96 protein-coding genes (1 of these 96 cut by a window edge) are annotated in these 98,085 nt (G+C 63.0%); 65 read left to right on the top strand and 31 right to left on the bottom strand.

The genetic code is table 11. The features are described 5' to 3' along the window. The 4 genes from glmS to OPU69_RS13235 all read left to right on the top strand — a co-directional run. Positions 1-1,041, top strand: a 1,041-nt coding sequence (gene glmS, locus OPU69_RS13250) for a glutamine--fructose-6-phosphate transaminase (isomerizing) (RefSeq protein ID WP_498511647.1), incomplete at its 5' end; no start/stop codon positions are given. 582 nt (positions 1,042-1,623) lie between these two features. Then, positions 1,624-2,523, top strand: a complete 900-nt coding sequence (locus OPU69_RS13245) for a HEPN domain-containing protein (protein WP_498511645.1) — start codon at positions 1,624-1,626, stop codon at positions 2,521-2,523. Positions 2,524-2,884: 361 nt separating this feature from the next. After that, positions 2,885-4,087: a DUF932 domain-containing protein gene (locus OPU69_RS13240; protein ID WP_498511643.1), complete on the top strand. Its 1,203-nt coding sequence runs from the start codon at positions 2,885-2,887 to the stop codon at positions 4,085-4,087. 133 nt (positions 4,088-4,220) lie between these two features. Continuing rightward, on the top strand, positions 4,221-6,260 hold the full coding sequence (locus OPU69_RS13235; RefSeq protein ID WP_498511641.1) for a ParB/RepB/Spo0J family partition protein: 2,040 nt from the start codon (positions 4,221-4,223) through the stop codon (positions 6,258-6,260). Positions 6,261-6,676: 416 nt separating this feature from the next. On the opposite strand, the gene OPU69_RS13230 is transcribed toward OPU69_RS13235, so the two are convergent. Beyond that, positions 6,677-6,889, bottom strand: a complete 213-nt coding sequence (locus OPU69_RS13230) for a hypothetical protein (RefSeq protein ID WP_498511639.1) — start codon at positions 6,887-6,889, stop codon at positions 6,677-6,679. A 6-nt stretch (positions 6,890-6,895) separates the two neighbouring features. On the opposite strand from OPU69_RS13230, the gene OPU69_RS13225 reads away from it, so the two are divergent. The 29 genes from OPU69_RS13225 to OPU69_RS13085 all read left to right on the top strand — a co-directional run bounded on the left by OPU69_RS13225 (position 6,896) and on the right by OPU69_RS13085 (position 34,551). After that, a complete protein-coding gene (locus OPU69_RS13225; RefSeq protein WP_498511637.1) occupies positions 6,896-7,720 on the top strand; it encodes a DUF7146 domain-containing protein in 825 nt (274 codons plus the stop codon). 365 nt (positions 7,721-8,085) lie between these two features. Continuing rightward, positions 8,086-9,003 (top strand): DUF2493 domain-containing protein, encoded by a 918-nt coding sequence (locus OPU69_RS13220; RefSeq protein ID WP_498511656.1) that lies wholly within the window; start codon positions 8,086-8,088, stop codon positions 9,001-9,003. Between the two features lie 259 nt (positions 9,004-9,262). Beyond that, a complete protein-coding gene (locus tag OPU69_RS13215) occupies positions 9,263-10,705 on the top strand; it encodes a UbiA family prenyltransferase (RefSeq protein ID WP_498511635.1) in 1,443 nt (480 codons plus the stop codon). After that, positions 10,702-11,109, top strand: a complete 408-nt coding sequence (locus OPU69_RS13210; protein ID WP_498511633.1) for a GtrA family protein — start codon at positions 10,702-10,704, stop codon at positions 11,107-11,109. The genes OPU69_RS13215 and OPU69_RS13210 overlap by 4 nt, the downstream gene beginning before the upstream one ends. Then, complete coding sequence (locus OPU69_RS13205; protein WP_498511631.1) at positions 11,106-12,443, top strand: FAD-binding oxidoreductase; 1,338 nt, start codon at positions 11,106-11,108, stop codon at positions 12,441-12,443. Before OPU69_RS13210 ends, OPU69_RS13205 begins: the two co-directional genes overlap by 4 nt. 2 nt (positions 12,444-12,445) lie before the next feature. Next, complete coding sequence (locus OPU69_RS13200; protein WP_498511629.1) at positions 12,446-13,174, top strand: SDR family oxidoreductase; 729 nt, start codon at positions 12,446-12,448, stop codon at positions 13,172-13,174. A gap of 249 nt (positions 13,175-13,423) precedes the next feature. Beyond that, on the top strand, positions 13,424-14,053 hold the full coding sequence (locus OPU69_RS13195; protein ID WP_446652550.1) for a TetR/AcrR family transcriptional regulator: 630 nt from the start codon (positions 13,424-13,426) through the stop codon (positions 14,051-14,053). Between the two features lie 262 nt (positions 14,054-14,315). After that, positions 14,316-14,642 carry a hypothetical protein gene (locus OPU69_RS13190; RefSeq protein WP_498511627.1) on the top strand — a complete coding sequence of 109 codons (327 nt, stop codon included), beginning with the start codon at positions 14,316-14,318 and terminating at the stop codon, positions 14,640-14,642. A 63-nt stretch (positions 14,643-14,705) separates the two neighbouring features. Beyond that, a complete protein-coding gene (locus tag OPU69_RS13185) occupies positions 14,706-15,329 on the top strand; it encodes a TetR/AcrR family transcriptional regulator (protein ID WP_498511625.1) in 624 nt (207 codons plus the stop codon). A 435-nt stretch (positions 15,330-15,764) separates the two neighbouring features. Then, a complete protein-coding gene (locus OPU69_RS13180) occupies positions 15,765-16,085 on the top strand; it encodes a DUF736 domain-containing protein (RefSeq protein WP_498511623.1) in 321 nt (106 codons plus the stop codon). 152 nt (positions 16,086-16,237) lie between these two features. After that, complete coding sequence (locus tag OPU69_RS13175) at positions 16,238-17,020, top strand: DUF2285 domain-containing protein (RefSeq protein ID WP_498511621.1); 783 nt, start codon at positions 16,238-16,240, stop codon at positions 17,018-17,020. A gap of 112 nt (positions 17,021-17,132) precedes the next feature. Beyond that, entirely contained in the window at positions 17,133-17,405 is a 273-nt protein-coding gene (locus tag OPU69_RS13170) for a helix-turn-helix transcriptional regulator (protein ID WP_498511619.1), read from the top strand. 185 nt (positions 17,406-17,590) lie between these two features. Further along, a complete protein-coding gene (locus OPU69_RS13165) occupies positions 17,591-18,283 on the top strand; it encodes a DUF2840 domain-containing protein (protein ID WP_498511617.1) in 693 nt (230 codons plus the stop codon). Further along, the gene (locus OPU69_RS13160) at positions 18,280-18,855 is read left to right on the top strand and encodes a S26 family signal peptidase (RefSeq protein WP_498511615.1); all 576 of its coding nucleotides are present in this window, start codon (positions 18,280-18,282) and stop codon (positions 18,853-18,855) included. The genes OPU69_RS13165 and OPU69_RS13160 overlap by 4 nt, the downstream gene beginning before the upstream one ends. A gap of 4 nt (positions 18,856-18,859) precedes the next feature. After that, positions 18,860-19,552 carry a lytic transglycosylase domain-containing protein gene (locus OPU69_RS13155; protein WP_498511613.1) on the top strand — a complete coding sequence of 231 codons (693 nt, stop codon included), beginning with the start codon at positions 18,860-18,862 and terminating at the stop codon, positions 19,550-19,552. A gap of 163 nt (positions 19,553-19,715) precedes the next feature. Beyond that, complete coding sequence (locus OPU69_RS13150) at positions 19,716-21,527, top strand: DUF3363 domain-containing protein (RefSeq protein ID WP_498511611.1); 1,812 nt, start codon at positions 19,716-19,718, stop codon at positions 21,525-21,527. A 90-nt stretch (positions 21,528-21,617) separates the two neighbouring features. Continuing rightward, the gene (locus tag OPU69_RS13145) at positions 21,618-22,088 is read left to right on the top strand and encodes a Ros/MucR family transcriptional regulator (protein ID WP_498511609.1); all 471 of its coding nucleotides are present in this window, start codon (positions 21,618-21,620) and stop codon (positions 22,086-22,088) included. A 637-nt stretch (positions 22,089-22,725) separates the two neighbouring features. Further along, complete coding sequence (locus OPU69_RS13140; RefSeq protein ID WP_498511607.1) at positions 22,726-24,729, top strand: conjugal transfer protein TraG; 2,004 nt, start codon at positions 22,726-22,728, stop codon at positions 24,727-24,729. Continuing rightward, the gene (locus tag OPU69_RS13135; protein ID WP_498511605.1) at positions 24,726-25,115 is read left to right on the top strand and encodes a CopG family transcriptional regulator; all 390 of its coding nucleotides are present in this window, start codon (positions 24,726-24,728) and stop codon (positions 25,113-25,115) included. Before OPU69_RS13140 ends, OPU69_RS13135 begins: the two co-directional genes overlap by 4 nt. Positions 25,116-25,375: 260 nt before the next feature. Beyond that, on the top strand, positions 25,376-26,359 hold the full coding sequence (trbB, locus tag OPU69_RS13130) for a P-type conjugative transfer ATPase TrbB (RefSeq protein WP_498511603.1): 984 nt from the start codon (positions 25,376-25,378) through the stop codon (positions 26,357-26,359). Next, positions 26,356-26,679, top strand: a complete 324-nt coding sequence (locus OPU69_RS13125; RefSeq protein WP_498511601.1) for a TrbC/VirB2 family type IV secretion system protein — start codon at positions 26,356-26,358, stop codon at positions 26,677-26,679. Before trbB ends, OPU69_RS13125 begins: the two co-directional genes overlap by 4 nt. Further along, positions 26,679-26,954, top strand: a complete 276-nt coding sequence (locus OPU69_RS13120) for a VirB3 family type IV secretion system protein (protein ID WP_498511599.1) — start codon at positions 26,679-26,681, stop codon at positions 26,952-26,954. Before OPU69_RS13125 ends, OPU69_RS13120 begins: the two co-directional genes overlap by 1 nt. Before the next feature lie 5 nt (positions 26,955-26,959). After that, positions 26,960-29,389, top strand: a complete 2,430-nt coding sequence (gene trbE, locus OPU69_RS13115) for a conjugal transfer protein TrbE (protein ID WP_498511598.1) — start codon at positions 26,960-26,962, stop codon at positions 29,387-29,389. A gap of 37 nt (positions 29,390-29,426) precedes the next feature. Then, positions 29,427-30,206: a P-type conjugative transfer protein TrbJ gene (trbJ, locus tag OPU69_RS13110; RefSeq protein ID WP_498511596.1), complete on the top strand. Its 780-nt coding sequence runs from the start codon at positions 29,427-29,429 to the stop codon at positions 30,204-30,206. Positions 30,207-30,208: 2 nt separating this feature from the next. Continuing rightward, the gene (trbL, locus tag OPU69_RS13105) at positions 30,209-31,525 is read left to right on the top strand and encodes a P-type conjugative transfer protein TrbL (protein ID WP_498511594.1); all 1,317 of its coding nucleotides are present in this window, start codon (positions 30,209-30,211) and stop codon (positions 31,523-31,525) included. A gap of 2 nt (positions 31,526-31,527) precedes the next feature. Next, complete coding sequence (gene trbF / locus OPU69_RS13100; protein ID WP_498511592.1) at positions 31,528-32,211, top strand: conjugal transfer protein TrbF; 684 nt, start codon at positions 31,528-31,530, stop codon at positions 32,209-32,211. Next, entirely contained in the window at positions 32,208-33,176 is a 969-nt protein-coding gene (trbG, locus tag OPU69_RS13095; RefSeq protein ID WP_498511590.1) for a P-type conjugative transfer protein TrbG, read from the top strand. Before trbF ends, trbG begins: the two co-directional genes overlap by 4 nt. After that, the gene (locus OPU69_RS13090) at positions 33,173-34,330 is read left to right on the top strand and encodes a TraB/TrbI/VirB10 family type IV secretion system protein (protein WP_498511588.1); all 1,158 of its coding nucleotides are present in this window, start codon (positions 33,173-33,175) and stop codon (positions 34,328-34,330) included. The genes trbG and OPU69_RS13090 overlap by 4 nt, the downstream gene beginning before the upstream one ends. Continuing rightward, positions 34,327-34,551, top strand: a complete 225-nt coding sequence (locus tag OPU69_RS13085; RefSeq protein ID WP_498511586.1) for a DUF2274 domain-containing protein — start codon at positions 34,327-34,329, stop codon at positions 34,549-34,551. Before OPU69_RS13090 ends, OPU69_RS13085 begins: the two co-directional genes overlap by 4 nt. A 70-nt stretch (positions 34,552-34,621) precedes the next feature. Here the strand turns inward: OPU69_RS13085 and OPU69_RS13080 are convergent, their stop codons facing one another. The 3 genes from OPU69_RS13080 to OPU69_RS13070 form a co-directional block, all read right to left on the bottom strand. Next, entirely contained in the window at positions 34,622-34,954 is a 333-nt protein-coding gene (locus tag OPU69_RS13080) for a hypothetical protein (protein ID WP_498511584.1), read from the bottom strand. 155 nt (positions 34,955-35,109) lie between these two features. Next, positions 35,110-35,799, bottom strand: a complete 690-nt coding sequence (locus OPU69_RS13075) for a LysR family transcriptional regulator (protein WP_498511582.1) — start codon at positions 35,797-35,799, stop codon at positions 35,110-35,112. Positions 35,800-35,826: 27 nt separating this feature from the next. Next, positions 35,827-36,150, bottom strand: a complete 324-nt coding sequence (locus OPU69_RS13070) for a hypothetical protein (protein WP_498511580.1) — start codon at positions 36,148-36,150, stop codon at positions 35,827-35,829. A 484-nt stretch (positions 36,151-36,634) separates the two neighbouring features. Between OPU69_RS13070 and OPU69_RS13065 the strand changes: the two genes are divergently transcribed. From OPU69_RS13065 to OPU69_RS13045, 5 genes are all read left to right on the top strand, one after another. Continuing rightward, positions 36,635-37,156 carry an RNA polymerase sigma factor gene (locus tag OPU69_RS13065; RefSeq protein WP_498511579.1) on the top strand — a complete coding sequence of 174 codons (522 nt, stop codon included), beginning with the start codon at positions 36,635-36,637 and terminating at the stop codon, positions 37,154-37,156. Next, positions 37,153-38,130, top strand: a complete 978-nt coding sequence (locus OPU69_RS13060; protein ID WP_498511577.1) for a FecR family protein — start codon at positions 37,153-37,155, stop codon at positions 38,128-38,130. The genes OPU69_RS13065 and OPU69_RS13060 overlap by 4 nt, the downstream gene beginning before the upstream one ends. A 167-nt stretch (positions 38,131-38,297) precedes the next feature. Then, the gene (locus OPU69_RS13055; RefSeq protein WP_498511575.1) at positions 38,298-41,333 is read left to right on the top strand and encodes a TonB-dependent receptor domain-containing protein; all 3,036 of its coding nucleotides are present in this window, start codon (positions 38,298-38,300) and stop codon (positions 41,331-41,333) included. 47 nt (positions 41,334-41,380) lie between these two features. Beyond that, positions 41,381-43,885: a S9 family peptidase gene (locus OPU69_RS13050; protein WP_498511573.1), complete on the top strand. Its 2,505-nt coding sequence runs from the start codon at positions 41,381-41,383 to the stop codon at positions 43,883-43,885. A 375-nt stretch (positions 43,886-44,260) separates the two neighbouring features. Next, the gene (locus tag OPU69_RS13045) at positions 44,261-44,692 is read left to right on the top strand and encodes a Ros/MucR family transcriptional regulator (RefSeq protein ID WP_498511571.1); all 432 of its coding nucleotides are present in this window, start codon (positions 44,261-44,263) and stop codon (positions 44,690-44,692) included. Between the two features lie 51 nt (positions 44,693-44,743). Here OPU69_RS13045 and OPU69_RS13040 read toward each other — a convergent pair whose 3' ends face one another. Next, positions 44,744-45,256: a helix-turn-helix domain-containing protein gene (locus OPU69_RS13040; RefSeq protein ID WP_498511569.1), complete on the bottom strand. Its 513-nt coding sequence runs from the start codon at positions 45,254-45,256 to the stop codon at positions 44,744-44,746. Between the two features lie 294 nt (positions 45,257-45,550). Here OPU69_RS13040 and OPU69_RS13035 point away from each other — a divergent pair, with 294 nt between their 5' ends. The 5 genes from OPU69_RS13035 (at position 45,551) to OPU69_RS13015 (ending at position 49,253) form a co-directional block, all read left to right on the top strand. Then, positions 45,551-46,183: a GntR family transcriptional regulator gene (locus OPU69_RS13035; protein ID WP_498511567.1), complete on the top strand. Its 633-nt coding sequence runs from the start codon at positions 45,551-45,553 to the stop codon at positions 46,181-46,183. Positions 46,184-46,418: 235 nt separating this feature from the next. Then, the gene (locus tag OPU69_RS13030) at positions 46,419-47,063 is read left to right on the top strand and encodes a lasso peptide biosynthesis B2 protein (RefSeq protein WP_498511654.1); all 645 of its coding nucleotides are present in this window, start codon (positions 46,419-46,421) and stop codon (positions 47,061-47,063) included. After that, entirely contained in the window at positions 47,029-48,816 is a 1,788-nt protein-coding gene (locus OPU69_RS13025; RefSeq protein WP_498511565.1) for an asparagine synthase-related protein, read from the top strand. The genes OPU69_RS13030 and OPU69_RS13025 overlap by 35 nt, the downstream gene beginning before the upstream one ends. Positions 48,817-48,897: 81 nt before the next feature. Then, on the top strand, positions 48,898-49,128 hold the full coding sequence (locus OPU69_RS13020; protein ID WP_498511652.1) for an IS66 family transposase: 231 nt from the start codon (positions 48,898-48,900) through the stop codon (positions 49,126-49,128). A 2-nt stretch (positions 49,129-49,130) separates the two neighbouring features. Then, a complete protein-coding gene (locus OPU69_RS13015) occupies positions 49,131-49,253 on the top strand; it encodes a transposase domain-containing protein (protein ID WP_498511563.1) in 123 nt (40 codons plus the stop codon). A 254-nt stretch (positions 49,254-49,507) separates the two neighbouring features. Here OPU69_RS13015 and OPU69_RS13010 read toward each other — a convergent pair whose 3' ends face one another. Next, a complete protein-coding gene (locus OPU69_RS13010; protein ID WP_498511561.1) occupies positions 49,508-50,197 on the bottom strand; it encodes a helix-turn-helix transcriptional regulator in 690 nt (229 codons plus the stop codon). A 73-nt stretch (positions 50,198-50,270) separates the two neighbouring features. Between OPU69_RS13010 and OPU69_RS13005 the strand changes: the two genes are divergently transcribed. After that, positions 50,271-50,693 carry a PaaI family thioesterase gene (locus tag OPU69_RS13005; protein ID WP_498511559.1) on the top strand — a complete coding sequence of 141 codons (423 nt, stop codon included), beginning with the start codon at positions 50,271-50,273 and terminating at the stop codon, positions 50,691-50,693. An 11-nt stretch (positions 50,694-50,704) separates the two neighbouring features. Here OPU69_RS13005 and OPU69_RS13000 read toward each other — a convergent pair whose 3' ends face one another. The 3 genes from OPU69_RS13000 to trmB all read right to left on the bottom strand — a co-directional run bounded on the left by OPU69_RS13000 (position 50,705) and on the right by trmB (position 53,158). Continuing rightward, positions 50,705-50,986, bottom strand: coding sequence for a putative quinol monooxygenase (locus OPU69_RS13000; RefSeq protein WP_498511557.1), 282 nt, complete (start codon positions 50,984-50,986; stop codon positions 50,705-50,707). Positions 50,987-51,117: 131 nt separating this feature from the next. Further along, on the bottom strand, positions 51,118-52,323 hold the full coding sequence (locus tag OPU69_RS12995) for a tyrosine-type recombinase/integrase (protein ID WP_498511555.1): 1,206 nt from the start codon (positions 52,321-52,323) through the stop codon (positions 51,118-51,120). Positions 52,324-52,462: 139 nt separating this feature from the next. Next, positions 52,463-53,158: a tRNA (guanine(46)-N(7))-methyltransferase TrmB gene (trmB, locus tag OPU69_RS12990; protein ID WP_498511553.1), complete on the bottom strand. Its 696-nt coding sequence runs from the start codon at positions 53,156-53,158 to the stop codon at positions 52,463-52,465. 134 nt (positions 53,159-53,292) lie between these two features. On the opposite strand from trmB, the gene OPU69_RS12985 reads away from it, so the two are divergent. The 4 genes from OPU69_RS12985 (at position 53,293) to OPU69_RS12970 (ending at position 58,387) form a co-directional block, all read left to right on the top strand. Then, entirely contained in the window at positions 53,293-55,014 is a 1,722-nt protein-coding gene (locus tag OPU69_RS12985; protein WP_498511551.1) for a long-chain-fatty-acid--CoA ligase, read from the top strand. Positions 55,015-55,126: 112 nt separating this feature from the next. After that, entirely contained in the window at positions 55,127-55,525 is a 399-nt protein-coding gene (locus tag OPU69_RS12980; protein ID WP_060978978.1) for a hypothetical protein, read from the top strand. Between the two features lie 49 nt (positions 55,526-55,574). Beyond that, positions 55,575-56,921, top strand: a complete 1,347-nt coding sequence (locus OPU69_RS12975) for a TldD/PmbA family protein (protein ID WP_060978979.1) — start codon at positions 55,575-55,577, stop codon at positions 56,919-56,921. Continuing rightward, on the top strand, positions 56,921-58,387 hold the full coding sequence (locus OPU69_RS12970) for a DUF4403 family protein (RefSeq protein ID WP_498511548.1): 1,467 nt from the start codon (positions 56,921-56,923) through the stop codon (positions 58,385-58,387). Before OPU69_RS12975 ends, OPU69_RS12970 begins: the two co-directional genes overlap by 1 nt. A 12-nt stretch (positions 58,388-58,399) precedes the next feature. Here OPU69_RS12970 and fghA read toward each other — a convergent pair whose 3' ends face one another. Both fghA and OPU69_RS12960 read right to left on the bottom strand, forming a co-directional pair. Next, complete coding sequence (fghA, locus tag OPU69_RS12965) at positions 58,400-59,251, bottom strand: S-formylglutathione hydrolase (protein WP_498511546.1); 852 nt, start codon at positions 59,249-59,251, stop codon at positions 58,400-58,402. After that, positions 59,251-60,363, bottom strand: a complete 1,113-nt coding sequence (locus tag OPU69_RS12960) for an S-(hydroxymethyl)glutathione dehydrogenase/class III alcohol dehydrogenase (RefSeq protein WP_498511544.1) — start codon at positions 60,361-60,363, stop codon at positions 59,251-59,253. The genes fghA and OPU69_RS12960 overlap by 1 nt, the downstream gene beginning before the upstream one ends. A 156-nt stretch (positions 60,364-60,519) precedes the next feature. Between OPU69_RS12960 and OPU69_RS12955 the strand changes: the two genes are divergently transcribed. Next, positions 60,520-62,568 carry a GAF domain-containing hybrid sensor histidine kinase/response regulator gene (locus tag OPU69_RS12955; RefSeq protein WP_498511542.1) on the top strand — a complete coding sequence of 683 codons (2,049 nt, stop codon included), beginning with the start codon at positions 60,520-60,522 and terminating at the stop codon, positions 62,566-62,568. Positions 62,569-62,578: 10 nt separating this feature from the next. On the opposite strand, the gene OPU69_RS12950 is transcribed toward OPU69_RS12955, so the two are convergent. The 4 genes from OPU69_RS12950 to OPU69_RS12935 form a co-directional block, all read right to left on the bottom strand. Beyond that, positions 62,579-64,843 (bottom strand): NADP-dependent malic enzyme, encoded by a 2,265-nt coding sequence (locus tag OPU69_RS12950; RefSeq protein WP_498511540.1) that lies wholly within the window; start codon positions 64,841-64,843, stop codon positions 62,579-62,581. A gap of 172 nt (positions 64,844-65,015) precedes the next feature. After that, on the bottom strand, positions 65,016-66,869 hold the full coding sequence (locus OPU69_RS12945; RefSeq protein ID WP_498511538.1) for an alpha/beta fold hydrolase: 1,854 nt from the start codon (positions 66,867-66,869) through the stop codon (positions 65,016-65,018). A gap of 87 nt (positions 66,870-66,956) precedes the next feature. Further along, positions 66,957-68,159 carry an energy transducer TonB gene (locus tag OPU69_RS12940; protein ID WP_498511536.1) on the bottom strand — a complete coding sequence of 401 codons (1,203 nt, stop codon included), beginning with the start codon at positions 68,157-68,159 and terminating at the stop codon, positions 66,957-66,959. 184 nt (positions 68,160-68,343) lie between these two features. Further along, entirely contained in the window at positions 68,344-69,561 is a 1,218-nt protein-coding gene (locus OPU69_RS12935) for a hypothetical protein (RefSeq protein WP_060978985.1), read from the bottom strand. A 128-nt stretch (positions 69,562-69,689) separates the two neighbouring features. Between OPU69_RS12935 and OPU69_RS12930 the strand changes: the two genes are divergently transcribed. The 3 genes from OPU69_RS12930 (at position 69,690) to OPU69_RS12920 (ending at position 72,200) form a co-directional block, all read left to right on the top strand. Beyond that, the gene (locus tag OPU69_RS12930; RefSeq protein ID WP_498511534.1) at positions 69,690-70,469 is read left to right on the top strand and encodes an enoyl-CoA hydratase; all 780 of its coding nucleotides are present in this window, start codon (positions 69,690-69,692) and stop codon (positions 70,467-70,469) included. 117 nt (positions 70,470-70,586) lie between these two features. Further along, on the top strand, positions 70,587-71,741 hold the full coding sequence (locus tag OPU69_RS12925; RefSeq protein ID WP_060978987.1) for an acyl-CoA dehydrogenase family protein: 1,155 nt from the start codon (positions 70,587-70,589) through the stop codon (positions 71,739-71,741). Positions 71,742-71,762: 21 nt separating this feature from the next. Then, positions 71,763-72,200, top strand: coding sequence for an acyl-CoA thioesterase (locus tag OPU69_RS12920; RefSeq protein WP_066282080.1), 438 nt, complete (start codon positions 71,763-71,765; stop codon positions 72,198-72,200). A 39-nt stretch (positions 72,201-72,239) separates the two neighbouring features. Here OPU69_RS12920 and OPU69_RS12915 read toward each other — a convergent pair whose 3' ends face one another. Next, the gene (locus OPU69_RS12915; protein WP_066282082.1) at positions 72,240-72,614 is read right to left on the bottom strand and encodes a PRC-barrel domain-containing protein; all 375 of its coding nucleotides are present in this window, start codon (positions 72,612-72,614) and stop codon (positions 72,240-72,242) included. A 239-nt stretch (positions 72,615-72,853) separates the two neighbouring features. Here OPU69_RS12915 and OPU69_RS12910 point away from each other — a divergent pair, with 239 nt between their 5' ends. Further along, complete coding sequence (locus OPU69_RS12910; protein ID WP_498511531.1) at positions 72,854-74,680, top strand: patatin-like phospholipase family protein; 1,827 nt, start codon at positions 72,854-72,856, stop codon at positions 74,678-74,680. Here the strand turns inward: OPU69_RS12910 and OPU69_RS12905 are convergent. The 9 genes from OPU69_RS12905 to OPU69_RS12865 form a co-directional block, all read right to left on the bottom strand. Further along, positions 74,677-75,048 (bottom strand): YidH family protein, encoded by a 372-nt coding sequence (locus tag OPU69_RS12905; RefSeq protein WP_060978991.1) that lies wholly within the window; start codon positions 75,046-75,048, stop codon positions 74,677-74,679. The two genes, OPU69_RS12910 and OPU69_RS12905, sit on opposite strands and share 4 nt — an antisense overlap. 62 nt (positions 75,049-75,110) lie before the next feature. Further along, positions 75,111-75,413, bottom strand: coding sequence for a SemiSWEET family sugar transporter (locus OPU69_RS12900; RefSeq protein WP_023836808.1), 303 nt, complete (start codon positions 75,411-75,413; stop codon positions 75,111-75,113). Further along, positions 75,410-76,465, bottom strand: coding sequence for a mechanosensitive ion channel family protein (locus OPU69_RS12895; RefSeq protein WP_498511529.1), 1,056 nt, complete (start codon positions 76,463-76,465; stop codon positions 75,410-75,412). Before OPU69_RS12895 ends, OPU69_RS12900 begins: the two co-directional genes overlap by 4 nt. 42 nt (positions 76,466-76,507) lie before the next feature. After that, positions 76,508-77,140, bottom strand: coding sequence for a Crp/Fnr family transcriptional regulator (locus OPU69_RS12890; RefSeq protein WP_060978993.1), 633 nt, complete (start codon positions 77,138-77,140; stop codon positions 76,508-76,510). Between the two features lie 163 nt (positions 77,141-77,303). Continuing rightward, positions 77,304-78,266, bottom strand: coding sequence for a hypothetical protein (locus tag OPU69_RS12885; RefSeq protein WP_498511526.1), 963 nt, complete (start codon positions 78,264-78,266; stop codon positions 77,304-77,306). Positions 78,267-78,412: 146 nt separating this feature from the next. Further along, positions 78,413-79,264, bottom strand: a complete 852-nt coding sequence (locus OPU69_RS12880; RefSeq protein ID WP_498511524.1) for a glucose 1-dehydrogenase — start codon at positions 79,262-79,264, stop codon at positions 78,413-78,415. Between the two features lie 40 nt (positions 79,265-79,304). Continuing rightward, complete coding sequence (locus OPU69_RS12875; protein WP_060978996.1) at positions 79,305-80,093, bottom strand: ZIP family metal transporter; 789 nt, start codon at positions 80,091-80,093, stop codon at positions 79,305-79,307. A 50-nt stretch (positions 80,094-80,143) separates the two neighbouring features. Then, the gene (locus tag OPU69_RS12870; RefSeq protein WP_498511522.1) at positions 80,144-81,016 is read right to left on the bottom strand and encodes a manganese catalase family protein; all 873 of its coding nucleotides are present in this window, start codon (positions 81,014-81,016) and stop codon (positions 80,144-80,146) included. Positions 81,017-81,076: 60 nt separating this feature from the next. After that, positions 81,077-81,265 (bottom strand): hypothetical protein, encoded by a 189-nt coding sequence (locus OPU69_RS12865; protein ID WP_060978998.1) that lies wholly within the window; start codon positions 81,263-81,265, stop codon positions 81,077-81,079. 233 nt (positions 81,266-81,498) lie between these two features. On the opposite strand from OPU69_RS12865, the gene glf reads away from it, so the two are divergent. Next, positions 81,499-83,838 carry a UDP-galactopyranose mutase gene (glf, locus tag OPU69_RS12860; protein WP_498511520.1) on the top strand — a complete coding sequence of 780 codons (2,340 nt, stop codon included), beginning with the start codon at positions 81,499-81,501 and terminating at the stop codon, positions 83,836-83,838. Further along, positions 83,835-85,271 (top strand): glycoside hydrolase 5 family protein, encoded by a 1,437-nt coding sequence (locus OPU69_RS12855; RefSeq protein WP_498511518.1) that lies wholly within the window; start codon positions 83,835-83,837, stop codon positions 85,269-85,271. Before glf ends, OPU69_RS12855 begins: the two co-directional genes overlap by 4 nt. Here OPU69_RS12855 and OPU69_RS12850 read toward each other — a convergent pair. From OPU69_RS12850 to OPU69_RS12840, 3 genes are read right to left on the bottom strand one after another with little or no spacing between them, the layout of a single operon-like run. Next, the gene (locus tag OPU69_RS12850) at positions 85,268-85,813 is read right to left on the bottom strand and encodes a CinA family protein (RefSeq protein WP_498511516.1); all 546 of its coding nucleotides are present in this window, start codon (positions 85,811-85,813) and stop codon (positions 85,268-85,270) included. The genes OPU69_RS12855 and OPU69_RS12850 overlap by 4 nt on opposite strands. A gap of 15 nt (positions 85,814-85,828) precedes the next feature. Further along, positions 85,829-86,332, bottom strand: coding sequence for a hemerythrin domain-containing protein (locus OPU69_RS12845; RefSeq protein WP_060979002.1), 504 nt, complete (start codon positions 86,330-86,332; stop codon positions 85,829-85,831). Positions 86,333-86,355: 23 nt separating this feature from the next. Continuing rightward, complete coding sequence (locus tag OPU69_RS12840) at positions 86,356-86,949, bottom strand: hemerythrin domain-containing protein (RefSeq protein WP_498511513.1); 594 nt, start codon at positions 86,947-86,949, stop codon at positions 86,356-86,358. A 157-nt stretch (positions 86,950-87,106) separates the two neighbouring features. Here OPU69_RS12840 and OPU69_RS12835 point away from each other — a divergent pair, with 157 nt between their 5' ends. The 5 genes from OPU69_RS12835 (at position 87,107) to OPU69_RS12815 (ending at position 92,395) form a co-directional block, all read left to right on the top strand. Continuing rightward, positions 87,107-87,355 carry a hypothetical protein gene (locus OPU69_RS12835; protein ID WP_060979004.1) on the top strand — a complete coding sequence of 83 codons (249 nt, stop codon included), beginning with the start codon at positions 87,107-87,109 and terminating at the stop codon, positions 87,353-87,355. 21 nt (positions 87,356-87,376) lie between these two features. Next, positions 87,377-88,360 (top strand): DNA topoisomerase IB, encoded by a 984-nt coding sequence (locus OPU69_RS12830; protein ID WP_498511511.1) that lies wholly within the window; start codon positions 87,377-87,379, stop codon positions 88,358-88,360. A 74-nt stretch (positions 88,361-88,434) separates the two neighbouring features. Then, on the top strand, positions 88,435-89,190 hold the full coding sequence (gene otsB / locus OPU69_RS12825; RefSeq protein WP_498511509.1) for a trehalose-phosphatase: 756 nt from the start codon (positions 88,435-88,437) through the stop codon (positions 89,188-89,190). Positions 89,191-89,198: 8 nt separating this feature from the next. Then, positions 89,199-90,980, top strand: coding sequence for a glycoside hydrolase family 15 protein (locus tag OPU69_RS12820; RefSeq protein WP_498511507.1), 1,782 nt, complete (start codon positions 89,199-89,201; stop codon positions 90,978-90,980). Then, positions 90,977-92,395, top strand: a complete 1,419-nt coding sequence (locus tag OPU69_RS12815; protein ID WP_060979007.1) for an alpha,alpha-trehalose-phosphate synthase (UDP-forming) — start codon at positions 90,977-90,979, stop codon at positions 92,393-92,395. The genes OPU69_RS12820 and OPU69_RS12815 overlap by 4 nt, the downstream gene beginning before the upstream one ends. A 93-nt stretch (positions 92,396-92,488) precedes the next feature. On the opposite strand, the gene OPU69_RS12810 is transcribed toward OPU69_RS12815, so the two are convergent. Both OPU69_RS12810 and OPU69_RS12805 read right to left on the bottom strand, forming a co-directional pair. After that, entirely contained in the window at positions 92,489-93,199 is a 711-nt protein-coding gene (locus OPU69_RS12810; protein ID WP_060979008.1) for a DUF4142 domain-containing protein, read from the bottom strand. A gap of 94 nt (positions 93,200-93,293) precedes the next feature. Then, entirely contained in the window at positions 93,294-93,710 is a 417-nt protein-coding gene (locus tag OPU69_RS12805) for a response regulator (protein ID WP_498511504.1), read from the bottom strand. 109 nt (positions 93,711-93,819) lie between these two features. Between OPU69_RS12805 and OPU69_RS12800 the strand changes: the two genes are divergently transcribed. From OPU69_RS12800 to OPU69_RS12780, 5 genes are all read left to right on the top strand, one after another. Further along, positions 93,820-94,578: a Crp/Fnr family transcriptional regulator gene (locus OPU69_RS12800; RefSeq protein WP_498511502.1), complete on the top strand. Its 759-nt coding sequence runs from the start codon at positions 93,820-93,822 to the stop codon at positions 94,576-94,578. After that, on the top strand, positions 94,568-95,566 hold the full coding sequence (locus OPU69_RS12795; RefSeq protein ID WP_060977917.1) for a sensor histidine kinase: 999 nt from the start codon (positions 94,568-94,570) through the stop codon (positions 95,564-95,566). The genes OPU69_RS12800 and OPU69_RS12795 overlap by 11 nt, the downstream gene beginning before the upstream one ends. Before the next feature lie 159 nt (positions 95,567-95,725). Beyond that, a complete protein-coding gene (locus OPU69_RS12790; RefSeq protein ID WP_060977918.1) occupies positions 95,726-96,340 on the top strand; it encodes an SRPBCC family protein in 615 nt (204 codons plus the stop codon). Positions 96,341-96,383: 43 nt separating this feature from the next. Further along, on the top strand, positions 96,384-97,553 hold the full coding sequence (locus OPU69_RS12785; protein ID WP_060977919.1) for a zinc-dependent alcohol dehydrogenase: 1,170 nt from the start codon (positions 96,384-96,386) through the stop codon (positions 97,551-97,553). 23 nt (positions 97,554-97,576) lie between these two features. Next, positions 97,577-97,756 (top strand): PLDc N-terminal domain-containing protein, encoded by a 180-nt coding sequence (locus tag OPU69_RS12780; protein ID WP_060977920.1) that lies wholly within the window; start codon positions 97,577-97,579, stop codon positions 97,754-97,756. Positions 97,757-97,768: 12 nt separating this feature from the next. On the opposite strand, the gene OPU69_RS12775 is transcribed toward OPU69_RS12780, so the two are convergent. Further along, positions 97,769-98,085: the 3' portion of a DNA-deoxyinosine glycosylase gene (locus OPU69_RS12775; protein ID WP_498511499.1), read on the bottom strand. The gene runs 202 nt beyond the window's last position; the window shows 317 of its 519 coding nt (coding positions 203-519); its start codon lies beyond the right edge, outside the window — the gene reads right to left on this strand; its stop codon occupies positions 97,769-97,771.

Below are 98,085 nucleotides of genomic sequence, written 5' to 3'. Positions count from 1 at the left end.
GTCGTGGCGCAGACGCTGCAGAGCTATATCCGCTCGGTCGAGCAGCAGGTGGCGCTGCCGCAGATGGACTTCGCGCTCTCGGATATCGAGCGGGTGACGATCATCGCCTGCGGCACCGCTTCTTATGTCGGGCTGATCGGCAAATACTGGATCGAGCAGCTGGCGCGGGTGCCGGTCGAGGTCGATGTCGCCTCCGAGTTCCGCTATCGCGACCCCGTGCTGACGCCGAACATGCTGGGCGTGGTCGTCTCGCAATCGGGCGAGACGGCGGATACGCTTGCGGCCTTGCGCCACATGAAGACGGGCGGGGTGACCACGGCCGGTATCATCAACGTGCCGACCAGCTCGATGGCGCGCGAGGTGGACCTGCTGCTGCCGACGCATGCCGGGCCGGAGATCGGCGTTGCCTCGACCAAGGCATTCACCTGCCAGCTGGCGGTGATGGCGGCGCTGGCGGTCAACCTTGCGCGCGCCAAGGGCAGGCTCGATGCGGCCGAAGAGGCCGAGATCGTCCGTCACCTGATCGAGGCCCCGGCGGCAATCAATGCGGCGCTGGCGCACGATGCCGAGATCGAGGCGATGGCACACACGATCGCCCAGGCGCGCGACGTGCTCTATCTGGGCCGCGGCCCGGATTATGCGCTGGCGCTGGAAGGTGCGCTCAAGCTCAAGGAGATCAGCTATATCCATGCCGAAGGCTATGCTGCGGGCGAAATGAAGCACGGGCCCATCGCGTTGATCGACGAGGCGGTACCGATCATCGTCATCGCGCCTTCGGGTCCGCTGTTCGAGAAGACCGTGAGCAACATGCAGGAGGTGCGCGCGCGCGGCGGCAAGGTGGTGCTGATCTCTGACGCAGACGGCCTGGCGGAAGCGGGCGAGGGGTGTATCGCAACAATAAAGATGCCGGAAATGCATCCGCTGATCGCGCCACTGGTCTATGCCGTACCCGTGCAGCTGCTCGCCTATCATGTCGCCGTCGCCAAGGGCACGGATGTTGATCAGCCGCGCAATCTTGCTAAATCCGTTACAGTGGAGTGATGAAGCCAATATTATTACAGATTATTTGGAAAAACATATGCACTTGGAGCCAACTGAAATGTTTCAGTTCGAGGTTGAAGAGATGATTAATATTGAAAAGCAGAATGCTATCCAGAGTATAGTTCTATTAATGAAGCAAATGGATATCACCATCAGCGAGATCAACAAAGAGCTTATTCAAGATAACTATTATTTTCGGAATAAATTTGACAAGATTTACCAAGACATTTTTTCCAATTTTACATAGGTTGCAATTTGTCTAGCTATGAATGCAGATCCAACATCTGCTTAAACAGAATTGGGCATAAAATACCACATTTCCGTTTGTCATTCAAATAAATATTTGATCTATGTTGTTTTCTTTCCTCCTGGCAACTCGTCAAAGGTGGCTAACAATCACTTAGCAATCACGCATACACTAGTAGCCAGTTTTCTGGGGGCGTACGCTTCATTAGCATTGGTATACATGAACCCATAAGCTATCTTGAAGGCCTGTTGGCCAACCTGATCCGAACTGGAGTCATCACCCTTTCCGAAGATGTAACCCTTGCAATGTCGGCTATGACAGCACAGGGTTAGGCCATGCGCACCGATATCGATCACTTGCCTGGCCAGAAGCAGCAGGAGCTGCAAATGGCACTACGCATCCTGTTCGAGGAGTTCGCCGCCGCGATCGGCAACACGTCCGCCCCATGGAAGAAACAAGGCCGGATCCTTAAGGTCATCCTCTACGGCAGCTATGCGCGCGGCGACTGGGTCGACGATCCGGTCGGCGGCTACAAGTCGGACTATGATCTGCTTGTCGTGGTCAACGATGATCGGCTGACCGATGTGGTCGATTACTGGGCCAGTGCTGACGACCGGCTGATGCGCGAGATGACAATCACGCAGACGCTAGGCGCGCCGGTCAGCTTTATCGTTCACAGCCTCAAGGACGTAAACAAGCAGCTCGAGCAGGGGCGGCCATTCTTCACGGACATCGCTGCTCAGGGCATTGCTCTGTACGAGGCAGACGGCTTTCCCTTCGCGACGCCGACCAAGCTTGCACGCGATGCCGCGCGGACTGAAGCGCAAAAATACTATAGCCAATGGTCCGAAAGTGCCGAGCCTTTTGTTCGCGGGTTTAAATATGCGTTCGCAGATGGCGACAATAACAAGGCGGTCTTTGACCTCCACCAAGCGACCGAACGTTTGTACCACAGCGTGATGCTGGTCTTCACGCTCTACAGCCCGAAATCGCACAAGCTCGGGTTTCTGCGAGGCCATGCCGAGGAAATCGCGCCAGAGTTGATCGAAGCCTGGCCGCGCGACGACCGGTTCAGCCGCCGCTGCTTCGAGCTGCTGCGTCAGGCCTATGTCAATGCCCGCTATTCGCCACACTACAAGATCAGTGATGAAGAACTGACGTGGCTTGGCGAGCGGGTCGCAATTCTGCAGGATCTGGTTCGCCGGGTGTGCGAGGAACGGCTTGCCAAGCTATAAGCCGAATGCGCTTGTTTGCCCTAGCGGTGCGGGGCTGGTGCCGTGCTCTTTTCCGCAGGCCTTCCGGCCTGCTCCTGAGGGTACGGCTTTTTTTGTTTCTGGGCCCCGCATGCGCACTGAACAGGGGTATCTTGCCGTGATCATCAGACGTTGAAAGCCGACATGTCCCGGCTTTCCGTCTGTCGTGGCGTGTTTCGCATTGTGCCCCTTGTTCAGGGTGCAGCCGTGATGGTTTGGACCACGCGACGGTCTCTTTTTGTGCGTGTAAGGGCATTCGTCGAGAGGAAGAGCTTGGCGGCTTTGCCGTGACGGAGTGAGAATTGGGAGAGAGGCTCCTGGTGCTCCGTCATGGAGAATGCTCATGAACATGCAGGCTTTTGCGTCAGCCGATGGCACGGCCGCAGGCTACAAGGTGGATGTATCGCGCGGAGAGCGGGTCGGGCGCGTTTCTTCCGAATGGTTTTCCCGGCCGGACGATCAGCGCTTTCTGTCGCTGGACGAGCTCGCAGGCTCGGTTTGGCAGCGTTCCGAACGCAGCAAGACACGCGTCGTTGACACCGCATCGATCCAGGTCGAAGCCAGCCGCAACGATCCCGAGCGGCTGGTCCTGATGTTCCCCGGTAACGATAGCCCCGTCGCGCCGACGCACTGGAGCTTCGGGCAGCTCGCGGCCCAAGTCGCGGCCCCTGCAGCCTATTTGCGCCAGCTTCCCGCGCCGCTTGCTGCCATCAACCTGCAATATGGCCTGAGCTCCCGCCGCAGCGAGCATATTAAGACGCTTGAGACCTCAGATGGGACCAGCGCACGGACACAGCTTCGGGCCGTTACCGGCCCTGATTATGGTCGCATCTTCGATCACGAGCTGGTCGAGGCAGTGCAGCGCATCGCGGGCAACGGCACAGGCGATACCCGCTGGAAGGTGCCCGGCGTGCTCGACTGGTCAACCGGCATCTACAACCCGCATGTCGATATCAGCCGCGACATAACAACGTTATACGCTTCGGACCGCGATGTCTTCCTCTTCCTGGTGGATGATCTCAATCCAATCGAGGCCGGCCGCTTACCCGACGGCTCGCCCGATCTGTACTTTCGCGGCTTCTATTGCTGGAACTCCGAGGTCGGCGCGCGGACGCTCGGCATTGCCAGCTTCTACCTTCGCGCCGTGTGTCAGAACCGCAACCTCTGGGGCGTCGAGGATTTTCAGGAGATCAGTATCCGACACAGCAAATATGCAGCCAGCCGCTTTGCGCATGAGGCAGCCCCCGCCCTGCTCAACTTTGCCAATTCCTCGCCGCAGCCCTTCATCAACGGCATTCGCCAGGCGCGTGAGCGCGTGGTGGCGAGGAGCGACGAGGAGCGCAGTCAGTTCCTCAAGGCCCGCGGTTTTACCCGCGGTGAAGCCACAAGGATCATCGAGACCGTGCTCGCCGAAGAGGGCAGACCGCCCGAATCGATTTTTGACTTCGTGCAGGGCATCACCGCCCTTGCCCGGACCAAGACCCACCAGGATGCCCGGCTCGACCTGGAGACCCGCGCCAAGCGGCTGCTGGACCGGGTGCACTGAAAACCTTCCTTTCACCTGCATCCCGCAAGCATGGCGCTGCCTTCTCCAGAGCGAGAGGGCGGCGCTTTGCTGTGTGGCGTATGTGGATCCAGGGGAGAAAGGCTCCCGTGGCGCAGCGCCATGGAGTCCCATCATGACCAAGTCGCTTTCCAAGCTGGTGTTGAGTTCCTCGCGCGATATTCCGTTCTCGCAGCTGGTTCTCAGTCAGAAGAATGTTCGCCGCGTCAAATCCGGCCTGTCGATCGAAGAGCTTGCCGAGGATATTTTCCGCCGCACGCTGCTGCAAAGCCTCAACGTGCGGCCGATGCAGGACGACCACGGCCATCCAACCGGTCTGTTCGAAGTACCCGCCGGTGGCCGCCGTTTCCGCGCGCTCGAACTGCTGGTGAAAACGAAGCGCATGGCCAAGGATCAGCCGGTGCCTTGCATCATCCGCGAAGCGGGCATTGCCGAGGAAGATTCGCTGGCGGAAAATGTCATGCGGGTCAGCCTGCATCCGCTCGACCAGTTCCGGGCGTTCAGCGCGCTGACCGAACAGGGCCTGTCCGATGAGGACATTGCCGCGCGCTTCTTCGTACCGGTGGCAACCGTGCGCCAGCGCCTCCGGCTCGTTTCGGTCTCGCCCAGGCTGCTCGAGGCCTATGGCGAGGATCGGATGACGCTCGAGCAGCTGATGGCCTTTTCCGTTACCTCGAACCAGCTTCGGCAGGAGCAGGTCTGGGAGCAGATCGGCCAGGCGAGCCATATTCCTGCTTATCAGATCCGGCGGCTGCTCACCGAGGACGCGATCGCCTGTTCGGACCGGCGTGCGCGCCTCATCGGGATGGACGCCTATATTGCTGCGGGGGGTCATGTGATGCGCGACCTGTTCTCGGCTACCGAGGATGGCTGGCTTCAGGACGTAGAACTTGTCGACAAGCTGGTAGGCCAGAAGCTCGACGAGCAGGTCTCCGCCTTGCGCGCCGAAGGCTGGAAATGGGTGGAAGCAGCAATAGACTTGCCGTTCGGCTGCGAGAACGGAAAGCGGCGTCTTTCCGGAGCCAGGCCCGAACTGACCGAACAAGAGCGCCTGCAGCTAGCCACGCTTATGGCCGAGCATGACGCGCTTGCCAAAGCATATGACGAGACGATCGATCTTCCTGCAGATGTCGAGCAGCAACTGCTGACGCTTGATGGCCAGATCGCGGCCTTGAGCGATCGTCCGCTGGTCTATCAGGCTGAAGACATGGCCAAGGCCGGCGTGTTTGTCTCGCTGGCCCGGGATGGCAGTCTGCGCATCGACAGGGGCTATGTTCGGCCCGAAGATGATGGCGATGGCGCTTTCACCGCCAGCGATGCAGACACGGCGGGTTCAGCTGGCTGCGGGCTCGGCCAGCCGGGTGCATCAGCGCCTTCGGGGCCGGGAGATGAGGAACACTCAACGATCCGTGCGCTCCCCGACAGGCTGATCAGCGAACTGACCGCGACGCGCACGGTAGCGCTGCGCGATGCCCTCGCCATGCAGCCTCAGACGGCGTTTCTGGCACTTCTGCATGCACTATGCCTGTCGGTCTTTGCTACGGGCGTGCACAGCGGCTGTGTCGGGATCCGTGTCGACCAGGTGTGGCTGGGACATGTCGCCCCGACGCTTCGCCAAACCGCCTGGAGCACGCGAATTCAGCAGCGTCACGAAAGCTGGCAGCAACGTCTCCCCGAAAGCCCCGAAGACCTTTGGCACTTTCTCCCCGCTCTGAGCGTCCGGGACCAGCTCGATCTTCTCGCGCATTGCGTTTCGCTCGGCATCAATACCCTGATTGAATCCGGCAAGGATCAACGTGAAGGACCCAGTGCCACAGCCCAGCGCATCAGACTTGCAGATCTGCTGGCCCGCGAGATCGGTCTCGACATGGCGCATGAAGGCTGGGCCCCACGGGTCGACAATTACCTGTCCCATGTCACCAAGGCGCATATCCTGACAGCCGTGCGCGAGGCGAAAGGGGAAGATAGTGTCCAGCGCATCGCCCACCTCAAAAAGGCAGATATGGCGCGCGAGGCCGAGCAGCTGCTGGCTGGCACCGGGTGGCTGCCTGCGCCGCTCCGGCTTGCTCCGATTTGTTCTGCAGTCGAAGACGGTGATCAGCATGAACCAGAGGCTCAGATGACCACCGAGCCATCAGGCATTATTCTGGCCTGATCAGCTTGCGGGGCGGCGCCGGCCGCCCCGCATCCGGCCCTGTTTCCTCATCATCAGCGGTGCCCTACGGGAACGGTCCACCCCAACACCCATCAGGATCTCGGGGTGCTGCTCGGTCCCGTCAATTTTGACGTCGATGCAACGCGGCTGCAGCACCGGGCGGGCCGCGTCTTGCTCCCGAGCGGCCAACGATACCCGAGAGCGCACTTGCCGCCTTCGGGGCCTTGTCCAGCCAGCTCGCCTCGATGCATCCGATGAGGTTGCCAACACCCCTCCGGGGTCGCGCGTGCCTCAGGGATGGCGCCAGCGGGTGATCGCGAGCTGGATGTCCCTCACCTGAAACTGAGCCTTGGCTCTCGCCATCATCCGGGCCGGACAGGCCAAGGCTCCCCTGATGAAAGACATCGTCTATGCAACTAGTACCACTCAACGCCACCGAAATTGCGCAGCAGCTTGCCCGTCAGGCTCTTGCGGTATGCCAGCATTATCTTCCGGCAGGACGGCGCGAGGGCCGCTATTGGCAGGTCGGCAATATATTCGGTGAGCCAGGACGCAGCCTCTATGTCCGATTGGACGAAGCCGGGCGCGGCAAGGCTGGAAACTGGGTCGATGCGGCGACTGGCGAGCATGGCGACATGCTCGACCTCATTCGCTCCAACATGGGCTATTCAACGCTCGGCGAGGCCATGATCGAAGCCCGGCGCTTTCTGCGCTTGCCGCAGCCCCCGGCCAGCCAAGACTCCAGGTCCTGCGGTTCCAAGTCGGACAACCAGGCCAGCTTAAGGATTGCCAAACGCCTTTTCGCGGCCAGCATACCCCTGCCCGGTTCATTGGCAGCCCGGTATCTGCAATCACGCTGCATTACCCGGATCCAACAGCTTCCGTCGGTCCGCTACCACCCGCGCTGCCCTTATCGTGCCTCCCAAGGCGATCAGCTGACCACCTGCCGCCATTATCCTGCGATCATCTGCTCGGTTACCGACAAGGACGGCGCCATCGCCGGCATCCATCGTACCTGGCTCAAGCCATGCGGAACCGGCAAGGCTGATGTCGCAGCGCCTCGCAAGTCGCTCGGAGCGATAGCAGGCCACGGGATTCGCATCGGGCGGTGCCAGGGCGTGCTCGCTATCGGCGAGGGATTGGAGACCATGCTGTCGGTGCGCGAGGCATTGCCAAGCATGCCCGTGGTTGCCACGACTTCCGCATCGCACCTTGCCGCCTTTCTGTTTCCACCAGGATTGCAGCGGCTCTATGTTGCACGCGAGCACGACGCTGCTGGCGATGCTGCCTGGACCAGGCTTTGTGCACGACCCGATACGCAGACTATCGAGCTTGTACCGCTGGAGCCGGGGCGCAAGGACCTCAACGATGACCTTATGGCCGATGGTCCCGAGAGGTTCGCAGATCGCCTGCTCGACCAGTTGCATCCCGATGACCGGCAACACTTTTTGAAGCCGTGATGCAGCGCCTGTCTCGAGGGTGAATGCCATATGGCATGATGGTCCGCGTGAGCCTGTACCGGGCAGCCCCGCCTTCCCGGGGCGCGATCCGGCTGACCGGCAGCCGCGAGAGTGCGCAATGGCTCTGCCAAGGCTATTTTCCGGCGGCGACGATGAGCTGCCATGACAGCCATGTTCAACGCCTTTCCAGCGCGAAGCAAAATAGCCTTGGGCGCTGCCATCCTCCGCTGCGCTTCGGTCCCTCGAACACACGTCCAGGCCCATCCGATGTCTGTCCTCGGGATGCACACCGACGCCTGCCGGTCGGGGGGATCGCAGGAAGGCCGGGCAGAGTGCCCTGCACCAGCACAGCAAGGACCAGCACCATGGCACACGAATCTCTCTCTGAACCGCCCCATCAAGCCTCTGCCACCGCGCACCTTCTCGATGAACTTGCTCTCTTCGGCTACAGGCCCTTTTCCGACGAAGCCGATCCCAGGCCGCTGCCCGACGAGCGCCTGGCAACAGGCGCCATGGCCGACATGTTCGATGCACTGATCTCCACGCTGATCGACACGCGGCTCGAGCCCGATCTGGAAGATTTGTGCTGGCAGCTCACCAATCTCTTCCACCGCGCCCAGGATCGCATTCAGCGCGAACTCGATGATAACGAGGATGCCCAGAAGCGGGGTCAGCGCGAACAGGACGGCTCCGAAGTCAAGTCGGTCGAACTCGAACGGCTCATCAATCAGGGCATTTCGCTGATGGAGCGCCGCAATACGCTCGAATTCCTGCGCGAGGCCGCCGCTGAGCAGTTTGAGACCCATTTCCGGAAGGCCTGGACACCGCGCAGCGGGTCGCTCGTGCATCACCGCACGCTCACCGCCGCGATGATCGACAGCCGCGACTATCTTGCTGCCAAGCGCCGCGCGGAAACCGAACCGCTGCTTCCGAACGGCACCTGCATCGCGTTTACCTCAGGGCCAGCTTATCAAAACCATGAGCGGATCTGGAGCGTGCTGGACAAGGTGCACGCCAAATATCCCGACATGGTTCTGTTCCACGGCGGCAATCCCACCGGCGGTGAACACATCGCAACGCTTTGGGCGCGCGAACGCAAGGTCGCACATGTGGCGTTCCGGCCCGATTGGGCACGATTTCAGAAGGCAGCGCCCTTTCGGCGAAATGATGAGATGCTGGCTGCCTTGCCCAGGGCTGTCATCGCCTGCCCGGGCAATGGGATCAATGCCAACCTCGTCGACAAGGCGCGCAAGATGGGCATTCGGTTGTGGAGGATCGAGTAATCGGTCCTAAAGATTGCCACGTCGCTGGCGAGCTGCATCCCCGCGTCCAGCGCCAGCGTTACGGTTGGCGCAATCGGACCTGCCTAGGCTTGCTCGGCTTGATCTCGCAGGGCCGTCAGCGTCGCCCCCATTTCGAGGCCAGGCACCCGCGCCGTGCCTTCATATGGCAGCAACTTGTTAACCATATTTAAGTTTTCGTGCATTTAGATGGCGGCGATCTGCTGGCCTGCCCGTTGCTGGACCGGGCATGGGGGTATGGATGAGCATCGCCAACTGGAATCCTGCGAAGCTGACGCTGGTTGTCGATCTCGACGACACGCTGATCCGTACCGACAGCCTGCTCGAAAACTTCTGGGGCGCCTGGTCGGTGCGATGGCACACGCCGCTCGAGGCGGTGCGCACGCTCGTCCGAGGCAAGGTGGCCCTCAAGCAGAAATTGGGCGAGATCAGCCGGGTCGATCCCGCGCGGCTGCCCTATAATCCCCATGTTCTCGAGATGATCGAGCAATGGCGCGCGCGCGGCGGACGCACGGCGCTGGTCACCGGTGCCACCCAGCAGATGGCCGATGCGGTGGCTGGCCATCTTGGCCTGTTCGATGCTGCCTATGGATCGAAGGACGGCATCAACCTGACCGGAGCCCGCAAGGCGCAGTTTCTCGAGCAGACCTACGGGCCTGCGGGCTATAGCTATATCGGCGATGCACCGGCCGATTTTGCGGTCTGGCAAGGCGCGGCGGCGGCCGTGACGATCAATTCCAGCAAGGCATTCCAGGCCAGGGTCGAAAAGCTCGTCGCCGATGCCACGCACCTTCCGGCGGATCGTGCGGGCCTGCGCGACTATCTCGAAGCCATGCGCCCGCACCAATGGCTCAAGAACGTCCTCGTCTTCCTGCCGATGCTCGCCGCGCACGCGCTTGATCTGGTGACCGCATTGCAGGCGGTGCTGGCCTTTGTCGCGTTCAGCCTCGTGGCATCGGCAACCTATATCCTCAACGACCTGCTCGACCTGTCAGCGGACCGCGCCCATCCGCGCAAGTGCCAGCGCCCGTTTGCCTCGGGGCGCATCCGGCTGATCCACGGAACCTGGATGGTGCCCTTGCTCGCGCTGGCAGGCGCGGCAACCGCGCTGACGGGCGGGATCGAGCTGTTTGCCGTGCTGCTGATCTATGCGGGCGTTACCCTGCTCTATTCGGTCAAGCTCAAGCGCCTGGCGATGATCGACATCTGCGCGCTCGCTTTGCTCTATACATTGCGCGTCCTGGCAGGCAGCGCGGCGACCGGCATTCCCTCCTCGCTCTGGCTGCTCGCCTTTGCGACCTTCTTCTTCTTCTCGCTGGCCGCGGTCAAACGCTATGCCGAGCTGGTCGACGGTGCGGCATCGGGCCGGACGATGGCCACAGGCCGCGGTTACCGGGTCGATGACCGCATGATCGTCGGCAATATCATGGTTTCGTCAGGGCTCGTCTCGGTGCTGGTGCTGGCGCTCTATGCCAATTCCGAGCCGGTCCAGAGGCTCTACCATTATCCCGAATTCCTCTGGGGCGTGTGCCTGGTGCTGCTGTTCTGGACCAACCGCATCGCGCTGCTCACCCATCGCGGCGAGATGCACGATGATCCGGTCGTGTTCGCGATGCGCGACCGGGTGAGCTTTTGCTGCGGCCTGGTCGTCGGCCTACTCGCGCTCGCAGGAGCGCTGGCGTGACCGGATCGATGCTCGTCCTTTCCTATGCCGGGTTCGCGGTGCTGGCGACACTCGCCAATCTGGCGAGCCAGCGCGCGGTGCTCGCGCTCTCGCCGGGCGGGCTGCTGGCCGCGCTCGCGCTGGGAACGCTGGTCGGCCTGGTCGTCAAATACTGGCTCGACCGGACCTGGATCTTTGCAGGCGCAGGCAATCAGCGCGCAGGCGAAGCGGGCACGTTCGGGCTCTATGCTGCAACGGGGGTCATTACCACGATGATCTTCTGGGGGTTCGAAAGCGCCGCCTGGCTGATCTGGCATTCGCATCTCGCGCGCGAGATAGGCGCCGTTGCGGGCCTCGCAATCGGCTATCTGGTCAAGTACCGGCTCGACCGGCGCTACGTGTTCGCACCGGCGAGGGCGGCATGATGCCGCATGTCGAGCAGCTTTCGGGCTGGGGCCGCTATCCGGTGCGCGACTGCGCCGTGTGGCAGCCGGTCACCGCCGAGGCGCTGCATGCCATCCTGCCTCCGCTCGGACACAGCATCGCGCGCGGCAATGGCCGTTCCTATGGCGATGCCAGTCTCAACCCCGAGGCCACCATCGACATGCGGCGGCTTGACCGGCTGATCGCGTTCGATGATGCGAGCGGCGAACTGGCCTGCGAGGCGGGCGTGCTGCTGTCCGACATCATCGATGCCTTCGTGCCGCGCGGGTGGTTCGTCCCGGTGACGCCGGGTACGCGCATGGTGACGATCGGCGGCATGATCGCGAGCGACGTGCACGGCAAGAACCATCACGGCGCAGGTTCATTCTGCGATCAACTGGTCTGGCTCGATCTCGATCTCGGCGATGGCAGGGTGCTGCGCTGCTCGCATCAGGAGAATGCCGACCTGTTCGCCGCGACCTGTGGCGGCATGGGACTGACCGGGATGATCGTGCGCGCCGCTTTCCGCCTCATCCCGATCGAGAGCGCCTGGATGCGCCAGCGGGCAATACGCGTACGCGACCTCGCCGAGGCGATGGCGGTGTTCGAGCAGTCGCACGACTGGACCTATTCGGTCGCCTGGATCGATTGCCTGGCGCGCGGGCGCGATCTCGGCCGATCGGCCATCCTGCTTGCCGAACACGCGCTGGCCGATACGCTGGATGCCACGCGCCGGGCCGCGCCGCTGGCAAGGCCGCCGCGCAAGCGCCGCGCGGTGCCGGTCGATCTGCCAGGCTTCGCCTTGAGCCGCTTCAACGTCCGCGCGTTCAACCAGCTCTATTACGCGCTTCAGCGCCCCGGCGAGGCACTGGTCGCGCTCGATCCCTATTTCTACCCGCTCGATGCCCTGTCCGACTGGAACCGGATCTATGGCCGCCGGGGCTTCGTGCAATATCAGTGCGTGCTGCCGCTGGCCGAGAGCGAACGCGGCCTTCGCGCCCTGCTCGAGACGATCGCGACCGCAGGCAGCGGCTCGTTTCTCGCGGTGCTCAAGCGCATGGGCCCGGCATCGTTCGGCCTGCTGAGCTTTCCGATGCCCGGCTATACGCTCGCGCTCGATTTTCCCGCGACGCCCGCCAATCTGGCGCTGCTCGACCGGCTCGATGCCCTTGTCGCAGACCATGGCGGACGCATCTATCTGACCAAGGATGCCAGGCTGACGGCGCCCATGCTGGCGCTCGGCTATCCCGGGGTCGCGCAGTTTCGCGCGCTGCGTGCACAACACGGGCTCGAGGGCCGCTTTTCCTCGCTTCTTTCGCAACGTCTGGAGCTTTGACGATGATCGCATCTCCTGTCCTCATCCTCGGAGCCCGGTCCGATATCGGCAAGGCGCTGGCGCGTGGCTATGCAGCACAGGGCTGCGAGGTGATTCTCGCCGCGCGCAGCGACATTACCGCCGATGCGACCGACCTCATGCTGCGCTCCGGCGCCCAGGCGCGCGCAGTGCTGTTCGATGTCACCGATGGCGAGCCAGACCGCTTCTTCGAGGGCCTTGGCGTCATTCCGGGCACGGTCGTGATGGTTGCGGGCCTGCTGGGCGATCAGGCCGAATCGGCCGCCGTCGACGCTGCGGCGCAGCAGGTCATGGACAGCAACTATAATGGCCCGGCGCGCTATCTGCTCGCGGCGGCGCGGCGCATGACAGGCGTGCCGGGAGGCTGCATCATCGGGATCAGCTCGGTCGCAGGCGAACGTGGCCGCGCCTCCAATTTCGTCTATGGATCGGCCAAGGCCGGGTTCACCGCCTTTCTGTCCGGTCTGCGCAACGCGCATGCCAGAGACGGGCTGCATGTCATGACGGTGAAGCCCGGCTTTGTCCGCACGCAGATGACGGCAGGCCTGAAGCTGCCGCCGGCGGTGACCGCAGAACCCGGGCAGGTCGCCGAAGCGATCATCCGTGCCCACCGGGGCCGGCGCGACGTCATCTACACGCTGGGCCGGTGGCGGCCGATCATGGCGATCATCCGCGCGATCCCCGAGGGGTTGTTCAAGAAGCTGTCGCTTTGAAGGCTCATCCGCTCCGGGCCTATATATAGTATTAGCTATATTCTAATTATCGCTATCTTGATCAAGAACCGTGGTATTTTAACTAGCTTGCACGCGCCGCTGCTGGCATTCTAACCGCCTGAAAACGCAGACATCGCCCCACTTTCTAACGATCGGAGATGTCGCGTTGAAACTCGCACCGCAGCCGGAGAAGAAACCATGCCGCCGCACAGTGGTCAGTCTGTCGAGCTTGATCCCAAGGTTACCCCCTTGCAGGATCGGGCGCGCGCGACCTACGAGCAGATCATCCAGGCGACCGGGGAACTGCTGCCCGAAGTCGGCATCGAGCGGCTCTCGACGAACATGATCGCCGAGCGCGCCGGGCTGACGCCGCCCGCGCTCTACCGCTATTTTCCCAACAAATACGCTATTCTGAGCGAGATGGGCCGCCGCCTGATCACCGCCGAGAACGAAACCGTCGAGCAATGGCTGCGCAGCGACGAATTCGCCATCGGCAGCGATCTGCAGGCCGAGATCGAAAGCTTCGCCGCGTTGCTCGATCGCTTGCGCGACGTGGTCTTGGCGCATCCTGGCGGCGCCTGGATCTATCGCGCGATGAGCGCCGTGCCCGTGCTCCAGGAGATGCGGCGACGCGCATCGAAGGATTTCATCAAGGTGATCCTTGCGGCGGTGATCGACGATTTCCCGAAAATCGATCAGGAGCGCGTCCGCGGCGCAGTGATGCTGACGTCGATCGTCAACCATGCCGTCACTGAAACCATGGCCGACGACTATCCGACTGCCGAGCTGTTGCGCCGGGAGGCCGCCAAGATGATGAGTCTCTATTACCGTGACGTCGTGATTTCGCGCACACCGGCAATGTCCAGCGAGGACGCTTGAGCTACATTATCCCCAGAAATACGTTGACAGTATACGATTATGAATTTTAATAGTCCTCGCTAACAAGGCGGGGCGCGATGACAGATATTTCGGCGGGCTGGAGCGTGCACGGGCGCGCGACGCTCCAGCGATCGGCGGGCGGCACGATTGCCTGGGGCCAAACCTGGCCAGTCGCCTGGCTGGCACGAGCCGTGACACATCGATGCGAATGCGCTCCCGGTCCTGTTCAAGCTTCGCCGTTCTTTTGCGATCTTCCGTAATCATGGCCCGCATCTCAAGCGCTGCCCGGCGCAGCACCCTTCGCTCTGCCATCCGCACCCGACGTCCCTCTAAACCAGGCCCGGCCGAGCCGGTCGCCGCCCTCAAAGGCAATGTCGCCGGACCGGTCGGCGAAGCCGAACCGGACCCAGGCACCGTCCGGGCGCGGGTGCAGCGCAAGCGCGTCAAGGCGGCGCGCGCAGCGCTGAGGGCACAAAAGCGCCGCACCGGCTTCGGCAAGGCGCTGCGAACCGAAATTCGCGCCAAGCGCCGCGTATCGTCGCGGCGTGCGAGGCTGCGATCCGCTGTTCGGCGTCGCGCGCCAGACTGACCATCGCCGAACTGCCCTGCGGCGGCGTTGCGCCTTGCGCCGAAGCGCTGCTAAGCTTGGGCGATGCTCGATCTGGACCTGATGCCCCGCAAGCTGCCGCAACAGAGCCGAAGCCGCGAAACGATGCAGCGTGTGCTCGACATGGCCGAAACCCTGCTCGTCGAACTGGGCGTGGATGGCTTCAACACCAATGTCCTGGCCGAGCGCGCGTGCGTCGGCGTGCGTGCGATCTATCGCTATTATCCGAACAAATGGGCGATCCTGGTCGAACTGGTCGATCGATCCTATTCGCGTGAGCGCGAATGGGTGGGACATCTCGGCGCACTGAAGCCCGGGGATGACTGGCGCAACGCCACCGACCGCATGATCGACGGCTTCTTTGCCGGGGCCAGCAGTAGCCCGAGCTATGCCGTGCTGCGCGCCGCATGCCAGGTATCGCCGCAGTTGCGCGAGGTGGAGGCGCGCAACGTCGCGCGCTTCGAGGCCGATGTCGCCGAGACGCTGGTCGCGCTGGGCATGGCCAATGAACCCCGCCGGTTGCGGATCGTGGCCCAGATCGTGATCGAGGTGTCGGGACGGCTTATCGACTTGGCGTTGCGGGCGGACAATCCGGTCGAGGCATGTCTGGTGCTCGGTGAGCTCAAGCGGATGCTGCACGATCTGCTGGGCCCGTATTTGCCCGGTTGACCCACAGATATTCGCCTCAGATATCGAGAAAGGGCAAGCCGTGGCTTTGCAGTTGGCGTCATCGATCCCTATGCCATCATGATCTGCATGGGTGACGGTGGAATTCCTCTTTCCAGCTCTTCGTTTCGACGGGACTTTCCGGTTCGGGTTTGATGGTTCCCCTTTGCTGCGGATCCGAGGCACCATCCCGGCCTCAGTGATGGCCTGGTCTTGCAGAGGATCGGCGAAACCTCTTTGGTTGCATGGCAACGCTGCCGCTATCGCCATTCTTCCCCATGGCCGTAAAGGCCATTCCTCGCGCGACAAGAATGGCGCCTGGACAGCGTCCTCCACGGCTGTTGCGGCCCTTCGGGTGCCACGAACCAAAGCCTCTGCCTTCAGACCGCCATCGAGGCTGCGATGGGCGCTGCTTCGAAAAGCAGGAAGGAACGGATCATGGCAACCATTGGAACATTCACTCGCGAGAACGATGCCTATCAGGGAAGGATCTCCACGCTTATGCTGCAGCTACCGGACGTCCGCATCGTTCCTGACGGAACGGGCAGCGCCAATGCACCTACCCACCGGGTCTTTTCCGGTTCGATCGAGATCGGAGCCGCCTGGGCCAAGCAATCCGGTGAAGGCAGATCCTATATTTCGGTCAAGCTTGACGATCCCAGTCTGCCGGCCGCGATCTTTGCCAACCTGTTCGAGGATGATGGCGCCGAGACTCACAGTCTCATCTGGTCGCGTCCAAGAAGGTCCCGGGCCGACTGACGGCGCCTCACCCACCCGGCTTCGCGCCGGGTGGGTGCAAGTTTATCGCTACGGATGGCCGTCGATGGCGCTGCTTGTTCTCATCGGGGTACAAGCGCTCTACCCGATCCGATGCTTCCAGGGCAGAGCATGCCTCGTCCAACTATCGCTCCATGGCGCTTGGCAACCAATCATGGCACGATCCTGAAGCCGGTGCATTTGGCAGCCATGACTTTGCCGATTTCGCCCAGGAGTTCTTGCGGCGAAACCCTGCCTATCGCCAGGCTGTATCCAGTGCGCAGGGACAAGCGGACCTGATCCAGAGCAGCACGCACGAGGCGCTAGCGAATCCCTGGGGACTGTGCTGCTTCTTCGATCCTGACGCATCGCCCAGAGAAAAACCGGCCCTGTGGCGGCCTGCCTGCCATCCTGCAATCCTGGAGATCAGATGCTCCACCGACAGCGCCCCGGCGCTGTTGCCGAAGGGCTATGACCCACTGGCCGAGTTCAAGAGCGGAAATGCTCATCATCTCGTGCTTGCAATGGCAGCATACCGCTTGCGTCTGTGCCTTTGGCAAGCACCAGGCCAGCAGTCACCCGCGATGATCCTGCTCAAGGACAAGAGCCTGGCAGTCCGGCTTGCTGCAGCGGGTCATTATGCAAGGATATGCAAAGAGCAGATCGCCCCGCCACGCCCGCCTTGTCAACCCAGCCCTTATCAGCGCCGTGCGCTCGTGCGTTTGCTCCAGATCAACGATGCCATGGCAGCGGGAGCCACGTGCCGGGACATCGCATCGACCATCGTGTTTCCCAACCATGAGTGCCTGAGCGGCATGGCCTGGAAAGGCTCTGCAGAGCGGCGGCATTGCTGGAGGTTGATTGGCCAAGCCAGGCGCCTGCAGCATGGTGGGCACTTGCGCCTGCTGGCGCTGGCGCGCTCCGTTGGCAAAGGGTGACGAACAGATCGCAATGCAGTCTGTCACTCCCCGCAAGGACCGCTGCTGCGCCATAGATGGAGGCCATTAGCACCGACACGATACTGGTCGATGCTCTCACCGGAGCCTTTCCATGAACGCCATTCCCACTCCAGTTGTCGCCAGATTTCTCAGAACACCCGACGCAGCTGTCCATCTCGGCCTTTCGGCCCGCACCCTCGAGAAGCACCGTTGCTATGGCACAGGGCCTGCTTACCGCAAGCTAGGGGGCCGGATCGTCTATGCCATCAGCGACCTTGATGCCTGGGCGGAAAAAGGTCGGCGACAGTCGACAAGCGATCCCGGCAAGGGGACCGTGCATCCAGCAAAGCGGCTTGATGGCTACACCCCGCCTGTGCGGCGCTAGCGCATAGGATGCCTGCCGTCAGTGGTCGCGCGAACACCCTGTGGCCCCGATCACCAAAGCTCCGCGCAGAAGCGATAGTTTTGGTTGTTTGGCCCAGTCCACCCCCTTGCCGATACCGCGATTCTGGCACTGCCGGTCAATCTACATCCCCTCCCTGCAACCCATCTTCTTGAGGATCAGCAGCGATGTCCAGAGAACCCTCGGCCATAGCTGAACCCGGACGACCAACCGCCCCGGCTCCAGACTTCGCGAATGCTCCGTACAGAGCGGACCGGCTCGCTCACGATGACGCAGTCGACGCGCCACCGGAGGAAGGGCATCCAGATCGATCGGTGTGCCGCAGTTGCGAGCACAGCCCGACCGCAGAGAACTGCACATGTTCGAACACCAGCAGCACGTCAGTGGCGCACAGCGAACTGGCTCTGGCAGTCGTCGAATTCTCACGGCACCGCAGACCCTTTGCGATGTGGATGCGTTTCGGCAAACCGCATCTGACACGGTTTCCTGCACCTGGATGTCTTGCCGAGTGCTATGCACCCGGACAGATTTTCGGACTGGCCAAGTCGGTTTCGCACCGCGACGGTGATGCACAGTCGACGTTCGATATCTTCGAAGTCGGCCAACCCGGCGATGCCGTGATGGCACACCCCGATGTCCGTCCAGGCGCCCATGTCCTCCTGTCGGCCAAGGGTTGGCGCACAGTGTCACGGGTGTTGTCCCTCATCGATGCGATCGAGGCCCTCGGCATTGATCCGTGTTGTCTTGCACCTGCATTCTGGGTCGATATCCAGTCACATCTACCGCCCTGCCGGCGACACGATCCTGGCGCGCCGACACCAACGACAAGCCCTGCTGTTATGGCAAGATCGCTGCCATGAGCCGCCGCTATTGGCTTCCAGCGGGCGCGGCAATAGCGCTGACCTTGGCATCGACGGTGTTGCCCGAACGCCGGTTGCTGATCTGGAACGTCAGCGCATCTGTGCCGACCGGCCCGTACTGGCTTGTTGCCGATGAGCCCTTGCAGATCGGCCATTGTGTTGCCATCAAACCGGCGTCGCAAATCCGCCAGTGGATGGCCTCAAGAGGCTATCTCCCGCCCGGCGTCCCCCTCATCAAGCGCGTTGCGGCGCTCGGTGGGCAGCAAGTCTGCCGGTTTCGGCACGGTATCACGATTGATGGCAGACTGGTTGCACTGGCACGCGCGCGTGACACGCTCGGCCGCCCGCTGCCAGTTTGGAGCGGATGCCGTACCCTTGGCCCCGATACATTCTTTGCACTGAACGAGCACCGCGCCGACAGCCTGGATGGCCGATATTTCGGCCCCATGCCGCGCTCCGTCGTGATCGGCAGAGCCATTCCCGTCCGCCGCGATCCACGGCCCTGGATACACTCCCGGCACCAGGCGGGTCGCAGCAGCGCATGCTCCAACGCCCTGCAACACGAGGATTGATGCCGTGCCTGCATACAGCCAGATAGCGAGCGCCTGCGCAGCGCTCGCAACAGCAATTTCCCTGCCAGTTCATGCACAAGCGACGCGCATGCCAGCCGCTTTGGATTTCACCACGCTGGATTTGCATGTGCGCGAGGCAGCGCAGACGTTCGGCTTGCCAGAGGCATGGATCCATGCAGTGATCAAACACGAGAGCCGCGGCAGACCGAACGCCGTATCGCGTGCAGGGGCCATGGGCCTCATGCAGCTGATGCCGAAAACCTGGCAACGGCAACGCGCGCGCTATGCGCTCGGACATGACCCCTTTGATCCGCGCAGCAACATCCTGGCGGGTACTTCCTACCTTCGCGAAATGTACGATGCTTTCGGGATGCCCGGATGCCTGGCTGCCTATAATGCGGGTCCGGCCCGGTTTCTGCAATGGCGCAACCATGGCAGGGCACTGCCCGCCGAGACACGTTCCTATGTTGCCGCCATTGCAGCGGATATACGACATGCGCCGGGGCCGATCGTGCAGGCTCAAGGCATCAGGGCGACGATGTCATGGACACAGTCACACCTCTTTCCAGCCATGTCGACCGCACAAGTGCTGCCCGACCAAGACTTGGGCCATGGCCAGGCAAGCGCTGCAGACCTGGTCGGGCCAAAGGGTCGAAACCAGCTCTTTGCAGACATTATCCATGGCCAGGTTCCCTGAGGGCTGCGGCCATTGATGATCGCGCCATGGCGGATTGCAGCGAACACCAGGCGGACGTACTTGGCAGATCGAAGCAAAGACGAGCGCATGGCGAGATAAAAGCGGCGATGGCGCCATGACGCTATCCTCATGGTATTCCATGCTAAAATGCGACAGCGCATCAATGCCTTCGCTGTCGCTTATGGTGGAATTCGGCGCGAAACTGCCCCTGTCAGGCGCCATCGGCCAACTCGGGAGCCTTGCGATGGACAGCGAGTTTGACATTGAGATGCACCAGGGACCCAATCGGCGCGGTCTGGCCCACGCTGGGGGAAAGTCGCTGATCGGGCAGGTTGTCATGGCATCCAAACGCCATGCCAGGACCAGCCTTGCAAGGAAATCGGGAAGAGCGCAGGGAACCGGTCGCCATGGACGCGGAAGGGACGCGGCGCTTCGTTTCCGAGCAACCGATAAAGCCCGAAGGGTCGTGATCAAGGCGCGCATCGTGCGCCACACCGGCAAAGCCTTTGCCTCAGGCCCGATGTCTCGTCACATCGCCTATCTGCGACGCGAAGGCGTGACGCGCGACCAGCAGCACGGGGACCTTTTCGATGGCGATAGAGACACAGCCGATGGCGATGCATTTGCCTCGCGCTGCCAAGATGACCGCCACCATTTTCGGTTCATCATCTCTCCCGAGGACGCCACCGAACTGGCAGACCTGAGAGTGTTCACGCGCGAGTTGATCCTCGACATGGCCCGGGATCTCGGTACCGGCCTGGACTGGATAGGCGCCGATCATTGGAACACCGACAACCCACATGTGCATGTCCTTGTCAGAGGCAGGACCGATCAGGGCGCAGATCTGATCGTGGACCGCGAATACATGCGTCACGGACTGAGGTTTCGGGCCGAGCAGCGGGCAACGCTCGAATTGGGAATGCGCACCGACCGGGACATTCAGTCAGCGCGCCATCGCGAGGTCGCTGCAGAGCGATGGACAAGCCTGGATGCAAGTCTCGCACAACTGCAGGATCGCGACGGGCTGATCGATCTTCGCTTCGACCTCGAAGGCGACCGCCGGCATCAGACGTTACTGGCTGGTCGGATCGAAACGCTGGCCAAAATGGAGCTTGCATCTGCGCTGGCACCCGGACTCTGGACGCTGTCGGGCAATGCCGAGGAAGTTTTGCGGCAGATCGAACTGCGCGGCGACATCATCAAGTCGATGCATGCGGGTCTGGAGCGTCGCCTGACTGCTGTGGACCAGCAGCGAGTGCCGACGGACGTATCCGATCGGAGGGATCAGGACATCGCGCCACCGATGGGCCAGGATAATGACCGAGAGCGGCTGCTGCGACCAAGAACCAGCATGGCCAATCCGGGCGATCAAGCTTTGTACGGAGTCCAAAGATCGGATGCGCTTGTCCCGGCCCACGAGAAGCAGCGGTCAGAAAGACTCGATGGTGTTCCAGGTCCAGCCATGGATAGTCTGGCTGACCCCAATCCGATGTCGGTCAGTCAGCAGATCTCGGCAGACGGGCCTACATGGCTGGACGAGCAGCTGATCCTTGGCAGGCCTTGCCAGCCCGATGCTGGGCTGAGCTTGGAAGTCAGGCAAGCGCTTCACGACCGCATGGCGCATCTTGTCAGGCAAGGCATCGCGAGCCAGCAGGACGGTCAGGTGCTTCTCCCATCCAATCTGCTCGATCGCCTGCACCGGAATGAGTTCGAGAAAGTCCAGGAATCCATCAGCAAAACAACGGGCAAACCGATGCTGCCAAGCCAGTTCGGCGAATCCGTCGAGGGCATCTATCGAGGGCAATTCCGGCTGAGCGCGGGCCGATTTGCGCTGATCGACAACGGCTTCGCCTTACAGCTCGTGCCGTGGCAGCGGGAACTCGAACGTCATCTGGGGGACACCGTCTCAGGCCTGGTGAATGAGCATGGCCGGGTGGACTGGAACTTCTCCCGCGAACGGTCGATCGGGCTCTGAATGAGGTCCTTGCGCGAGCGCGTATCTCTGCGCTGCTTGCAACCGCCCCGTTTTGCACTAGAAACATCCAAAATGGATACATTGAGGTGAATGCAGATGGAGCACGATCAGGCACTTGTGACGCTGACCGCAGACATTGTGGTTGCGCATGTCAGCAACAATCATGTTGCGCATGCCGAACTGCCGCAACTGATAACCGCGGTCCATGGCGCGCTTAGCCGAATCCGGAATCCGGAACCTGAATCTTCACAGACACCACAGGAGCCTGCAGTTCCGATCCGCTCGTCGGTAAAGCCCGACCATCTCGTGTGTCTCGAGGACGGGAAGAAGCTGAGGATGCTCAAACGCCACCTCATGGTCCATTACAATCTCACCCCGGAGGCGTATCGGGCGAAGTGGAATCTCCCGAAAGACTATCCGATGGTTGCGCCGAATTATGCGGCGCGTCGGCGGGAACTCGCGCTCGAGATCGGCCTTGGCAGAACCGGTCGCAGCGAAACACCGGCGGCCGAACCCGCACTGGCCCCCACACCTGCACCTGCTGAGGAACCGCAGGGCTGACAATTGCGCAGATGAGACCCGCAAGAGGGGCAAGGCTAGCAGAACTTGCCCCCCTTGCACGGTCCCCCCGGCGCTGACGAACATGTCAGTCCGGGCAAAAGCGGTGTTGAAGCCGTCTGTTGCCCTCGTCAAGGCAGAAGCTTGTTGCCCTGCCCGGAGAGGCCCGAGCACGCCTCTCCACAACGCGCTTGCAACGGGAACGTACCCGATCAGAGCCACGTGTCATGGCAAGATTTACAACGCCTCCAGTGTGTTAGGGGAATTTCCAGCCCCAACCATGCCAGCGTGCAGCATTTGCGGCCCATCCAGGTCGGACGACGCCTAAGGCCCGGGCGCGAACCCCTTTTGCACCGAGGTGCCTGTACCTCCCGACAGCATTTGGCAGGACAACGTTTGCGACAGCGATCAAGGTAATGGCCCCGCTGCGGCGGCTCCTCACCCAGACGATGGCAAGACGCTTCGATGCTGAAATCATGGGCCGCTGGCGGCAACCGGGCCCGTTCTTGAACTTGAAACCAGCTGCAAAAGCCTCGGGCGGTTTTGAACCCGCCGTTTGCACGCCATGATTCCCCTGTCCTTCCGCCCCCCTTGATCCGGCCCAGTGTCTGCGATGATGTTTGAGGTGAGGAGTGTTGCCATGTCCGGAAGCCGTGTTCTGTGGGGGGCCATAATCTCCGTAGCCGCGACCGTGCTTCTGGGTGTCTGGGCTGCCACCCAGTGGACGGCTGCAGCACTGGCCTACCAGCCCGAACTCGGGCCCCCTCTTGGCCACATCTTCGGCTGGCCCGTCTACCCACCTTATGCCCTGTTCTGGTGGTGGTTCAGCTTTGATGCCTATGCGCCGGACATCTTTGATACCGCAGGCATGATGGCAGCTGGCAGCGGACTGGCTTCGGTGGCCGTCGCGATCGGCCTGTCGCTTTGGCGTGCGAGAGACCTGAAGAAGCTCGACACTTACGGCTCTGCGCGCTGGGCAGGGGCGTCCGAAATCGGCGCTGCGCGTCTTCTGGACGATCAGGGCACGGTACTCGGGCGCTGGCACAAGCGGTATCTGCGCCATGACGGCCCGGAACATGTCCTGTGCTTTGCACCCACCCGCAGCGGCAAGGGCGTTGGCCTGGTGGTGCCAACACTGCTGACATGGCCTGAATCGGCGATCGTCCACGATATCAAGGGCGAAAACTGGAACCTGACCGCGGGCTTCCGCTCGAAATTCGGAAGAGTGCTGCTGTTCGACCCGACCAACCCGACATCTGCCGCTTTCAATCCGTTGCTCGAAGTGCGCAGAGGCATCACCGAAGTCAGGGATGTCCAGAACATCGCCGATGTACTCGTGGACCCGGAAGGCTCGCTCGAGCGCCGCAACCACTGGGAAAAGACGAGCCACGCGCTGCTGGTCGGCACAATCCTGCATGTACTTTATGCCGAGCACGACAAGACCCTGGCTGGCGTCGCTGCATTCCTGTCCGATCCCAGTCGTACCTTCCATGCAACGCTGACGGTCATGATGGTGACCCGGCACCTGGGCGACGCCGGTGTTCACCCCGTTATTGCCAGCGCGGCGCGTGAGCTGTTGAACAAGTCGGAAAACGAGCGTTCTGGCGTCCTGTCCACAGCGATGTCATTCTTGGGTTTGTATCGTGATCCGGTCATTGCCAGGGTGACCCGGCAGTGCGACTGGCATATTGCCGATCTCGTCGCGGGCCAACGACCATACACGCTGTATCTCGTGGTCCCCCCTTCAGACATCAGCCGCACCAAACCGCTCATTCGTCTGATCCTCAATCAGATCGGCAGGCGCCTGACGGAGGAACTCGAGACAGCGCACACAAAGCATCGCCTGCTGTTGATGCTCGATGAATTCCCAGCGCTAGGTCGGCTCGACTTTTTCGAAAGCGCCCTCGCGTTCATGGCTGGCTACGGGCTCAAGGCCTTTCTGATAGCCCAGTCGCTCAATCAGATCGAGAAGGCCTATGGCCAGAACAACGCGATTCTCGACAACTGCCATGTCCGGGTGTGCTTCGCGACCAATGACGAGCGGACAGCCAAGCGTATTTCGGACTCGCTGGGAACCGCGACCGAATTGCGGACCATGAAAAACTATGCCGGTCACAGGCTCGCCCCCTGGCTCGGACATCTGATGGTCTCCCGGACGGATACGGCCAGGCCGCTTCTGACTCCTGGCGAAATCATGCAGCTGCCCGATGACGAGGAGATCATCATGCTGGCGGGCGTTCATCCGGTTCGGGCAAAGAAGGTGAAATATTACCGTGACAAGCGGCTGAGCGAGCGCGTCCTTCCCCCTCCAAGCACCGAAGCTGCCCAGGTCAACACCCCCCATCGCAATGACTGGCCGCGGCCAGCGCCTGTGCGCGCGCCTGCCCATGCCCAGGAGACCATCAACATGGCCCCGCCGCAAACACCCCCCGCGATCATGGAAGACGATGGAGGACATCAGCTGATCCTCCCCCTCGACCAGCCGGTCGAGCCCAAGGTGCAAGCACCGCGAGACGAGTTCGATTATTCGGACCGAGCGGAACCGCCTGTTCGGCAGGCAGCCGCTCGGCAACGTCAGATCGAGCTGAAGGCTCAGACTGCGCGACAGGCCACGCTCGACCCGACAGATGGGATTCCCTTATGAAACGCACACGCCATACCTTTCGGCTGCGCCCCGAGCTTGCCGACCGACTCACCGAGTTCGCTGCTCGCAAGCGTGTCTCGCAAGCCGCCGTCGTCGAAGCGGCGCTGGTCGCCTTTTTGTCCCCGGAGGGCCCTGAGCGCCTGGAGGCAGCCTTTGCTCGGCGGCTCGACAGGATGACAAAGCAGCTCGACAAGCTCGGCTACCATGTCGAGGTTGGCAACGAAGCACTCGCCCTGTTCGTGCTGACCTGGCTTACCCAGAATCCAGCGCTTGCAGCTGACGAGCTGCCGGCAGCACAGGCGCAGGCCAAGAAGAGGTTCTCGGCTTTTGTCGCTGCCCTGGCTCGGCGGATGGAAACCGACCAGCGGCTTTCGCCCGGATCCTGATCGGCAACCGACCTTTCGCGTGGTTGGAGCTCGGCAAACCCACTGCCGTGTCACGGGCGACTCGCAGCGCTGCCCATCGGCAAATGTCGGTGTTTTCACTCCATCCAGAACGAAGCCTGATCACGGCCTGAGCCGTTTCTTTCCGACTTTTCGCTGCGCTACGCTGTGATGAAAATGCTGTTGCCGAACATCTCCAGCATGTCTTCTTAGTCTGCCTCGGACACCCATGCGGCACCCGCCCGCACACTTCAGAGGCGCAGATGAACGTCATTCCTCTTCTGTCGGCAAGCGACGAGCGCAGCGCACGCATGCTCCGTACCGCGCTCGGGCCGAATATCGCAGCCTGGCTCGATGATCCTCGGATCGTGGAGATCATGCTCAACCCCGATGGCCGTCTGTGGACAGACAGCTATGCGGGGGGACTGAAGGATTCGGGCATCACGATGAGCGCACAGACCGGCGAACGCATCATTCGCCTGCTTGCACATCATGCCAGCGAGGAAATCCACTTCGATGCGCCCCGTCTGTCGACCGAACTTCCTGTCACCGGCGAGCGGTTCGAGGGGCTGCTGCCTCCACTCGTGGCAGCGCCAAGCTTTGCCATCCGCAAACCCGCCTCGCAGATCTTCAGCCTCGAGGACTATGTTCGGGCCGGTATCATGTGTGCCAAGGCAGCATCCGTCCTTGCCGCCGGCGTCGCAGAGCGGGCCAATATCCTTGTGGCGGGTGGCACGTCATCCGGCAAGACCACCCTGGTCAATGCGCTGCTTGCCGAGATTGCAAAGACGCAGCACCGGGTAGTCCTCATCGAAGACACGCGTGAGCTTCAGTGCGATGCCCCCAATCTCGTTGCAATGCGCACCCGCGCGCGCGTCGCCTCGCTGGCCGACCTTGTACGTTCGGCGCTGCGCCTGAGGCCGGACCGCATTCCGATCGGAGAAGTCCGCGGCGCTGAAGCCCTGGACCTCATCAAGGCCTGGGGAACAGGCCATCCTGGCGGCGTAGGCACCATCCATGCTGGATCTGCCCTGGGCACATTGTCCCGGCTCGAGCAGCTGATCCAGGAAGCCGTCGTGACGGTGCCCCGAGCGCTTATCGCAGAGACCATCGACATCATCGCAGTGCTGACGCGCGACCATGAAGGCCGCAGGCTCACCGAACTGGTCCAGGTTCAAGGGCTCGATGCCTGCGGCCAATACCAGCTCTGCTCGCTGATCAACTCACCTGAAGGAGAAGCCCAATGACCGTTACGAAAAGGCGCCGGATGCATGCAGTCTGGGCGATTGCAGCGAGTGCCGCGCTGATCATTCTCCCGGCTCAGGCCGCTGGCTCGTCCATGCCCTGGGAAGCCCCGCTCCAGGCCATTCTGGAATCGATCCAGGGACCGGTTGCCAAGATCATCGCTGTCATGATCATCATTGCAACAGGCCTTGCGCTGGCCTTTGGCGACACCTCGGGCGGAGCGCGCCGCATGATCCAGATCGTCTTCGGTCTGTCGATCGCCTTTGCTGCCTCTTCCTTCTTCCTGTCGTTTTTCTCGTTTGGCGGCGGAGCGCTGATCTGATGGCCGATCGCCAGCCTTTGGTGACTGCTCCGCTTGCTGCAGCTGTCCACCGAGCGCTCAGCGAACCCATCCTTCTGGGAGGGGCACCGCGTAGCCTCGCCATCGCCAATGCGACACTGGCCAGTGCGATCGGGCTGGGCCTGCGGCTCTGGCTTGCAGGTGTCGTGCTCCTCATTCTGGGCCATTCGGCGTCAGTCTGGGCTGCGCGGCACGATCCCCAATTTGTCGAAGTCACACGGCGGCATCTGCGGCTGCCGGGCTATTTCAGGGTCTGACAGTCATGATGTCTCTGCGCGAATATCGCAACAAGGCCGACAGGCTCGCCGATTTCCTGCCCTGGGCAGCTCTGATTGCACCGGGCGTGGTGCTCAACAAGGATGGCAGTTTCCAGCGATCGGCGAGATTCAGGGGACCGGATCTCGACAGCGCAACCCCTTCGGAACTTGGCGTGGCAGCAGCGAGAATCAACAATGCCCTCCGCCGCCTCGGTTCATCCTGGGCCGTCTTTGTCGAAGCTGCACGCAGCCCGGCGCAGGACTATCCCCCTAGAACCTTCCCTGATCCGGTATCGGCGCTGGTGGATGAAGAGCGAGCAGCCCAGTTTGCCGAACATGGCGCGCATTTCGAAAGTCGCTATTTTCTGACCTTCGTCTGGATGCCCCCCGCCGAAGAAGCCGCGCGGCTCGAAGGCTGGCTCTATGAGAACGGGGCCAGGGCCGGGATCGATCCCCGGCAGATGCTGGCATTGTTCACAGACAGAACCAGTCGATTGCTCAACCTGCTGGAAGCCATTTTCCCCGAAGCGGCGTGGTTGGACGACAAGGAAACCCTGAGCTATCTGCACAGCTGCATCTCGACCCGACGGCAGAGCGTTGCTGTTCCTGAGATACCCATGCATCTCGATGGGCTGCTGGCAGACATGCCGCTTTGCGGGGGCCTCGAGCCGAGGCTGGGAAAGGCATATTTGCGCACTGCCACCATCAACGGGTTCCCAAGCGCCACATTCCCGGGAATGCTCGAAGAGCTCAACACGCTGGCATTCGAATATCGCTGGATGACCCGCGCCATCATGCTCGACAAGATCGATGCGACGCGGATCCTGGGCAAGATACGGCGGCAGTGGTTCGCCAAGCGCAAGTCACTCGCTGCCATGCTCAAGGAGGTCATGACCAACGAGGCTTCGGTCCTGCTCGACAGTGATGCTGCAAACAAGGCCGACGATGCTGATCTGGCGCTTCAGGAGCTTGGCGCCGACCTCCACGGCATGGCCTATGTCACAGCCACATTGACGGTCTGGGACGAAGACCCTGCCCTCGCGGCCGAGAAGTTGCGGCAGGTTGAGAAAATCATTCAGGGCCGCGACTTCACCATGGTAACCGAAGGCGCCAATGCGGTGGAGGCATGGCTTGGCTCGCTTCCTGGCCATCTGTACGCAAACGTGCGCCAGCCGCCGATAACGACCATGAACCTCGCGCATATCGTGCCCGCAGCCGCCATCTGGGCTGGTCCGGCATGCGACCAGCATCTCGGCGCGCCAGCGCTGCTCTATGCGCGAACGCAAGGATCGACACCATTTCGGCTATCGCTGCATGTCGGGGATGTGGGACATTGTCTTGTGGTCGGGCCGACAGGTGCGGGCAAGTCGGTGCTGCTGGCCCTGATGGCTCTCCAGTTCCGCCGCTATGCCGATGCGCAGGTGTTCGCATTCGATTTTGGCGGCTCGATGCGGGCTGCTACCCTGGGATGCGGCGGTGACTGGCAGATCCTCGACTCTGGTGACGCATCGGTGCACCCAGACATCCAGTTGCATCCCTTGGCACATATCGACGAGCAAGGCGAACGCACTTGGGCCAGCGAATGGCTGATAGCCGTCCTTTCCGGCCAGGGCGTCGCGGTCGACGCCTCGGACAAGGAGCAGCTCTGGTCTGCCCTCACATCGCTGAGTTCCGCTCCCCCTCAGGAGCGAACCCTGACGGGACTTACCGTTCTCCTCCAATCTGCCAAACTCAAGCAGGCGCTCCTGCCCTTCTGCGTCGGCGGAGCCTATGGCCATTTGCTCGACGGAGAATGCGAGCAACTAGGCGAAAGTCGTTTCCGCACATTCGAAACCGAGGGGCTGATCAACTCGGCTGCTGCGGCTGCCGTCCTTCTGTATCTCTTTCACCGGATCGAAGCACGGCTCGATGGGTCACCCACCCTTATCCTTATTGATGAGGGCTGGCTCGTGCTCGATACCCCTGAATTCTCGGCGCGACTGCGTGAATGGCTCAAGACGCTGCGCAAGAAGAATGCCAGTGTGCTGTTCGCGACCCAGAGCCTTGCCGATATCGAGACATCCAGCATCGCGCCGGCGATCGTGGAAAGCTGTCCGACCCGCATCTTCCTGCCAAACGAGCGGGCCGCAGAGCCTCAGATCATGAGCGTCTATCGTCGCTTCGGCCTCAACGACCGGCAAATCGAGATCATTTCCCAGGCCGTACCCAAGCGAGACTATTACTGTCAGTCTGCGCAGGGCAATCGCTTGTTCGATCTCGGACTGAATGAGGTCGCGCTCGCCTTTTGCGCCGCGTCCTCCAAGGCGGATCAGCGCGCGATATCCCAGATTGTCGCAGAGCATGGCCTGCATGATTTCGGCCAGCGCTGGTTGATGCACCTTGGACTTGGCTGGGCTGCCGACCTCCTCGCTCCCAGGATGACTTCCGATCTCTGACCGATGTTTCGCTGTCCTGCTTTGTGGAGACCTGACCATGCCTGTTGCACATGACCGATCCGCCAATTCTCGGCGTATTGCGCACAGCCTCTTGCTCACGGTCACTGTGGCTTTCCTCAGCTGGGCCGAGCCGGTCCCGGCTCAATTCGGCCTTGGCGGAATTGTCTATGATCCTACCAACTATGCGCAGAACGTGCTCACCGCGGCCCGAACGCTCGAACAGATCAACAACCAGATCCGCATGCTGCAGAACCAGGCAGCCCAACTCCTCAATGAAGCGCGCAATCTCGAACAGCTTCCCTTGAGCGTACTGGAGCCGCTGCAACAGCAGATGCGCCAGACACAGCAGCTGCTGGCGAAAGCCAGGGGCATTGCGCATGACGTGCAGGTTATTGAGCGAGACTTCGGGCGGACCTATCGCGACATCGACCTGAGTGCCAGCCAGCGTCAGATGGTGTCAGGTGCACATCAACGCTGGCACGCATCAGTTGCAGCCTTTGAGGATGCGCTGAAAGTTCAGGCTGGTGCCACCGCCAATATCGAGGGATCGAGGCAGGCGATCGATGTTCTGGTTTCCGCTAGCCAATCCTCGACCGGAGCACTGCAGGCCGCGCAGGCTGGCAATCAGCTTCTCGCTCTCCAGTCGCAGCAGTTGTCCGACCTCATTGCCACTTTTGCCGCAATGGCGCGTGCCCAGACCCTCGATGCTGCCAGCGCCGCCGCAGCCAAGGCTCAGGCGCGAGAGCAACTGCGGCGATTCCTGAACGTCGGCAAGTCAAACCGGACTGCAGCCCCGATCCAGCCGAAGGAGCGTTGAGCATGGGCGGGACCGGGGTTGTGGACAGGTTTCTCGAGGTCTTTACCCGGTACATCGATTCCGGCTTCGGACTCGTGGCAGGAGAGGTGTCCTTCATCGCGACGACCTTGATCGTTATCGATGTAACGCTGGCTGCACTGTTCTGGGCCTGGGGCGAAACCGACGACGTGCTCGCCCGCTTGATCAAGAAGACGCTGTTCATCGGGACATTTGCCTATGTCATCGGCAATTGGGGTGCGCTGGCGCAAATCGTGTTGCAGAGCTTTGCGGGCCTGGGCCTGAAGGCAAGCGGCACCGATTTGGATGCAAGCCAGCTTCTCGCGCCGGGCAGGGTCGCTGAGGTCGGGCTTGAAGCAGCTCGGCCCATGCTCGATGCCATTGCCGATCTGCTCGGCTTTGTCAGCTTCTTCGAGAACTTCCTTCAAATTGTCATTCTGCTTGCTGCCTGGGCCCTGGTCGTTGCTGCCTTCTTCATCCTGTCCATCCAGCTCTTCGTGACCCTCATAGAGTTCAAGCTGACAACGCTTGCAGGCTTTGTGCTGATCCCGTTCGGACTGTTCGGAAAAACAGCCTTCATGGCCGAGCGCGTTCTCGGGAATGTCGTGTCCAGCGGTATCAAGGTGCTCGTGCTCGCAGTCATTGTGGGGATTGGATCGACGCTGTTCGCGCAGTTTGCCGATGCTATCCCCCAAGAGCCGACAATTGATGATGCTCTTGCAATAGTGCTCGCGAGCCTGACGCTGATGGCGCTCGGCATCTTCGGCCCCGGGATCGCCAATGGCATCGTGGCGGGCGGACCGCAGCTTGGCGCAGGCGCAGCAGCAGGAACGGCTCTGCTCGCGACGGGAGGTGCATCGCTCGGATTGGGCGCGGCGCGACTGGCTGCAGGGACAACTGCATCGCTGGCGACTGCAACTGCGCAAACCGCCTCCAAGGCGTCGGGAGGGACGCTGACAGCCTATGCCATGGGCTCTGCAGGCCGGGAAGGCAGCCAGGCGGTTCGCGCCGGACTGACCGCCGTTGGTGAAGCTGCCCTCGGAACCGCAGTGTCCCCGTTGCGCAGCATGGGGAAGGCATTGCGTTCGTCGTTCCGCGAAGGAGGGCGTGCCGCCATCATCAATGCAGGTGGCACCATCAAGTCTCCATCGGACCCCGTTGCTCAAAATTCCTCCCCATCCTCCTCCAACATGCCTTCATGGGCAAAGTCGATGCGCCAGCGACAGAGCCTGGCGCATGGTGCCAGCGTGGCTGCCCACGCGCTTCGATCGGGAGATAGTGGAGGACTGGGGGCCTCGATCGATCTCACGCAAAGGGACTGACCATGTTCAAACGATCATCGATCCGCTACGGCAAGACGCCAGAACCGCAAACGCCCTATCAGCGCGCCTTCCAGCTCTGGGATGAGCGCATAGGGTCGTCACGGGTCCAAGCGCGCAACTGGCGCTGTGCCTGTTTCGGCGCATTGGGTCTATCAGCCCTGCTCGCCGGAGGCCTGGTCTGGCAGTCATCACAAGGAACGATAGTTCCCTGGGTCGTCCAGATCGACAAGCTGGGCGATGCCCAGGCGGTGGCAAAGGCCGATCGTGACTACACTCCATCGGATCCGCAGATCGCGTTCCACCTTGCCAGGTTCATAGAACAGGTCCGCAGCCTCCCGGAAGATGCGGTTGTCGTTCGTCAGAACTGGCTGCGCGCCTATGACTTCGTAACCGATCAAGGCGCCCTTGCGCTGAACCAACATGCGCGAAACGAGGACCCGTTCCAGCGTGTCGGCAAGGAGCAGACTGCCGTCGAGATCACCAGCGTTATCCGCGCCTCGCCCTCAAGCTTCCGCGTTGCATGGATAGAACGCACCTACCGCGCAGGAAGCCTCTCCGACACCAGCCGTTGGAGCGCAATCATGACGGTCGTCATTCAGCCGCCCAGGCAGCCCGAACAGTTGCGCAAGAACCCCCTCGGTATCCTGGTCAATGCCATCAACTGGTCGAAGGAGCTCGGTTCATGAAATTCCTCACCTGCTCGCTAAGCGCGGCCACTGCGCTGGCCTGGCTCCTTCCGGCATCCGGCTCCTCAACGGCTCAACCCGCCGCGCCGGCATGGGCCGCCTATCAGGCCCTTTTGGACCGCCATCATTTACAGATCGCCGCCGATCCGTGGCGGGTGCTGCCCGCAACGGTCACCACTGCCCGGCGGACGCCAGGCGTTCTGGCTCCGGTCGAGAGGGTGGGAGCTGCGAACCATGCCGCGCGTATCGAACCTGACCAGGGCAGCTTTGCCAATGCCATCCAGCGGTACCCTTTTGTCGAAGGCTCATTGTACCAGGTCTATACAAAGCCTGGTCAAGTCACCGATATCGCGCTCCAGACCGGTGAAAAGCTGGTTGGCCCGGGCCCGGTGGCAGCAGGCGACACAGCCCGATGGATGATCGGAAACACAATCAGCGGGGCTGGAGCGGCCCAGCAAGTGCACATCCTGGTCAAACCTACGCGCAGCGATATCGCGACCAACCTGGTGATCAACACCGACCGCAGGACTTATCATATCGAGCTGCGATCCAATGCGCAGACCTATATGGCATCTGTGTCCTGGAGTTATCCGCAAGACGATCTCATAGCGCTGCGCCAGGCCGCAATCGCGGAGGAGCGCACAGCGCCCATTGCTTCTGGCCTCGACATCACCCGATTGAATTTCGGCTATGCCATTTCGGGTGACAAGCCGGAGTGGAGACCCATCCGCGCCTTTGACGACGGTATTCGGGTCTATGTCGAATTTCCCCAGGCTGCCGCCCAGACTGAACTCCCACCTCTTTTCGCCATAGGAGCAAGCGGCCAAGCGGAGATCGTCAACTATCGTGTGGCTGGGCGGTACATGATTGTCGACAGACTGTTCCCATCAGCCGAGCTGCGGCTCGGAGATGGCAAGCGGCAGCTCAAGGTGCGCATAACATCCGCTCGCAGGAAGACATCATGACGTCGGCGGAATCACAGATGCCGGCGCAGCCCTCCGAGCTGGCGCCGGAAACCATCGTCAGACTGCGGGACGATCCGCCGCGCGTCATGCGCCTGTCCAGGAGGGTCATTGTTTCAGCAGCCGGGATCGCCAGCGCGGTCGTGATCGCGACGGCGGTCTATGCCCTGCTGCCGGAGCAGAATGCACCCCCTAGAGAATTGTTCAAGACCGGCGCAGTTGCCCTGCCAGAACAACTCACCAACGGCCCTCGCGACTATGGCGGGGCGCCCAAACTCGGCCCGCCCCTGCCCGGCGATCTCGGAAAACCGATCCTCGATGCCGGCAATCCGCTGCCTGAGGCCGATCCACCGCCAATTGCCGCGCCCTCCTTCCAAACATACGCAGCGCCGGAAGTGCGAGCATCCAGCGGACAGGCTGACGCATTGCGGCAGCAGCGCGACGCTGCCCGTGCCAGTCAGCTGTTCTTTCCCAGCCGGGCACAGCCAGACCCGCAAGCTGTCGGCCCTTACCCACCTGCTTCCGACGTCATAACAAGCCAAAACCGTTTGGCGGCGACCAGCAAAGAGGACTCAGATGGCCGGCTCAGTAAACCAGCCAACCCGCGAGTCATTCAGGCAGGCACGGTGATTGCTGCTGCGCTGATCACCGGAATCCAGTCTGATCTGCCCGGCATGGTCATCGCGCAGGTGACAGAAAATGTCTATGACAGCCCTAGCGGCAGCATACTGCTTATTCCCCAGGGAGCCCGCCTGATTGGCGATTACTCGGCAGATGTCGGTTTTGGGCAGAACCGTGTCCAGCTCCAATGGACGCGCCTCATCCTGCCTGATGGCCGGTCCCAGCAGCTTGCAAGCTTCCCAGCGACGGATACTGCCGGATATGCCGGACTCAAGGACAAGACCGACTACCATTGGGCAGGCGTGTTCAAGGCAGCAATGATCTCGACCCTGCTGGGCGCGGGAGCAGAATTCGGGGCAGGCGACGACGGGAATCTGGTCCGTGCCTTGCGCAGGGGCTCGCAAGACAGCATCAACCGCGCCGGCGAGCAGATTGTTTCGCGCGAACTGAACATTCGTCCGAGCCTTACCATCCGTCCCGGATTTCCAGTCCGGGTCATGGTGACCCGGGATTTCATAATGGACGACGCACGATGACCAGAATTTCACTTGCTGATATCACCGACGAGAAGCCCGTGAGGCTGACCGTGGAAATGCCCGCGAAACTGCACCGGGACCTACAGGATTACTGCATCGCGCTGAGCAAAGGCGCGACGGCCGCCGTCCCCTCACCCGAGCGGGTCATTCCGGCCATGATCGAACGGTTCATTGCCTCTGATCGCTCCTACGCCCGGGAAAGAAGGCAGGTCCGCCGCTGATAATCGCGCAAGCCAGTCTCAGGTCAGGCCATACGATTGCGCCTGCCTCCTGCCTCAGTGAGGCCGAGCTCTAGCGGCGGCGGGTTACCGGTGGACGCAGGCGGATGGCAAGCGACAGGACGGCAGGCCACAACAGCGTGTTGAGGACGTCCATCGACGTGTCCGGCCACCGCCACGACCCGTAATGAAGCCGGTCCATGATCTCATTGCCAAGTTCGGCAACAACGACAAAGGCCAGCGGAACGAGAGTACCCAGCGACTTTCTGGTCAGGAGCCGGGCGAGCAGGAGGACCGCCATGCCGGCATGAATGTGCAGAATAGTATCAGGCAGGCCGGTTCCGTCCCCGATCCATTGGATAAAATCGACGTACAGGGACAAAACATCTGAACTTTGGCGAGTCATCGTTAACCATCCTGTTGGCTTGAGGCGCACAATGGGCACTTGTCGCCTTGGCGCCCATATAAGGAAAAGCAGCGCCAAGGTCCTGAAAGGACGCGGCCTATACACCATTGACGCGCCCTGGGTACCAGAACCGGGCGGAACCAGCGCAAGAGCGGTCAGCAATGATCTGCGCTGGCGATGTCGGATTGGTTGCTTTTCTGCTGCAGGGGCTGCGGATTGCCGGCCCGATCACCGACTGCAGGACCACCAGCAACGATGCTTCGCAGACTGTGTAGCAAGGGGTTGGTGTTGCCAGGACTCCAGTAAAGGGCATGCCCAGTGCCGACGGGCCTGTTGCCACCCGCCTCGACCAGCGGCTCAGCAAAGATCTGGCTCGACCAACGCGCGTCTGGGTGACCTGCGGGCGCGATCACGGCGTCTACATGTTTGGCTTCAAGTTCAGCGAACAGGGTCTTCGGCCCGCGCTCGTGTCCTTCCAGGCGTACATCCGGATGCAGCGTGAGAAAGTCACAAACGGCCTGGCGGCCTGCCCCGGAAAACAGATCTCCGACATAGCCGAGCGAGAGTCTGGGCATGGCAGCACGCCGGAGGGCCACGGCCTGCTGCTCCAGTCGGCCCGCGCGATCCAGCAGCTCCCTGGCTTCCGCCAGAAACAATCGAGCACGCGGGGTAGGCCTGGCTCCGCGCGTTGTCCGTTCGAAAAGTCGGAACCCCAGCTGATCTTCGAGCCTTGCCACCTTGCGGCTCAGCGTCGACTGTTTGACCTGGAACCCCCCTGCGGCCCGCGAAAAGCTGCACTGTTCGGCTGCTGCCAGAACATAGGCGAGATGACTAAGGTCAATCATGCGCGCATGCGGCCACGCCGCAGCAGGTCAGGTGAAAGGCTGGCATTCATGGTTCACCACAATCTCATCGACTTGCAGCCCTTGCCAAGCCGCTTGGCTTAAACAATCATGCCTATGCCCGCTCGGTTGCGCCGACTGTTGGCATCCCCCCGCATCTCGCCGAAAATGCGCCGATGGCACCGCTTTGGTCCGCAAGAACTGCCGTGTTCGCACCCGAATCTGGCGAATCGCATAACGCTGACGTTGTTTTCGGTTGTCGCGGTCCACGACGCTGGCCATTTGCACCTTGCTGGCGGGGGAGCCGTCAGCTTCAGGCAGTATGCCCGACAAAATTTGGCGGAAATGGTTCATACTCGCCGTATCATCGCCATGCGAACTGCATTTTTTCAGACTGTCCGCTTGCGTGACTCGCTTGGCAACGCACTGCTGCTAAGTCCGTGTCGCCGGGTGCCGTGAAATAGCGCCAGATGCTGAGAGCCGGGGGGCCTGTGGCTTTAAGCCCGTTGGCCGGCAGCGCAACTGGGGCAAATAGCGGGCCTTCATGTGCAGGAGGTTCCAACACCCGGCCCCTGTTTTGACTTCTCGGCAGGGATTGCTTCAGCCCGCAATTCGCGCAAGCGTCGATGTGTTGCCGGCCGTTCCGGCAGCGGGGCGTGGAAACCCCTGTACACTCGCCAGGTAGAAGCAGATTGCTGGCTCCAAGCCGGCATGATTCATCTCAGGCGGCATGGATGCACGGCGAGGCATTTGCCACGCCTGTCTCCCTCACAGGCTTCCTGCCTGCCCGATCGGCAGGCTTTGAAAGCGCCCCTCTCCTAGAGGGATTGCTGCTGCCATGCCTGATCGCCCTTCATGCTCGATGCCGCCCGAAGCTCACCAAGCCTCGGCAGCGCAATCCGACCTGGAATTGCTCTATCGAAATCATTGCGAATGGCTGCGACGGGCTTTGCGTTACCGGCTGCGCGGAGCGAACATCGAGATCGAGGATGTCGTGCAAGACACCTATGTGCGCATCACCCGCTATGACAGCAGCACAGCGCAGCATAAGCCGAAGGCCCTGCTCTTGCGTATCGCGCTCAATCTGGCACGAGACCAATTTCGCCGGCAGTCGCGGCAGGCGGCCAATGACGTTTGCGCTCTGGAAAACACCTCAGAGGAGGGTGATCAGGAATACCTCCTCGCGCTCAAGGAAGCGATTCTGGGATTACCGCCTGATTTGCAAAAGGTGTTCCTACTGGCGCGATTTACGCCATTATCGAACGCACAGATTGCCAAACAACTGGGTGTATCTGTAAAGACGGTAGAGTATCGGATGCACCAGGCCATGATGCTCTGCTCGCAAAGGGTTGAACGATGAGCACCCCGTTTTCCGAAGAACCGGGGTCTCCATCAGATCGTAGCGAAAGCGAGGCAGCTACCTGGCTCGTACGTCTGAATGCACGGACGGTCGATACTACCGAGCTCGAGGCGTTCTTTGCCTGGCGCCGCAGCCCCGCCAATGCAGAGGCCTATGACCGACTGGAGGCACAATGGCGGGAAAGTCGGCGACTGGCAGACGATCCGGATATTCAGTCTGCCATTCGAGTCGCTCTGGAACCTGGACCAACAAGGTCCAGGCGGCTGATCCCTATAGCGCTCGCCGCAGGCATTGTGTCGCTGCTCGCGACCATGGCCTTCCTCTACCTTTCACGGGAAGCGGTCTTCGAAACCGACATCGGCGAGCAGAGGCTCGTCCAACTCGACGATGGCAGCAGGGTCCATCTGGATACTGGCACCAGGGTCCGCATCAGCAACGCGAACAGGCGTGCTCTGATGCTCGACCGCGGCAGAGCATTATTTGATGTCGCCCGAGATCCGTCCCGCCCGTTCACCGTAACCGCCGATGGCACGGAAATTCTGGCCCTGGGCACCCGTTTCGAGGTCGAACAAACTGCCTCGGGTGTGTCCGTTGCCTTGCTGGAGGGGCATGTTCGTGTGCAGAAGGCAGTTTCCGGGACTGAGAATACCACTCTGGACCTCTATCCAGGGCAATCGGTGACAATAGGCCCTGCAGGTCCAGGCGAGGTGCTTCCTGCCAACCTAGACGTTGTAACCGCCTGGACCGAGGGACGCCTCGAGTTCAATGAGACCCTTCTTCGCGAGGCCATTGTCCAGGTCAATCGCTACAGCCGCATGAAACTTCGGATCAGTACAAACCGCTGGGCAAACGAACGTGTCACCGGCAGCTTTGCCGTGGGCGACACCGCAGCCTTCGTGGATGCCGTCACCGCACTTTATCCTCTTGTGCCAGTCAAGCGGCCCGATGGCACGCTGGAGTTGCAGGAGCGATAGCTTGCCATTCGGGAAAATATTGGCGACGCTTTAGGGTGACCCCCCTTCCGGATCGTTAAATACTGAGAGGGGGTCATCAGCAAAACCGCGAACTCCCTGTAACAACGATATGGGAGGCCCTGCACATGACATGCCGACGAGCATCAATAACAGCAATATGGCGAATAATGGCGCCGGCCTTGTTGGCGAGCAGTGCCCTCACAGTTCTTGCAACCGCGCCGCTGCACGCAAAGCCCCAAGCCGAAGTCTTCCAGTTCGACATCCCTGCCGGCTCGCTGGATCAGTGCCTCCGCCGCTATATTGCACAGACTGGCCGACAGCTGCTGTATCCCTCCGCACTTGTTTCGGCACGCCAGGTGCGCGGCATAAAGGGCGAAATGGATGCAGATCGGGCGCTGCAGCTGCTGCTCGCGGGTCAACCCATCTCATACCGCAAACGCGGTCGCAACGTCATCATCCTGCTGGCTGCCAAGACGCCCGCTCCCAGCACCCCTTCGGTTCGCAAGCCGCGGGAAGCGACACGGGCAAAACCGGCCGCATCCCTGCCTCCAGCACCCGTCCAAGCCGATGAGCTGCAAGAGCTGCCCATCGTTGTAACGGGAAGCAACATCCGGTCATCCGGAGCAGGGGTTTCGCCACTGATCGAATTGTCCGCAGAGGATATCGAAAGGACAGGCAGTGGCACGATCGGAGAAGCGCTGGCTCTGCTACCGCAGAATTTTGGTGGGACTGGCAACGAGGATACCAGCCTGACCGGCAGTGATCGGACAATCAACAATCTGGGATTGGGTGCAAGCGTCAACCTGCGCGGCCTCGGCTCCGATGCGACCTTGACCCTGGTGAACGGCCGCAGAGTAGCTGGCTCAGGTGGCCGCGGCGACTTCACGGATCTTTCGACCATCCCCCTTGGGGCGGTAGAAAAGATAGAGGTGCTCCCCGATGGCGCCTCAGCCCTTTACGGTTCGGACGCTGTGGGTGGGGTGGTCAATCTGCTGCTCCGGCGAGACTATGACGGGGCGGAAACCCGGTACCGGATCGGAAGCGTGACACGTGGGGCCAGCCAGGATGTCCAGTTCGGCCAGCTCATCGGCACACGCTGGGACACAGGTCATGTGCTTGCAGCCTATGAGTTTCAGCGTCGCGAGGCCCTGAACGCAGCATCGCGCGCCTATACACGGTCGGCCGACCTGCGGTCTCTAGGTGGCAATGACTATCGGCTGTTCTTCGCCTCGCCTGGCACCATTGTGGTGCTTGACCCCGTCCGGCGAACATTTGTCCCAGCCTTTGCCATTCCAGCCGGTCAGAACGGCATCGGGCTGTCGCCAGCAAGCCTGACCCCAGGCCAGAACCTCTCGAGTCCCCGCGAGCAGGTCGACCTGCTTCCTCAGCAAACCCGTCACAGCGTCTACATTACAGGCGAGCAGAAGCTGACCAATGGGGTGACAGCCTATGCCGAGGGTCGATACACCCAACGCGCCTTTCGTCACCTCGCCCAGCCATCGCTTACAGTCATGTCCGTCACACGGGCGAACCCTTTCTTCGTCTCGCCGAACGGAACGTCGGTCACGAACATTGCCTATCTCTTCGACAAGGATCTTGGTCCCCTTGAGACACGCGGCAATGTCGAAGCCTGGTCGATGACCGGCGGTATTCGCGCCGAACTTGGCGGCGACTGGCAGCTTGACGGGTTTGTGTCACTGGCGCGGCAGAGCGACTATCGCCGCAATGACAATATCCTCAACGCGACCGCATTGAACGAGGCGCTCGGCACCACCCCCGACGATCCGCTGACATCATTCAGCACTGCGCGTGATGGCTTCTTCAATCCTTTCGGACAGGGGCGCAGCAACACGGCTGCCGTGCTCGACTTCATTGGGAGCGGCTTTATCGAGGAGCGTTTTGAAAACGGCCTGTTCAATGGGAGCATCACGGCTGACGGGACCCTGTTTGATGGTCCGGGCGGTGCCATCAAGATTGCGCTGGGCGTTCAGGCGCGGCGCGAAGACTTCTCTCGCGACACGCTCAGCTTTATTTCCGGGAGATCGCCGGCTCCGGGCACACCCGTCGATGCTGATCGTTGGGTTGCGTCGGCATTTGCCGAGATTGCCGCGCCCATTGTTGGGCCCGACAATGCCGCACCGGGTATCGAGCGGCTCAACCTGTCTGCAGCCGTCCGGGCGGAGCACTATTCGGATTTTGGGACAACGATCAATCCGAAGCTCGGCCTCTCGTGGCAGCCATTCGCCGGCCTTCTCCTCCGCGCGAGCGCTGGCACCTCATTTCGTGCCCCCGCTCTGCTGGAGGTGCGCGATGCCTTCCGCATATCCAATACCCAGCTGCCAGCCATAGGTGGCGGGAACCGACAGGTCATCTCGCTTGGGGGAGGCAATGCAGATCTTGAACCTGAATCTGCACGATCGCTGACCATCAGCGCCACGGTGGCGCCACCACGCGTGCCAGGTCTGTCGCTCGAGGCGAACTATTTTCAGACGCAGTTTCGAGACCGCATCGGTCAGCCTGCGAACGAAAACATCCTCCAGGCACTTACCAATCCCATTTTTGCTCCCTTTGTGACCTTTATCGATCCGGTCGCCAATCCTGAAGACAGGGCAAGGGTGATCGCCCTGATAGGCAACCCGAACTCGACCATCCAGCCGACGATCAATCCTTCGGTCTTCAGCGCCATCGTCGACGGACGATTCGTCAATTCGGCGCGTGTGGACATCCGCGGGTTCGACCTCGCGGCCCGCTACCGGGTCAGCATTGGCGAGCACCGACTTGCCTTCAGTGCCAGCGCCTCCATTCTGGTCGATTTCAAGGACCAGATCACGCCACTATCCCCGCTGGTCGAAAGAGTTGGCACCCTCGGCAATCCGGTTGATTTCCGGCTCCGGGCGACAGCGGACTGGTCTTGGCACGAGTTGGGCGTCAACCTGGCCCTGAACCATGTCGGCCCCTATACCGACAATATCAGCCTTCCTTCGCGCCCGATCAGCGCATGGACGAGCATCGACCTTCAGCTGAGACTGTCCTCGGCGGACAAAACAGGCCTGGCAAGGGGTCTCAGCGCAGCTCTGACGATACAGAACCTCTTTGACCGCGACCCACCTTTTGTCGATCGGTCGCTCGGTTTCGGCTACGATCCAGCAAATGCCGATGTGCTTGGCAGGTTCATCGCCCTCCAGATCAAGAAGCAGTGGTAGTCGCGCGCCGAGCCTAGCCATCTTCCCATTTCGATGAAGGACAAGCCATGCGTGTTTCATGGATTGCTGCGCTGTGCCTGCTGTCGGCAGGTCCGGCAGCCACCAAGCCCTATCAGATCGAAGATATGCTCAAGCTGCAAAGCTATGGCAAAGCCCTGGTCTCGCCTGACGGCCAATGGGCCGTAGTCGAGCGCTTCAGGCCTTACGACAGCGCTGCCGCCTATGGCTTCGATGTCTTCAACAAACGAATGCTGGGTCAGATATGGAAAGTGGATTTGAATGACGGAAGGCCACCAGAACTCCTGTTCGAGCAGGATCCTGATGCTGGCTACTGGGCGGGCAGCCTGTCTCCCGACGGGCTACACCTGACCGTGTTCCGTCTGGAAACAGACAAATTGTCTCTTGGCATCGTACGCACCGCCGATCGATCGGTCCGATGGCTCGATATCAATCCAGTCGCTGCCTTGCTCAATCCGGTGCCCATCTGGCGCGGAAACAAGCGACTGATCGTCCTCGCCAGCGAAGCAGACGAAATTGCCTACCCTCTCGATTCGGGCAACAGATTGCAGCGCAGGCTTCCCGTCCTATGGCAGCACACTGCGTCTGGCCAGATCCCGGGCATGACCTTGACTACCAGCAAATCCATAACCCCGTCGGGCCAGCGCTCCCATCGCCAGGTAATGGAGATCGACCTTGAGAGCCATGGCCAGCGCCTCCTCGCCAGGGGCGAGATCGTCGATCTGGCGGTTTCAACCAACAGAAACTGGCTGGCCTTGCTCGAGGAAACGTCCGATGCAGCGCCGGCCCCAGCAGAACCGGTTTCCCCCAATGCGCGTCCAAGGCACCACCGCGTCCAGCTGGTATCGCTTACAGACGGCCAAGTGATGCAACCCTGTCCAACATGCGATATCCAACCCGGCCTCTTGGCATGGTCGGACCGGAGTTCCTCGCTGATCGTCTCCGTCCGTTCCGCGCAGTCGCCCCAAGGCCAGTTCATGCGCATCGATCCGGACAAAGGCTTGGTCGTTGCGCTCACCGATAAGCAGAGTCAGCCCTGGGTTGCAGACAATGACAGCGGGGCAAGGATCGTTCGCGCCGGGTGGCACCAGGGAATACCTCGGATGCTGCTCAGAGCAAAGGACGGCCAACCGATTTGGTCCCAACCGGGCGATGCCGGGGTGCCGAAGGAAACGCTGCCATGTCTCGCTCTGCAAATGGCGAGCAATGAACGCGCGCTTCTGGTGCCCTGTTCTTCGGGGCTGTGGCGAATATTCCCTGCCAGCAAACCCGAACAACTGATCGATGGTGCAACGCGCCTTGACCAGCCTTTCGAAGAGACGTTCGATGTAGGCATAACCGAGCGCTACCGAGCCATCGTACCAGCCAGCGCTCGCAGCTTCTGGGTGCAAAAAACACAGGAAGCAGCAGCCATCACGCCAAATGGCAGAAGGATGTTAACGGCAAAACTGCCATTGCGCACCAGCCGCCTGCTCCTTTTTTCTGCCAAGAGCGGCAAGGGGCTGGCGGTTTCCAGAACCGGTAGCGGGGCCAGCCAATTGTGGCGCATAGGCACGAACAGGGCACCGGAGCTGCTCGACACGATCAACGGTCATCTCGAAAACGTCGAGCCCCCTCAGGCCGTGGCATTGCCATCGCAGGTCCCGGATTTCGTCGACTGGCTCCTGTTGCCTGTCCATTCAAGGCCTGGCGAACGTGTTCCAATGGTGGTCATGCCCTATCCGGGCGCACAATATGCCAGGGTCAGCGGACCGCCAATCACGCCCGATTCCCTAGTCAGCGTCACAAATCCGCTGCTGGCACTGCAGTTGGGCTATGCCGTCCTTCTGCCTAGCCTGCGCCATGACCGTTCTTCTGCTGAGCCAGCCCGAGGATTGGTTGAACAGATCGAGGCGGCGACCGATCGCGCAGTTGCGTCCGGTCGCATCGACAGTGACCGGATAGCCGTCTTCGGCCACAGCTTCGGAGGCTATACCGCGTTACTGACCGCCAGCCGAAGCAAGCGCTTCCAGGCCTTCATTGCTGCGGCTGCCGTGCCCGATCTCTTTCTGCAACATGGATCGTTGCTGCCCTATGACACTGTGGGCCTTGAACAGGGCTATCCGCTGGGCAGCGCTTATGGATGGGCGGAGCTTGGTCAGGCGGGCCTGCGAGCAGCGCCGTGGCACCAGCCCGACCGGTACATCCGCAACAGCCCCTATTTCTCGCTGCACCACATCGCCTCGCCAGTCCTTCTGATCCACGGTGATCTTGACCCTGTCTCGCTGCAAGGTGCGGAAAGGATGTTTTCAGGGCTTTACCGCGAGGGAAAGGACGTCTCGCTGCTTCGCTTCTGGGGTGAAGGGCATGTCATCCGCAGCCCCGCCAACATTCGGGCCATGTGGCAGCATATCGACCAATGGCTTGCCGATAAGCTCATGAACAACTGGCATGCCTCCCCGCACAGCATGGAAAAGCGGCGAGCAGACCCGCTCAGCGTCGATACGGACAAAGGTCCTCGGGCAATTGAGCCCGGATCATCTGGCAATCTTTGACGCGCGCACGAGATCGGCAAGCACAAATTTCCGGCGTCAGATTCAGCTACTCTGCCAGCAGCAAAGACAAGACGATAATGCCCCCTCGGGCAGTGTCAAGCAAATCATCAACAATGGATTGTAGACCCCTGGCTTGCGTTTTCGGTCAAACGGCAGCGATTGCATGGTATCATAGTTCGAGATCAGTGATGTCACCGCGGTCCAGAGATCGAGAGGGATTCCGGTTGGCTCCTTATTGGCCATTTCACATGAGGACGGTCTGGACCCAAGACCACCTTTCCACAGTTTTTCGATCGACAGCCGAAAAAGGCGTCGTCTATCACATCACGATAGCTTAGACCGGCTCCAATTGAAGCAAAAGCCGGAGGCATACACATGAACGATCAGCCTGAAGAGCACTTGATCACCCTTACGGCGGATATCGTTGCCGCACATGTCGCAAATAACAGCGTTGCCTTGGCTGATATTCCCAATCTTATTGGAAGCGTCCATGCCGCGCTCGCGGGATTGTCGACATCAGAGGCGCCGGCACCAGTCGCGGAACGGCCACAGCCTGCTGTGTCGATCCGGTCCTCGGTCAAAAACGACTATCTCGTGTGTCTCGAGGATGGCAAGAAAATGAAGATGCTCAAGCGATACCTCGCCGTGCAGTACAACATGACACCGGACGAGTACCGTGAACGCTGGGGTCTGCCTAAAGATTATCCCATGGTCGCCCCGGCCTATGCAGCAAAACGCCGTGAACTAGCCAAGACGATTGGTCTGGGCCGCAGCCCAAATGCAGGACGAGGTCGAAAGAAAGCCTGAGCGCACCATAGCAAGCGGCAACGCCCGCCATGTGTTCCGGCAAGAACGCGCTCAGGAAGCCTTTGGCTTGAGATTCGATCGCACGGGCTGTGCGGCTTGCCGGACCATCTTCGGAGCCTTCTCCTCCAACCAGTTTTCCGCGAACGTATCTCGCTTCCGGACATGCTCCGCCAAATCACGGCAAAGCCGTGTGATTCCGCCAATGATGGTGCGTGATTGCAGATAAACGATATCCGGACCCAGATCTTCGTTGAGATCGCGCAGAGCAAGCAGGACAATATGCATCAGCTTGTTGTCCGCACAGCGTTCGGCAAATTCGACAGAACCCATGGGCACGACAGCGAGTAATGCCACTGGGTCGCAGTTCACCACTTCGGCAAACCGCTTCAGACGATCATATGTGATCTTGCCTTGGCCAGCCTCGAGATGCTCATACGATCGCAATGGCATACCCATCGCGCGAGCGACCTCGGATGTGCGAAGGCGTCGGGCCTTGCGTATCTTGCGCAGTGCCTCAGCTACAAGAGCATTCTCGGGCAAGCTGTCTTCCGATTTTTCTTCCATCCGTCCACCTGCCTTGTCTGACCCGAAGGATATTAGGACCACGATGTAAAGCGTTGATGATAGCCGAGATCGTGTTATTTTCAAAGTTTGAAATATTCCGCCATAATATGGTTCGAAAATCGCAACTTATCTCGAAAAACCGTAAATTCGAGGGTAAATATCGGCAAAGCAAGGAATATTCTACGCCGCATTTTTCGGTCAGGGGGCTACTATGGCTGCTTGCCTGATCATGACAGAGACTTGTGATTCGCTCATGCCACAATGGATATTCCAGTCCAAGCAAGGGAGATCACTATGGCCCTGTCCAAGCCGCCTGCGTTTGAGCAGGCTTACGCGTTTCTACACCGTCGTCTGCGAAACGGAGACTACATGCCTGGGTCCAGGGTCCAGGCAGGAGATGTTGTCTCTCTGCTGGGCATTAGCGCTACTCCGGTCCGCGAGGCGCTTTCGAGACTGGCAGGTCAGAGTCTTCTGATTGATCGCCGCGCTATGGGGTATTTTGTACCGCCCATTGATCCGGTCGATCTTCGCGATCTGTATTCGCTAGCGTCCATGCTGGCGGTGTCTGCAATGCGATCGATCAATCTGCCATCGCTCGACAAGCAACGCTACGGTACGGATGCAGAGCTTCCGTGTGGATGCGCTGGCGAACTCCTGGTGACGATCGCGTCGCTGACCGCAAACTCTGCCCTCTGCTTGGTCGCAGCCAATGTCGATGATCGGCTGGCTCCCTTCGCAGCAGTGGAAAAATCCATGTTCGGCGAGCGAGATCGCGAGCAAGGCAAGTTTGTGCATTGGCTGGCCAGCCGTGACCAGCGGCAGTGCGTCTTGAATGTTGCGCGCTTCTATCGCCGCCGAATGCGATCCACGATGGACATCGCGGCGTCGGCAAGTGCATCCCTGTCAGCGCGCGAGAATATATTCTGAATATGATTTGAGTAGATCACGCATGCAGCCTTCAATGACATTGTCGCAAACGCGGCATTCCAACAAAGGAGGCTGAAATGATGAACGTCACTCAACCCAAGCTGATCCGTCTCGGAAGCATCCGGCGCGATACCAAGGCCATTGTCACGGCTGGCCAGCAGGAAGAATTCCTGCCGATCCTCTCCTACAATTGACCTTGAACGGGGTGGCGGCCTCGCCACCCCGCTTCTTGATCATGCCGATCCAACCATCTGACCATGTCCGGATTGCCAACGTTGCGGGGGACCTCGTCCTGCTCGACCTGCAGCAGGATGATTACCTGGCACTATCCAGCTGCCATGCGGGAACCGTCTTTGCCGCATTGGAGGGCAAGGATCATGACCCGGCCGATCCGATCTTGCGGGAGCTGTTCGAAAGCCGGTTGGTTCAGTTGGCAGATGAACCGTGGGAACAGGCCAGCTCGATTCACGTTTTGCCGTTGCCCGAGCCAATACGTTCCAACAGCCTCTACAAAGCATGGATGCTGCTGATATTTGCACTGGCGGTGCTCTTGACCCTCGCTTCCTACTATCGCTCGACCAAAGTCCTGACTAGCCAAGCTTTCAGCGGTGGCAACCGATCCGAATTTTCGCCCCAGCGCATGACAACTATTGTCCAATGGTTCGAGAGTTTGCGGATTTTCATACCTCGAACCGGCAGGTGCCTCGTCCAATCCCTGCTCCTTATGCACTTTTTGCGCCTGCTGCGCATCCGTTCTGAGCTGGTATTCGGCGTTAGAACGCATCCTTTTGAAGCCCATTGCTGGGTGGAATGGAACTCCTACGTGCTCAACGATAGTATCGATCATGTCTGCTGGTACACGGTCATTGCCCGCTTCTGACCAGCCTTCGTTCTTTGCGATCGTCGCACTGAACGCTGGGCGTCAAGCGCTTGAGGAAAAAAGAGCGGTAATCCGGCGCTTGCAAAGCAAGTGTGCGGGCTTGCGTTCCGTGATGCACAGCCCGCACGCCACCTTGCTTGCTAACGAAACTTTGCCTCTCGTCATGTCCCAAGATCGAAGCGTCGCACTGCTTGGTGAAGTGTTTCCAAGGAAGCACAGAACGGTGCATGGGACCGTGAAATCGTTGGAGGGTGACCGACCCGACACGGCGACAACAGCTGTCAGCGAAAGCTTATGGGGCAGATACGCTTTTTTCAGCATAGGCCGACAAACTGGAATCTGCGCCTGGTACCGCGAGCCCTCTGGCAGCCAGAGGCTTTACACTTGGCGCCATGGCGCCATCACCATCGTGACGGACTCAATATCAAGCGAGCTCGTCACAGCCATCGGCCGCCGCCCCAGCATCAACTGGGAGCGGGTCGCCCAGTTAATCCGCCAAACAGAAATGTCGGCATCGTTCTGCGCACTGAACGAGATTGAAATTGTGCAGCCTGGTGTGTTGCTGACCTGCTCAGATAGCCACATCGCACCAACGACAATTTGGTCGCCCGATCGCTTCTGCGCTCCTTGCAGAGCAGAGGAGGCAGAACAGCTTCCCGAACTTGCCGCAGAATGTGTCTCGCATTGGCTGGAGGGTCACTCCCGGGTGACGATTGAACTCTCAGGAGGCATCGACTCGTCGATCGTCGCTGGTCTGCTGGCAAACGATCCCAAGTCGCCATTCATCCAGGGGCTCACGATCATTCCCGAGTCTCCGGGCGGTGACGAACGGGCTTATGCTCGAAGCGTCGCTAGAAAGTGGAACTTTGGCCTTGTGGAGGCCCGCGTAACCCCCGGGCAACTCAATTACCTCGAGTTGCTAGGTGCACCCCCCACCGTGGAGCCGGCCGTATACGGATTGGACGTGCTGGCAGACCGCCTATCGTCAGATTTAGCCGACACATTTGGGGCGACGCGCATATTCAGCGGACAGGGGGGAGATGCCATTTTCTTCCAGCCGCATGTGGGCGCCATTGCAGCTGATTATTTCCAGTCCCAGGGAATCAGCCAAGGGTTCTTCAGGATCGCATCCAGCATAGCGCTAGCCACCAACACATCTTTGTGGACTGTTCTTCGGAGCGCATTGAGTTCGGCTGTATCATTCGGGCAGAGAGATATACCGGCTGCCATTGGAGGTCCTGTTGGAAGGCACGTGTGGGACGGCAAGCAACTCCTGCATCCTTGGAATGCTGAAAGTGAGCATTTGCCCGCGGGGAAGAGATTGCAGATCGCCATGCTCACTCATTGCCAGCTGTTTCACAGGGAAACTCGCACAGCGGTCAATCGCCGACTTGTTCACCCGCTGCTCTCCCAACCCGTTGTTGAAGCGTGCTTGGGCATACCGACTTGGACGCTTGTGCCCGATCGACGCGAGCGTGGCTTGGAACGGGACCTGTTCGGCAAATTGCTATCGCAGCAGATTCAGGGCAGGAGAGGCAAAGGCGAGGCGTCTGGATTTTACAACCGCGTCATCAACGCGCATTTGCCGGATCTTCGCCCTTTGCTGATGGATGGAGCTCTTGCAAGCGCGGGCGTTGTAGCACCGGGGTTGCTTGATACCTGGCTGACAACAGAGCATCTGCTCTGGAAGGACGATCATCCCACAATCGGTGCGTTGATCTCGCTCGAAATATGGGCGCGACAATGGATGTAGCGAGGGTCGTGGCACCAGTGCCGACCTTCGTCGCGTAGTCCGAAGCGAGCACGCTAGCGTCATTGTCGATGATCTGCACTACTGTCTGGAGCTCGGCTCCGCCAGGTAAGTGCCAAGAGCAAGCTGGCCGACGCGATACGCTACACGCTCACCCGCTGGTTGGGGCTCACCGTGTTCCTTGATGATGGCCGCGTTGAGCTCGATACCAAAACCGTCGAACGGTCGATCAGACCCTTGCCCCTCTACCACGAGAACACCTTGTCGCGGGCTCTGACGAGGGCGAAGACAACTGGGCGGTCATCGCCACGCTGATCGTGAACTGCAAGATCGCCGTCATCAACCCACACACCTGGCTGACCGAAACGCACATTAAGCTTGCCGACGGTCATCCCGCAAACCGTGTCGGTGACCTCATGCCCTGGGTCGATGTGACCTGAAAACACCACTTACTCTGAAAGCAGGAATTTTTCAGAAGTTCGGCAGAACCGCCATCTACTGCCCGCGCTGAGCAGCGGCAGTTGCGGACTCAGACTCCGCCATTCTTGGTCAGCGCAATGAGCGTCTGCTTCCGCCGAAAGCTGCCAAGCAGCCTTCGGAATCGACTACCGACTCCGCCGATGACTACGAATGGTAGGCAGGTTGATGGCGGCAATGAAATCAAGCTGGGATAGGCGGGAGCAGATTTCCTGATCTAACCATGAGTCCGAGGTGCCAGCAACTTCGATGAAAGATAAGCTCCAAGGCTTTTGTCGGGCTCGTTGACGAAATGATCGCCCGTCGCCTCCATCATGGAGATCCTGTCGAGCCGAAAGGCGCGGAAGTCATCGCGGAGTTCGCACCAGGCGGCAAATAGCCATCCATCGGTGAACGTCCAGATGGCTAGCGGACGAACACGGCGATCCGTCAAGGCGTTGGCGGCATCGCCATAACTCAGCCGCAGAATGCGGGAGTCGCGGATCGCCTCTCTGATCGTTCTCAGCTTCGGATCGGCAGGCCCATGGCGTCTGCTCGAAAAGAACGGGGCCTGATCCAGCTTGCGCTGATCGGGCCTGGGCAGGGCCGCCTGCAACTTCGCGCGAACCTCCTTGGCCGCCAGCGACAAGGACGCGTCGCCGGCAGCTTCGACGAAGGACAGTCCTACAGCCAGAGCATCAATCTGCTCGAAAGTGAACGTAAGGGCAGGCAGGTCGAAACCCGGACGCAGGATATAGCCGACTCCGGCCTCGCCTTCGATCGGTAGTCCTGATGCCTGCAAATGCGCGATATCGCGGTAGATCGTGCGCACGCTGATCTCGAAGGTTGCAGCCAAGTCCTCTGCCCGGCTGATGTTTCGAGACCTTAGTTCGCGAACCAATCGGAAAAGGCGTTCGGCGCGGCGCATCGCTCATTACTGACACAATGCTGTCAGTAGCACCAGTCTACATTCCGCAGTCTCAGTCCCGCAGGAGTGCGCCATGTCCATTCCAACCGTCCTAGATCGTTTTCCGATCCCGCCTTGCGCGACTTTGCTCGGGCTCGACATAATCGAAGTTTGCCCAGGCGACGGGGTGGTCAAGATCGTGTTCACTGCGCAACCGGCTTTCTGCAATGCCGCCGGGAATGTGCAGGGAGGATTTCTCTCAGCCATGCTGGATGATTGCATGGGGCCTGCCATTCTCATCTCAAGTAATGCGCAAGTCTTTCCGTCGACCATCGATTTGCATGTCCAGTTTCTCGCGCCTGCAAAGCCCGGCACGCTCATCGGGACCGGCCGCGTCGTACAGATCGGCAAGACGATTGGCTTTGTCGAAGCAGAACTCGCGGACGTGGCCGGAACAACATTGGCGCGGGGAAGAGCGAGTGTCAGGCTGACGGCTTTACCGAAGACCGTCGCCTGACAGCGGCCGTGTTAGCCTGCGATCCGCCGCAGAGCGGTGAACTTGGGTTCACCTGCCAGAAACGACATCAGCGTGGTCAGATCACCCCGTTCGATGCGCCAAGCCATATAGGCTTGCTGTGCAGCGGCCGACTCCCAGACTTCATAGAACAGCACCGTCTCAGGGCTTGATACGTCGACCAAGATGTCGAAGGCGAGATTGCCTTTGGCTGATCTGCTGATCTCCAGGTTCTCAACCGTGTAATTCAGAAAGGCTTCGCGTTCCCCCGGCTTGATCGGGAGCTCTGCGAGCATTACGAGACCTTCAGTATATGTGTGTGTCACGGTATCCTCCTGTTTTGAAGGCTCACATGTAATCGGAGCCTACTGACAGCGTCGTGTCAGGAGAAACCGGTGTGCTTTGGTGTCCCGACCTACCTGGGTATTTATGTTCCTTGCTTTATCGCGCGCGCAACATGCTCATTCCACAAACTCATCGCTTCGCGTTTTTCTGGCTTCCAATCATGCCGCTGGTAAATGCCCGCTACACCAGCTCGAGCACCGCCCACATGATTCAGTATTGCCTCGGTGACTTCGAAGCGCACCCCTAGTCTTTGGAAGCCTGTAGCAAGCGTGCGGCGCAAATCGTGCAGACGCCAGGCAGGCATAGGCTCACCACCATCAGTCGCAATAAGGCTATCAAGTTTGGATTTGCACTTATGGTAACCTGTAAAGCCCTTGCCTGATGATGTCGCAAAAATCTTCCCATGATGGGGCCATGTCCCTCCATTTGCCAGATCATCGAGTACCTCAGCCGCTAGCACGTTCAATGGTACTATGTTGGGCTCTCCATTCTTCGATCGATTGCTTGGAATAGTCCAGACGTGCTCATCTTGATCAAGCTCCTCCCATGACATTGAGGCGACTTCTTCGCGACGCTGGCCTGTTGCGATGAGCAGTCTGACTATGGGGCCAAAGCATCGATGGACATAATAGGATTGCCGCCAAATCCTGCCGAGCTCACTATCGGATAACCAGCGGTCCCGTGGCTTCACAGCTGGCGGTGTCTCCATGCCATCCATAGGGCTGCGGTCTAGATCTCCCCTGCTCACCGCCCAACGGAACAATCTGCGCAAAACGGCGAAGACATTGCGTCGATTCGCGATTTGTCCAGGCGGCATGCGATCAAAGACGACAACGATGTCATGGCGCTTGATCTTCGGGAGAGGTTTTTTTCCGAGTACAGGCGTGACATGAAGCTTGAGCGACCGGCTGACGAGACTTCGCCATTTTTGCTTCACCAGCGATTGCTCAAACTTCGCAGCATAATTGGCAAAAGCGAGATCTACCGCTTCGCGCCGACGTTGTCGGTCGGCTTCTGCTGGATCGGTGCCCTGTGCGATCAGGATCAAGAGCCGCTGGGCTTCTTCTCGTGCCGTCGTCGGCGTCCACGGCGAACCGTGATTGCCGATTGTATATCGGCGCGTGCTCGCCTCCCTACCGCCCATCCTGAACTGGAGAACATACACGACGGCTCCGCTTCTGGAGAATTTGGCACCAAATCCCTTGATCCCATCATCCCAAACGAAGCCCACAAAGTGCGCAGCGATCGCGGCGTCAATTGACCGCTTTGTAATTTTTCCACTGGCCATCCGGGGTCTCCTGGCTCTCGCTCAGCAATCACCCAGCAATCACCGAGCAATCACCGAAGCGGAAATCACCGCCAATGAGCGAAAACCCTAGACGACCTAAACTCTTAGAAAAATGGACTTTTCGTACTCTAGGCTACGCTCAAATTCGACGATACCTAAAGTACCACACCTCGTGCCCCTGAGCGCGGGCCTTGGCCTCGTAGCGCGTCTCGGGCCATCCGCCGGGGCGGGTGAGGAAATCCTTCGGCCGCTCGCACAGCCAGTCGAAAGCGGGGTGATCGTTCATCACCATCATCGCATGCGCCACATAGATCGGGTGATCGGTGCCGAAGCGGAACTCGCCGCCGGGCTTCAGCTTGGCGGCGATCAGGTCGACCGGCCCCTTGTTCATCATGCGGCGCTTGGCGTGGCGCGCCTTGGGCCAGGGATCGGGATGGAGCAGATAGACGAAGCTCAGCGCGCCATCGGGCACGCGCTCAAGCACGTCGATGGCATTGCCCATGTGCAGCCGGACATTGTGCAGGTTGAGCTCGCGCGCATGTTGCAACGCACCGACCACGCCGTTGAGGAACGGCTCGGCGCCGATGAAACCGTGATCGGGAAGCATGTCGGCACGATAGGCCATATGCTCGCCCGCGCCGAAACCGATCTCGAAATGCAGCGGACGATCGTCGCCGAACAGGCGGCGCGAGGTGATCTCGCCCTTTTCGGGCACGCTGATTTGCGGCAGCAGCTTCTCGACCAGCTCGGCCTGGCCCAGGCGCAGCTTGTGGTTCTGCTGACGGCCATAAAGCCGCCGCACCGATACGGGGTCTCCGGGTTTGTACGCGGTCATGGCCAACGCGCCTAGCAAAGCCGGGCCGCGATGCAAGCGGTAGCTGGGCCATTGAAGCAATCTATCGGGCGCTATCGACCGGTTGAATGGCAAGCGGCTTGTCTGGCGCACAGCTCTTATTTACAGTGATGTCAATGACAGACGCTCCTGCCCCCGTTTCGCCCGCCCTTTCCGCTGCTGCCGATGGTGCAGAGCCGATCTGGAAGACGCATTACAACCATCCCTGCGCCTGGGATCAGACCTTTGCGCCGCTATCGCTTCCGCAGATGTTCTTCGCATCGGCTGAGCGCAAGGGATCGGCGCCGCTGCTCGATTTCATGGGCCGCAAATACGGCTATGACGAGGTCGCCCGGGGCGTTGCGCGCGTCGCCAAGGGCCTGCAGGCGCTGGGCATCGGCAAGGGGGACCGGGTCGGGCTGTTCCTGCCCAACGTGCCGCATTATGTCGCTGCCTATTATGGCGCGATGGCGGCCGGGGCGACCGTGGTCAATTTCTCGCCGCTCTACACCGTCGACGAGCTGGCGCATCAGGTCGAGGACAGCGGCGCGACGATCCTGTTCACGCTGTCGGCCACCGCCCTGCTGCCGACCGCGCTCAAGGTGCTCGACAAGTCGGGCCTGGAGCGACTGGTGGTGGGATCGGTCGCCGGAGGGCTCTCGCCGGTCAAGTCGCTGCTGTTCCGGCTGCTCAAGGGCAAGGAAACCAGCGCGCTCCCGAACGATCCGCGGATCACGCGCTTTTCGAAGCTGATCGCCAATGACGGCGCCTACACCCAGGTGCCGATCGATGCGGAGCGCGACATCGCGCTGTTCCAATATACCGGCGGCACCACCGGCACGCCCAAGGGCGCGATGCTGAGCCACCAGAACCTGTCGGCCAATGCGCGCCAGGTCAACGCGATCGATCCGCGCAACGACAGCGAGCACGACCGCATTCTGGGCGTGCTGCCCTTCTTCCATGTCTTCGCCAACACCTGCGTGCTCAACCGCACCGTGCTCAATGGCGGCGAGATCGTGATGCTGCCGCGCTTCGAGGCGGCGGCGGCGCTGAAGGCGATCACGCGCACCCAGGTGACCGCGCTCCCCGGCGTGCCGACCATGTACCAGGCTTTGCTCGACAACCCAGAGATCGCCAACACTCGGTTCGCAAGCTTGCGCGCCTGCATTTCCGGCGGCGCACCCTTGGCGGCCGAGGTCAAGGCGCGGTTCGAGGAGGTCACGGGAGCCAATGTCGTCGAAGGCTATGGCCTGACCGAGAGCAGCGGCGTCGTCTCGACCAATCCCTATGAGGGGCTGAACAAGCCCGGCACGATCGGCCAGCCCCTGCCCGGCACGCTGGTGCGTCTGGTCGACAAGGAAGACCCGAGCAAGGACGTGGCCCCGGGCGAGCCGGGCGAGATCATCTTTGCCGGCCCCCAGGTGATGCGCGGCTACTGGAACCGCCCCGATGCCGATGCCGAGGTGTTCATCGGCGGGTTCCTGCGCACCGGCGACGTCGGCCAGATCGACGAAGACGGCTATATCCGCATCGTCGACCGCATCAAGGACATGATCGCGGTGGGCGGCTTCAAGGTCTTCCCCAGCCAGATCGAGGAAATCCTCTATCGCCACCCCGCGGTGAAGGAGGCTTTGGTGATCGGCGTGCCCGATCCCTATCGCGGCGAGAGCCCCAAGGCGTTCGTGGCGCTGCAGGAGGACGCCGAAGCCGACGGCGCTGCACTGATGGCATGGCTCAACCCGCAACTGGGCAAGCACGAACGCGTGATCGCGGTCGATATCCGCGACTCGCTGCCCAAGACCCTGATCGGCAAGCTCGACCGCAAGGAACTGCGGAAAGCCGAGGGAATCACCGCCTGAAGCATGCGGTTAACGCCCCTTGCCAAGCTGTCACATCGATGACACACTCCCCTTGAATGCAGGGCCCTGCAAATGGGGGATGGGCCTGCATTGGCAAGGCAGGGGAACGCATATGCCCAATGCACTCGATAAGCGGTTCGAGGCCGCACGCTTCAATGCCGATATCGTCAAGCCGGTCGCACCCGAAAGCGTGTGGGAAAAGCGGATCAGCAACCAGGTCGCCTATGCGCTGCTGATGTATACCGGCCTGCAGATTTTCGTGGTGATGCAGGCGATCCGGGGCGAAGGCGCGTCGATCCTGCCGTATATGGGCCTGGTGGCGCTGGTCGGGATCGTCATCCCGCTGTGCCGCCGCATGGAAAAGCGCTGGCAGCGGCTGGCGCGCAGCGGCGCTTCCGAGGACGCCCTGCTTTCTGCCTATCGCGGCGATCGCCTGGGCATCTGGCTGTTCGCCATCGGCTTTCCCTTCGGTTTCGTTGCTCTTTTCAAGGGCCTGCAGTCGCTGATCTGACGCGGCGGGCTCGATTGACCCTGGCCTGCCCGCGCCCTACATCGCGCTGATGCAGACCCCCGATCAAGCCAGAGACCTGGCGCAAGACCTTGTTTCCCGCGCCATGGCCGCTGGTGCGACAGCCGCCGATGCGGTGTTCGCCTGCGATGCTTCCACCGATGTGCAGATGCGGCTCGGCGCGCTCGAGGACGTTCAGCGGTCCGAAAGCGCCTCGATCGGCCTGCGTGTGTTTCACGGGAAACAGTCGGCAAGCGTCTCGGGTGCGGACGTCAGCCCCCAGGGGCTTGCGACGCTGGCCGAGCGCGCGGTGGCGATGGCGCGGCTCGCGCCCGAAGATGCCTATGCGGGCCTTGCCCCCGAAGAGCGGCTGATGCGTGGGCCCTTGCCCGATCTCGAACTCGACGATGGCGGCGATCCCGACCCGGCGCTCTTGCGCGAACTCGCGCTCGCCTGCGAGGATGCCGCGCGCGCGGTGCCCGGCGTGACCAACAGCGAGGGCGGCTCGGCCAGCGCGGTGCGCTCGGTGATGGCACTCGCCACCAGCCACGGCTTTTGCGGCAGCTATGGTGGCAGCCGCTATGGCGTTGCCGCGAGTGTGCTCGCCGCGCGCGACGGGCAGATGGAGCGCGACTCCGCCTCGCACAGCACGCGCTTCCTCGCCGATCTCGAATCGGCCGAAGATATAGGCCGCCGCGCCGGCGAACGCGCGGTGGAACGGCTGGGCACGGGAAAGATCGAGAGCGGACCGATGCCGGTCGTCTATGATCGCCGCGCGGGCGGATCGCTGCTCGGGCCATTGCTCGGCGCGATCTCTGGCAGCGCGATCGCGCGCAAGACCAGCTTCCTGCTCGATCGGCGCGGCCAGCCGGTATTCGATTCGAGCGTGTCGATCATCGACGATCCGCACCGGCGGCGCGGCCAGCGTTCGCGCGCCTTCGATGGCGAGGGCCTGCCCACCGCGCCCTGGCGGATCATCGACCAGGGCGTGCTGAGCGGCTGGATGATGGACAGCGCATCGGCCCGCCAGCTGGGCGAAGCGCCCACCGGCCATGCGGCGCGCGGGGTCAGCGGCGCGCCTTCGACGGGCTCCAGCAACGTGCACATGGAAGCCGGGACGCAAAGCCCCGAGGCGCTGATGGCGGACATCAAGCTCGGCCTTTATGTCACCCAGCTGATCGGCATGGGCGTCAATGGCGTCACCGGCGATTACAGCCGCGGCGCGACGGGTTTCATCATCCGCGACGGGCAGCTTGCAGAGCCGATCAGCGAGATCACCATCGCGGGCAACCTCAAGGACATGTTCGCCGCATTGATTCCCGCAGACGATCTCGAGTTCCGCTACGGCGTCAACGTGCCGACCTTGCGCATCGACGGCATGGTCGTGGCGAGCAGCTGATGCGCATCGCCGCCCGCGCGCTCGCATTTGCCGGGCTGGTGCTGCTGGCCGGCTGCGGCGGATGGCGCAATGAAGGGCGTCCGCCACGCACCGATGATGCGATCACGGTGCCGCCCCAGGCCTCGCTCGTTTCGGTTCCGGTCGAGGCCGATCTCGGCAATCTTGCGCGCGCGATGGAGCGCCAGGTGCCGCGCCGCCTGTGGAGCATCGACCAGAAGGACCAGGTCTGCATCGCCAGCGAGAAGGTCGATTTGGGCATCGCCAAGGTCAAGACGCCCAAGATCAAGTGCCGCATCGTCGGGCAGGTGACGCGCGGTGCGATTTCGCTCGCAGGGTCGGGCCAGCGCATCCGGCTGTCGATCCCCATCACCGCGGTGGTGCGCGCAGAGGATATTGCCGGCATCCTCAAGCGCGAGACCGCGACCGCGCGCGCGATGGTGCATGCCGATATCCGGATGGACATCGCGCGCGACTGGACCCCGCGCGGGACGCTCGACCTCAGCTATTCGTGGACCTCCGAGCCGCATATCGAATTTCTCGGCCAGAAGATCCGCTTCACCCAGGAAGCCGAGCGCGAACTCGCGCCGATCATCGCCCGGCTCGAACGCGAGCTGCCCGGCGAGCTCGGCAGGCTCGAGCTGCGCCGCCAGATCGAGAAGGCCTGGGCCTCGGCCTTCACTTCGGTGGTGCTCAACGAGCGCAACCCCGAGGTGTGGATGCGCATCACCCCGCGCGAGCTGCAATATGGCGGGTACGAGATCGTGCAGGGCAGGCTCAGGCTGAAGCTCGGCATGCGCGCGCTCACCGAAACCTATGTCGGCAAGAAGCCTCGGCCGCGCAAGGCCACCGCGCTGCCGCCGATGCAGAAGCTCGAGGCTGACACCGGCGAGTTGGCCTTCTTCCTCCCCGTGTTCGGTGACTATCGCGAGTTGCAGCCGGTGTTGCTCGAGGCGTTGCAGAAGCGCTCGCGCCGGCCGTTCGTGGTGCCGGGGCTGAACCCGGTCGACGCGACCTTCAAGGCGGCAACGATCTACGGCACCAAGGGCGGCAAGATCGCCGTGGGCCTCACCTTCAGTGCGCATGAACGCGGCAGCAAGACGCCAACGACGGGCACCGTCTGGATGACGGGCAAGCCGGTCAATGCCGAAGATTCGCGCCGCGTCGGGTTCGAGGATTTCGAGGTTACCGGCACCACCGACATGACCGGCGGCGACCTGATCCTCGACATGATCAACGCGCCCGGCGTCGCGCCGATGGTGGCAGAGATGCTCGCGCAGAATTTCGAGCGCGATTATGCCGAACTGCTCGGCAAGATCGATGCGGCGATCGAGACCAAGCGTACCGGCGACCTGATCATCCACGCCAAGGTCAAGCGCGCGAAGACCGGCCAGCTTCAGGCCGCCGGGGCCGGGCTGTACTTGCCGGTCTGGGCGAGCGGCACAGCGAGCGTCACCATCCAGCCCTGACCGGCGCCTCGCTCAGCCCTTCAGCCGCGCGGCGTGCCAGCGCAGGTGATCCTCCATGAAGGTGGAGATGAAATAATAGCTGTGGTCATAGCCCGGCTGCAGGCGCAGCGTCAGGTCGATGCCGGCATCGGCACAGGCCTTTTCCAGCAACTCGGGCCTTAGCTGTTCGGCGAGGAAACTGTCGGCATCGCCCTGATCAACCAGCAGCGCGGGCACGCGCGCGCCATCCTCGATCAGCGCGACGGCATCATGGGCACGCCAGGCCGCGCGGTCCTCGCCCAGATAGCCGGTCAGCGCCTTGATGCCCCAGGGCACCTGCGAGGGCGCGACGATCGGCGCGAACGCCGAGACCGCCTTGAAGCGATCCGCCAGCGTGAGGCCGATGGTCAGCGCGCCATGGCCACCCATGCTGTGCCCCATGATCGACTGGCGCGTCATATCGGCCGGGAAACAATCGCCGATGATCTCGGGAAGCTCCTGCGTGACATAGCGCCACATTCTGTAGTGCTGTGCGAACGGGTCTTGCGTCGCATCGACATAGAAGCCCGCGCCAAGGCCGAAATCATAGGCGCCGTCCGGGTCATCGACGACGCCCTCGCCCCTGGGGCTGGTATCGGGCGCGACGAAGATCAGGCCGAGTTCGGCGCAGGCGCGGCGGAAATCGCCCTTCTCGGTGACATTGGCGTGCGTGCAGGTGAGCCCAGACAGATACCAGACCACCGGCAGCTTCGCGCCCTCGGCATGATCGGGCACGAACACCGAAAAGGTCATGTCGGTGCCGGTCACCTCCGAGGCATGGCGCAGCACCGCCTGCTCGCCGCCGAAGCTCTTCGCCGACGAGAGCGTTTCCACCGCGACCGGCATCAGAACACCACCACGGAACGGATCGATTGACCTGCGTGCATCAGGTCGAACGCGGTGTTGATCTCTTCCAGCCCCATGACATGCGTGATCATCGGGTCGATCTCGATCTTGCCAGCCATGTACATGTCGACGATCTTGGGCACGTCGGTGCGGCCCTTGGCCCCGCCGAACGCAGTGCCGCGCCAGTTGCGCCCGGTCACCAGCTGGAAGGGGCGTGTCGCGATCTCCTTGCCGGCCTCGGCCACGCCGATGATGATCGAGGTGCCCCAGCCGCGATGGCAGGCCTCGAGCGCGGTGCGCATCACCTCGGTATTGCCCGTCGCATCGAAGGTATAGTCCGCGCCGCCATCGGTCATCTCGACGATCTTGGCGACGACATCCTCGCGGCTCATGCCCTTGCTGTTCAGGAACGCGGTCATGCCGAACTTGCGGCCCCATTCCTCGCGATCGGGATTGATGTCGACGCCGATGATCTTGTCTGCGCCCGCCAGCCGCGCGCCCTGGATGACGTTGAGGCCGATGCCGCCCAGACCGAACACCACGACATTGTCGCCGACCTGGACCTTGGCGGTGTTGAGGACCGCGCCGACGCCGGTGGTGACGCCGCAGCCAATATAGCAGCTGGTCTGGAAGGGCGCGTCCTCGCGGATCTTGGCGACGGCAATCTCGGGCAGAACGGTGAAGTTCGAGAAGGTCGAGCAGCCCATGTAATGATAGATCGGCTGGCCCTTGTAGCTGAACCGGGTGGTGCCGTCGGGCATCAGGCCCTTGCCCTGGGTCGCGCGGATCGCGGTGCACAGGTTGGTCTTGCCGCTGAGGCAGCTTTTGCACTGGCGGCATTCGGGGGTGTACAAGGGGATGACATGGTCGCCCGGCTTGACCGAAGTCACGCCCGCGCCGACCTCGCGCACGATCCCGGCACCTTCATGGCCGAGCACGCTGGGGAAGATCCCCTCGCTGTCGAACCCGTCGAGCGTATAGGCGTCGGTATGGCAGATGCCCGTCGCCATGATCTCGACCAGAACCTCGCCCGCCTTAGGACCTTCCAGGTCGAGCTCGACGATTTCCAGCGGCTTCTTCGCTTCAAAGGCAACGGCGGCACGGGTCTTCATGGGTCGCAGACTTTCTGTTGATGGGGTCGCAGCGCCTCTAGCACCCGACTGCCGCCGCGTTAACCCCGCAACTGGACGGCAGGTTGGAAGAAATGCTCGGCTTCGTCTGGCGCTTGGCGCATCCGGGCCTATATTGCGCAAAACCTGATGCGCGGCATGGCTCGCGCGTCTATGGACGGGTCGATGCTGCTCAACCTCAGCCAGGCGAATTTCCGCAATGACGATGATGCCGCGCGGCTGGCCGCGCTGCGCGCCTATCAATTGACCCCCGACGATCCCGATAACGGCCTTTATGCCGATCTGGTCGGGCTGGCCCGGGCGCTGGGCGGCACCGAAACCGCGTTCATCTCGATCGTCGAGCAGGATCGGCAATGGTTCAAGGCGGCGCAGGGGCTCGACGTGACCGAAACGCCGCGCTCGATCGCCTTTTGCGACCATGCCATCCGCCAGAGCGAGGTGATGGTGGTGCTCGATGCGCGGGCCGATCCGCGCTTCGCCGACAACCCGCTGGTCACCGGCCATCCGCATATCCGCTTCTATGCCGGCGCCCCGATCATCAACGGTGATGGCTTTGCGCTGGGCACGATCTGCCTGTCCGACAGCCGGCCGCGTGAAGCGTTCGAGCGTACCGAGCAGCTCGCCGCGCTTGCCCGTCAGGTCGCGGCGCTGCTCGAGCTGCGCAAGCAGCTGATCCATCAGCAGCTCGCTGCCGACCTTGCCGCCGATCAGCGCGACCGGTTGTGGGACTCGTCGCTCGACATGATGCTCATCACCACCACCGACGGGCTGCTGGTGGCGGGCAATCCGGCCTGGGAAAAGGCGTTCGGCCCGGTGCCCGGCGACGGCAAGGGGCATATCCGCGACTATTTCGCCAGTCCCGACGAGGCCGAGGTGGTGCAGCTTGCGAGCGGCCAGACCGACGTCCAGCTCGAGCGCGAGATGCGCGGGCGCGACGGCCAGCAGATCTATGCCAGCTGGAGCCTGGCGCGCGAGGGCGAGCTGATCTTCGGCATCGCGCGCGACATCACCCGCGCCCGCGCCGCCGAAGCGCAGCTGGCGCAGGTGCAGCGGATGGAATCGATCGGCCAGCTGACCGGCGGCATCGCGCATGATTTCAACAATCTGCTGACCATCATCTCGGGCAATCTCGATATCGCGCAGAAGCGGATCGCCTCGGGCCAGGTCGAGCGCGCCGAAATGGCGATAGCGAACGCCCGCGACGGAGCCAGCCGCGCCGCCAACCTGACCCAGCGCCTGCTCGCCTATGCCCGGCGCCAGTCGCTCACTCCGACGCTGATCAAGCCGACCGAACTCATCCGCGATCTCGAACCGCTCGCAGCCCAGGCGCTCGACGAACGCCACGAGCTCGCGGTCGATTGCCCCGACAGCCTGTGGCCGATCACCGTCGATGCCAGCCAGCTGGAAAACGCGCTGCTCAATCTCGTGGTCAACGCGCGCGACGCCATGGACCAACCGGGCACGATCACCATCCACGCCGCCAATGCGCTGCGGGGCGAGGAGGACATGGCCGACGGGCACGATGCGCCACCGGGCCGCTATGTCCGCTTCTGCGTCAACGATACCGGATCGGGCATTCCCGCCGACATCGCCGCGCATATCTTCGAGCCGTTCTTCACCACCAAGGAGATCGGCAAGGGCACCGGGCTCGGCCTCAGCCAGGTGCAGGGTTTTGTCGCACAATCGGGCGGCTTCGTGACGCTGAAGACCGCGCCGGGCGAAGGCACGACGCTGAGCCTGTGGCTGCCGGTGACCGCGGACGCGTTCGACGACCTGCCCGGCCGCGATGGCGCAGGCGATGGCGAGGCGATGTGCCGCGCGGGCTGCACCATCCTTCTCGCCGAAGACAATGCGGCATTGCGCGCGCATGTCAGCGACGTGCTGCAGGAAGCCGGTTTCCGCGTTGTCGAGGCCGAAGACGGGCAGGCCGCGCTCGACATGATGCGCGCGGCCGAGGAGCGCCCCGATCTGCTGCTGAGCGACATCACCATGCCGCGGCTCGACGGCAAGGCACTCGCCGCGGAAGTGTACCAGTCCTGGCCTGAAATCCCGATCGTGCTGATGACCGGCTATGCCGGCGGCGCAATCGACAGCTGCCCGCACAATGTGCTGATCACCAAGCCGTTCGCGCCCGATGATCTGGTGGCTTTGGTGCGGCGAACGCTCGCCGCCGCACCGGTAGCCTGATCGGAAAAGGTCAGCCGACCACGCCCGCCGAGGCGAGCAGCGCCAGCGTCAGCAGATCGCCCGCGGTCGAGGACATAGACGCGATCTGCACGGGCTTTTCCATGCCGATCAGCATCGGACCGATCATCGCGTCACCGCCCAGTTCGCGCAGCAGCTTGGCCGAGAGATTGGCTGATTGCAGCCCGGGCATGATCAGCACATTGGCCGGTGCCGACAGGCGGCAGAACGGATAGTTGGCCATCAGCTTGGGGTTGAGCGCGACATCGGGCGACATTTCGCCCTCATATTCGAACGCGACCCCGCGCTGGTCGAGAATGCTCACCGCATCGCGGATATTGTCGAGCCAGCGTCCCGAGGGATTGCCGAAATTCGAATAGGACAGAAACGCGACGCGCGGCTCATGCCCCAGCCGCCGGGCGACATGCGCGGTATTCTCCGCGATGCACGCCAGTTCCTCGGCATCGGGGCGTTCGTTGACCGTGGTATCGGCGAGGAACACGGTGTGGCTCTTGCCGACCATCACGTGGATGCCGAACGGCGTCTGGCCCGGCTTGGGATCGAGCACGCGGCGGATCTCGCGCATCGACTGGCCGAAGGTGCGGGTGATGCCGGTCAGCATCGCATCGGCCTCGCCCAGATGGAGCAGCGCCGAACCGAAGATGTTGCGATCCTGGTTGACCATGCGCTTGACGTCGCGCTTCAGGTAACCGCGCCGCTGCAGCCGTTCGTAGAGCACGTCGACCATGTGCGGCACCAGCGGCGAGTTGGTGCTGTTGTGCACCTCGAACGCCATCGGATCGTCGACCGCCAGTTCCTTCAGCTTGTCGCGCACGCGCTGCTCGCGGCCGACCAGCACCGGCGTGCCATAGCCGCCATCGCGGAACTGGATGGCAGCGCGCAGCACCACCTCTTCCTCGGCCTCGGCAAAGACGACGCGCTTGGGATTGGCGCGCGCATCGCTGTACACCTGGGTCAGCACCGCGGTGGTGGGATTGAGCCGCGACTTGAGCGAATGGCGATAGGCCGCCATGTCCTCGATGCGCTTCTGCGCGACGCCGGTGTCCATCGCCGCCTGCGCCACCGCTGCCGAAACCCGCTCCATCAGGCGCGGATCGAACGGGGCGGGGATGATATAGTCGACGCCGAATTTCTGCGTCGCGCCGCCATAGGCCGCCGCCACCTCTTCGGGCACCTGTTCGCGCGCGAGTTCGGCAATCGCCTTGGCGGCCGCGATCTTCATCTCCTCGTTGATCGCGGTCGCGCGCACGTCGAGCGCGCCGCGGAAGATGAACGGGAAGCCCAGCACATTGTTGACCTGGTTCGGATAATCCGACCGGCCGGTGGCGATGATCGCATCGGGCCGCGCCGCCTTGGCATCGGGCGGGGTGATTTCGGGATCGGGATTGGCCATGGCGAAGATGATCGGCTGCGGCGCCATCTTCATCACCATTTCTGGCTTCAAGGCACCGGCGGCCGAAAGCCCCAGGAAGATATCCGCGCCGTCGAGCGCCTCTTCGAGCGTGCGCCGGTCGGTCTTGGCGGCATGTGCCGACTTCCACTGGTCGAGATCGTCGCGGCCCTGATAGATCACGCCTGAACGGTCGCACATCAGCACGTTGCCGTGCGGCACGCCCATCGCCTTGATCAGCTCGGTGCACGCGATCGCTGCGGCGCCTGCGCCGTTGACCACCATCTTGACGTCCTTGAGCTCGCGCCCGGTCAGATAGCAGGCGTTGAGCAAGCCAGCGGCGGAGATGATCGCGGTGCCATGCTGGTCATCGTGCATGACCGGGATGTTCATCCGCTCCTTCAGCGCCTGTTCGATGATGAAACAGGCCGGCGCGCCGATATCCTCGAGGTTGATCCCGCCGAAGCTGGGTTCGAGCAGTTCGACGCATTCGATGAAGCGGTCGACATCCTCGGTATTCACCTCGATATCGATCGAATCCACGTCCGCAAAGCGCTTGAACAGCACCGCCTTGCCTTCCATCACCGGCTTGGAGGCGAGCGCGCCGAGATTGCCCAGACCCAGGATCGCGGTGCCGTTCGAGATGACGGCCACCAGATTGCCCTTGGCGGTATAATCATAGGCGGTCGCCGGGTCCTCGGCGATCGCGCGCACCGGCACGGCGACGCCGGGCGAATAGGCCAGGCTGAGGTCGCGCTGCGTCGCCATCGGCTTCGAGGCGATAATCTCGATCTTGCCGGGACGCCCCGCCGAATGGAAATGCAGCGCCTCGCGCTCGGTGAACTGGACGTTGCTCTTATCGCTCATCGACAGGCCCTTGTCTGGCGAACGCATGGGGTTGCGCCCGCTGGTTGATCGAAATGTGTTCTGCCGCTTGCCCGGCCCGATGGTTTGATGACGCCCCGCTGGGTCTTGCATAGACGTGACCGCAAGCGTTGGGCAAGCCTTGACGCTACGAAATGTTGCGCAGCATGGCGGTTCAGCCCTGCCCCTCGCCGCGCAGCGCGGCCGCCACCAGGTCGGGCCGCTGGAACAGCAGCATGCGCCCCGTATCCGGCACGATCTCCGCCCGTGACCCCGGCCAGAGCGACTGCCAATAGGGCATGGAATCGGATGCCGCGTACATCGTGTCCTCGGCCCCGCACAGGATCGTGATGCGGCTGCCATCGGCGAGCGGGCGCACCGTGTCATGCGGTTCGCAGCGCGCGACGGCGAGAAAGCCCGCCCCGCCCTGCATCGCGCTTTGCTGGGTCGAACGGACATAGGCGGCGAGGATATCGCGATCGGCCAGCGTGGCGCGGTCCGCTTGCGATCCGCCGACCACCTGCAGCACCAGCCGCTCGACCGTGTGCGCCGAGGCACGGCGCGACAGATGCGTCGCCAGGGGCGCGACCAGCCCGGGGCGCGAATAGACCAGCCGCTTGACATGGCCCTGCAGCCCGGTGAGCCGCCCGTCGGCACGCGGCGGCGGCTCGGGATTGAGCACCACCGCGCGGTCGAACCGGTCGGCATGCTGCACGGCGAAATGCGCGAGCACCATCGTGCCACCCCGTGCGAGGATGCACGTCCGCTCTATCCCCAGCGCGTCGAGAATCTCGAGGATGTCGCGCATGTTGTGGTCGAGATAATCGCCTTCGATCATCGAGGTAAGGCCGAAGCCTGGACGGTCGAGCGTGATCGGGCGGATACCGCCCGCCTGCAGCGCGGCAATCGCTTTTGCCGGCAGGTGCCGCCCGGTGGTCGCGGTGTGCAGGCAGATCAGCGGGATGCCCTCGCGCGGCCCGTGATCGGCAAAGGCGATGCGCCCCGGCCGGTCGCGGCGCGGCAGCAGCCGCAGCGGTTCGGCCCCGCGCGTCGCCACCGACAGGTCGATATCGGTCGCCTCGGCGAGTGCCGCCACCGCCTGGATATGCCCGACCAGCGTGGTCAGCTGGACCACGGATTGCAGTTCGCACTGCGCGAAGATCGCTTTCAGCTCCGACTTGACGATGTTGATCGACAGGCCCAGCCGCAGCGCGCATTCCTCGCGCGTCAGCCCGCGCGCGATCGTGTCGGCAATGCGCGCCTGACGTTCGGAAAGCCCGAAGATATCGCGCAGCACCGGCTCGATCGCGAGATCGCCCGGCTGCTCGCCGCTTTCGATCTGCAGGCACAGCGCCACGAACTCGCCCTGGCGGTGGCAGCCCGCCTTGGCCATGGCGGACTTGATCGCGTCGCGCCCGGTCTCATAGCCGATGCCCTCCATCCGCGCCGCCTCGCGCACATCGCCGCCGCGCACCAGCGCCTCGGCCATGCTCACCTCGCGCGCGGAAAAGCCGAACAGCCGCGCTGCCGTCGCCAGCCCGCGCGGCTGCAATGTCGGCGGCAGATGCGCGACCAGCGCGTATTCCGCCTGGCCGCGTTCGAGCGCCCGGCGCACCTCGGCTGCCAGCGGCCAGTGGCGGGCGGCAGCGAGTGGCGCGGCAGCCACCGCGATGAACTTGCCCTTGTCCTCGAGCAGATAGGAGACGCTGGCCCGCCCTGCCCTCAGCGCGCCAAGCTCTGCCCGGCCCCGGTTGAGCGGCGCGGCCCAGGCGGCAAAGGCCGGGTCGGCGATGACGATCGTGCCATCGCCATCGCAGGCGGCCGAGGCATAGGCGCGAGGGTTGACGAAGGCGGGGCCCGCCGGTGCCCTGTCGGCATCGTGCAGCAAGGCCTCGGCCAGCGCCTCGGGCGCCTCGGCGAGCACTGCGCCGAAACCTTCGCTATCCTCGTGCAGCATGTCGAGCGGGTTGTCCGCGTCACCCGTGGCGCGGAACCGTTCCAGAAAGCGCTGAGCGCGGGACAAGGGCATGCCCTCCTGCCATTGGCGCGACCCCCGGCAGGGACAGTGTGTCGAAAGGCCCGCGCCGAGGCAAGCCCCGGCGCGGCAAGGGGAATCTCAGCTCGGCACGGTGGGGGCTTCGGCAGGCTTTGGCGGAGCCACCGTGAGGTCGATGCGTTCGAAGCGTCTCATCCCCGCGCGGCGTCGGATCAGCGAGCCTTTGGGCGTGCCGAAATCCGCCGTGAGCGTGTAGCGCTCCACCCGATAGCGTCCGGCGAGATCATCGGGCTCGGCGGCAGGCGAATAGCGCCGCTGGGCAATGGCCTTGACCAAGGGCTTGGCCCAGCCTTTCAACTCCGATCCGCGCAGGATTTCCGCAGACTCGACCCTGCCGTCCGCCCCGATCGAAAAACCGACATCGACCCAGAAGAACGGAAAATATCCGGGTTGTGGCTCCGCCAAGGGGCTGCCCCTCTCTATGGGCGGCATGTTGCCCGGTCCATAGGGCGTCGGGGTGGGGGGGGACCAGATCAGCGTCGGTCCCATTCGCTTCTGTTCTTCGGTCAGACGCGCGATCAAAGCTTCGACCGCGGCCATATCGCCATCGCTGGCCGCCAGACGCATTGCCAGCACCTCGGCAGCGAGCTTCAGCTGTCCTGCCTGTGGCACCTCGCTTGCCTGGATGGCGTCGAGCAGTTTCATGGCCTGTACACGCTGATTGGCCCGATACAACATGGCCGCGCGCCCCAGATCGGCGCGCATTGCGATCAACGGTAGGTTGGCCTCGGTCGCCCGTCCGGATAGGTTCTTCAGTTCGCGGATGTTCACCGACGGAGCGTCGAACTGGTACTGCGCCTGGATCAGCCGCATCCGCGCCATCAGCGCATTGGGCGATTGCGGAGCATGTCGGTCGAGCAGCCGGGTCTGGGCTCCCGTGGCGCGCAAAGCCTCGCGCTGGTCGCCAAAATGCCAGGCGACGGTTGCGCGGGCGGTGTGCAATTCGGCTACGGCAAAGGGATCGCTATCGGCCTGTTCCTTGGTGCGCGACACGGCTCTGGCCAATGCCGCGCGGGCGTTGTTGTAATTTCCCTCGCGGAATTCGGCCTCGGCATAGCGTACGGTCGCGATCACGTCCTCGCGCACCGTGCAGCCGCCCGCGATGCAGCGCTCGACATCGGCCTTGAGATCGGCAAGTTTCGCCCCGACCACGACGATCTCGTCGCGCTGGAGCGGGCCCGGCTTGAAGGGGTCGGGGGTTTGCGCTAGCCCGGCAGAGGACAGCAGCAGCAATGCGGTAGCAGCGAACAGACGCCTGGTCATAAGATACTCCGTCGCAAGAAAAACACCCGACTCGAAGAATATCACGGACTTGCAATCTGCCCTAGGCAAATAATCACAAGCCGCATGACTGAAAATATCGACAACAATCTTCATTATGGAGGGAAAATGACACTGTTTTCCCTAACCTACCAACGGCATCGCGCTCGACGCGGCAAAGCGGAACTCAGCCCGGCCCGCCCGGAGCCGAGGCCGGTTGCGGCGGGGCAGCGGTAAGGTCGATCCGTTCGAACCGGGGCGTGCCCGCGCGCCGACGGATCAGCGAGCCTGTGGGGGTGATGAAATTGCCGGTGAGCGTGTATCGCTCGACGCGATAGCGCCCGGCGAGATCGTCAGTATCGGCTGCAGGCGTGTAGCGCCGTTGCGCAATCACCTCGACCAGGGGCCTTGCCCAGATCGCGCGCGGCGATCCGCGCAGGATCTGCACGTCCTCCACCCGGCCATCGGGTCCGATCTGATAGCCGATATCGACCCAGCGCAGGTGCATCAGATCGGAGGAATGGCCCTGCACTTGCATCACCCGGCCATTGGCGGACGCAGAATCGCCGCCGTCCGGAGCCGGCATTTCGGGCGACCAGACCAGCAAGGGGCCGATGCTTTTCTGCTCGTCGGACAGTCTTGCGATCAGCCGGTCGACAGCTCCCGTGTCGCCGTCCCGCAGGGCAAGCCGCATTTCGGTGATCTCTGCGGCCAGCCGCAAACCCGCGCCCCTGGGATGGTCGTTCGCCTTGATGCTGGCGAGCAGCGCCCTGGCTTCTTCGCGTCGGTTGATGCGATGGAGCATGGTGGCCCGGCTGATGTCCGCGCGCATCGCGACCAAAGGCTGGTTGGCGGCTTTTGCCCGTTCGGCCAGCCACTTGATCTGCGCGATGTTCGTCGATGGGCCATCGAGCTGAAACTGCGCCTGGATCAGCCGCATCCGCGCCAACAGCGCGTTGACGGAATCCGGCGCATGGCGATCGAGCAGCCGCGACGTCGCGGCCGTGGCGCGCAGCGCCTCGCGCTGGTCGCCGAAATGCCAGGCGACGGTCGCGCGCGCGGTGTGCAGTTCGGCCACGGCGAAGGGATCGCTGTCCGCCCGGCGCTTGGTCCGCGACACCGCCTTGCCCAGCGCTGTACGCGCATCGTGATAATTGCCTGCGCGAAATTCGGCTTCGGCATAGCGGACGGTGGCGACAACATCCTCGCGCACGCTGCAGCCGCCCGCTTCGCAGCGTTCGACCTCGGCCTTCAGGTCCTTGAGCTTCACGCCGACCACGACGATCTCGTCGCGTTGCAGCGGGCCTGGGCCCGGAGCGGCAGGGTTGAGGGGAGCGGGGGTTTGCGCTAGCCCGGCGGTGGAAAGCCATGCCAGTGCCGTGGCGGCGAACAGACGATGAGCCATGCGTCACTCCGTCGGAAGAAATAACAGCCGGATCGAAAAATATCACGGAGAGCAAGGCTGCTCAAACTGCATGTTCACAGGCACCACGATAGAAAAGGTCGATAATTGACTTCACAAGGGAGAGGAACATGCCGCTCGTAACCACTGAAATCAGCGAGGGTGTCGCGATCGTCACGCTGAACCGGCCCGAGGCAATGAATGCGCTGTCCAAGGCCTTGCGCGCCGAGCTGGCCGAAGCGATGCTGGCGTTGGCGAATGACGATGCCGTGCGCGCGGTGGTGCTGACAGGCGCAGGACACCGCGCGTTCACCGCTGGACTCGACCTCAAGGAGCTAGGCGCGAGCACCGAAGGGCTGGGCGCGGCCAATGCGACCGACCCGCGCGACAATCCGGTCAAGGCGGTCGAGCAATGCACCAAGCCGGTGATCGGCGCGATCAACGGCGTGGCGATCACAGGCGGGTTCGAGCTCGCGCTGGCCTGCGACGTGCTGATCGCGTCGACCAACGCGCGCTTTGCCGATACCCATGCCCGGGTCGGCATCATGCCTGGCTGGGGGCTGTCGCAGAAGCTGTCGCGGATGATCGGCATCTCGCGCGCCAAGGAGCTGTCGCTGACCGGCAATTTCCTCGATGCCGCCACGGCCGAGCGCTGGGGTCTGGTCAACCGCGTGGTCGAGCCCGAAGCACTTCTGCCCGCCGCTACCGCGCTGGCGCGCGACATGGCGAATATCGACCCGGTCATGGTGACGGCCTACAAGAAGCTGATCGACGATGGCTATGGCCTGAGCTTCGACGACGGGCTTGCGCTGGAAGCGGAGCGGTCGAGCGCGGCCAACGGGCAGGTCGCGCCGGAAGCGGTCGAACAGGCGCGGCTCGCGGTGATGGCGCGTGGGCGCAGCCAGGCCTGAGCGCGCCTTAACCGCGCGATTAAATAGCGATTGACGTTTACGTCAACGCAGCGCTAGACCTTGGTGCACCGCCGCACGGCATGAATCGCGCGGCCGAGAATTCACCGGAGAGAAGCCATGTCGCTCGATGCCCTTGCCCGCACCGCCTATACCGCCGATCACGAGGCCTTCCGCCAGACCGTGCGCCGCTTCATGCAGGAAGAGGTCGCGCCCAATGCGGTGAAATGGGACGAGGAAAAGATCGTTCCACGTGAAATCTGGCCCAAGGCGGGCGAGCTCGGCATGCTGTGCCCGACCGTTCCGGAAGAGTATGGCGGCCTGGGTCTGGACTTCGGTTATAACGCCATCGTCAACGAGGAAGCCGCCTATTTCGGCGGATCGCCGCTCGGCTTCTCGCTGCAGTCGGACATCGTCGTCAACTATCTGGTCCAGTACGGATCTGAAGAGCAGAAGCAGAAATGGCTGCCGCGCCTCGTTTCGGGCGAGACGATCACCGCGATCGCGATGACCGAGCCGGGCACGGGATCGGACCTTCAGGGCATCCGCACCACCGCCCGCAAGGATGGCAACCATTATGTCATCAACGGATCGAAGACCTATATCACCAACGGCCAGAATGCCGACCTGATCCTGGTCTGCGCCAAGACCGATACCGAGGTGCAGCCCGCGTGGAAGGGCGTGTCGATCATCCTCGTCGAAGCCGATCGCGAAGGCTTCGCGCGCGGCCGCAATCTCGACAAGATCGGCCAGGACGCTGCGGATACCTCGGAGCTGTTCTTCAACGACGTGCGCGTGCCGATGACCAACTGTCTCGGCGAAGAGGGCAAGGGCTTCATCTATCTGATGAGCGAGCTGCCGCAGGAGCGCCTGTCGATCGCCGTTTCGGCCCAGGCTTCGGCGCAAAAGGCCTATGACGATACCGTCGCGTTCGTGAAGGACCGCAAGGCCTTCGGCAAGACGGTGTTCGATTTCCAGAACACCCGCTTCGTGCTCGCGGACCTGAAGACCAAGCTGCAGGTCGGCTGGGCGCATCTCGACTGGGCGCTCAACCGCCATGCCAAGAAGGAACTGACCGCCGTGGAAGGTGCCGCCGCCAAGCTGTGGCACACCGAACTGCAGTGGGAAATCATGGACAAGTGCCTCCAGCTCCACGGCGGCGCCGGCTATATGAACGAATATCCGATCGCCCGGGCCTGGCGCGGTGCGCGCGTGACGCGCATCTTCGGCGGCACCAACGAGATCATGAAGGAACTGATCGGCCGTTCGCTCTGAGCAGCTGACAGGACCATTTGAATGCCCAAAGCAGAAGCCTGGCAGCGCGATCCGGAAAGCTATCCGTTCAGCACGGTCACCGAAACGCGCTTCCAGGATCTGGACCCGCTCGGCCATATCAACAATGTCGCGATGGCGGCACTGTTCGAAAATGGCCGGGTGCGGTTCAATCGCAATCTGGGGCTCGAACGCCGTCAGCCGGGCGAGCGCTGGCTGATCGCGGCGGTCTCGATCGATTATGTCGCCGAAGCGCATTTCCCCGACCCGGTCGAGGTGATGAGCGGCATCGGGCGGATCGGATCGTCGAGCTGGGACATCTATTCGGCCGCCTTCCAGCAGGGCGTGTGCGTCGCGACCTGCGTGTCGACGCTGGTGCTGACCGACAAGAACGGGCCCAAGCCGATCCCCGAGCCGTTGCGCAAGCGCTATGAAGAGCTGTTCGTGCGCAAACCGGGATGAGAAATGGGCCGGAGCATTGCTGCCCCGGCCCTTTCGTCCTTACCAATAGGGCTGAACCTGCCAGTAATTGTAGACGCTCGACTGATAGTCGCGGTCATAGGCGCGGTCACGATCGCTTTCGGAAAAGCGCGGCGCATCCTTGAGCTGGTCGGCGGTCACGTTGACCAGATAGCCGCCAAGATCGGTGTCGTAGCTGAGCTTCGACCAGGGCAGGCTGTGCAGTTCGCTGCCGATGCCGAGAAAGCCGCCGACCGAGACGATGACGTCGGTGACGCGCCCTTCGCGCTTGCTGATCAGCATGTTGGTGACGGTGCCGATCTTCTCGCGATCCGCGCCATAGACCGCGGTGCCATCGACGCGGTCGCTCGAGATGGTGTCATAGCCGCGTTCGAGCGTGCTGTCGGTCATGTTCATGGGGGTTCTCCTCGTGCTGTCCGCCGGTTCGCCGCTTCCGTTGGGGAATGGGGCGCTGACCGGGCCATGAGGCGGTTTGGGGGTGGCCCGGCCAGCAGGGCATCAAGGGTTGAACCGGCAAAGCGTTGCTCGCCTCGTCGCAAATAGCGCTGCCAATACCGATACTTCTGTTTTTCATGGGGCTGGGCTAGGGTCGGGCGACAATCGCGCGGGGGCTGACGTCCCGGAGAGGATGATGGGTGACGCTGGAGCCTGATCACGAGCATGCGGATGGCAGCCTGCGCGACTGGATGCAGTCGGGACTGTTCGCGGGCGTCGATCAGGCGGCGATCGACGCGCTGAGCGACCGCGCGCACCGGCTCGAACTGCCCGCCGGGAACATCCTGGTGCGCCAGGGCGATCCAGCCGATTCGCTCTATTTCCTCGAAACCGGCCGCTTGCGCGTGCTGATCGAGACGCCGACCGGCAACAAGGCGGTGGCGCAGATCGAGGCTGGCGAACCGGTCGGCGAACTCGCCTTTTTCGGCGGCGGCACGCGCACCGCAACGCTGCAGGCGAGCCGCGACAGCGTGGTTATGGTACTCGACCGGGCGAGCTACGACGCGGTGGTCGCCGCCTATCCGCAGCTCGTCCCTGCCATCCTCACCGCCGTGACCCAGCGACTCGCGGCCGTCACCGCCAAGACCCCGCCGATGGAAGCGCGGCTGCCGCGCGTCATCGCGGTGGTGCCGTGCGGGTCGAGCCGGGTCGATCCCGCGCTGCTCGGCCGTCTGACCGATGCCATTCGGACCACCGTCCCCGACGATCGCCAGGTGATGCTGGTGCGCGAAAGCGACGTGCCGCCCGGCCCCGCCAGCGCCTATCAGGCCTGGCTGCGCGAGCACGAGGCGCGGCGCGGCTATCTGCTGATCGACGCCTCGGGCGATCCCGAATGGGGCTCGCTGGTGTGCCGCAATGCCGACGGCCTGCTGATGATTGCCGAAACAGGCGCGAATCCGGCGATGAACCCGCTCGAACAGGCGGGCTGCGCGGCAATCGAACCGCCCAACCGCACCTTGCTCGTCATCCGTGCCGAGGGCAGGCAGGCCATCCGGGGCACTGCCGCCTGGTTGACCGGGCGCGATCCGCATCTGCACCACCACATGGCGCTCGACAGCGAGGCCGATTTCCGCCGCGTCGCGCGCTTTCTCACCGGGCGCGCGGTGGGGCTGGTGCTAGCAGGGGGCGGCGCGCTCGGCTGTGCGCATCTGGGCATCGTGCGCGGATTGCAGCGCGCGGGCGTGCCGATCGACCTGATCGGCGGAACCAGCGCGGGCGCTGCGATGGGGGCGGCGATCGCGCAAGGGCTGTCGGTCGACCAGACGCTCGACCAGATGGAGGCGATGTTCATCGGCGCCAAGGCGATGCGTCGGTTTACCGTGCCGATCCATTCGCTGCTCGACCCCGCCGTGTTCGATGCCGAGCTCGAGGCGCGCTACGGCAATGCCGATATTGCCGACCAGCCGATCAACTTCTTCGCGATTTCCACCAACCTGTCGACCAATGACCTGCATGTCCACCGGCGCGGCGCGCTGTGGCATGCGGTGCGCGCCTCGGGATCGCTGCCGACGATCCTGCCGCCGTTCATCGATACGGACGGCAATATCCTGGTCGATGGCGGCGTACTCGACAATGTGCCCGTCGTGACGATGCGCGCGCTCAAGTCCGGCCCCAATATCGTCGTAACGCTGGGCGAGGCGGGACAGGTGTGGCGGATCAAGGCCGCCTACCAGTCGCTGCGGCGTCGCGGGCAGCTGATCCGCGATCTGCTGCTGCGGCGCAAGGCGGACAGCGATTTCCCCTCGATCGTCGAAATCATGCAGCGATCGATGGTGGTGGCGAGCCGCATTGCCTCGCGATCGATGCTGCGCGAGGGCGACATATTATTGAGCCCGCCGATCGTGCCGGGCATGCAGATTCTCGACTGGCATCTGGGGCGCAAGCAGGCCGAACAGGCGGCGCGCTATGTCGAGCAGCAGGTCGCCGCGCATCCCGAACTGGGCGGACTGGCCAACCCGTCGGATTAGACCAGCCACCAGATTGCGCCGATGAGGGCCAGCGTCGCCAGCGACAGCAGCCAGGACAGCAGCCGGATGCGCATCGGCTTGAGCGCAGACACGCTATGCGCTTCGAGCTGATCGACAATATGCCGCGCGCGCCGGTCGGCGGAGAGAAACACATAAATCGCGACCAGCAGGAACACGCTGGCGATCGCCTTGGGCACCCATTCGGGTTCGAGCTCGCGGAACAGCGCGTTAAATCCCAGTCCGATGCCGACGGCGGCCATGCCGGTGCGCACCCATCCGGCAAAGCTGCGCTCATGCGCCAGGACAGTGCGATCCTCCGCTAGATCGGTGCGGTCGCGCGCCAGCTCGCGGCGTTTCTCGGCATTCATCGGACGGCTCCTCGCGCACCAAAAGCCATTCCGCGCCGATCATCGCAGCAACATAGGCTGGCTCAGGTGGTAGGGTCGAGCGCTTCGGCCACCTCTTCGGTCTTGCGCCGGGGCAATGCGATCATGCCCAGGATGAACAGCGCGAAGCACAGGCAGATCGCATTGGGGATGATCAGCGCCCATTCGCCCTTGAGCAGCCCGAAGGTCGTCCAGGCGAGGAAGGCCAGGCTGGTCAGCGCGAACATGCCGAGCGAAAGCCCCTCGGTCGAACGATCGCGGATGATCTTCCACGCCTGCGGGGTGAAGCTCGCCACCGAGGCGCACGCGCCCACCGTGCCGACAACGGAAATCCAGTCGAGTGTCATGAAAGCTCCAGGGGTTCGAGCGCCAGGCGGCTCCGGTTGAGCGAATTGGGAAGATCATTGGCCATGAAGCGCACCACCGCCTCGCGCACGTCGCAGCGCAGATCGAACAGCTCGCCGCCATTGCGCGCGCTCATCAGCACCCGCAGCTCGAGAATGTCGGCGGTCATGTCGGTCACCTGGAGCAACGCCACCCGTCCGTCCCAGAGCCGGTGTCCACGCACCGCCTCGAGCGCGACCTTGCGCACGCTCTCGACATCGGCGGCATGATCGGCATGGATCATCACGGTGCCGAGCAGATGGCTGGTCTGCAGCGTCCAGTTCTCGATCGGCTCCTCGAGCAGCTTCGAGACCGGAATGACCAGGCGGCGGTCGTCCCAGATCTTCAACACGACATAGGTGAGCGTGATCCGCTCGACCCGGCCCCATTCGCCGCGATAGACCAGCACGTCGTCAATCCGCACCGGCTCGGTAAAGGCCAGCTGGATGCCCGCGACGAGATTCTTGAGCAGGGGCTGCGCGGCGACGCCGAAGGCGAGGCCGGCAAGGCCGGCCGAGGCGACCAGAGCAACACCGATCTCGCGCACCGCCGGAATCTTGAGCAGCAGCAGGCCGATGCTGACCAGCCCGGCGATGACAATGGCGATGCGGGCGAGAATGTCCGCGCGCGTTCGCCTGCGCCGCGCAGCGAGATTGTCCTCGGCGCTGACATCCGATCGCGCTTCGATATAGCCATGGACGAAACGGATGATTGCGATGACCAGCCAGCCCCAGAGCAGCGGCATGATCACGCGCACCGCGCCGGTCAGCGCGGCGGCGGCTTCGTCACCGCGCACCGCCAGGCTGTCGGTGCCAAGCAGCACCAGCGCAACCATGATCCAGCGCGAGGGCTGGCGGATGCATCTGACCAGCGCCTCGTCCTGCAGCGTGCTGGTACGCCGTGCGATGCGGCTGGCAATCGCCATGACGACGGCATGCGCGACCAGCGCAACCGCAATGAGTGTGGCCGCCAGTGCGGGCGTGCGCAGCAATTCCCAGAGATCGGATTGGTCCATCAAGGGGTAACGGCGCACGCCCGATCGGGTTCAGCCCTGGCTTCAGAAAAGCGGCTGATAATTGACCTGGTCGGCCAGATCCTCGCGATCGAGTATCTCGAGCCGGCAATTGACGAGGCGGATGACGCCGTCGGCGCGCATCTGCTGCAGCGTCCGGTTGACGTGCACCGACGAGATGCCGACGAGATCGGCGAGCAGTTCCTGGGTGAGCGGCATGTGATAGCTGTCGGCCTCGCCCTGGCCGCGCATCGCCAGCCGTTCGCCCAGCTCGAGGAACAGATGCGCCATGCGCTCATAGGCGCTCAGGCAGCCGAGACGGAAGATGCTGTTCTCGAGCTGGCGCTCGATCAGCGCGCATTCCAGCTCGACCACGTCCGATTCGGGCAGCGAGCCGAACTCGATCAGCTGCAGACGGCTGATCGACATGACCGCGTGGTAGAAGCTGGGCTGGTTGCTGCGCCAGACGCCGATGATCTCGCCGGGCAGATACAGGTTGGTCAGCTGGCGCCGACCGTCAAAGGTGATGCGATATCCCGCCGCCCAGCCTTCCAGGACGAGTCGCGGCCGGACGACGGTGTCGCCCTGCTGGATGAAGTCGCAACGCGGCTCGATGGAACTGGGGGAGTGGCGGGGTTGAGACGGAAACGCGATCGGCAAGCTCGCATGGATGTTCATGATTACGGTGTCTCTCTGCTAGGTCCCTCCCCTCGCACCCTTTCAGTTGGCTGAACGCCCGTCCTTATACTGGTATATGTTAGTGCCGGATTCGCGACGAGATGAAAAAAACGGGGGGCGAAATGCCCCCCAAGTCGCTGATTTATATTAAAATTAACCCAGGTTAAGTCTTGGGTTTCTCGGTCTTGCCGAGTCCCGAAGACGAGCCGGACGCGCTGACGCCATCGCGCTCGTCATCCTGTCGGTTCTTCGAGCGCCACTCGCTGAACTCCTGGTCGAACTGGCTCTGCCGCTGCTGATTGAAACGGTCATAGTCGCTGTCGAGCTGCTCGATCTGCTTCTGGCGCCAGCTCGAATAATGCGGATCGTGCTGGTGCCGGTGCCCTGAGCTATCACCCTGCTGACCCCAGCCGTGCTGTCCGCCACCCTGCTGGTTCTGGCCATAACGCCCCGAACCCTGCTGGTCCTGACCGCCCTGGAAGGACTGGCCATAGCCGCCGGCCATGCCGCCGCCATAGCCCGAAGACTGGCCGCCCTGACCGCCCGAATAGCCATAGCCGCCCTGGCCGCTGCCGCCGCCTGACTGGCCCCATTGGCTGCCATTGCCGCCCTGCTGGTCATAGCCGCTGGGCTGGCCATAGCCTTGGTTCGACTGACCATAGCCCTGGCCCGACTGGCCATAGCCCGACGAACGGTTCTGCTGGCCCTGGCCTGCGCCGCCCCAGCCGCCGCCCTGGGCAAAACCGCCGACTTGCGCATAGTCCTGGCCAGACTGGCCAAATCCGCTGCCGCCGCCATAGCCGCCGCCCTGGCCCGAACCGCCACCGCCATATTGCGCGGGATCGGCGAAATGGCCGCCATGCTGCCAGTTGTTGCCGCCCTGCTGATGCGACTGACCGGATTGGCCGGACTGGCCCCAGCCGCCACCCTGGTTGTTGCCGCCCTGCTGACCGCGCTGGTAATCTCCCTGCCCGCGCTGGCCCCAGTTGTCAGCCTGCTGCTGCGGCTGGCCCTGCCCGGCATAGCCGGATTGATGGCTCGCCGAGCGCGCATAGTCGTTTTCCTGCCGACGCTGGCCTTGCTGGTTGCTGTCGGTGTCGTTCCAGTTCTGATTGTTATCAGCCACTTGAGACTTCCTTTCCTGCATTGCGGTTGCGCCACCTGGGGAAGAGGCGGCGCTCCGGACCGCTGCTGCCATAGTCGGAATATTGGCGGGCAGCGGCCCTTGCACAGGTTAGGAATGGCGCAGGCTATCGCACCGCTCGCCGCAAATCAGCTTCCGACGATCACCCCGCCATTGGGGTGGAGCACCTGGCCGCTCATGTAGCTCGAATCCTCGCACGCCAGGAACAGGAAGCAGGGTGCGACCTCGTTGGGCTGACCGGGGCGTCCCATTGGCGTTGATTCACCGAAATTCTCGAGCTTCTCCTCGCTCGCGCCACCACAGGGGTTAAGAGGGGTCCAGATCGGTCCCGGCGCGACGCCGTTCACACGGATGCCCTTTTCGACAAGATTTTGCGACAGGCTGCGCGTGAAGGCGGTGATTGCGCCCTTGGTCGCCGAATAGTCGAGCAGCTCGTCGGCACCCTTGTACATCGTCACCGAGGTGCAGTTGATGATCGTCGCACCGGGCTTGAGATGCGGCATCGCCGCCTGCACCATGTAGAACATGCCATAGACATTGGTCTGGAAGGTGCGCTTGAGCTGCTTGTCCGAGATATCGGTAATGTCCTTGTCGGGATGCTGCTCGCCCGCATTGTTGACGAGAATGTCGATCTGGCCGAACGTGCGGATGGCAAGGTCTATGACCTCGCGGCAATGGTCGCGCTCGCCGATATCGCCGGCGATGATCACCGCCTTGCCGCCTTCTTCCTCGACCATCTCGGCCGTGGCCTCGGCATCGGTGTCCTCTTCCAGATAGCTGATCACGACATTCGCGCCCTCGCGCGCGAACAGCACCGCGACGGCACGGCCGATCCCCGAATCGCCGCCGGTGACGATCGCCACCTTGCCCTCGAGCCGACCCGAACCCGGGTAACGCGGCTGCCATTCGGGCTTGGGATCAAGCTCGGCTTCGAGGCCGGGAAGCTGTGCCTCATGCATTTTGGATATCGTGCTGGTCATGGGGAAATGTCCTTCGATGGAGGGAGGGTGCGTGCCCGGATCAACCCAGGGTCACGTCGAGAAACATCATGATGGCCAAACCCGCCATCAGTGCAGGGGTTGCCGATCCATGCTCGATCCGGCGGCTGGTGCCGGGGATGATGTCGGCCATCACGACGAACAGCATCGCGCCGGCGGAAAAGCCCAGCGCCCAGGGGAGCGCCGCTGTCGAAGCCTGGACGATAGCAACGCCCAGCGCACCGCCGAACGGTTCGACCAGCCCAGTGGCGAGCGCGGCGAGGATGCACCGCCCCCTGCTCCAGCCCAGGGTCGACAGCGCCGCCGCCACCGCCATGCCTTCGGGAATGTTCTGGATGCCGATCCCAAGCGCGGTCGCCCAGCCGAGGCTCGCATCGTCCGACATGAAGCTGACGCCGACCGCGGTGCCTTCGGGAATGTTGTGCAGCGTCACCGCGAGGATGAACAGCAGGATGCGCCGATGTTCGGCATTGTCGGCGAGCCAGCCGGGCAGCTTCGCCAGCCGGGCGCGCGCGATCCGATCGATGCCGCGGCCGAGCTGCGCCATCGCCAGCGCGCCGAGCAGCACCGCGCCGATCACGATCACCGCCGCCATCTCGCGCGACGACCCGGTGGCCTCGGCCTGCGCGATGCCGGGGATGATCAGCGAGAAGAACGCCGCCGCGATCATCACTCCGGCGGCAAAACCCATCAACAGATTCTGCCGCCGGGCATCGGGCGGGCCGCCCAGCATGACCACCACGCCGCCCAGCCCGGTCAGCGCGCCTGCGACCAGGCTGCCGACGATGCCCAGGATCGCCAGTTCATTCATCGGCTTGGGCGCGGTGGCGAGGGGTCATGCCTGGCATCGTCACGTCAGGGTCAGACCTGCTTCATGCCGAGTTCGGCCCCGGTCACCGGATCGACCGTGGGGTCCGATGCGGTGCGCTCGGCCATCGCCAGCACGGTGCGCAGCTGGTCCTTGGGCAGCTCGACCTCGGCGGTGCCGTCGCCGCCATCGACCGGGCCGTGCGCCTCGAGGTCGTCGATCCGCTCCCACTGGTCGCCGCTGTTCCACGGGCCCTCGGTATCGCCGGGGCCGGTCGACGCGTTGACATAGAGCGAATCATAATCCCCCATCGCGCCGAGCTTGCCCGGAGGGAAATTGTCGGCGATCGTGTACAGCGCCTTTTCGAATGATTTCTGGTGGGCGATCTCGCGCGTCATCAGAAAGCCGAGCGCATCCTTGATGCCCGGATCGTCGGTCACGTTGATCAGCCGCTCATAAACGATCTTGGCGCGCGATTCGGCAGCGATATTGCTGCGCAGATCACAGGTCGGGTCGCCGCGCGAATCGACATAGGCTGCGGTCCATGGCACGCCGGACGAATTGGTGAGCGCGGGGCCGCCGCCATAGAGGATCGCCTGGGTATGGCTGTTGCCGCCAGCGGTGAGCGAGCGGTACAGGTCCGCTTCCTCCATCGCAGCCTCGGCCAGATCGCCTTTCGCGCCATTGTTGAGCATCGCGACGATCGATCCGATCACCTCGAGATGGCTCAGCTCCTCGGTGGCGATGTCGAGCAGCATGTCCTTGCGGCCGGGATCCTCCTCGGCCAGCCCTTGCGTGAAATAGCGCATTGCCGCAGCGAGCTCGCCATCGGGTCCGCCGAACTGTTCGAGCAGCAGCGAACCGAGCACCGGGTTCGGCTCGGACACGCGCACGGTATATTGCAGGCGCTTGTTATGGGTGAACATGCGGGGGGTTTCCTTGAAATGGGGGGAGGTCCCGGAACGCGCGGTTCCGGGGCCGAAGGATCAGAGGGCGGTGGTCGTTGGGTGCGCCGTCGTCACATGCGCCGCGTTGCCAACGCGCTCTTCGCGGCGTAACGTGCGCGGGATGGTGTTGTGCTTGGGCGCCGGCATCGCCAGCGTGAGGAGCGCACCGATCAGCGGCACGCCCATGATCCAGAGCGGCAGCAGCGGGAATCCGAGAAAATAGGTCATGGGGGGTCTCCATCATTGCCGGGGCGGGGTGTCCCGACAGGATGGTGCAAGGCTGACCCCTTGAGCACGACCGCCCCATAACATGGGTCAGGCCGCGCCAATTTCGTCAGAACGAGGGGGTTTCACCTATGTAAGATTGCCCGGGCGCGCGCTCGGCTAGGTGCCGGATCAGTCCAATGCGACACGCCCGTCCGTTCCAGGACCGGCGGCCACCTTCGATCCGGAGACACCCGATGCACCGCCCGTTTTCGCACAGCCCGACCCCTGCCCTTTCGGCGCGCCCGGTGATCGTCTGTTTCTCGCACCTTCGCTGGGACCTGGTGTTCCAGCGGCCGCAGCACATCATGACCCGGCTCGCCGGCCAGTTCGACGTCACCTATTGGGAGGAGCCGCGCTTCGAGGCGGCGTGCGATTCTCCCCGGCTCGACCGCAGCAGCGTCGAGGGCGGCGTGACGCGGCTGGTTCCGGTGCTGCCCGAAGGGCTTGACGGCACCGCCATCGATCGGGCGCTCGGCGCGTTGCTCGAGGCCGAGGTCGCAGGCCACCGCGGCCCCCTGGTCTTCTGGTACTATACCCCGATGATGCTCGCGTTCAGCGCCGGCATGCAGCCCGATTTCACCGTCTATGACTGCATGGACGAGCTCGCCAATTTCGCCTTTGCGCCCGCCGATATCGCGCAGCGCGAGGCGAGCCTGATGGCGCGCGCCGACCTGGTGCTGTGCGGCGGACGCAGCCTCTACGAGGCACGCCGCAACCGTCACCCGAACGTGAACTGCTATCCGTCGGGCGTCGATATCGCGCATTTTGCGCGCGAGGCCGCGACCACTCCGGAACCCGAGGATCAGGCGCAGCTGCCACGCCCGCGCCTCGGCTTCTATGGCGTGATCGACGAGCGCATGGACCTCGCGCTGCTCGCCGAACTCGCAGCGCTGCGCCCCGACTGGGCGTTCGTGATGATCGGTCCGGTGGTCAAGATCAGCCCCGACGATCTGCCGCGCGCCGCCAATATCCATTGGCTGGGCGGACGCGATTATGCCCGGCTGCCCGATTATGCGGTGCACTGGGACGTCGCGCTGATGCCCTTCGCGCTCAACGCCTCGACGCAGTATATCAGCCCGACCAAGACCCCCGAATATATGGCAAGCGGACTGCCCGTGGTTTCCACCCCGATTGCCGATGTCGTTGCGACCTATGGCACGCTCGGCAGCATCCGCATCGCCGAAGACGCGCGCGGATTCGTGTCTGCCTGCGAAGCGCTGCTCAGCGCCGATTCGCGCACCCGCGCCGCGTGGAAGGCAGAGGCCGAAACGTGCCTGGCCGACAAGAGCTGGGACGGCACCGTTTCCAGAATCGCGCGCCAGTTGCAGGACGGGCTTGTCGCGCGGCAGGTCGCACGCATCGGCTCTGCCCGCCCGGTCAATCGCGCGCGCCATTATGACGTGCTCGTCGTCGGCGCAGGGTTCGCCGGTGCCGTCATGGCCGAGCGGATCGCCGCAGGATCGGGCAAGTCGGTGCTGGTGATCGACAAGCGCCCGCATATTGCGGGCAATGCCTATGACCATCATGACGATGCCGGCATCCTGGTGCACAAATACGGCCCGCATATCTTCCACACCAACAGCCGCGACATTCTCGACTATCTTTCGCGCTTTACCGGCTGGCGGTCCTATGAGCATCGCGTGCTCGCGCAAGTGGACAATCAGCTGGTGCCGATGCCGATCAACCGCACGACGCTCAACGCACTTTATGGTCTGAACCTCGAGACTGAGGAAGAAGCGGCAGAATATCTCCGGTCGGTTGCGCTCGATGTCGGCGAGGTGCGCAATTCGCGCGATACCGTGGTGTCGCAAGTCGGTGAGGACCTCTATGCCAAGTTCTTCGAGGGCTATACCCGCAAGCAATGGGGCGTCGATCCGCGCGAGCTCGACAAGTCGGTCGCGGCGCGGGTTCCGGCGCGGACGAATACCGATGACCGATATTTTACCGATGCGCATCAGTGCATGCCCAATCAGGGCTATACGAAGATGTTCGCCAAGATGCTGGATCACCCGCAGATCGACGTGCTGACCGGTCAGGGCTATGCCGATCTGCCCGACAATATCAGCTGGGACCATCTGGTCTGGACCGGGCCGATCGACGAATATTTCCACCACCGGCTGGGGCATCTGCCCTATCGTTCGCTGCGCTTCGAGCATGAAACGCTGCCGCAGGAACAGGCGCAGCCGGTTGCGACGGTCAACTATCCGGATTACGACGTGCCCTATACCCGCATCACCGAGTTCAAGCATCTGACCGGGCAACAGGCCGAGGTGACCAGCATCATGCGCGAATATCCGGCGGACAAGGGCGATCCCTATTATCCCGTGCCCAATGCAGCCGCGCAGGACATGTACCGGCGCTATGCGGCGCTGGCGCGCGATTGCCCGGAAGTGACCTTTGTCGGGCGGCTCGCCACCTATCGCTATTACAACATGGACCAGATCGTCGGCCAGGCGCTGGCGACCTGGCGCAGGCTCGATGCGCGCTGGCGGCTCGAATCGCTCTCGACCCTGGGCGTGGTGGCCGCCGAATGAAGCACGTTGCCGAGCTTGAAAAAACGGCCATCCGCCGCGTATCCGCACCCGGTCCCGAGCGGGACTGGGTGCGGTGCGTGGGCCGCGCACCCTATTTCCAGACCGAATCGGGCGCGGCCTGGGCACCGGTCGGGCATAACGAGGCGATCACCTGGCCGCATCTCGCGCCGCTCTATCGCAGGCACGATGTCGCATCGGTCGATCGGCATTTCGCCGCGCTGAAGGCGAGCGGGGTCACATGCCTGCGCCTCATGCTCGATTACAACCAGGTCCGCCACCGCCATCTGGAAAGCCGCTGCGGCCATTTCAGCCCGGCAATGGTGCGGCTGTGGGACGATCTCATCCAGCTGGGTGAGCGGCACGACATCCGCTTCCTGCTCACCCCGTTCGACACCTTCTTCATGGCGCGGCGCTGGAAGACGCACCCCTATGCCCAGGCGACCGGCGGGCCGTGCAAGTCGCCGCGCCACATGTTCACCTGCGCCGATACGCGCGCGGCGATCATCAACCGGCTGCTGTTCGCCACCCGCCGCTGGGGGCACAGCCAGGCGGTGTTCGGCTGGGACCTGTGGAACGAGATCGACAGCTTCTATGCTGGCGGCGACATGGCGGCGGTGCATGCCTTTGTCGGCGAGGTCTCGGCAGCGCTCAGGGCCGAGGAGTTGCGCGTGCATGGCCGCAGCCATCCGCAGACGGTGTCGGTCTATCTCCCCAACCTGCTGCTGCGCCCCGATCTGGGCGAGGTGATCTTCCGCCACCCGTCGCTCGATTTCGCCAGCGTGCACCTGTACGAGAAGGGCACAATCGACCATCCGCGCGGCACGCTTGGCCCCGCCGAGGCGACCGCGCGGCTGATGACGCAAGCGATCGAGCAATGTCCGGTCGATCGCCCGTTGCTCGATACCGAGCACGGGCCGATCCATGCGTTCAAGGATCGGCACATCACGCTGCCGGATGATTTCGACACCGAGCTGTTCCGCCGCATGCAATGGGCGCATCTGGCGAGCGGCGGCGCAGGCGGCGGCATGCGCTGGCCTTATCGCCACCCGCATGTGCTGCTGCCCGCGATGCACGAAGCGCAGGGCGTGCTGGCGCGCTTCCTGCCACTGATCGACTGGTCGAGCTTCCGCCGCCAGCCGCTCGGCGAACGGTTGCGCGCACCGGGCTTCGATGGCCTTGCGACCGGCTGCGGCGATGCCCGCCAGGCGATCGTGGTGCTGATGGCCAATCGCGCGCAGTGCGGCCATGCATCGACGCTCGACATTCACGGGCTGGAGCCTGGCGTGTATAGCGTCACCCAGATGAACACGCTGACCGGAGAGGCGGAAACCGCTCAGGTCCAGACGATGCAGGACGGAACGCTCACCGTGCTGGCGGGCGGGACGGGCCAGGATGTCGCGCTCGCGATGGTGCGGACCGACTCGAGCGGCTAGTCGCCGCGCTGGTCCTTGGCTGTGCGCAGCCCGATGGCGAGCGCGGCGAGCGTCACCATGTTGCGGATGTCGCGCCGCGGGCGTTCGCCATAATCGACGCGATAGACCCAGGACTGGTCGGGCACCGCAACGCCGATATAGGCAACGCCCGCACCCTCGCGTTCGTCAGGGTCGGACGACCCGGCAAAGCCGGTAATGGCGAGCGAAAGCTGCGCATCGGCAAGACACAGGCTGTTTTCCGCCAGAGCGCGCGCCACCGGCTCGCTCACCGCGCCATGCTGGTCGATCAGGCCGGGATCGATGCCCAGCATGTCGTGCTTGGCGGCGACCGAATAGCAGACATAGCCGCGATCGAGGCAATGGCTCAGCCCCTCGATATCGGTGACCAGCGACGACAGGAAGCCGCCGGTGCAGCTTTCCGCCGTCGCCAGCTTCCAGTTCATCCTGTCGAGCATCGCCAGCAGCGTTCGCGCGGCTGCGGTCAGCTGCGCGGAATCGGGCACCACACGTTCGTCGCGTTCCTGTTCGAGTGCTTCGGTCATGCCCGGCCCGTGCGTTCAGCTCGCCAGCGCGACCAGTTCGGGCCGGGGCAGACCTTCGGCCTTGGCCTGGGCGAGCAGTTGCTGCTTCAGCTCGGCCATCTGCGCGCCCAAGGCGACCAAGTCGATGTCCGCCTTGCGCACCTGCGCGAAGATGCTGCCGCGCTGGCGCTCTTCCTCATAGACGTGATGCTCGACCTGCTCCTTCAGCACGCTCACCTTGGCGTCATAATAGGCGTCCGAGGGCGTGCCCTGTTGCAGCGAGAGGATCAGCGTCTTGGCGCTGTCATGCTCGACCTGCGCCTCGTCCATCATGTCGTCGTCGACCGCCTCGCGGATCGCAGGATAGAAGACCTGCTCCTCGACCATCGCGTGAATGGTCAGTTCCTGGCAGATCTGCTGGACGATCTTCTGCTGCGCCGCCTCGCCGCGCGCATTGTCGTATTTCTCGAACAAGGCTTCCACCGTGCGGTGGTCATCGGCGAGCATCTGCAACGCGTCGCGGCTTTCCTTCTGGGCCATGTCTCTCTCCTTTGTCGAACGGGTCAGGCGAGGATCAGCCCCGCCATGTTCATCTCGCGGCTGAGCTTCTTGTTCTCCTCGTCGCTCAGACGCTCGCGCAGCGCGGGGAACAGCTCGTCCTCTTCCTCGCGCATATGCTCCTCGAGCGCGCTGCGCAGGCGGCCGAGCGTTTCGTTGAACGCCGGATCGCCCTTGTCCATATGGCCGAGCGCGTAGAGCATCGCCTTGACCTCGCCATGGTCGCTGTTGAGCGACTTGGCCGCATCACCCTCGCCGCCCTGGCCGAGCACGGGATAGATGACATTCTCTTCCTGCATCGCGTGCTTGGTGATCATGTGCTTGAGGTTCATCAGCAGCATCGCGCGGCGGTCGGTCTGCTCGGGCGAGAGCTGTTCGAGCTTGTCGATCACGGCCAGCGTCGCCTTGTGCTCTTTGATCAAGCCTTCGCACCAGTCCTGCGCCATCGCGGTGGGGGCCTGGACCGCCATCTTGCGGCCGATATTGGCGATCGCCGCCACGCCTGCAGTGAGCAGCAGGCCCTTGACCGAGCTGCTCAGGATCGAGCTTCCGCCCTGTCCGTTGGGGGTGCGACCATTGTGCGTTCGTGAATGAGCCATGGGGTGTTCCTCTCGATGGGGGCCGCCGATTCGGGGAGGCGGCGGCTTCGGACCTTTGTGTCGCGCAGCCGCGAACAACCCACACCGGCCTATGTTAGCGCCCCCCGCAATTGCCGCGCCTAGCCTTGCAGCCTCATTTTGCGAGAAGGACGGAGCCATGACCGACAAGACGCGTATCCCCGACGACATGGAAGCGCGGACCGGCAAGGGTGGTGCGGGAGAATCGGGCGGCGGCGCCTATCCCAACCCGCACACCGGCAAGGAGCTGCGCGGCGAAAAACGGGGTTTCATCGAAGGTGGACAGAGCGAGAACCGCTATTACGGGCCGAAACATGCGCAAGGCAATGCCGCCAAGAATGCCGGGCGCGACGATCTGGCAGGCGACAAGGTCCATGAGGGCATGTGATCTGCCCGGCGCGCCTGCCCGATGAGCAGGGAAGGCGCGCTGGTCTTCACGACCGACGACATGCCCGGCATCACCCGCAAGCGGCGCGGCAAGGGCTTCAGCTATCACGATGCGAAGGGAAAGCTGATCCGAGACAGGGCGGTACGCCAGCGCATCGACAGCCTGGCCATCCCGCCCGCTTATGAGCAGGTGTGGATATGCCCCGACCCCAACGGCCATCTGCAGGCGACCGGGCGCGATGCCCGCGGGCGCAAGCAGTATCGCTATCACCCCGCCTATCGCGAGCAACAGGACGCGGCGAAGTTTGCCCGGCTTGCCAGTTTCGGGGCGAAACTTCCCGCAATCCGCGAACGGGTGGAAAAGGATATTTCCTCGAAGGGAACATCGCGCACCTGCGTGATGGCGACGATCATTCACCTGCTCGACTGTACCGCGATCCGCATCGGCAATGCGCTGTACGCCAAGCAGAACCGGTCCTACGGCTTGACCACGCTGCACTGCCGCCATGTCGCGCTCGAGGCCTCGCAGATCCGCTTCCGCTTCAACGGCAAGAGCGGGCGCAAATGGGATGTGAGCCTGCGCCACCGGCGCGTCGCCAAGGTGCTGCGCGGCCTGCAGGAGCTGCCCGGCCAGCAGCTGTTCCGGTACAAGGACGGCGACGAGCTGCGCGCGGTCACGTCGGACGATATCAACGCCTATCTGCGCGAGATCGGCGGCGAGGATTTCTCGGCCAAGGATTTCCGCACCTGGTGCGGCACCGTCACGGCTTGCTCGGTGCTGTGCGAGCTGCGTCAGCAGGAGGATGCGCCGCCTGCAGAAAAGGCAATCCGCGAGGCGGTGGCGCGCGCCGCCGATGCGCTGGGCAACACGCCCACCATATGCCGACAGTCCTATATCCATCCGCAGCTGCTCGAAGCCTATCGCGATGATGACCCAATGTTCCGCCGCACCGACCCGGACGAAGCCGAACCGGCGGTGCTCAAGCTGCTGAAAAAGCGCCGTTGAGGGGAACCTGCACGGCTCTGGCGCGTGTCCCTTGCACACCTTCATGGATGGACCCGAAAAGGAGCCGCACCCGCGTGCCTGACAGCCTTGTGCATTTGATCGTCCCCGCCGAAACCCATCAGGAGGCAAGGCCATTGGCGCTGCTGCTCGATTTTGACGGGACGCTGGTCGAGATTGGCGACACGCCCGATGCTGTCGCGATCAGCCCGGCCATGGCCGACACGCTGGCCGAAGCGTCGCGCACCCTGGCTGGCCGCATCGCGGTGGTGAGCGGCCGCTCGCTCGAACAGCTGCACCGCTTGCTTCCCCCCGCACTGGCAGGCGGCGTGATCGCGGCCAGCCATGGTCAGGAGCTGAGCGTCGACGGCGCGGTCCAGGCCCCTCGCGCCACACGGCTGTTCGCCGATCTTGCCTTCGAGGCGGCCCTGCATTTCGAGGACTTTCCCGGCATCGTCATCGAGGAGAAGAGCTTCGGGCTGGGCGTGCACTACCGGTTGATGCCGCAGTTGCGCGACCGGGCTGAGCAATGGGCGCTGGCGCAGGCCGCCGCGCACGGGCTGGTCGTCCAGCAGGGCGACATGGTGTTCGAGCTGCGGCCCGGCGGATCGGACAAGGGCGATGCGGTGCGCGCCATCATGGCGCTGGATCGCTTTGCCGGCAGCGCGCCGGTGTTCATCGGCGACGATCTGACCGACATCCCTGCTTTCGAAGCAACGCGCGCGCTGGGCGGCCAGGCGATCAGCGTCGGCTCGCGCACCGCCGATCACAGCGACGAGCGGCTCGACAGCGTCGAAGGCGTGCGTCGGCGCATCGCGGCGCTGATCGCATGAGTGCGGCGATGAGGGACGCCATGAACCTCTGGCCCATCGGCAATTGCGAGATCGCAGCGCTGGTCGATCCCAATGCCCGCATCGCCTGGGGCTGCCTGCCGCGCTTCGATGGCGATCCGGTGTTCTGCTCGCTGCTCGAACCCAGGCAGGACCATGGCTATTGGGACATCGTGCTCGAGAACTGCGCACATACCGAGCAGCACTATATCCGCAACACCCCCGTGCTGGTCACGCGCATGTCGTGCAATGCGGGCAATGTCATCGAGGTCGTGGATTTCATGCCGCGCTTCCCGCGCCATGGCCGCATGTTCCGCCCGGTGGCGATTGCACGGATCGTCCGCGTCATCAGCGGGTCCCCCCGCATCTCGGTGCGGCTGCGCCCCGCTTATGCCTGGGGCGAGGGTTCGCCCCGGCTCACATCGGGCTCCAATCACATACGCTATATCCTGGGCGAGCAAGTCCAGCGATTGACCTCGAACGCCCCTTTGGGGTGGATCCGGGACGAGCGCATGTTCAGGGCAGAACGCGACCTCTATTTCTATTTCGGCCCCGACGAAGGGTTCGACGCGCAGCTAGAGGCGCGGATGGAGGCAATGCTCGACGAGACCGTCTCGACCTGGCAGCACTGGGTGCGCGGGCTCAACTTGCCGCTCGAATGGCAGGAGGCGGTGATCCGCGCCGCGATCACGCTCAAGCTGTGCCAGTACGAACAGACCGGCGCGATCGTCGCGGCGCTCACCACCTCGCTGCCCGAACATGCCGATTCGGGGCGCAACTGGGATTATCGCTTCTGTTGGATCCGCGATGCCTATTTTACCGTGCAGGCGCTCAACCGGCTCGGCGCGCTCGACGTGCTCGAATCGTACCTGCATTACTTGCGCAACATCGTCGATGCAGCGCGCGGCGGGCATATCCAGCCGCTCTACGGCATCGGCGGCGAAGCAACCCTCACCGAGCATGTCATGCCCGCGCTCCAAGGCTTTGCCGGCATGGGTCCGGTGCGATCGGGCAACCAGGCCTATGAGCAGGTCCAGCACGATGCCTATGGCCAGATCGTGCTGTCGAGCGTGCAGGCCTTTTTCGACCAGCGGCTGCTGCGCCAGGCGACGGTGCAGGATTTTGAGGCTCTGGAAGTCGTCGGCCACCGCGCCTTTGCAATGTTCAACGAGCCCGATGCGGGCCTGTGGGAGCTGCGCACTCGCGCGCATGTCCATACCTATTCCGCCGCGATGTGCTGGGCCGCATGCGACCGGCTCGCCAATGCGGCAGGCGCGATCGGGCGGCCCAAGGCGGCGATGTTCTGGGGCGAGCGCGCCGAGCATATCCGTACCCATATCGACGCCCATGCCTGGAGCCATGCGGGCAACCATTATTCGGCGGTGCTGGGCGAACGCACGCTCGATGCCAGCCTGTTGCAACTGCTCGACCTGAAATTCATCCGCGCCGACGATCCGCGCTTCATAGCGACGCTCGACGCGATCGAGGGCGGGCTGCGCCGGGGCAGCCATATGCTGCGCTATGCCGACGAGGACGATTTCGGCCCGCCGCAATCGGCGTTCAACGTCTGCACCTTCTGGCTGATCGAGGCGCTGCACGCCACCGGCCGCTATGGCGATGCCCGTTCGCTGTTCGAGGAAATGCTGAGCCGCCGAACCCCGGCCGGCCTGCTCTCCGAAGATATCGACCCCAGCACCGGCGCGCTGTGGGGCAATTATCCGCAAACCTATTCGCTGGTGGGGCTGATCCAGTGTGCAGGCCTTCTCTCCCGCCCCTGGAGTGACGCACGATGAACCGTCTGATCTGCATATCCAACCGTGTCCAGGCCGCGCATAGCGGCGCGAACAGCAATCGCGGCGGGCTCGCCGTCGCGCTTTCCGCCGCGCTCCGGGAAAGCAACGGCATCTGGTTCGGCTGGTCGGGCGAGCAGACCGACGAATTTACCGGCCAGATCAGCTTCCGTCGCCAGGACGGGGTGGCCACCGCGACCATCGATCTCGAGGCACAGGATATCGAGGAATATTATAACGGCTTTGCCAACCGCACGCTGTGGCCGCTCTTCCACTACCGGCTCGATCTGACCGAGATCGCCCGCGACTTTGCCGGGGGCTATGCGCGCGTCAATCAGCGCTTTGCCGAGACGGTGGCGCCGCTGATCGAGCCCGACGACATGATCTGGGTGCACGATTATCACCTTATGCCGCTCGGCCAGCGGCTGCGCGAGCGCGGGTTCGATAACCGGCTCGGCTTCTTCCTCCACACCCCCTGGCCACCCGCCAGCCTGATGATGTCGCTCCCGGGCCATCGCGAGCTGGTCAAAAGCCTCCTCAGCTATGACGTGATCGGCTTCCACACCGACGAATGGCGCGCCTCGTTCATCGACTATATCGTCACGCACCTGGGTGCCGAACTCGACGGCGATCATGCGCTGCTCGACGGGCGCTCCACCCGGCTGCTGATCTGCCCGATCGGGCTCGACACGGCGGAGTTCACCTCCGCGCTTGGGACCCCGGCCGCACGCGATGCGGAACAGCGGCTGATCACCAGCGCGGTCGGGCGGCAGGTGATCGTCGGCGTGGACCGGCTCGACTATTCCAAGGGGCTGCAGGAGCGCTTCCTGGCCTATGAGCAGCTGCTCACCACCCGGCCCGAATTGCGCGAGAAGCTGTTCCTGTTGCAGATCGCGCCGCCCTCGCGCGGCGACGTGCCGAGCTATCAACAGATCCGCGCAGAGCTGAACGCACTGTCGGGCGGGATCAACGGCGAGTTCGCCTCGATCGACTGGGTGCCGGTGCGCTATGTCAACAAGGGCTATGCGCGCGAGGAGCTGTTCGGCATCTACCGCGCCTCGCGCGTCGGGCTGGTCACACCCTTGCGCGACGGGATGAACCTGGTCGCCAAGGAATATGTCGCGGCGCAGGATCCCGAGGACCCCGGCGTGCTGGTGCTGTCGCGCTTCGCCGGCGCGTCGGTGCAGCTCGATGCGGCGCTGATCATCAACCCGCACAGCAGCGAGGACATGGCCGATGCGATCGCGCGCGCGCTGACCATGCCGCTTGAGGAGCGGCGCGAGCGCCATGCCGCGATGCTGGCCTCGGTGGTCAAGCAGGACGTGCGCTGGTGGAGCGCGCGCTTCATCGCCGCGCTGCAGCCGCCCCAGCCGAGCGAGGATCGCCCCCGGCTTGCGCTCGCCGGCGGCAAGGGCTGAATACCGACGGCCATCGTCTGCAAAAAAAAATGGCGACCCGAAGGCCGCCAGTGAGGTGGAGAGAAGGAGCGGATCCGCTCTGTTTGTCCGCCGTTACTGATCGGTGGTCGAACCGGTCGCGCGCGGGGCGCGGTTGGCGCTCGACGATTCGTTCGCTGTGCCCATGCTGCCGTCCTGCATCGCGCCGCTGCGGTTGCCCGTGCCCACCCCGGCGGTCGTGCCATTGGCACCCTGGCCATTCTGTTCCAGCCAGTCGTGATGCTTCTGGATGACCGGGATGACCTGTGTCGCAAAGCCCTTGAGCTCGTTATTGTCGCCGCTCTGGGCATAGCCCTGATGCAGCGCCAGCGCCTTGCGGTGCGCCGCCATCTGCTGGCTCAGATATTCGCGATCGAAGGCCTCGCCCCGTGCCGCCTTCAGCCGGTCGATCATCGCCTGATGTTCGGTATCGAGCCGCGCCGGGGGCTGGGTGCCCAGATTGGCGCGCGTCACCATCGCCTTCATGTCCTGCGAGGATTTTGTGTGGTCAGTGACCATCATCCGGCCGAAATCCTTGACCTGTTGCGACTGGCCGTTCTTTGCTGCCAGCTCGCCCGCCTGGATCTCGTACAAATCCGAATTGGCGGCCTGCGCCACATAGGTGCCGGTCGATACCGGTGTTGCCGTAACGGCGGGATCGTTCGCCGAATTCATTGCCATATCGTCCTGCCCGGTCGCAGCCGCATCGCCCGCTGCCGTGTCCGAGCGCGCGCCATCGGGTGCATCGCAGGCCGCCACCAGCAGGGCCGCCGTCAAGATTGCCATATTCCGCATAACCACATCCTTTCGATGGTTGGTGCGGCAGGAATAGGCGGGGCTAGGCGAGGCTGAACTTACATAGGCAAGTCCATTTCGGCGTTCAGCGCAACGGCCCTCCCCGCGCGCTCTGCATCATGCGCGCGATCATCTGCATCATCTCGGTAAAGCTCTGGTGCGACAGCGGCTTTTCGAAGCGCGTGACCTCGCGAAAGCAATCGGCAATCGGGTCTTCGCCATAGCCGGTGCAGAAGAGAAAGGGGATGTCCAGCGCCTCGAGATGGCGGGCAAGGGGAAAGACCAGCGTGCCGCGCAAGTTGATATCGAGCACAGCCACATCGACCGATCCCGCCTGATCGAGCGCTTGCAGGGCAGCGTCGAGGGTTGCGGCCGGCCCAACGATCTGCGCGCCATGCGCAACCAGCCGCCGCGAGAAATCATCGGCGATCAGGAAATCGTCTTCCACGACGAGGACGCGGCAGCCGCGCAGCAAGGCTTCGTCAGACGGCGGTGATGTCATTGACCACTCAAGCTTTTTTCACTGGAACGGATGAGTTCGGTTTCCCTGTGCAACATACTCGCAGGCCGTGCGTAGGTTCCCCGGAAGACGCCATGGGAGGCCGAAAATCTTGACGCCGCACGTCACCTTGAAGCTGCGCGGCTTTGGCGAATTGAACAGCGCGTCTGAAGCCTGGCTGGCCAAGCGGGTGCAACGCGATGTGCGCGCCCTGCCCCCGCGGGTCGATCTCGTGCGTCAGGGCGAAGGCAGCGGTCCGTTGCATGTGCTGATCGAAGGCTGGGCAATCCGCTACAAGACGCTCGAGGATGGGCGCAGGCAGATTCTCTCGGTCCTCATCCCCGGCGATATCTTCGACATCAACGGCCATCTCGCAAAATCGATGGACCACAGCATCGCCACGCTGACCCAGACGCGCGTCGCGCTGCTGGACGACGATTTTCTCGATATCGCCCGCGCCCGGCACTCCGACCTAGAGAAGCTGCTCTGGTGCGACATGCATGTTTCCTCTGCCATCCAGCGCGAGCGGTCCACCTCGCTCGGACAGCGCACGGCGCGCGAGCGGATGGCGCATTTTCTGTGCGAGCTGTTCCTGCGTCAGCGCTCGGTCGGGCTCAGTACCGGCCGCAGGTGCAGCTTCCACCTCACCCAGACCGAACTGGCCGAGGCGCTCGGCATGACTCCGGTCTATGTCAATCGCACGCTGCAGGATCTGCGCCGTGACGGGCTGATCCAGCTCGAACAGAAATGTCTGACGGTGCTCGACCTGCCGCGGCTCGAAGCAACTGCCCTGTTTGATGGCGGTTATCTCAAGATCTGCGATGCCGATGGCGGGGCAGGTGCGCACAAGGAGAATGCTCATGCCTTCTAGCTGGTCCGGCCCGGTCCAGACGCTCAACCATTTCATCGCTACGCTGCCGCTGCTCGTGTGGCGCGCGGGGCGCGATGGGGCGTGGCTCTGGGCGAGCCCGCAATGGGAGGCGTTTACCGGCCAGAGCGAGGCCGAGTATGTCGGCGATGGCTGGCTTGATGTCGTCCATCCCGACGATCGCGAGGCTGCGCAAACCGCATGGAGCCTCGCGTCCGATCGGCAGAGTTTCGAGGTCGAATTTCGCATCCGAAAGGCGGAAGAAGACCGCTATTACTGGCACAAGACCCGCGCCGGACCGGTCCACGGCGATGATGGCAGCATCATCGAATGGCTGGGCACCTCGACCGATATCGACGACCTCAAGCGATTGCGCGACCAGGAGCGGTCGCTGCTGGGGGAGTTGCAGCATCGCGTCCGCAACACGCTGGGCGTGGTGCGGGCGCTGTCGCGGCGGACGGCAGACCATTGCGATACCATTGAGGATTTCGTCGCCAAGTTCGACGGGCGCATCAACACCTTCGCGCGCACCCAGTCGCTTTCGACCCGCTCAGCGACTGGCCAGGTCAACCTTGCCGATCTGGTGCATGACGAGCTGCTGAGCCACCATCTCGACGGCGAGGAACAGGTGCGCGCCGAAGGGCCGGACATCATGCTGGGGGTCAAGGCCGCGAACATGCTGGGCCTGGCAATCCACGAGCTTGCCAGCCATGCGGTGACCTTTGGCGAACCGGGTGATCCGCCGCCGCGCCTGCAGGTGCAATGGGGCATTGACGATAGCGCCGCCAAGCCGCTGCTGACGCTGATCTGGAAGGAAGAGGGCCGCAACCTCTCAGATCCCGATCAGGCGCTGGGCGCACTGGCGCGCGATTTTGTCGAGCGCGCGCTGCATTACGAGATGGATGCCGAGACTGCGATCGAGACGCTGCCCGGCGGGCTGATGTTCGATGTGCGCTTGCCGCTCGCTCGCGCGCAGGATCGCGACAGCTGACCGCGGAATATGCGGATTTTATCGGTACTTACCAACCCATGTGATGATCGCGGGCGGCCTCGCCGCCTAATCCTGACCCCGACACGGTGCCTTTACCCACCCCCCGACGAGCCTTGAGGGGCACCGTGTCACCATTGCTCGCAACCAGGGACACAGGCCATGAACATCGCCAACTGGGCCCGATACGGGCTCGCTGCCACGCTTGCCACTGCGGCAGGCGGGGTCCTGATCTATCGCCGCAAGCCGGGCATCAACCATGATGCCGCCCCCGCGCGCAGCGCCCGGCACCGCCGACGCTTTGGCGATTATCGCGTCACCGGCGCCACCGTCACCATCCGCGCCACCCCCGAGCAGATCCGCGCCTGCTGGCAGGGCACTGCACAGCTCTGGTCGGTACTCGAATATCTGCCCTTTCCCGAAGGCAACCAGCCCGATCTGCTGCTGCCCCCATCCGAACTGCGCGACATGGCCTCGCGCCCGCTGCTCACCCGGATCGTCGCCGAGCGCGAGGACGAGCTGATCGCCTGGCGCTCCGAGGGCGAGGGCCATGCCGATATGCACGGCCGACTGCGCTTTCGCGACAATGGCGACAAGGGCACGGCGGTCGAGGTGATCATGGCGGTGCGTCCGCACCATTTTGCGTCTGCCTGGAAGACCGAGGCGATGATGGCCGAAGCGCTCGAGCTGGGCCTGCTGCGCGATCTGCGCCGGATGAAGATGCTGGTCGAGACGGGCGAAATCGCCACCGCGAAGATGCGCCCCGACGCCGCCTGAGGCCCGTGCATCCCGATCCCCCGAATACAAGGAACCTCAAGCCATGCGTGCTGCCACCTTTCAGGGCAAGGGCGATATCGACGTCCGTCAGATGCCCGACCCTGCCATCGTCAACCCGCGCGACTGCATCATCGAAGTCACCTCCACCGCGATCTGCGGGTCGGACCTCCACCTGTATGACGGCGTGATCCCTGCGGTCGAAAAGGATGACATATTGGGTCACGAGTTCATGGGCCGGGTCGTCGCCGTGGGCAAGGATAGCACGCTTGAGGTCGGCCAGCGCGTCGTCGTGCCCTTCACCATCTTCTGCGGCCAATGCTTCCACTGCAGCGAGCAGCGCTACAGCAATTGCGACAACAGCTGCCCGGTCGAGGACCAGGAAGTCGCCGAAAAGGCGTTCGGCCACCCGATGGCTGGCATGTTCGGCTATTCGCACCTGACCGGGGGCTATGCCGGTGGCCAGGCCGAATATGTCCGCATCCCCTATTCGGACGTCGTGCCTTTGGTCGTGCCCGAGGATATTCCCGACGAGCGGCTGCTGTTCCTCTCGGATATCCTGCCCACCGGCTGGATGGCCGCGCTCAACGCCGAGATCGCGCCGGGCGACACCATCGCGGTCTGGGGCTGCGGCCCGGTCGGGCTGTTCACGATCCTCAGCGCCTTCCAGCAAAAGGCCGGGCGCGTGATCGCGATCGACGGTGTCCAGGGGCGGCTCGACATGGCCGAGCAGCTGGGCGCCGAGCCGGTCAATTTCCACGAGACCGACATTCTCGATGCGCTCAAGCAGATGACCGGCGGGATCGGCCCTGATGCGGTGATCGACGCGGTCGGCATGGAAGCGCACGGCTTTGTGGTCGACAATATCGCCGACCGGATCAAGCAGACGGTCGGCCTGGGGCAAGACCGTGCGCATGTGCTGCGCCAGGCGATCATGGCCTGCCGCAAGGGTGGGCGCGTCTCGGTCCCCGGTGTCTATGGCGGCAAGGCCGATCTGTTTCCCCTGGGTGCGATGATGCAGAAGGGGCTGCAGCTGCGCACCGGTCAGACGCATGTTCGACGCTATACGGCGGAACTACTCGACCTCATCGAGCGTGATGTCATTGATCCCAGTTTCTTGATCAGCCACCGCCTGCCGCTCGACGAGGCAGCGACCGGCTACCGCAATTTCCGCGATCATCAGAATGAATGGATCAAGGTGGTCATGCACCCCTGATCGCGGTCCCGAGGAGAATACCCATGGAATACAGCATTTTCGGCATCGTCATCCTGATTCTGGACGTGATCGCGGTGCTCAGCGTCTGGGGCAGCGGTGCCACCACCACGACCAAATTGCTCTGGACGCTGCTCATCGTCATCCTTCCGGTAATCGGTCTGATCGCCTGGTTCTTCCTCGGCCCCAAGCGCGGGCGGGTCTGACCGCGGCGTTGGTCAGCCCGGCGGCAGGATGAAGGCCCGTAACGGCTGCCAGGCTTCGGCCTTGGCAGCGAGGGGCAGTGTATAAGCCGGGCTGCTCGACGGCAAAGGCACGATCGGCAGGTCCAGCCCGGCCAGCGCGCGCAGCGCGCCCCTCGCCGACAGCGCACCATTGCAGCCGATCGCGCGCAGATGCGGCAGCCGCTCGACCAGCGGGCGCAGCGGATTGGCCACGGCATCGCGAATATCGCCATCCAGGCTCGATCCGCGCCGCGCCGACCCGATCACATCCCACAGACCGATGCCGCGCGCGCCGATTCGCTCGAGCCGCG

This window comes from Blastomonas sp. 34TW, from assembly GCF_059803595.1.
Note: the sequence above shows the minus strand (reverse complement) of the source record. Positions and strands in the feature narration are given on the sequence as shown.

What these genes read in the sequence shown, in the direction of transcription:
- OPU69_RS13245 (WP_498511645.1), top strand. Translation starts at nt 1,624, where the DNA reads ATGCGCACCGATATCGATCACTTGCCTGGCCAGAAGCAGCAGGAGCTG.
- OPU69_RS13240 (WP_498511643.1), top strand. Translation starts at nt 2,885, where the DNA reads ATGAACATGCAGGCTTTTGCGTCAGCCGATGGCACGGCCGCAGGCTAC.
- OPU69_RS13235 (WP_498511641.1), top strand. Translation starts at nt 4,221, where the DNA reads ATGACCAAGTCGCTTTCCAAGCTGGTGTTGAGTTCCTCGCGCGATATT.
- OPU69_RS13230 (WP_498511639.1), bottom strand. Translation starts at nt 6,889, where the DNA reads ATGCTCGCCAGTCGCCGCATCGACCCAGTTTCCAGCCTTGCCGCGCCC.
- OPU69_RS13225 (WP_498511637.1), top strand. Translation starts at nt 6,896, where the DNA reads ATGCTCGACCTCATTCGCTCCAACATGGGCTATTCAACGCTCGGCGAG.
- OPU69_RS13220 (WP_498511656.1), top strand. Translation starts at nt 8,086, where the DNA reads ATGGCACACGAATCTCTCTCTGAACCGCCCCATCAAGCCTCTGCCACC.
- OPU69_RS13215 (WP_498511635.1), top strand. Translation starts at nt 9,263, where the DNA reads ATGAGCATCGCCAACTGGAATCCTGCGAAGCTGACGCTGGTTGTCGAT.
- OPU69_RS13205 (WP_498511631.1), top strand. Translation starts at nt 11,106, where the DNA reads ATGATGCCGCATGTCGAGCAGCTTTCGGGCTGGGGCCGCTATCCGGTG.
- OPU69_RS13200 (WP_498511629.1), top strand. Translation starts at nt 12,446, where the DNA reads ATGATCGCATCTCCTGTCCTCATCCTCGGAGCCCGGTCCGATATCGGC.
- OPU69_RS13190 (WP_498511627.1), top strand. Translation starts at nt 14,316, where the DNA reads ATGGCCCGCATCTCAAGCGCTGCCCGGCGCAGCACCCTTCGCTCTGCC.
- OPU69_RS13185 (WP_498511625.1), top strand. Translation starts at nt 14,706, where the DNA reads ATGCTCGATCTGGACCTGATGCCCCGCAAGCTGCCGCAACAGAGCCGA.
- OPU69_RS13180 (WP_498511623.1), top strand. Translation starts at nt 15,765, where the DNA reads ATGGCAACCATTGGAACATTCACTCGCGAGAACGATGCCTATCAGGGA.
- OPU69_RS13175 (WP_498511621.1), top strand. Translation starts at nt 16,238, where the DNA reads ATGGCGCTTGGCAACCAATCATGGCACGATCCTGAAGCCGGTGCATTT.
- OPU69_RS13170 (WP_498511619.1), top strand. Translation starts at nt 17,133, where the DNA reads ATGAACGCCATTCCCACTCCAGTTGTCGCCAGATTTCTCAGAACACCC.
- OPU69_RS13165 (WP_498511617.1), top strand. Translation starts at nt 17,591, where the DNA reads ATGTCCAGAGAACCCTCGGCCATAGCTGAACCCGGACGACCAACCGCC.
- OPU69_RS13160 (WP_498511615.1), top strand. Translation starts at nt 18,280, where the DNA reads ATGAGCCGCCGCTATTGGCTTCCAGCGGGCGCGGCAATAGCGCTGACC.
- OPU69_RS13150 (WP_498511611.1), top strand. Translation starts at nt 19,716, where the DNA reads ATGCCTTCGCTGTCGCTTATGGTGGAATTCGGCGCGAAACTGCCCCTG.
- OPU69_RS13145 (WP_498511609.1), top strand. Translation starts at nt 21,618, where the DNA reads ATGCAGATGGAGCACGATCAGGCACTTGTGACGCTGACCGCAGACATT.
- OPU69_RS13140 (WP_498511607.1), top strand. Translation starts at nt 22,726, where the DNA reads ATGTCCGGAAGCCGTGTTCTGTGGGGGGCCATAATCTCCGTAGCCGCG.
- OPU69_RS13135 (WP_498511605.1), top strand. Translation starts at nt 24,726, where the DNA reads ATGAAACGCACACGCCATACCTTTCGGCTGCGCCCCGAGCTTGCCGAC.
- trbB (WP_498511603.1), top strand. Translation starts at nt 25,376, where the DNA reads ATGAACGTCATTCCTCTTCTGTCGGCAAGCGACGAGCGCAGCGCACGC.
- OPU69_RS13125 (WP_498511601.1), top strand. Translation starts at nt 26,356, where the DNA reads ATGACCGTTACGAAAAGGCGCCGGATGCATGCAGTCTGGGCGATTGCA.
- OPU69_RS13120 (WP_498511599.1), top strand. Translation starts at nt 26,679, where the DNA reads ATGGCCGATCGCCAGCCTTTGGTGACTGCTCCGCTTGCTGCAGCTGTC.
- trbE (WP_498511598.1), top strand. Translation starts at nt 26,960, where the DNA reads ATGATGTCTCTGCGCGAATATCGCAACAAGGCCGACAGGCTCGCCGAT.
- trbJ (WP_498511596.1), top strand. Translation starts at nt 29,427, where the DNA reads ATGCCTGTTGCACATGACCGATCCGCCAATTCTCGGCGTATTGCGCAC.
- trbL (WP_498511594.1), top strand. Translation starts at nt 30,209, where the DNA reads ATGGGCGGGACCGGGGTTGTGGACAGGTTTCTCGAGGTCTTTACCCGG.
- trbF (WP_498511592.1), top strand. Translation starts at nt 31,528, where the DNA reads ATGTTCAAACGATCATCGATCCGCTACGGCAAGACGCCAGAACCGCAA.
- trbG (WP_498511590.1), top strand. Translation starts at nt 32,208, where the DNA reads ATGAAATTCCTCACCTGCTCGCTAAGCGCGGCCACTGCGCTGGCCTGG.
- OPU69_RS13090 (WP_498511588.1), top strand. Translation starts at nt 33,173, where the DNA reads ATGACGTCGGCGGAATCACAGATGCCGGCGCAGCCCTCCGAGCTGGCG.
- OPU69_RS13085 (WP_498511586.1), top strand. Translation starts at nt 34,327, where the DNA reads ATGACCAGAATTTCACTTGCTGATATCACCGACGAGAAGCCCGTGAGG.
- OPU69_RS13080 (WP_498511584.1), bottom strand. Translation starts at nt 34,954, where the DNA reads ATGACTCGCCAAAGTTCAGATGTTTTGTCCCTGTACGTCGATTTTATC.
- OPU69_RS13075 (WP_498511582.1), bottom strand. Translation starts at nt 35,799, where the DNA reads ATGATTGACCTTAGTCATCTCGCCTATGTTCTGGCAGCAGCCGAACAG.
- OPU69_RS13070 (WP_498511580.1), bottom strand. Translation starts at nt 36,150, where the DNA reads ATGAACCATTTCCGCCAAATTTTGTCGGGCATACTGCCTGAAGCTGAC.
- OPU69_RS13065 (WP_498511579.1), top strand. Translation starts at nt 36,635, where the DNA reads ATGCCTGATCGCCCTTCATGCTCGATGCCGCCCGAAGCTCACCAAGCC.
- OPU69_RS13060 (WP_498511577.1), top strand. Translation starts at nt 37,153, where the DNA reads ATGAGCACCCCGTTTTCCGAAGAACCGGGGTCTCCATCAGATCGTAGC.
- OPU69_RS13055 (WP_498511575.1), top strand. Translation starts at nt 38,298, where the DNA reads ATGGCGCCGGCCTTGTTGGCGAGCAGTGCCCTCACAGTTCTTGCAACC.
- OPU69_RS13050 (WP_498511573.1), top strand. Translation starts at nt 41,381, where the DNA reads ATGCGTGTTTCATGGATTGCTGCGCTGTGCCTGCTGTCGGCAGGTCCG.
- OPU69_RS13045 (WP_498511571.1), top strand. Translation starts at nt 44,261, where the DNA reads ATGAACGATCAGCCTGAAGAGCACTTGATCACCCTTACGGCGGATATC.
- OPU69_RS13040 (WP_498511569.1), bottom strand. Translation starts at nt 45,256, where the DNA reads ATGGAAGAAAAATCGGAAGACAGCTTGCCCGAGAATGCTCTTGTAGCT.
- OPU69_RS13035 (WP_498511567.1), top strand. Translation starts at nt 45,551, where the DNA reads ATGGCCCTGTCCAAGCCGCCTGCGTTTGAGCAGGCTTACGCGTTTCTA.
- OPU69_RS13030 (WP_498511654.1), top strand. Translation starts at nt 46,419, where the DNA reads ATGCCGATCCAACCATCTGACCATGTCCGGATTGCCAACGTTGCGGGG.
- OPU69_RS13025 (WP_498511565.1), top strand. Translation starts at nt 47,029, where the DNA reads ATGTCTGCTGGTACACGGTCATTGCCCGCTTCTGACCAGCCTTCGTTC.
- OPU69_RS13010 (WP_498511561.1), bottom strand. Translation starts at nt 50,197, where the DNA reads ATGCGCCGCGCCGAACGCCTTTTCCGATTGGTTCGCGAACTAAGGTCT.
- OPU69_RS13005 (WP_498511559.1), top strand. Translation starts at nt 50,271, where the DNA reads ATGTCCATTCCAACCGTCCTAGATCGTTTTCCGATCCCGCCTTGCGCG.
- OPU69_RS13000 (WP_498511557.1), bottom strand. Translation starts at nt 50,986, where the DNA reads ATGCTCGCAGAGCTCCCGATCAAGCCGGGGGAACGCGAAGCCTTTCTG.
- OPU69_RS12995 (WP_498511555.1), bottom strand. Translation starts at nt 52,323, where the DNA reads ATGGCCAGTGGAAAAATTACAAAGCGGTCAATTGACGCCGCGATCGCT.
- trmB (WP_498511553.1), bottom strand. Translation starts at nt 53,158, where the DNA reads ATGACCGCGTACAAACCCGGAGACCCCGTATCGGTGCGGCGGCTTTAT.
- OPU69_RS12985 (WP_498511551.1), top strand. Translation starts at nt 53,293, where the DNA reads ATGACAGACGCTCCTGCCCCCGTTTCGCCCGCCCTTTCCGCTGCTGCC.
- OPU69_RS12980 (WP_060978978.1), top strand. Translation starts at nt 55,127, where the DNA reads ATGCCCAATGCACTCGATAAGCGGTTCGAGGCCGCACGCTTCAATGCC.
- OPU69_RS12975 (WP_060978979.1), top strand. Translation starts at nt 55,575, where the DNA reads ATGCAGACCCCCGATCAAGCCAGAGACCTGGCGCAAGACCTTGTTTCC.
- OPU69_RS12970 (WP_498511548.1), top strand. Translation starts at nt 56,921, where the DNA reads ATGCGCATCGCCGCCCGCGCGCTCGCATTTGCCGGGCTGGTGCTGCTG.
- fghA (WP_498511546.1), bottom strand. Translation starts at nt 59,251, where the DNA reads ATGCCGGTCGCGGTGGAAACGCTCTCGTCGGCGAAGAGCTTCGGCGGC.
- OPU69_RS12960 (WP_498511544.1), bottom strand. Translation starts at nt 60,363, where the DNA reads ATGAAGACCCGTGCCGCCGTTGCCTTTGAAGCGAAGAAGCCGCTGGAA.
- OPU69_RS12955 (WP_498511542.1), top strand. Translation starts at nt 60,520, where the DNA reads ATGGCTCGCGCGTCTATGGACGGGTCGATGCTGCTCAACCTCAGCCAG.
- OPU69_RS12950 (WP_498511540.1), bottom strand. Translation starts at nt 64,843, where the DNA reads ATGAGCGATAAGAGCAACGTCCAGTTCACCGAGCGCGAGGCGCTGCAT.
- OPU69_RS12945 (WP_498511538.1), bottom strand. Translation starts at nt 66,869, where the DNA reads ATGCCCTTGTCCCGCGCTCAGCGCTTTCTGGAACGGTTCCGCGCCACG.
- OPU69_RS12940 (WP_498511536.1), bottom strand. Translation starts at nt 68,159, where the DNA reads ATGACCAGGCGTCTGTTCGCTGCTACCGCATTGCTGCTGCTGTCCTCT.
- OPU69_RS12935 (WP_060978985.1), bottom strand. Translation starts at nt 69,561, where the DNA reads ATGGCTCATCGTCTGTTCGCCGCCACGGCACTGGCATGGCTTTCCACC.
- OPU69_RS12930 (WP_498511534.1), top strand. Translation starts at nt 69,690, where the DNA reads ATGCCGCTCGTAACCACTGAAATCAGCGAGGGTGTCGCGATCGTCACG.
- OPU69_RS12925 (WP_060978987.1), top strand. Translation starts at nt 70,587, where the DNA reads ATGTCGCTCGATGCCCTTGCCCGCACCGCCTATACCGCCGATCACGAG.
- OPU69_RS12920 (WP_066282080.1), top strand. Translation starts at nt 71,763, where the DNA reads ATGCCCAAAGCAGAAGCCTGGCAGCGCGATCCGGAAAGCTATCCGTTC.
- OPU69_RS12915 (WP_066282082.1), bottom strand. Translation starts at nt 72,614, where the DNA reads ATGAACATGACCGACAGCACGCTCGAACGCGGCTATGACACCATCTCG.
- OPU69_RS12905 (WP_060978991.1), bottom strand. Translation starts at nt 75,048, where the DNA reads ATGAATGCCGAGAAACGCCGCGAGCTGGCGCGCGACCGCACCGATCTA.
- OPU69_RS12900 (WP_023836808.1), bottom strand. Translation starts at nt 75,413, where the DNA reads ATGACACTCGACTGGATTTCCGTTGTCGGCACGGTGGGCGCGTGCGCC.
- OPU69_RS12895 (WP_498511529.1), bottom strand. Translation starts at nt 76,465, where the DNA reads ATGGACCAATCCGATCTCTGGGAATTGCTGCGCACGCCCGCACTGGCG.
- OPU69_RS12890 (WP_060978993.1), bottom strand. Translation starts at nt 77,140, where the DNA reads ATGAACATCCATGCGAGCTTGCCGATCGCGTTTCCGTCTCAACCCCGC.
- OPU69_RS12880 (WP_498511524.1), bottom strand. Translation starts at nt 79,264, where the DNA reads ATGACCAGCACGATATCCAAAATGCATGAGGCACAGCTTCCCGGCCTC.
- OPU69_RS12875 (WP_060978996.1), bottom strand. Translation starts at nt 80,093, where the DNA reads ATGAATGAACTGGCGATCCTGGGCATCGTCGGCAGCCTGGTCGCAGGC.
- OPU69_RS12870 (WP_498511522.1), bottom strand. Translation starts at nt 81,016, where the DNA reads ATGTTCACCCATAACAAGCGCCTGCAATATACCGTGCGCGTGTCCGAG.
- OPU69_RS12865 (WP_060978998.1), bottom strand. Translation starts at nt 81,265, where the DNA reads ATGACCTATTTTCTCGGATTCCCGCTGCTGCCGCTCTGGATCATGGGC.
- glf (WP_498511520.1), top strand. Translation starts at nt 81,499, where the DNA reads ATGCACCGCCCGTTTTCGCACAGCCCGACCCCTGCCCTTTCGGCGCGC.
- OPU69_RS12855 (WP_498511518.1), top strand. Translation starts at nt 83,835, where the DNA reads ATGAAGCACGTTGCCGAGCTTGAAAAAACGGCCATCCGCCGCGTATCC.
- OPU69_RS12850 (WP_498511516.1), bottom strand. Translation starts at nt 85,813, where the DNA reads ATGACCGAAGCACTCGAACAGGAACGCGACGAACGTGTGGTGCCCGAT.
- OPU69_RS12845 (WP_060979002.1), bottom strand. Translation starts at nt 86,332, where the DNA reads ATGGCCCAGAAGGAAAGCCGCGACGCGTTGCAGATGCTCGCCGATGAC.
- OPU69_RS12840 (WP_498511513.1), bottom strand. Translation starts at nt 86,949, where the DNA reads ATGGCTCATTCACGAACGCACAATGGTCGCACCCCCAACGGACAGGGC.
- OPU69_RS12835 (WP_060979004.1), top strand. Translation starts at nt 87,107, where the DNA reads ATGACCGACAAGACGCGTATCCCCGACGACATGGAAGCGCGGACCGGC.
- OPU69_RS12830 (WP_498511511.1), top strand. Translation starts at nt 87,377, where the DNA reads ATGAGCAGGGAAGGCGCGCTGGTCTTCACGACCGACGACATGCCCGGC.
- OPU69_RS12820 (WP_498511507.1), top strand. Translation starts at nt 89,199, where the DNA reads ATGAGGGACGCCATGAACCTCTGGCCCATCGGCAATTGCGAGATCGCA.
- OPU69_RS12815 (WP_060979007.1), top strand. Translation starts at nt 90,977, where the DNA reads ATGAACCGTCTGATCTGCATATCCAACCGTGTCCAGGCCGCGCATAGC.
- OPU69_RS12810 (WP_060979008.1), bottom strand. Translation starts at nt 93,199, where the DNA reads ATGGCAATCTTGACGGCGGCCCTGCTGGTGGCGGCCTGCGATGCACCC.
- OPU69_RS12805 (WP_498511504.1), bottom strand. Translation starts at nt 93,710, where the DNA reads ATGACATCACCGCCGTCTGACGAAGCCTTGCTGCGCGGCTGCCGCGTC.
- OPU69_RS12795 (WP_060977917.1), top strand. Translation starts at nt 94,568, where the DNA reads ATGCCTTCTAGCTGGTCCGGCCCGGTCCAGACGCTCAACCATTTCATC.
- OPU69_RS12790 (WP_060977918.1), top strand. Translation starts at nt 95,726, where the DNA reads ATGAACATCGCCAACTGGGCCCGATACGGGCTCGCTGCCACGCTTGCC.
- OPU69_RS12785 (WP_060977919.1), top strand. Translation starts at nt 96,384, where the DNA reads ATGCGTGCTGCCACCTTTCAGGGCAAGGGCGATATCGACGTCCGTCAG.
- OPU69_RS12780 (WP_060977920.1), top strand. Translation starts at nt 97,577, where the DNA reads ATGGAATACAGCATTTTCGGCATCGTCATCCTGATTCTGGACGTGATC.